General features: G+C 61.2%; 107 protein-coding genes and 2 pseudogenes (2 of these 109 cut by a window edge). 42 read left to right on the top strand and 67 right to left on the bottom strand.

Annotated elements, in window-relative coordinates:
- Window positions 1–138, top strand: partial view of a GIY-YIG nuclease family protein gene (locus tag AB4Z13_RS02030; protein ID WP_439017226.1) — the 3' end only. 153 nt of this gene lie to the left of the window's left edge; the window shows 138 of its 291 coding nt (coding positions 154–291); the start codon falls outside the window, past its left edge; it ends in the stop codon at window positions 136–138.
- 233 nt (window positions 139–371) lie between these two features.
- On the opposite strand, the gene AB4Z13_RS02025 is transcribed toward AB4Z13_RS02030, so the two are convergent.
- From AB4Z13_RS02025 to AB4Z13_RS02010, 4 genes are all read right to left on the bottom strand, one after another.
- A complete protein-coding gene (locus AB4Z13_RS02025; RefSeq protein WP_442205656.1) occupies window positions 372–704 on the bottom strand; it encodes a hypothetical protein in 333 nt (110 codons plus the stop codon).
- A gap of 309 nt (window positions 705–1,013) precedes the next feature.
- Window positions 1,014–1,850 (bottom strand): dienelactone hydrolase family protein, encoded by an 837-nt coding sequence (locus AB4Z13_RS02020; protein WP_442205655.1) that lies wholly within the window; start codon window positions 1,848–1,850, stop codon window positions 1,014–1,016.
- 230 nt (window positions 1,851–2,080) lie between these two features.
- Window positions 2,081–2,395, bottom strand: a complete 315-nt coding sequence (locus tag AB4Z13_RS02015; RefSeq protein ID WP_442205654.1) for a DUF1476 domain-containing protein — start codon at window positions 2,393–2,395, stop codon at window positions 2,081–2,083.
- Window positions 2,392–2,685: a hypothetical protein gene (locus AB4Z13_RS02010; protein WP_025669895.1), complete on the bottom strand. Its 294-nt coding sequence runs from the start codon at window positions 2,683–2,685 to the stop codon at window positions 2,392–2,394. The genes AB4Z13_RS02015 and AB4Z13_RS02010 overlap by 4 nt, the downstream gene beginning before the upstream one ends.
- A gap of 363 nt (window positions 2,686–3,048) precedes the next feature.
- Between AB4Z13_RS02010 and AB4Z13_RS02005 the strand changes: the two genes are divergently transcribed.
- Entirely contained in the window at window positions 3,049–3,399 is a 351-nt protein-coding gene (locus AB4Z13_RS02005; RefSeq protein WP_007818485.1) for a hypothetical protein, read from the top strand.
- 367 nt (window positions 3,400–3,766) lie between these two features.
- Window positions 3,767–4,045, top strand: a complete 279-nt coding sequence (locus AB4Z13_RS02000; RefSeq protein WP_442205653.1) for a hypothetical protein — start codon at window positions 3,767–3,769, stop codon at window positions 4,043–4,045.
- A 9-nt stretch (window positions 4,046–4,054) separates the two neighbouring features.
- Here AB4Z13_RS02000 and AB4Z13_RS01995 read toward each other — a convergent pair whose 3' ends face one another.
- The 3 genes from AB4Z13_RS01995 to AB4Z13_RS01985 all read right to left on the bottom strand — a co-directional run bounded on the left by AB4Z13_RS01995 (window position 4,055) and on the right by AB4Z13_RS01985 (window position 6,979).
- Window positions 4,055–4,270 carry a hypothetical protein gene (locus tag AB4Z13_RS01995; protein ID WP_007818487.1) on the bottom strand — a complete coding sequence of 72 codons (216 nt, stop codon included), beginning with the start codon at window positions 4,268–4,270 and terminating at the stop codon, window positions 4,055–4,057.
- Between the two features lie 144 nt (window positions 4,271–4,414).
- Window positions 4,415–5,014 (bottom strand): J domain-containing protein, encoded by a 600-nt coding sequence (locus tag AB4Z13_RS01990; RefSeq protein WP_244430578.1) that lies wholly within the window; start codon window positions 5,012–5,014, stop codon window positions 4,415–4,417.
- 282 nt (window positions 5,015–5,296) lie between these two features.
- Window positions 5,297–6,979: an arylsulfatase gene (locus AB4Z13_RS01985; RefSeq protein ID WP_439015328.1), complete on the bottom strand. Its 1,683-nt coding sequence runs from the start codon at window positions 6,977–6,979 to the stop codon at window positions 5,297–5,299.
- Between the two features lie 910 nt (window positions 6,980–7,889).
- Here AB4Z13_RS01985 and AB4Z13_RS01980 point away from each other — a divergent pair.
- Window positions 7,890–8,102 carry a cold-shock protein gene (locus tag AB4Z13_RS01980; RefSeq protein WP_007818490.1) on the top strand — a complete coding sequence of 71 codons (213 nt, stop codon included), beginning with the start codon at window positions 7,890–7,892 and terminating at the stop codon, window positions 8,100–8,102.
- A 212-nt stretch (window positions 8,103–8,314) separates the two neighbouring features.
- Here AB4Z13_RS01980 and AB4Z13_RS01975 read toward each other — a convergent pair whose 3' ends face one another.
- Window positions 8,315–8,746: a winged helix-turn-helix transcriptional regulator gene (locus AB4Z13_RS01975; protein ID WP_442205652.1), complete on the bottom strand. Its 432-nt coding sequence runs from the start codon at window positions 8,744–8,746 to the stop codon at window positions 8,315–8,317.
- Window positions 8,747–8,794: 48 nt separating this feature from the next.
- Between AB4Z13_RS01975 and AB4Z13_RS01970 the strand changes: the two genes are divergently transcribed.
- Window positions 8,795–9,604, top strand: a complete 810-nt coding sequence (locus AB4Z13_RS01970; RefSeq protein WP_442205651.1) for an SDR family NAD(P)-dependent oxidoreductase — start codon at window positions 8,795–8,797, stop codon at window positions 9,602–9,604.
- A gap of 99 nt (window positions 9,605–9,703) precedes the next feature.
- Here AB4Z13_RS01970 and AB4Z13_RS01965 read toward each other — a convergent pair whose 3' ends face one another.
- The gene (locus AB4Z13_RS01965) at window positions 9,704–10,120 is read right to left on the bottom strand and encodes an ASCH domain-containing protein (protein ID WP_442205650.1); all 417 of its coding nucleotides are present in this window, start codon (window positions 10,118–10,120) and stop codon (window positions 9,704–9,706) included.
- 147 nt (window positions 10,121–10,267) lie between these two features.
- Entirely contained in the window at window positions 10,268–11,161 is an 894-nt protein-coding gene (locus AB4Z13_RS01960) for a LysR family transcriptional regulator (protein WP_442205649.1), read from the bottom strand.
- Window positions 11,162–11,315: 154 nt separating this feature from the next.
- On the opposite strand from AB4Z13_RS01960, the gene AB4Z13_RS01955 reads away from it, so the two are divergent.
- On the top strand, window positions 11,316–11,969 hold the full coding sequence (locus AB4Z13_RS01955; protein ID WP_442205907.1) for a hydrolase: 654 nt from the start codon (window positions 11,316–11,318) through the stop codon (window positions 11,967–11,969).
- 89 nt (window positions 11,970–12,058) lie between these two features.
- Here AB4Z13_RS01955 and AB4Z13_RS01950 read toward each other — a convergent pair whose 3' ends face one another.
- The 8 genes from AB4Z13_RS01950 to AB4Z13_RS01915 form a co-directional block, all read right to left on the bottom strand.
- Entirely contained in the window at window positions 12,059–12,586 is a 528-nt protein-coding gene (locus tag AB4Z13_RS01950) for a hypothetical protein (RefSeq protein WP_442205648.1), read from the bottom strand.
- A gap of 358 nt (window positions 12,587–12,944) precedes the next feature.
- Window positions 12,945–13,262, bottom strand: coding sequence for a hypothetical protein (locus AB4Z13_RS01945; RefSeq protein ID WP_310388348.1), 318 nt, complete (start codon window positions 13,260–13,262; stop codon window positions 12,945–12,947).
- On the bottom strand, window positions 13,259–13,468 hold the full coding sequence (locus tag AB4Z13_RS01940) for a hypothetical protein (RefSeq protein WP_442205647.1): 210 nt from the start codon (window positions 13,466–13,468) through the stop codon (window positions 13,259–13,261). Before AB4Z13_RS01940 ends, AB4Z13_RS01945 begins: the two co-directional genes overlap by 4 nt.
- 86 nt (window positions 13,469–13,554) lie before the next feature.
- Window positions 13,555–14,109: an alpha/beta fold hydrolase gene (locus tag AB4Z13_RS01935; protein WP_442205646.1), complete on the bottom strand. Its 555-nt coding sequence runs from the start codon at window positions 14,107–14,109 to the stop codon at window positions 13,555–13,557.
- A 756-nt stretch (window positions 14,110–14,865) separates the two neighbouring features.
- On the bottom strand, window positions 14,866–16,053 hold the full coding sequence (locus tag AB4Z13_RS01930; protein ID WP_442205645.1) for an arabinose transporter: 1,188 nt from the start codon (window positions 16,051–16,053) through the stop codon (window positions 14,866–14,868).
- A 211-nt stretch (window positions 16,054–16,264) separates the two neighbouring features.
- The gene (locus AB4Z13_RS01925; protein WP_162748054.1) at window positions 16,265–16,813 is read right to left on the bottom strand and encodes a GNAT family N-acetyltransferase; all 549 of its coding nucleotides are present in this window, start codon (window positions 16,811–16,813) and stop codon (window positions 16,265–16,267) included.
- 32 nt (window positions 16,814–16,845) lie between these two features.
- A complete protein-coding gene (locus tag AB4Z13_RS01920; protein ID WP_442205644.1) occupies window positions 16,846–17,376 on the bottom strand; it encodes a GNAT family N-acetyltransferase in 531 nt (176 codons plus the stop codon).
- A 111-nt stretch (window positions 17,377–17,487) separates the two neighbouring features.
- The gene (locus tag AB4Z13_RS01915) at window positions 17,488–18,285 is read right to left on the bottom strand and encodes a glycosyltransferase family 25 protein (RefSeq protein WP_442205643.1); all 798 of its coding nucleotides are present in this window, start codon (window positions 18,283–18,285) and stop codon (window positions 17,488–17,490) included.
- 223 nt (window positions 18,286–18,508) lie between these two features.
- Here AB4Z13_RS01915 and AB4Z13_RS01910 point away from each other — a divergent pair, with 223 nt between their 5' ends.
- On the top strand, window positions 18,509–20,437 hold the full coding sequence (locus AB4Z13_RS01910; RefSeq protein WP_442205906.1) for an adenylate/guanylate cyclase domain-containing protein: 1,929 nt from the start codon (window positions 18,509–18,511) through the stop codon (window positions 20,435–20,437).
- Between the two features lie 44 nt (window positions 20,438–20,481).
- Here the strand turns inward: AB4Z13_RS01910 and AB4Z13_RS01905 are convergent, their stop codons facing one another.
- Window positions 20,482–21,267 (bottom strand): YdcF family protein, encoded by a 786-nt coding sequence (locus tag AB4Z13_RS01905; protein ID WP_442205642.1) that lies wholly within the window; start codon window positions 21,265–21,267, stop codon window positions 20,482–20,484.
- A 465-nt stretch (window positions 21,268–21,732) separates the two neighbouring features.
- On the opposite strand from AB4Z13_RS01905, the gene AB4Z13_RS01900 reads away from it, so the two are divergent.
- The 4 genes from AB4Z13_RS01900 to AB4Z13_RS01885 all read left to right on the top strand — a co-directional run bounded on the left by AB4Z13_RS01900 (window position 21,733) and on the right by AB4Z13_RS01885 (window position 26,279).
- On the top strand, window positions 21,733–22,674 hold the full coding sequence (locus AB4Z13_RS01900) for an ABC transporter substrate-binding protein (protein WP_442205905.1): 942 nt from the start codon (window positions 21,733–21,735) through the stop codon (window positions 22,672–22,674).
- The gene (locus AB4Z13_RS01895) at window positions 22,671–23,330 is read left to right on the top strand and encodes a L,D-transpeptidase (RefSeq protein WP_162748055.1); all 660 of its coding nucleotides are present in this window, start codon (window positions 22,671–22,673) and stop codon (window positions 23,328–23,330) included. The genes AB4Z13_RS01900 and AB4Z13_RS01895 overlap by 4 nt, the downstream gene beginning before the upstream one ends.
- A 15-nt stretch (window positions 23,331–23,345) precedes the next feature.
- The gene (locus AB4Z13_RS01890) at window positions 23,346–23,660 is read left to right on the top strand and encodes a hypothetical protein (protein WP_439015341.1); all 315 of its coding nucleotides are present in this window, start codon (window positions 23,346–23,348) and stop codon (window positions 23,658–23,660) included.
- Between the two features lie 234 nt (window positions 23,661–23,894).
- Window positions 23,895–26,279, top strand: coding sequence for a calcium-binding protein (locus AB4Z13_RS01885; RefSeq protein ID WP_442205641.1), 2,385 nt, complete (start codon window positions 23,895–23,897; stop codon window positions 26,277–26,279).
- 60 nt (window positions 26,280–26,339) lie between these two features.
- Here the strand turns inward: AB4Z13_RS01885 and AB4Z13_RS01880 are convergent, their stop codons facing one another.
- A complete protein-coding gene (locus tag AB4Z13_RS01880) occupies window positions 26,340–26,912 on the bottom strand; it encodes an EF-hand domain-containing protein (protein ID WP_442205640.1) in 573 nt (190 codons plus the stop codon).
- 125 nt (window positions 26,913–27,037) lie between these two features.
- On the bottom strand, window positions 27,038–27,964 hold the full coding sequence (locus AB4Z13_RS01875; RefSeq protein WP_442205639.1) for a LysR family transcriptional regulator: 927 nt from the start codon (window positions 27,962–27,964) through the stop codon (window positions 27,038–27,040).
- A gap of 260 nt (window positions 27,965–28,224) precedes the next feature.
- Between AB4Z13_RS01875 and AB4Z13_RS01870 the strand changes: the two genes are divergently transcribed.
- Both AB4Z13_RS01870 and AB4Z13_RS01865 read left to right on the top strand, forming a co-directional pair.
- Window positions 28,225–29,520 (top strand): sensor histidine kinase, encoded by a 1,296-nt coding sequence (locus AB4Z13_RS01870; RefSeq protein WP_442205638.1) that lies wholly within the window; start codon window positions 28,225–28,227, stop codon window positions 29,518–29,520.
- Window positions 29,521–29,643: 123 nt separating this feature from the next.
- On the top strand, window positions 29,644–30,222 hold the full coding sequence (locus AB4Z13_RS01865; RefSeq protein ID WP_310388379.1) for a TIGR00730 family Rossman fold protein: 579 nt from the start codon (window positions 29,644–29,646) through the stop codon (window positions 30,220–30,222).
- 83 nt (window positions 30,223–30,305) lie between these two features.
- Here AB4Z13_RS01865 and AB4Z13_RS01860 read toward each other — a convergent pair whose 3' ends face one another.
- The 6 genes from AB4Z13_RS01860 to AB4Z13_RS01835 form a co-directional block, all read right to left on the bottom strand.
- A complete protein-coding gene (locus AB4Z13_RS01860) occupies window positions 30,306–30,791 on the bottom strand; it encodes a YciE/YciF ferroxidase family protein (protein ID WP_113184288.1) in 486 nt (161 codons plus the stop codon).
- A 24-nt stretch (window positions 30,792–30,815) separates the two neighbouring features.
- Window positions 30,816–31,742 carry a PhnA-like protein gene (locus AB4Z13_RS01855; protein WP_442205904.1) on the bottom strand — a complete coding sequence of 309 codons (927 nt, stop codon included), beginning with the start codon at window positions 31,740–31,742 and terminating at the stop codon, window positions 30,816–30,818.
- Window positions 31,743–32,108: 366 nt separating this feature from the next.
- Window positions 32,109–32,282 carry a hypothetical protein gene (locus AB4Z13_RS01850; RefSeq protein WP_442205637.1) on the bottom strand — a complete coding sequence of 58 codons (174 nt, stop codon included), beginning with the start codon at window positions 32,280–32,282 and terminating at the stop codon, window positions 32,109–32,111.
- 211 nt (window positions 32,283–32,493) lie between these two features.
- Window positions 32,494–33,657 carry a M20 aminoacylase family protein gene (locus AB4Z13_RS01845; RefSeq protein WP_442205636.1) on the bottom strand — a complete coding sequence of 388 codons (1,164 nt, stop codon included), beginning with the start codon at window positions 33,655–33,657 and terminating at the stop codon, window positions 32,494–32,496.
- 450 nt (window positions 33,658–34,107) lie between these two features.
- Window positions 34,108–35,706: a calcium-binding protein gene (locus AB4Z13_RS01840; RefSeq protein ID WP_442205635.1), complete on the bottom strand. Its 1,599-nt coding sequence runs from the start codon at window positions 35,704–35,706 to the stop codon at window positions 34,108–34,110.
- Window positions 35,707–36,004: 298 nt separating this feature from the next.
- Window positions 36,005–36,574, bottom strand: a complete 570-nt coding sequence (locus tag AB4Z13_RS01835; protein ID WP_442205634.1) for a DUF308 domain-containing protein — start codon at window positions 36,572–36,574, stop codon at window positions 36,005–36,007.
- Between the two features lie 156 nt (window positions 36,575–36,730).
- Between AB4Z13_RS01835 and AB4Z13_RS01830 the strand changes: the two genes are divergently transcribed.
- Window positions 36,731–37,303, top strand: a complete 573-nt coding sequence (locus AB4Z13_RS01830; RefSeq protein WP_442205633.1) for a TetR/AcrR family transcriptional regulator — start codon at window positions 36,731–36,733, stop codon at window positions 37,301–37,303.
- Between the two features lie 64 nt (window positions 37,304–37,367).
- On the opposite strand, the gene AB4Z13_RS01825 is transcribed toward AB4Z13_RS01830, so the two are convergent.
- The 4 genes from AB4Z13_RS01825 to AB4Z13_RS01810 form a co-directional block, all read right to left on the bottom strand.
- The gene (locus tag AB4Z13_RS01825) at window positions 37,368–39,128 is read right to left on the bottom strand and encodes an adenylate/guanylate cyclase domain-containing protein (protein WP_442205632.1); all 1,761 of its coding nucleotides are present in this window, start codon (window positions 39,126–39,128) and stop codon (window positions 37,368–37,370) included.
- A 191-nt stretch (window positions 39,129–39,319) separates the two neighbouring features.
- Window positions 39,320–41,314: a glycosyltransferase gene (locus AB4Z13_RS01820; RefSeq protein ID WP_442205631.1), complete on the bottom strand. Its 1,995-nt coding sequence runs from the start codon at window positions 41,312–41,314 to the stop codon at window positions 39,320–39,322.
- Window positions 41,296–42,528: an HlyD family secretion protein gene (locus AB4Z13_RS01815; protein WP_442205630.1), complete on the bottom strand. Its 1,233-nt coding sequence runs from the start codon at window positions 42,526–42,528 to the stop codon at window positions 41,296–41,298. Before AB4Z13_RS01815 ends, AB4Z13_RS01820 begins: the two co-directional genes overlap by 19 nt.
- 308 nt (window positions 42,529–42,836) lie before the next feature.
- Window positions 42,837–43,250 (bottom strand): adenylate kinase, encoded by a 414-nt coding sequence (locus tag AB4Z13_RS01810; protein WP_442205629.1) that lies wholly within the window; start codon window positions 43,248–43,250, stop codon window positions 42,837–42,839.
- Window positions 43,251–43,842: 592 nt separating this feature from the next.
- Between AB4Z13_RS01810 and AB4Z13_RS01805 the strand changes: the two genes are divergently transcribed.
- Window positions 43,843–45,663: a heavy metal translocating P-type ATPase gene (locus tag AB4Z13_RS01805; RefSeq protein ID WP_442205903.1), complete on the top strand. Its 1,821-nt coding sequence runs from the start codon at window positions 43,843–43,845 to the stop codon at window positions 45,661–45,663.
- Between the two features lie 14 nt (window positions 45,664–45,677).
- Here the strand turns inward: AB4Z13_RS01805 and AB4Z13_RS01800 are convergent, their stop codons facing one another.
- Entirely contained in the window at window positions 45,678–46,148 is a 471-nt protein-coding gene (locus AB4Z13_RS01800; RefSeq protein ID WP_442205628.1) for a nucleoside deaminase, read from the bottom strand.
- 301 nt (window positions 46,149–46,449) lie between these two features.
- Between AB4Z13_RS01800 and AB4Z13_RS01795 the strand changes: the two genes are divergently transcribed.
- Window positions 46,450–47,334 carry an AraC family transcriptional regulator gene (locus tag AB4Z13_RS01795; protein WP_442205627.1) on the top strand — a complete coding sequence of 295 codons (885 nt, stop codon included), beginning with the start codon at window positions 46,450–46,452 and terminating at the stop codon, window positions 47,332–47,334.
- 79 nt (window positions 47,335–47,413) lie between these two features.
- Here the strand turns inward: AB4Z13_RS01795 and AB4Z13_RS01790 are convergent, their stop codons facing one another.
- From AB4Z13_RS01790 to AB4Z13_RS01780, 3 genes are all read right to left on the bottom strand, one after another.
- A complete protein-coding gene (locus AB4Z13_RS01790) occupies window positions 47,414–47,851 on the bottom strand; it encodes a VOC family protein (protein ID WP_442205626.1) in 438 nt (145 codons plus the stop codon).
- 141 nt (window positions 47,852–47,992) lie between these two features.
- Window positions 47,993–48,391, bottom strand: coding sequence for a hypothetical protein (locus AB4Z13_RS01785; protein WP_442205625.1), 399 nt, complete (start codon window positions 48,389–48,391; stop codon window positions 47,993–47,995).
- An 80-nt stretch (window positions 48,392–48,471) separates the two neighbouring features.
- Window positions 48,472–49,308: an AraC family transcriptional regulator gene (locus AB4Z13_RS01780; RefSeq protein WP_442205624.1), complete on the bottom strand. Its 837-nt coding sequence runs from the start codon at window positions 49,306–49,308 to the stop codon at window positions 48,472–48,474.
- Window positions 49,309–49,654: 346 nt separating this feature from the next.
- On the opposite strand from AB4Z13_RS01780, the gene AB4Z13_RS01775 reads away from it, so the two are divergent.
- From AB4Z13_RS01775 to AB4Z13_RS01765, 3 genes are all read left to right on the top strand, one after another.
- Window positions 49,655–52,402 carry an autotransporter domain-containing protein gene (locus AB4Z13_RS01775; RefSeq protein WP_442205623.1) on the top strand — a complete coding sequence of 916 codons (2,748 nt, stop codon included), beginning with the start codon at window positions 49,655–49,657 and terminating at the stop codon, window positions 52,400–52,402.
- A 158-nt stretch (window positions 52,403–52,560) separates the two neighbouring features.
- Entirely contained in the window at window positions 52,561–52,707 is a 147-nt protein-coding gene (locus AB4Z13_RS01770) for a hypothetical protein (protein WP_162748123.1), read from the top strand.
- Window positions 52,708–53,057: 350 nt separating this feature from the next.
- A complete protein-coding gene (locus AB4Z13_RS01765; RefSeq protein ID WP_439015357.1) occupies window positions 53,058–53,684 on the top strand; it encodes a cysteine hydrolase in 627 nt (208 codons plus the stop codon).
- Window positions 53,685–53,750: 66 nt separating this feature from the next.
- On the opposite strand, the gene AB4Z13_RS01760 is transcribed toward AB4Z13_RS01765, so the two are convergent.
- The 3 genes from AB4Z13_RS01760 to AB4Z13_RS01750 form a co-directional block, all read right to left on the bottom strand.
- A complete protein-coding gene (locus AB4Z13_RS01760; RefSeq protein WP_442205622.1) occupies window positions 53,751–55,757 on the bottom strand; it encodes an ABC transporter ATP-binding protein/permease in 2,007 nt (668 codons plus the stop codon).
- 167 nt (window positions 55,758–55,924) lie between these two features.
- Window positions 55,925–56,278 carry an antibiotic biosynthesis monooxygenase family protein gene (locus AB4Z13_RS01755; protein ID WP_113322103.1) on the bottom strand — a complete coding sequence of 118 codons (354 nt, stop codon included), beginning with the start codon at window positions 56,276–56,278 and terminating at the stop codon, window positions 55,925–55,927.
- A gap of 158 nt (window positions 56,279–56,436) precedes the next feature.
- Entirely contained in the window at window positions 56,437–56,775 is a 339-nt protein-coding gene (locus tag AB4Z13_RS01750; protein ID WP_439015359.1) for a hypothetical protein, read from the bottom strand.
- Between the two features lie 411 nt (window positions 56,776–57,186).
- Here AB4Z13_RS01750 and AB4Z13_RS01745 point away from each other — a divergent pair, with 411 nt between their 5' ends.
- The gene (locus tag AB4Z13_RS01745) at window positions 57,187–58,893 is read left to right on the top strand and encodes an adenylate/guanylate cyclase domain-containing protein (protein ID WP_439015360.1); all 1,707 of its coding nucleotides are present in this window, start codon (window positions 57,187–57,189) and stop codon (window positions 58,891–58,893) included.
- A 170-nt stretch (window positions 58,894–59,063) separates the two neighbouring features.
- Here AB4Z13_RS01745 and AB4Z13_RS01740 read toward each other — a convergent pair whose 3' ends face one another.
- The 3 genes from AB4Z13_RS01740 to AB4Z13_RS01730 form a co-directional block, all read right to left on the bottom strand.
- Window positions 59,064–59,972, bottom strand: a complete 909-nt coding sequence (locus AB4Z13_RS01740; protein WP_442205621.1) for an RNA polymerase sigma factor — start codon at window positions 59,970–59,972, stop codon at window positions 59,064–59,066.
- Window positions 59,969–60,712, bottom strand: a complete 744-nt coding sequence (locus tag AB4Z13_RS01735; RefSeq protein WP_442205620.1) for an SDR family NAD(P)-dependent oxidoreductase — start codon at window positions 60,710–60,712, stop codon at window positions 59,969–59,971. Before AB4Z13_RS01735 ends, AB4Z13_RS01740 begins: the two co-directional genes overlap by 4 nt.
- A 110-nt stretch (window positions 60,713–60,822) precedes the next feature.
- Window positions 60,823–61,167: a hypothetical protein gene (locus AB4Z13_RS01730; RefSeq protein ID WP_442205619.1), complete on the bottom strand. Its 345-nt coding sequence runs from the start codon at window positions 61,165–61,167 to the stop codon at window positions 60,823–60,825.
- 82 nt (window positions 61,168–61,249) lie between these two features.
- Between AB4Z13_RS01730 and AB4Z13_RS01725 the strand changes: the two genes are divergently transcribed.
- The gene (locus AB4Z13_RS01725; RefSeq protein ID WP_442205618.1) at window positions 61,250–62,215 is read left to right on the top strand and encodes an MBL fold metallo-hydrolase; all 966 of its coding nucleotides are present in this window, start codon (window positions 61,250–61,252) and stop codon (window positions 62,213–62,215) included.
- Window positions 62,216–62,277: 62 nt separating this feature from the next.
- A complete protein-coding gene (locus AB4Z13_RS01720) occupies window positions 62,278–62,628 on the top strand; it encodes a DUF2200 domain-containing protein (protein ID WP_113322109.1) in 351 nt (116 codons plus the stop codon).
- A gap of 89 nt (window positions 62,629–62,717) precedes the next feature.
- Here AB4Z13_RS01720 and AB4Z13_RS01715 read toward each other — a convergent pair whose 3' ends face one another.
- Window positions 62,718–63,335, bottom strand: coding sequence for a TetR/AcrR family transcriptional regulator (locus tag AB4Z13_RS01715; RefSeq protein ID WP_113322110.1), 618 nt, complete (start codon window positions 63,333–63,335; stop codon window positions 62,718–62,720).
- Window positions 63,336–63,438: 103 nt separating this feature from the next.
- Here AB4Z13_RS01715 and AB4Z13_RS01710 point away from each other — a divergent pair, with 103 nt between their 5' ends.
- Genes AB4Z13_RS01710 through AB4Z13_RS01700 form a run of 3 tightly spaced genes read left to right on the top strand, consistent with a single transcriptional unit; the run spans window position 63,439 to window position 68,636 of the window.
- Entirely contained in the window at window positions 63,439–64,515 is a 1,077-nt protein-coding gene (locus AB4Z13_RS01710) for an efflux RND transporter periplasmic adaptor subunit (RefSeq protein WP_442205617.1), read from the top strand.
- On the top strand, window positions 64,512–65,582 hold the full coding sequence (locus AB4Z13_RS01705; RefSeq protein ID WP_442205616.1) for an efflux RND transporter periplasmic adaptor subunit: 1,071 nt from the start codon (window positions 64,512–64,514) through the stop codon (window positions 65,580–65,582). The genes AB4Z13_RS01710 and AB4Z13_RS01705 overlap by 4 nt, the downstream gene beginning before the upstream one ends.
- Window positions 65,583–65,594: 12 nt before the next feature.
- Complete coding sequence (locus AB4Z13_RS01700; protein WP_442205615.1) at window positions 65,595–68,636, top strand: efflux RND transporter permease subunit; 3,042 nt, start codon at window positions 65,595–65,597, stop codon at window positions 68,634–68,636.
- A gap of 87 nt (window positions 68,637–68,723) precedes the next feature.
- On the opposite strand, the pseudogene AB4Z13_RS01695 reads toward AB4Z13_RS01700, so the two are convergent.
- The 3 genes and pseudogenes from AB4Z13_RS01695 to AB4Z13_RS01685 all read right to left on the bottom strand — a co-directional run.
- Window positions 68,724–68,831, bottom strand: a pseudogene (locus AB4Z13_RS01695) (LysR family transcriptional regulator); the annotation flags it as partial.
- A 239-nt stretch (window positions 68,832–69,070) separates the two neighbouring features.
- Window positions 69,071–70,078, bottom strand: coding sequence for an MBL fold metallo-hydrolase (locus AB4Z13_RS01690; RefSeq protein ID WP_310388438.1), 1,008 nt, complete (start codon window positions 70,076–70,078; stop codon window positions 69,071–69,073).
- Window positions 70,079–70,368: 290 nt separating this feature from the next.
- Window positions 70,369–71,307, bottom strand: coding sequence for a LysR family transcriptional regulator (locus tag AB4Z13_RS01685; RefSeq protein ID WP_113322115.1), 939 nt, complete (start codon window positions 71,305–71,307; stop codon window positions 70,369–70,371).
- A 96-nt stretch (window positions 71,308–71,403) separates the two neighbouring features.
- Here AB4Z13_RS01685 and AB4Z13_RS01680 point away from each other — a divergent pair, with 96 nt between their 5' ends.
- Window positions 71,404–71,871, top strand: coding sequence for an ester cyclase (locus AB4Z13_RS01680; protein ID WP_442205614.1), 468 nt, complete (start codon window positions 71,404–71,406; stop codon window positions 71,869–71,871).
- The gene (locus tag AB4Z13_RS01675; RefSeq protein ID WP_442205613.1) at window positions 71,838–72,791 is read left to right on the top strand and encodes an NADP-dependent oxidoreductase; all 954 of its coding nucleotides are present in this window, start codon (window positions 71,838–71,840) and stop codon (window positions 72,789–72,791) included. Before AB4Z13_RS01680 ends, AB4Z13_RS01675 begins: the two co-directional genes overlap by 34 nt.
- 200 nt (window positions 72,792–72,991) lie before the next feature.
- On the opposite strand, the gene AB4Z13_RS01670 is transcribed toward AB4Z13_RS01675, so the two are convergent.
- Genes AB4Z13_RS01670 through AB4Z13_RS01660 form a run of 3 tightly spaced genes read right to left on the bottom strand, consistent with a single transcriptional unit; the run spans window position 72,992 to window position 75,181 of the window.
- Entirely contained in the window at window positions 72,992–73,894 is a 903-nt protein-coding gene (locus tag AB4Z13_RS01670) for a dihydrodipicolinate synthase family protein (protein ID WP_442205612.1), read from the bottom strand.
- Window positions 73,895–73,908: 14 nt separating this feature from the next.
- Window positions 73,909–74,544, bottom strand: a complete 636-nt coding sequence (locus tag AB4Z13_RS01665; protein ID WP_442205611.1) for a LysE family translocator — start codon at window positions 74,542–74,544, stop codon at window positions 73,909–73,911.
- 28 nt (window positions 74,545–74,572) lie between these two features.
- Window positions 74,573–75,181 carry a LysE/ArgO family amino acid transporter gene (locus tag AB4Z13_RS01660; protein WP_442205610.1) on the bottom strand — a complete coding sequence of 203 codons (609 nt, stop codon included), beginning with the start codon at window positions 75,179–75,181 and terminating at the stop codon, window positions 74,573–74,575.
- A gap of 100 nt (window positions 75,182–75,281) precedes the next feature.
- Between AB4Z13_RS01660 and AB4Z13_RS01655 the strand changes: the two genes are divergently transcribed.
- Entirely contained in the window at window positions 75,282–76,178 is an 897-nt protein-coding gene (locus tag AB4Z13_RS01655) for a LysR family transcriptional regulator ArgP (protein ID WP_442205609.1), read from the top strand.
- 66 nt (window positions 76,179–76,244) lie between these two features.
- On the opposite strand, the gene AB4Z13_RS01650 is transcribed toward AB4Z13_RS01655, so the two are convergent.
- Both AB4Z13_RS01650 and AB4Z13_RS01645 read right to left on the bottom strand, forming a co-directional pair.
- A complete protein-coding gene (locus AB4Z13_RS01650) occupies window positions 76,245–77,423 on the bottom strand; it encodes a sulfite oxidase (RefSeq protein WP_442205608.1) in 1,179 nt (392 codons plus the stop codon).
- A gap of 265 nt (window positions 77,424–77,688) precedes the next feature.
- On the bottom strand, window positions 77,689–78,189 hold the full coding sequence (locus AB4Z13_RS01645; protein WP_442205607.1) for a GFA family protein: 501 nt from the start codon (window positions 78,187–78,189) through the stop codon (window positions 77,689–77,691).
- A gap of 78 nt (window positions 78,190–78,267) precedes the next feature.
- Here AB4Z13_RS01645 and AB4Z13_RS01640 point away from each other — a divergent pair.
- Window positions 78,268–78,366: pseudogene (locus AB4Z13_RS01640) on the top strand (ArgP/LysG family DNA-binding transcriptional regulator); the annotation flags it as partial.
- A 97-nt stretch (window positions 78,367–78,463) separates the two neighbouring features.
- Here AB4Z13_RS01640 and AB4Z13_RS01635 read toward each other — a convergent pair.
- Window positions 78,464–79,846: a DUF1254 domain-containing protein gene (locus tag AB4Z13_RS01635; RefSeq protein ID WP_442205902.1), complete on the bottom strand. Its 1,383-nt coding sequence runs from the start codon at window positions 79,844–79,846 to the stop codon at window positions 78,464–78,466.
- Window positions 79,847–79,976: 130 nt separating this feature from the next.
- Window positions 79,977–81,596, bottom strand: a complete 1,620-nt coding sequence (locus AB4Z13_RS01630) for a DUF1254 domain-containing protein (RefSeq protein ID WP_442205606.1) — start codon at window positions 81,594–81,596, stop codon at window positions 79,977–79,979.
- A gap of 885 nt (window positions 81,597–82,481) precedes the next feature.
- Here AB4Z13_RS01630 and AB4Z13_RS01625 point away from each other — a divergent pair.
- Window positions 82,482–83,609, top strand: coding sequence for an alpha/beta hydrolase (locus AB4Z13_RS01625; RefSeq protein ID WP_442205605.1), 1,128 nt, complete (start codon window positions 82,482–82,484; stop codon window positions 83,607–83,609).
- Window positions 83,610–84,041: 432 nt separating this feature from the next.
- A complete protein-coding gene (locus AB4Z13_RS01620; protein WP_442205604.1) occupies window positions 84,042–84,878 on the top strand; it encodes a CPBP family intramembrane glutamic endopeptidase in 837 nt (278 codons plus the stop codon).
- 180 nt (window positions 84,879–85,058) lie between these two features.
- On the opposite strand, the gene AB4Z13_RS01615 is transcribed toward AB4Z13_RS01620, so the two are convergent.
- Window positions 85,059–85,694, bottom strand: coding sequence for a glutathione S-transferase family protein (locus AB4Z13_RS01615; RefSeq protein WP_442205603.1), 636 nt, complete (start codon window positions 85,692–85,694; stop codon window positions 85,059–85,061).
- Between the two features lie 264 nt (window positions 85,695–85,958).
- On the opposite strand from AB4Z13_RS01615, the gene AB4Z13_RS01610 reads away from it, so the two are divergent.
- The gene (locus tag AB4Z13_RS01610) at window positions 85,959–86,750 is read left to right on the top strand and encodes a metallophosphoesterase (RefSeq protein ID WP_442205602.1); all 792 of its coding nucleotides are present in this window, start codon (window positions 85,959–85,961) and stop codon (window positions 86,748–86,750) included.
- A 35-nt stretch (window positions 86,751–86,785) separates the two neighbouring features.
- On the opposite strand, the gene AB4Z13_RS01605 is transcribed toward AB4Z13_RS01610, so the two are convergent.
- The 3 genes from AB4Z13_RS01605 to AB4Z13_RS01595 all read right to left on the bottom strand — a co-directional run bounded on the left by AB4Z13_RS01605 (window position 86,786) and on the right by AB4Z13_RS01595 (window position 89,285).
- A complete protein-coding gene (locus tag AB4Z13_RS01605; protein ID WP_442205601.1) occupies window positions 86,786–87,712 on the bottom strand; it encodes an AraC family transcriptional regulator in 927 nt (308 codons plus the stop codon).
- A 47-nt stretch (window positions 87,713–87,759) separates the two neighbouring features.
- A complete protein-coding gene (locus AB4Z13_RS01600) occupies window positions 87,760–88,155 on the bottom strand; it encodes a hypothetical protein (protein ID WP_442205600.1) in 396 nt (131 codons plus the stop codon).
- Window positions 88,156–88,385: 230 nt separating this feature from the next.
- Window positions 88,386–89,285, bottom strand: a complete 900-nt coding sequence (locus AB4Z13_RS01595) for a LysR family transcriptional regulator (protein ID WP_442205599.1) — start codon at window positions 89,283–89,285, stop codon at window positions 88,386–88,388.
- A 179-nt stretch (window positions 89,286–89,464) separates the two neighbouring features.
- On the opposite strand from AB4Z13_RS01595, the gene AB4Z13_RS01590 reads away from it, so the two are divergent.
- A complete protein-coding gene (locus tag AB4Z13_RS01590) occupies window positions 89,465–90,799 on the top strand; it encodes an MFS transporter (RefSeq protein WP_310388648.1) in 1,335 nt (444 codons plus the stop codon).
- A gap of 43 nt (window positions 90,800–90,842) precedes the next feature.
- On the opposite strand, the gene AB4Z13_RS01585 is transcribed toward AB4Z13_RS01590, so the two are convergent.
- Window positions 90,843–91,808: a LysR family transcriptional regulator gene (locus tag AB4Z13_RS01585; RefSeq protein ID WP_442205598.1), complete on the bottom strand. Its 966-nt coding sequence runs from the start codon at window positions 91,806–91,808 to the stop codon at window positions 90,843–90,845.
- 126 nt (window positions 91,809–91,934) lie between these two features.
- Between AB4Z13_RS01585 and AB4Z13_RS01580 the strand changes: the two genes are divergently transcribed.
- The gene (locus AB4Z13_RS01580) at window positions 91,935–92,459 is read left to right on the top strand and encodes a YybH family protein (protein WP_442205597.1); all 525 of its coding nucleotides are present in this window, start codon (window positions 91,935–91,937) and stop codon (window positions 92,457–92,459) included.
- Between the two features lie 84 nt (window positions 92,460–92,543).
- Here AB4Z13_RS01580 and AB4Z13_RS01575 read toward each other — a convergent pair whose 3' ends face one another.
- A complete protein-coding gene (locus AB4Z13_RS01575; RefSeq protein ID WP_442205596.1) occupies window positions 92,544–93,422 on the bottom strand; it encodes an alpha/beta fold hydrolase in 879 nt (292 codons plus the stop codon).
- An 86-nt stretch (window positions 93,423–93,508) separates the two neighbouring features.
- Between AB4Z13_RS01575 and AB4Z13_RS01570 the strand changes: the two genes are divergently transcribed.
- A complete protein-coding gene (locus AB4Z13_RS01570; RefSeq protein WP_442205901.1) occupies window positions 93,509–94,111 on the top strand; it encodes a TetR/AcrR family transcriptional regulator in 603 nt (200 codons plus the stop codon).
- A gap of 263 nt (window positions 94,112–94,374) precedes the next feature.
- On the top strand, window positions 94,375–96,867 hold the full coding sequence (locus AB4Z13_RS01565; protein ID WP_442205595.1) for an arylsulfatase: 2,493 nt from the start codon (window positions 94,375–94,377) through the stop codon (window positions 96,865–96,867).
- A 126-nt stretch (window positions 96,868–96,993) separates the two neighbouring features.
- Here AB4Z13_RS01565 and AB4Z13_RS01560 read toward each other — a convergent pair whose 3' ends face one another.
- Window positions 96,994–98,232, bottom strand: a complete 1,239-nt coding sequence (locus AB4Z13_RS01560) for an alpha-D-ribose 1-methylphosphonate 5-triphosphate diphosphatase (protein ID WP_442205594.1) — start codon at window positions 98,230–98,232, stop codon at window positions 96,994–96,996.
- A 376-nt stretch (window positions 98,233–98,608) separates the two neighbouring features.
- Here AB4Z13_RS01560 and AB4Z13_RS01555 point away from each other — a divergent pair, with 376 nt between their 5' ends.
- A complete protein-coding gene (locus tag AB4Z13_RS01555; RefSeq protein ID WP_442205593.1) occupies window positions 98,609–101,362 on the top strand; it encodes a helix-turn-helix transcriptional regulator in 2,754 nt (917 codons plus the stop codon).
- A 166-nt stretch (window positions 101,363–101,528) separates the two neighbouring features.
- Window positions 101,529–102,524, top strand: coding sequence for an alpha/beta hydrolase (locus tag AB4Z13_RS01550; protein ID WP_442205592.1), 996 nt, complete (start codon window positions 101,529–101,531; stop codon window positions 102,522–102,524).
- Window positions 102,525–102,630: 106 nt separating this feature from the next.
- Here the strand turns inward: AB4Z13_RS01550 and AB4Z13_RS01545 are convergent, their stop codons facing one another.
- The 5 genes from AB4Z13_RS01545 to AB4Z13_RS01525 all read right to left on the bottom strand — a co-directional run bounded on the left by AB4Z13_RS01545 (window position 102,631) and on the right by AB4Z13_RS01525 (window position 105,744).
- The gene (locus AB4Z13_RS01545; RefSeq protein WP_442205591.1) at window positions 102,631–103,200 is read right to left on the bottom strand and encodes a GNAT family N-acetyltransferase; all 570 of its coding nucleotides are present in this window, start codon (window positions 103,198–103,200) and stop codon (window positions 102,631–102,633) included.
- 79 nt (window positions 103,201–103,279) lie between these two features.
- Window positions 103,280–103,930: a pyridoxamine 5'-phosphate oxidase family protein gene (locus tag AB4Z13_RS01540; RefSeq protein ID WP_442205590.1), complete on the bottom strand. Its 651-nt coding sequence runs from the start codon at window positions 103,928–103,930 to the stop codon at window positions 103,280–103,282.
- A gap of 161 nt (window positions 103,931–104,091) precedes the next feature.
- Entirely contained in the window at window positions 104,092–104,493 is a 402-nt protein-coding gene (locus AB4Z13_RS01535) for a type II toxin-antitoxin system VapC family toxin (RefSeq protein WP_442205589.1), read from the bottom strand.
- Window positions 104,490–104,723 carry an AbrB/MazE/SpoVT family DNA-binding domain-containing protein gene (locus tag AB4Z13_RS01530; protein WP_442205588.1) on the bottom strand — a complete coding sequence of 78 codons (234 nt, stop codon included), beginning with the start codon at window positions 104,721–104,723 and terminating at the stop codon, window positions 104,490–104,492. The genes AB4Z13_RS01535 and AB4Z13_RS01530 overlap by 4 nt, the downstream gene beginning before the upstream one ends.
- Before the next feature lie 133 nt (window positions 104,724–104,856).
- Window positions 104,857–105,744, bottom strand: a complete 888-nt coding sequence (locus tag AB4Z13_RS01525; RefSeq protein WP_442205587.1) for a LysR family transcriptional regulator — start codon at window positions 105,742–105,744, stop codon at window positions 104,857–104,859.
- Between the two features lie 115 nt (window positions 105,745–105,859).
- On the opposite strand from AB4Z13_RS01525, the gene AB4Z13_RS01520 reads away from it, so the two are divergent.
- Both AB4Z13_RS01520 and AB4Z13_RS01515 read left to right on the top strand, forming a co-directional pair.
- Window positions 105,860–106,216, top strand: a complete 357-nt coding sequence (locus tag AB4Z13_RS01520; RefSeq protein WP_113325231.1) for an antibiotic biosynthesis monooxygenase — start codon at window positions 105,860–105,862, stop codon at window positions 106,214–106,216.
- 380 nt (window positions 106,217–106,596) lie between these two features.
- Window positions 106,597–109,212: an autotransporter family protein gene (locus AB4Z13_RS01515; protein ID WP_442205586.1), complete on the top strand. Its 2,616-nt coding sequence runs from the start codon at window positions 106,597–106,599 to the stop codon at window positions 109,210–109,212.
- A 123-nt stretch (window positions 109,213–109,335) separates the two neighbouring features.
- Here AB4Z13_RS01515 and AB4Z13_RS01510 read toward each other — a convergent pair whose 3' ends face one another.
- From AB4Z13_RS01510 to pdxR, 3 genes are all read right to left on the bottom strand, one after another.
- A complete protein-coding gene (locus AB4Z13_RS01510) occupies window positions 109,336–109,731 on the bottom strand; it encodes a type II toxin-antitoxin system VapC family toxin (RefSeq protein ID WP_439015396.1) in 396 nt (131 codons plus the stop codon).
- Window positions 109,728–109,982, bottom strand: coding sequence for a type II toxin-antitoxin system VapB family antitoxin (locus AB4Z13_RS01505; RefSeq protein ID WP_113323545.1), 255 nt, complete (start codon window positions 109,980–109,982; stop codon window positions 109,728–109,730). The genes AB4Z13_RS01510 and AB4Z13_RS01505 overlap by 4 nt, the downstream gene beginning before the upstream one ends.
- Window positions 109,983–110,163: 181 nt before the next feature.
- A complete protein-coding gene (pdxR, locus tag AB4Z13_RS01500) occupies window positions 110,164–111,681 on the bottom strand; it encodes a MocR-like pyridoxine biosynthesis transcription factor PdxR (RefSeq protein WP_442205585.1) in 1,518 nt (505 codons plus the stop codon).
- Window positions 111,682–111,814: 133 nt separating this feature from the next.
- Here pdxR and AB4Z13_RS01495 point away from each other — a divergent pair, with 133 nt between their 5' ends.
- Both AB4Z13_RS01495 and AB4Z13_RS01490 read left to right on the top strand, forming a co-directional pair.
- Entirely contained in the window at window positions 111,815–112,435 is a 621-nt protein-coding gene (locus tag AB4Z13_RS01495; protein WP_442205584.1) for a C39 family peptidase, read from the top strand.
- A gap of 77 nt (window positions 112,436–112,512) precedes the next feature.
- Window positions 112,513–112,961 carry the beginning of a D-alanine--D-alanine ligase family protein gene (locus AB4Z13_RS01490; protein WP_442205583.1) on the top strand. Its footprint extends 619 nt past the window's final position, so only the first 449 of its 1,068 coding nucleotides appear in the window; it begins with the start codon at window positions 112,513–112,515; its stop codon lies beyond the right edge, outside the window.

The raw sequence follows: 112,961 nt of genomic DNA, 5'->3' as shown, positions 1-112,961 counted from the left end.
GAGGAGTATGATCTCGTCACGACCGCGATCACCCGCGAGAAGACAATCAAGAAATGGCCACGTCAGTGGAAGCTCAATCTCATCGAGGAGAATAATCCGGAATGGGAGGATATTTCCTGGCATTTGATGGGATTATGAGATCGCCGCACCGATAAGAGTCCTTTCGGCTTGCAGACGCAAGCCGGCTGGATTCCTGTGACATCCCTTGTGCCGGCACGAGGGCACAGGAATGACGGAGGAGAGGATTGCTCGCACGCCACCCATCAGCTCCGCTGCGACTGCCATCCTGGCAAACCACCCCCACAAGAAAACGCCCGGCCACCTCGTGATGACCGGGCATCCTCGACCCGCGCCGTGTCAGGCTATGGGGATCAATTATTGTGCGCCGCGCAGGCCTCGTCCATCGGGGTGGCGTTGCTGGTGCCGCCCTGGGTCTGCAACTTGCCGGGGCCGGTGCCGCTGCTGCTGGCGGCTTCGCCGGGGCAGTCGGGTCTCTTCATCTTCATGGCGCTGCCGGCCTTCGTGCTGCCGGTGGTCGTCTTGTCCATCAGCGGCTTCTTGGTATGCGTCGTGCCGGCGCCGCCGCCGGAATCGACGGTGCTCTTGTCGATCGTGTGGGCCGTCGGGGCCGGGTTGGACTGGGCGAAGGCGGATGTGGCCATGCCGAGGGCAAGCAGCGACGCTGCGACAATTTTCATGCGCATTGGTCTTCTCCTGAGAGCATTCGGTTGCTGATCTCTAGGGAACCGCGCGTGGCCGAGATTGTTCCCGGCAATTTTCACTTGCCGCGCTCCCTTCCCCTTTTCAATCTCCGAGCGTGCGCCATCTTAAGCTTCAATCGGTTCGGCCGGTGACCGCTTCATTCGAAACGGCCAGAGGGGCAAGGCCGAATAAAGAGGCGCAGCGGAAACGATTCGCCACGCCCACATTCGACCTCAGGCCCGGAAAACCCCGCCGGGCTTTTTTCCTGCGCCGTCGGCGGGTTTGCGGGAGAAATAGTTGGCGCCCTGGCTTCAGTTCGCGAGATATTTCTGCAGGAAGCCGCGAATGCTGGCGATCGATTGTTCCGCCGCAGCCGCGTTATATTCCTCCACATGCCCGAACACCGTCTTCGGCTTGATCATGGCCTCATCATCGAAATCGTGACGCGCGCCGGGATAGATATGCAGCTCGACCGGTGGCCCCTTGCCGCTGAGCCGCGACACCCGCTGCCGACAGCGCTCTGCCGGGCTCCAGTCATCAAGATCGCCATTCAGGATCAGCGTCGGGACCGTCGCGTCGCTCTCATGCGGCGCACAGACCGGATAATAGGCAACCGCCGCCCTGAATTTCTCGTCCATCAGCTGCTCATTGCCCTCGATCTTCGTCGCCTCCAGCGTCGCAATCCCACCCGCCGAAAAGCCCATCAGCGCGACGCGCCTGGCATCGACGAAGCCGCTCGTCGTCAGGAAGTCCAGCGCCCCATAGGCATCGAACACCCGATCGGGAAGATAGGTCTTGCAGCTATTCTCGATGTTGCGGGTGGTGAAACTGTCGACCACGAGCGTGACATAACCCCAGGAGACCAGCCGCTCCGGCCAGACCTCTTTCACATGGGCATGGATACCGCCGCATCCGTGCATCAACACCACGGCCGGAAACGGCCCATCGCCCGGCGGACGGGTGAGATATCCGATGAGCGGCGTCGCCTGCGGTGATGGCAGCGCTACGCCCTGTTCTTTCGCCTTGCGTTCAAGAAACGGACTTGGCTTGACCGTGGCGCTGTCAAAGTGAACCAACTCGTCGGCTTGGGCCTGCGGTATGAAGCTTAGGGAGACGACGAGGCAGAAGAAGAACTGCGCGATTTTCACTGAACGACCTCTTGCCGGATGGATGGCACGACGTTGACACTTTCACCACGCAATTTGGGTGAAGCGACGGTCAAGGCAATGCGGCGGAGAGGCGCACCGTCCGCGACCGCTGCTGGTGCAGAGCGGTGTCACGGTGGTGACAGTGATTGCGGTTCAGTTCCACGCCTTCGCTGCTCGGATCGTGGCGACTGTCGGGTTTGGCGTGGATGACAGCCCGATCACCGATAAAATCACAGAGGTCGAGCGAGATACCGCATGGCGTCGGCCGTCAGCGTTTCCATCCGCGCCCTGAGCGCCTTCTCGTCCACATCCTTGCCGGCGGCGCGGATATCCGCAACCATCTTGGCGATCAAGCCCTCGTCATCTGCTCCGGTCACCCTGAGAGTGATGATCTCGCCGATATAGGCCTCGCTGTCTGCGCCCGTCATCCCGCAGACCCAGCGGGCGAGCAGTCGGTCGCGGCGCGATCGCACCCTGAATGCCATGTCGGAATCCAGGAAATACATCTGCTCCAGCGCCTTCTCGCGATCTTCGAATACGGTCATGAGGAAAGCTCCCCTGTCGCATTCGTGGTCTCCAGCAGATGGTGGAGAAATGCAGGCTCGATCCTCACGATCCTGCGCAAACGGCTGCCTTCCGCAATCGAGGGCAGATGAATGAAGGTTCCGACGCGCCGGTAGGCGATGCGCGAAAGCCCCTCGATCGGCTCCTCATCCTGCACGATCTTGTAGTCGCCGGCCGGATGGATCTCACCAACGAGATCGGGCAGCGTGAAGGAGGCGGAGAAATGGACGATGGTGTTGGTCGTGCGTGTTGACGATTCGTAGGCTGACATGGTGACAGGCTCCAGGTGAAGGCGGTTGACCGCAGCCGGGTGAAAGCCTCATCGGGCTACGGCATCGGTCTGGCAATCGGAATTCGGAAGCGTGGCTGCCTTCAAGTCTCTGACACCGGCGAGAGCCATATGGCCAAACGACGACCGGATATCATTGCGCTCCAATTGAGTCGCGATTAGGACGAAAAGATAAAACAATAGTTTTATTGGGTTTTCATATTCAAATCACAAGAATTTTTTTAATATAATTGAACGATTACAACAGAAATGGCGAATAAAATAATAAACAAAGCGAAGATTTTTTATTGTGTTATTATTTAAGTACGCGAAATCGCGTGCTTTTTTTAAAGATTGGAATTCGTGATGCAAAATATAACATGGCTTCGCCCCGGCCTGTGGGGCGCCGTGTGCGGCGCGGCCGCATTGGCGATCGTGGGCTTCAGCTGGGGAGGCTGGGTGACCAGCGGCAGCGCCCAGAAAGCCGCCGGCATCGAGCGCACCTCGGCGATCGCCGCCGCGCTGACACCCTACTGTCTCGACCGCGCCAAGAGCGATCCGGCCTCGGCGCAGATCATGGCCGAGCTGAACGCGGCCGGCACCTATGGACGCAGCGACATCATCAAGAAGGCCGGCTGGGCTACGCCGCTCGGCACCACCGAACCGAACGCGGACCTTGCGCAGGCCTGCCAGATCGCTCTTGGAAAGCCGAGCTGAGCGTTTCGCCCCCCGCAAAAACGAGGCCGGCGAGAAATCCCCGGCCGCTTGCCCCACCGACCGCTCACCCAAGCCAACCGCTCGCCCATCCTTCCCGGAGGATGATCATGCACAGACAGAAATTCGCCTGCGCCATGACTGCCAATTCCCGGCCGGCAGCGGCAGACCGCTGAAACCATGGGGAGACCCCGCCTTCGACAGCGATACGGCACTCCATCCGGCGCCGGCGCGATGAAGGGTGGCGGCTTCAAGACACGAACAGGAGGCATGCAACATGCCTGGAAACACACCCGACAAACCCGCCTCTCATAGGGATGGAAGGCATCACAACGCCAATGCGAAGCGCCCGGCAAGGAGCCCCTCGGCCGTGGAACTGATCGCCCAGGCCACCGCTGCCCGCGCCGCCCTGAACGGCCACCAGCCCGGACCGCCAGACAAGGCTCCGGCCGGCAATGATCTTCCGACAATCAAAGAACTCGAGGAAGCGCGCGGCGACCACAAAAAGAAGATCGCCACCGAGAGAGAAGCCGACGGGAGAGCACGCGAAGCCTACAAGAAAGCCCGCGCGGCTGATGGGAAAGACCAAAAATCCAAAGAAGAAACCGAGACGCGAGCAATCCGCGCCCGGTGGAGGCCCGCAGCATGAACGGCAGGCTCAGCGCTGCAGCCGGATCGCCGCCTGGATCAGATCCTGATGGAAGCGATGGTTGCGCAGATCCTCGGTCATCGTGACCAGCCTTTCCCGCGCCAGCCCCGCCGGCTCTCCCCGCACAAGCATCCCGTCGATCAGGATCTCCTGCGCCGAAATCATCTGCCGGTCGGCAACCACTTGCCGGCGCGCCACGTCCAGGTCCTTCAGGGAATAGGTCATGGACAATCATACCACATGCCGGACATGCTGTACGGAAATCCGTTAGGCTCAGGCGCCTGCCATCCGAGTGGCTACAACATCGGCCCGAAAATCGGAATCATGCGCGCGAGCAAGGCCGGATGATCTCCTGCGGCGATGGTTGCCCTATTCCGCAGCCTCTCCGCGCTGCGGCTCCACCGCATCCACCTCTTCCAGCGGCGCCAGAACCTCCACCTCATACGAGTAGCCCTCGAGCATCGTATAGGTGTGCTCGATCGTCTGGATCTGCTTTTCCGTCTTGCGGATGGCGTCGGCGATGGCTTCGCTGCGGGCGCGCAGCATGGAGCCGAGCACGTCGGTTTCCGGGCGCCGGCCGAGGCGGTCTATGTGTTTGCGCACGCGGGCGCGGTGGCGTTCGAGCTCCAGGATGTGGAATCGGCTCTTGACGATATCGTCCGACAGTTTGCGGCGCATGGCGGCGACCGGGTCGAAGCTGCCGGGTTCGCGCTCGTCGAGGATCACCTCGTTGACGAGCGATTCCAGCATCAACACGCCTTCGAGATCCTTGGGGTCGGCCAGTTGCGGATCGTAGCCGGTATCGTCATAGACGCGCCGGCGCACGGGATCCTGCAGGAGTTCGTAGGCGATCTGCAGCCTGTTGAAATGGTCGGTGTCGCCGCCGGCATCCGGATGCGCGCCCTTGGCGGCCTTGCGCCAGGCAAGCCTGATCGCCTCGCCATTGGCGTCACGCTCCAGTCCAAGCATGGCATAGGGATCGATCACGCCGGCACTTCCTTCATTCACTGCTTCGTCCCTCCGAGACCTACCGGCTGGCTCGCGCCGCATCAAGCCCCGAAACACCCTGCCATAATTGCGGCCGCTCGGGACGAAATTGTGGAACGGGGCGGATTTTCCCACAGGCAAGGGGTTAACGGGTGCGATTTCTGCTGAGCTCGTTGGCAGTAGAGTGGAGAATGGGACCAAACCCAGGCAAAAGAACAAACGGGCAGCCCTTCCGGGCCACCCGTCGTCTCGACCCGTTCTCGATCAGTTGCCTGGCTTGTTCTTGATCGCCGCGTCTATCTGCCTCTTCACAGCATCCAGGTTGAAGGAGGCCGGATCCTGCATTGGCGGGTAGTCAACCGCCGTAAGAGCGAGTTTGGCGACTTGCTCCTGAACGCTCACGAAGCGCCAGAACTCGCGAGCAAAGAAGTCATTCATGTAGCCTCCACCCAGATCATTGAGGCTTTGCTCGCCAATCGACGGTGTCCGCTCGAAGGGATCCTGACGGATATTGACCATCGTGGGCATGTCCGTCGTTACCTTTGCGCCGGGCCAACCCTGCGGCTGTTGAAAGAACTGAAACTTGAAATTGTCGAGGCGTACAGCACCCAGAGCAGGGCCGCCGAAATAGAAAAATTCATGACGTGCTGACGGCGAATTGCCTTCCAGCAGGTCCAGCTGGTTGTAGCCATCGAGGTGGTTCTTGTAGGTCACGTCACCCAGCTTCACGCCCTTGAGCAACTGGTCGGTGATGTTGGGATTGCCAGCTGCCGCCACCAGCGTGGGGAACCAGTCCAGGGCGGAGAAAATACCGTTCTCGACGGTGCCCGGCTTGACCCTGCCCGGCCAGCGGATGATTGCGGGTGCGCGGAAGCCGCCCTCCATCACAGTACCCTTGGTGCCCTTGAACGGGGTCATGCCGCCGTCAGGCCAGGTAAATACTTCTGCGCCATTGTCGGTCGTGAAGACGACGATGGTGTTGTCGGTCTCGTCGGCGTCCTCCACGCATTTCAGGATGGCACCGACGCTATCGTCCAATTGCGCCATGCCGGCTTCTTCGAGACCATAATTGGTCTGGCTGTTCATCAAAGCCTGGTACTTGGGAGACAGGAACGTCCAGACGTGCATGCGCGTCGTGTTGTGCCAGACGAAGAACGGCTTGCCCTCGGTCTTGGCCTTGTCCATGAAGTCGCAGGAAGCCTTGACCAGCACTTCGTCGAACGTTCCCATGTCGTACTTGGCCTTGGGCGTTATGTCATGCATGTTCGGCACGTTGGACATATCAGGGTATGGCGCCAGCGGGCCTTCGTCGATGATCCGCTGCTTGCCGATCTTGCCCCAGCGCGGCTGCTGGGTCGCGTCGTCCGTATCCGTAGCAAAGCTGTGCACCAAATTGCGCGGCCCCACCTTGTCACGGTACGACTGGTCATCCGGGAACGAATACCAGTAGGGATCCGACATCGCATCGAGGTGGTACAAGTAGCCGAAGAACTCATCAAAGCCATGCAGAGTTGGCAGGAACTTGTTCAAATCGCCGAGGTGGTTCTTGCCGAACTGGCCCGTGGCGTAGCCCTCGGTCTTGAGGACGGCGGCGATGGTTGCCGCCTTGTCCGGCATGCCCACATCTGCGCCCGCCTGACCCACAGTCGTCAGGCCAGTGCGCAATGGGATTTCACCGGTGATGAAACTCGCCCGGCCAGCCGTGCAACTCGCCTCGGCATAATAATCGGTGAACATCATGCCATCGGACGCCAGCTTATCGAGGTTCGGCGTCTTCCCGGACATGATGCCCCGGTGATAGGCACCGATGTTGAACCAACCAACATCGTCGCCCATGATGACAAGGATGTTGGGTTTCGACTGCTGCTGTGCGACTGCCGGTGCGCCGAGCGCGGTTGCGCATGCGGAAGCCAGCAGACCAAAGCAAAGGTTTCTCATGGCACTCATGGCATATCCTCCGTTGAGTTTGCTCGTTGCTCGGCCCCATTGGCACCGCCTCTCAGAGTAAAAGGATGCCATCCTCTCGGCCGAAGACGATCTGATGTCGTGACAGTTCGCGGCATGATGTTGTGGGAAGTCGGGTAGTTGGCCAGATGAATGCCGCGCTGATCATTCGCCATAGAGTGGCGACAGGCGTACCCGCTATCGAAGCGTCGATGGCCAGTAATGAAATGCTTGCCCTGGCGTCTGCCTAGGTGTCAGCCGCCGCCTTGGCGGATAATCGCACATCTTTGCCTTCACCACCAGATTGAAGACTCTCGTCGCCACACTCCGATGGTCGGGACCCGCCACGTCATGGCCGTTTTGCGCGCAAAATGACCGCTGGAACCCCTGTGAAGCGGCGTGCGGCATTTGCCACATCATACCGCCTTTCTCCACCCTTCTGTCCGCAGGCTGATAAAAGGGATTCCAAGGGAACCGGGAGTCCGTCAGCCGGAAGATGCAGGCCGCCGCCTTCAGGTTGTAAATCTCGCCTCGTCCCGCAATGGCACAACCTTGCAAGGCTCTGCTAATCTTCTGCCAACCATTTGAATCATCACCCATTCTCGCAACCGCGAAAGACATGCCACAATATTGCCGCTTGCTTTTTGCCCGAAATGCTGGCACGAACTGCAACACTCGGGCATTTCGCATGCCGGTGACTGGACTGAAGTGGTAATGCCCTTTCGGAGCGCCAACTCTGGTAGGGCGGTATGGGTGACACCCATGCGCGTAGATGTTCTTTCCCCGTACGTGACGTCTCGACTGACCCTTCGCGCCGGGCTCCAGGGCCGAAACGCGAAAGCTAAAGCTGTCCGCCTCCCCACCGCCGGGGGTGCGGATAAACTAACTACCAATGGGAAAAGGACTATCCCCCATGGCCACTAAGGGCACCGTAAAATTCTTCAACCAGGACAAGGGTTTTGGTTTCATCACGCCGGAAGGCGGCGCGAAGGACGTTTTCGTCCACATCTCCGCTCTCCAGGCTTCTGGCATCCAGTCGCTCCGCGAAGGTCAGCAGGTTTCTTTCGACACCGAGCCGGATCGCATGGGCAAGGGCCCGAAGGCTGTTAACATCCAGGCCTTCTGATCTGATTCAGGTCTTTCTGCGTCAAGCAGGCGACGGCGCTCCGTAAGGGGCGCCGTTTTTGTTTCGGGATGGTGCGGAAGATGCGGATCCGGTCTGTATCCCCGAAGGAAGTCCCCTCCCCAACCCCTCCCCACAGGTGGGAGGGGCTTAACGAGCTGCGCCCGCCTTCCAAATCTTCTACGTATCTACAGGAGTGAGGCGGCACCTCGGGGTTAGTCCCTCCCCCTTGTGGGGAGGGGTTGGGGAGGGGTTTTCACCGTACCGTCAACCCTCGCCCCATGCCCCCGCGAAAATTCCCGCGCCGCCATCAGCACCGGCATCAGCGCCCTGCCCGCCTCCGTCAGCTGATATTCCACACGCGGCGGCTGCTCGCCGAAATCCCGCCGTTCGATAAGCCCGTCCTGCTCCAGCTCCCGCAGATGCTGGGTCAGCATTTTCTGCGAAATGCCCGGCATGTCCCGTTTCAATTGCAGGGTGCGCATCGAAGGCTCGGCAAAGAGCCGGAACAGGATCGGCAGCTTCCAGCGCCCGCTGATCATTTTGAGCACCCGCGTCACATGCGCGACGGAGCCGTCAGGCCCGAGGCAGACGGAGCGTTCTTCCTGTCCTACAGGCACTTTTAAGTGCGTAATTGTGTCGAGCATCGTCCTGTTCTTCTGTGCTTTCCTCCACTCCAAGATAGGAAGACCGCAATGGATTTGAAACTCGACGGCAAGACGGCGCTCGTCACCGGCAGCAGCAAGGGCATAGGCGAAGCGATCGCCAGAGGGCTCGCCCGCGAGAAGGCCACGGTCATCGTCCACGGCCGCAACAGGGCCGAAACGGAGCGCGTTGCCCACGAGATCATTGCCGAAGGCGGCCGCGCCCATGCGGTGACCGGCGACCTCACCATCGATGACGAGGTGGAGCGCCTGATCGACGAAGCGCGGGCGCTTGCCGGCCGAATCGACATCCTCGTCAACAATGCCGGCGGCTCGGGCGAGCCGGAGGACTGGGCAACCAGCCGCCCCGCCTCCTGGGCCGCAGCCTACGACCGCAATGTCCTGGCCGCCGTCCGGGTAACCACAAGGCTGCTGCCTGACATGCGCAAGGCAGGCTTCGGCCGCGTCATCAATATTTCCAGCCTCGCCGGCCTGATGCCGCCTGCCGGCAGGCCTGATTACTCCGCCTGCAAGGCCGCCATGAACGCCATGACCTCTTCCATGGCCAAGGCGGTGGCGGCCGAGGGCGTGACCGTCAATACGATCTCGCCGGGCACGATCCGCAGCGCCCGCTTGGACGCCCGCTTCCGCGAGGTGGCGGGTGAGCGCGGCGTGGCTGCGGATGCCGCATGGGAGGCGATCGAACAGGCGGTGCTGCCGCTCTTCGCCGAGGTGCCGCTTGGCCGGGTGGGAACGCTGGACGAAATCGCCGACGCCGTCTCCTTTCTCGTCAGCCCGCGTGCGGGGTATATTACGGGGGTGAATCTCAGGGTCGATGGCGGGATGCTGCCGGCGATTTAGCGTAGGTGCGGCAGAAGACCGGAATTCGGTAGCAGCGCCACCAGTCGAAGGGAGTTGGTGGCCGCTTCGCGCCCGCCAATTGCGGTCATCAGGAAGGCTCTATTGTCGCTCCGCCTCAATGACCGATACCAATCGAAAGGTTTCGCACCACAGCAACAAGTCGGGCCTATAGATGCCTGCTCGTTCAAAATATTCTCGGTGCGAAGTACGCCATTGATGAAGACTAGCATCGCCTTCTCCCTCCTTGGCAGCAAACTCCTGGCCAATTTCATCGAATGCCATCTGCTCAATCAGGACGGTTTCCAACACCGCTCTCGGGCGGCCTGCGCCATCACAAGCCACAGATCGCCGACCGACTTCAGTCTGTTGGCCCTCTTCAATCGGCCAGCATGTGGCAGTCTTCAGGCCGCATAGAACTAAATTAAGCAACTGATCAGCAAGCTTTGGCTCATCACCGAAGGAGAAGCGGTCCAACTTTTCCCAAGACCCTTCTGTATATGGTTCGTCAGCAATCATATCGCGGCTCCAGCCCGTTCCATGTTCAATGCCCGAACCTATATCTTGAGCTTGCGAAGACCGCATGTCTGCTGTTGGCGCCAAAAGCGGTCACCCCGGCGCCCTGACATCGAGCGAGACCGGTCGGGGCTTCCCGCCACCCGGGCCTCAGCGACCTTCGTCCGCAGGGTCACGCGCCTGTTGGAAACAGTCGATCAGCATGTCGGTCAGCACACGCACCTTCCGCGCGGGATACTGACCCGGCGGGCGAATGACATAAACGCCTGCCGGAGGGGGCGGATGGCGTGTCATGACCGGAACCAGCGCGCCGGAGGCGACATGATCATCGATGACCCCATCGGGAATCCAGGCGATGCCTAGCCCTTTCAAAGCCGCCGCAAGCAGAGCCATGGCGTTGTCGGCTTTGAAGCGTCCCCGCGGGTAAACCGTGACAATCTCCTCGCCATCCATGAATTGCCAGGCTTCCGTTCCCTGCATCAGGGCCTCGTGGTTGGCGAACTCCTCCGGCTTTTCGGGAGACCCATGCGTCCTGATATAATCGGGGCTTGCGACCAGCTTCCCATAGATCGGTCCGACGCGCCTTGCGATCAGGTTGGAATCCTGCAGATAGCCGACGCGGATCGCGCAATCGAAGCCCTCGGCGATGAGATCGACGAAACGATCGCTATAGACGGTTTGGAGCTGGAGCTGCGGGTGGCGCTGCGCCATGTCCGCGAGCACGGGCGCGAAGTGGGTCGGGCCGAAGGACAGCGGAACGGCCACTCTCAGGCGGCCACGAAGATCGCCGGTGGGCAGGATCGTTTCCCTGGCGATGTCGATCTCGGCACAGACCCTCGCCGCATGATCCCGAAACGTTATCCCAGCCTCAGTCAGGGCCGCGCCACGGGTCGTACGTGCCAGAAGCTGGACGCCGAGGTCCGCTTCGAGCCGGGCGAGCCGCCGGCTGACGATCGACTTGGTGACGCCAAGCCGGCGCGCGGCGGGCGAAACGCCTCCGGCATCGGCGACCTCGACGAATGTCCTGAGCTCTTCGATATCCATTTTAGCGTTCCCCGTTGCGCGACACAGCATGGCAGAAGCGAGCACTACCGTATCGCAAAGGGGAATGACAATGTCCGGCGCGGAGGCGGCGCGGCTGTCAGCGCAAGTCTTTCGTCGAACCAAACTCAAACAGACGGCAGCAGAGGATCCCTTCATGACCTTTCGTAATGGCCTTGCTTCGCTTCTTCGTCCCGAAGATTCGGTACTCGTGCTGATCGACCACCAGCCTTACCAGCTTGCGAACCTGAACAGTCACGAACCTCAGATGGTCGTCAACAATGCGACGGCTCTGGCGAAGGCCGCCAAGGCTTTCGGCGTCCCCACCATCCTGACCAGCGTGGTCGCTGCGCGTGGCGGTCTCATCTTCCCGCAGATCACCGATGTGTTTCCCGACCAGGAGGTGATCGACCGAACGTTCATCAACACCTGGGAGGACCAGAAGGTTGTGGATGCGGTCAAGGCGACGGGCCGCAAACAGCTGATCATCGCCGGTCTATGGACCGAGATCTGCGTCGCGATGCCGGTAATTCAGGCCCTCGGTGAAGGCTGGGATGTAACTGTCATCACCGATGCATCGGGCGCCGTTTCGGTCGAAGCCCACGCGGTCGCCATCCAGCGCATGATCGCGGCCGGCGCCAACATGATGACGTGGCTGGCGCTGGCCGCCGAATGGCAGCGCGACTGGGCCCGTCTCGAAACTGCGGGCAAGATGACGGACGTGCTCGTGCAGCACGCGGCCGGCAGCGGCATCGCCTATCTGTGGGAACAGCAGCTGCTCAACACGCCGGTGCCAGGCACCGCGGGCTGATCTGGGCGGGGATGACGAGCGCTTATCTAGGTTCGTCATCCCCATCATTTGGATGCGAGGGTTCGGTATTTCGTTTGGGCCGGAAGGCGTCATTTGTAGATTGACCACCTTCGCATTAATTCCCCACCCAGATAGGTCCCGATATACTCCCCCCGCTTCCAGAGCTCGGCGCGCAGCCGGGCCTCGACACCCCCGGATGTCACCGGGCTAAGACACAGCATGCAGTCGGCAATCACCTCCCCCGGCTGCAGGATCGCCTCGATGGCGGCTGCCTCCTGCGCGATATCAGTGTAATCAGACATCGCCAGCAGTTGCCGCTCCGCCACCCTTGCGGCTTCATGCAGTTTGCGCCTGAGCGCAATAAGCACCGCATCGTCATCGTCGGCGGGCGCTTGCTCCATCGTGCCGCCACCCGCCTCGATCCGCGCAAGCAGCAGTTCGATACTGCGCCCGAGATCGTCACCAGCCATTAGCTGCGTCCGCCATGCCTCAACCGCCTGCCTGCATCGCGCGCGTTCCCGGCCGATCGCCGAAGCAATCGCCCTTTCCTGGCAGAAGCCGGCCGAAAGCTGCGCGGCCCGCACCAGCACCATCAGGTCTTCGGGAATATCCTTCAAGAACGCCACCCGTTGGGCGCAAGAATGGTTGGCGTTTCTGCCGGCTGGAAGCATGTCACCGATCGGCGAGAGGCGCCGTCAGACACCGCCGACAATGCTGCGATCCGCCGTGATGGCGCACCGTGCCCGAATGCCTTGATGATGGTGATGTCGCTCCTTTCGAGCGGGCAGGCATGCATGCAAAACTCTCCTGTTGGATATCGCTGCCGTCATAAGGTTGTACCCGCCAATGCCCGCAACAATCAAGGAAATTATTCCTATATTCGATCACGATCCATATCAGGCGAGACTTTTCGGGGACCCGGAACGCGCGAAAGCAAACAAAGATAGGTTTATGTTCCGCACCGGCAGGCGGCGCTCAGGCCGCCTCGCTGTGGCGTTCCACGAGCTCGGCCCATTCCATTGCCGCGTGGCGGCCGAGCACCGTCTTGTCGTTCCCGATGACGGCGGCGATGCGCCGGAAGAGTTCGTCGGCAAAGGGCGCGGGCCTGCCGGATTCGGCATTGCCGGCCGGGCGCAGTACCGTGCCCTCGGCAAGATGGATCATCTCGACGCCGAAGCCCTCATGATCTCCCGAGAGCTCTGCCGATCCATATAGCAGCAGGCCGTTATCGTTCCGGCCGAGGATGGGGATGACGAGTTCGTCGAAATCGAACCGCAGGCTGAAGGTGTTCATCGGCCGATGACCTCCTGCTGGATGCGCTCCGCACGGATGAGCTGGGCCTCATAGCGGCCGGCGAGCAAGATCACGAAGCCGGCGGCAAGGAGAAGGCTGGCAAGCGGCGGAAGCATGCCGATGGTATCGAGGCGGCGGACGCCCGGCGTCAGCGCAGGCGCGCGGAAAGGCGCCTTGCCCCTTGCTTCAAAATATCTCGATATCATGCGGCAGCTCCTGCATCGGCTTTAATTTCAGCGACGCGGGAGGATGCGATGCCAATGGTTGAGTGATGGAATGGGGGCCGGCGGGCCTATACGGCCAGCGAACGTATATCCTTGGCCACGTCGGCGAGATCATTGTCGAGCTGGTGATCGCGCCCCGGCAGCGAGCAGAGGACGGCATCCGGGATCGCCCTGGCGTAAGCCTCAATATGGGCAAAGGGCACGGTGTCATCCTCGCTGCCGTGATAGATGAGCACGGGCAACCCCTCCGGCAGGCTTTCGGAAAAGTCGTCACGTCCGGCGATCTCATCGCTCTCCCAACCGCCGGCCCCCATGAAGGGCGGCGCGATCAGGATGACGGCGCCGGGCTCGAATGTCGGCCAGTCTTCGGCAATCGTGTGGAGAAGCACCGTGCCGCCGAAGGAATGGCCGATCAGGATGGCCCCGTCTTCGAGGGTCTGGACCTCAGCGACGACTGCGGCTTTCCAGGCCTGATAATGCGGGTCCGCTTCATCGGGCATGCGGGGATAGCGGATGGCATAGGCCTCGCCGAGTTCGCTGGCGAGGCTGTCGACGAGCTTGTTGTCCCACTGGTCGTGGGTTGTTTCGCCGGCGCCCTGGATGAAGAGGATCTGAGTTGGCATGGGTAATGTTCCCGTTGTGACCGTCAGGGAGATGGGTCGTTACGGGAACAGGGCAAGGGCCTCGACCCGTGCTTCGCCCTCGACAAGGAGGGAGGTCGACGGGTGCCGAATTCGCCAGCGGATGCCACTAACCTTGTTGGCGTCGTTCAGGCCAGCTTGGCGCCAGATCGATCCGGACGAGCGCGTGGCTCACCTTTTCGGCGCTATCGCCTTCCACCGATGCGGCGCATATCCACAACGCGGCCATCACGCTGCCGTATGGAAATTTCGAACCGGCTGTTGCCTCTGCGGGCATGATAAACGAAGAAACGACCACGGCAGTCGATCCGCCTGACGTCGCGGAAACCGCGGCTGCGGAGCAGCCTCTCGCCCTGACTGCAGGTAATCCCTCTGCCTCTGTTGAGATTGGTGCCAACGCTAATGGAGATCTGGGCCTGTGCGCTTGCTTCAGTCGGCACGGTTATTGTTGGGACTGACAGGCCGACGGCCAGCACGAGTGACAGAAAAAACGACGATCTGGACAAGACATCCTCCCTTGGGTAACGGGGCCTGAATACACCATACTCGTTTGCCGGCGGAATTATACAACCGTGGGGATAGGAGCGATAGAGGGTCGCATCAGGACGAGCCGTCTCCGCTCCCCATTCGGTTAACCACAGGCATATTGAGGACCGGCCAGGACGGGTCGGGACCCGTGGCTCGACCCTGGCCGAACGGAGGGGGCTTCCGACACACCCCCTACTCATCCATGCACCCTCACCTCGCCGCAACCACCTTCCCTCGCCTCAACACGACAGCGATCACAAACCCGCAAACCGCCGTCACCCCACCTACGAGAAACACGCTCCCGTAACCCGCCCGATCCGCCAGCACACCCGCCAGCGGTCCGGTGAGCCCGTAAGCGAGATCCTGGAAGGCCGAAAATCCGCCGAGCGCCGTGCCGCGCAGATGCGGTGCCACGAGATGCACGACTTCACGCCCCATGGCGGGAAAGATCATCGAGCAGCCGAGGCCTGTCATGAAGGCGCCGATCAGGGCGACGGTGGGATCGCCGGCACTCCAGATCAGCAACTGGCCGATGGCCTCGACCGCAAGCGAGACGACGGCGACCGCGAGCCCGCCGTAGCGATCCGGCAAGTGGCCGAAGAGCAGGCGCACCAGCACGAAGCCGCAGCCGAAGGCGGTAAGCCCGAGACCTGCATGATCCCAGCCGAGATCGCGGAAATAGAGAGTGAAGAAGGAGCCGATTGCGGCAAAGCCCATGCCCTGCAGGCAGACGATCAGCCCGTGCACCCAGATGCGGCCGATGACAGCGGCAAGCGGCGGGCGCTCCCTGCCCGGATGGGCGGCAACGGCGGGCACGCTACGGATTGCGGCAAGCCCCAGCAAGGGCAGCACGGCGCTGACGGCCATCGTGCCGGCAAAGCCGAGATGATCGAGCAGCAGCAGCCCAACAGGCCCGCCGAGGCCGAGCGCGCCGTAGATCGCCGCACCGATGAGCGCCAGCGACCGGGCGGAACGCTGCGGCCCGACAAGCCCGATACCCCAGGCAATGATGCCGACGGCGACGAGGCTTTCGCCAAGCCCGATCAACAGCCGCCCGGCAACGAGAATGGCGAAAGCCGCAACCGGCGCCTGCAGCGAGAGCCCCGCGGCGAGCGAGATCAGCGCGCCCGCAACATAGAAAAGCAGGCCGCGCTGCACGGCAAGCTTGGCGCCCCTGCCATCCGCAAGCCCGCCGGCATAGCTGCGGGTGAGGATGGTGGCGAGAAAGGCAATGCCGACGCCAAGGCCGGCCCAGCCATTGCCGAGACCAAGCGCGCCGGTCACGAATACGGGCACGACTGGAAGGGCAATCGCAACGCAGAGATAGGAGATGAAGAGGATCGCGGTCAGCAGGTAAAGCCGGGCCTGCTCGCGATCATCAGTAAGACGGAAAGCCATGAAAACCTCCTGGCTATTCACTCGTCCGACGGGCACAAAAAAACGCACTCCGACCGGCGAGGATCGATAAGTGCGTTGCTTGACGTCAAACGCTTACGGCCAGAGGACTGGCATGGGTTGCCAGATACGGGATATGCGGGCGGGTGTCAACGGTGGCTGTGCCGCCACACCACCCGCTTCGTCCTCTCCTATGTCGGACGGCGGTACCCCGCTATCGTCCTGATACGGCCTCTATCAGCGCCCGCCTCATGAAGAGGCTTATGGGTGTCGCCGTATAGGGTGCAAAAGGCTCGCATGGCTTGTACCCGCCGCGGCGATATAGCTGTTGTGCTTCGATGTTGCGTGTTCCAACTTCGAGCAGCATGGCCTGCGCTCCGAGCGTCAGCGCCTGAACTTCCGCTCGCCGAAGCAGTGCCATACCAATACCGGCACCCCGCACACCGGCATCCACGATCATGCGCTTCAGCTCCGTAGTGCCGTCACCTCGCTCAAACAGCACGCAAAGTCCGACTGCTCTGTCAGCAAGACGCGCGATGAGGACATACGTACCCGGTTTTGCCAGCGACTCCGCGGTGATCGGCCGACGGTATTCACCCGGATAGAGCGCCGCGGCGACAGAATCCGACTGCGACAGAAGCGCCGACACTTCGTGCTGCAGCGCAGGTTCGATATTGACGGCAACTTCAGACATCACGCCAGCACTCACCTCGTCAACATCACACAAGCGCAGGTGAATACGGCTGCCGTAGCTTGTCAACAAGCTCGATACCCAGAGCTGAAACGCCGCCCGTATCAGGCCATGAGCGGCGTCACATCATCCCAGACGAAGACGAGGTTTTCCGATCGCCAGACCGGGCCGGGATCGATGAATTCGCCGGCAAGATCGCCATCCAGCGCCCGATAAAACGCAATCGCCGCCGCATTCCCCTTCACGACGCCGAGCGCAGCTCCCCGAAACTCCCTCGCCTTGAGATGCTGCGCCAGCCGCGCAAGCAGCGCCCGGCCTATGCCGCCGCGCTGGCTGTCCGGATCGACATAGAGAAATTTGATTTCGCCGCGATCCCCAAAGATCGGCTCCGAAGGTCGGCCGGCGGCGCCGATTCCGACGATCTGCCCGTTCGCTTCGGCAATCAGCACCATCTGGTCGGCGTCGGCAGACGCGAGCTTCTCCCGCCAGCGCTGACCGCGATAGGCTTCGTCGAGCGTCGCGTGGGCCACAGCCGGCGCAAGGGTTGCGTAAGTATGCCGCCAGACCTTCACATGGAACTCGGCAATCGACTGAGCGTCGGCGATGCCTGCGACTCTGATCGAAATATCATACATCTCCCGCCTTATCCTTACCGGACAATCCGCCCGATCGTGACCGCATACCGGCGCCACTATTCCAGGCAGCCCCTATCCGATCACCTGCACCAGCGCCGGCAACAACCCCACCTAACCGGATTTCACCGTACCTGCATTGAACCTGGAGCGATCGACGAGAACATCCCTCTTCTGCCCCCACAACAGGCCGGCAACGAGGTTTCTCGCCTTGATGCTTTCGAGCTCCAGCCGGCGCAACTGCTTACGCACCTTGCTAAGCGGCAGGAACACCAGATCCTTTTCCGGGCGCACGAAATCGGCGCTCTCGGCCTCACCCTCCAGAAACCGCTGCTGGATGACGGGCGCCGGCTCGATCTGGTAGGCGGCAAGCCAGGAGCGGTGCCAGAAATGCGCATCGATCAGCGAATAGGTGTTGGTTTCTGCAAGCATGCGTTTTGCCGCCTCGGGGCCGATGACATAGCCTGCCAGCCCCACGCGGTTCTGATAGACGCGGGTCGCGCCAAAACGGCCGGCCTCGTCCTGCCATGCGCGCTTGCGGTTGAGAATATGGCGCCGCGGAGCGAATTCGAGATCGTAGACGCTGTTCCACGCATCGTTGCGGGCTTCGATATTGGCGAGGACGGCGGCGATATCGTCTGATAGCACCGCATCGTCTTCGAGGATGAGCATCTTCGCGCCATGCGCGATTACCGCCTGCCAGGCCTTGCGGTGGGACAGGAAGCAACCGATGTCCTGCCGGCGCGTCGGGCTCGGCCAGTTGCTGGCAGCCGTCTGGCATTCCTCGGCCGTGAGATCGCCAGCTTCGAATGCATCGAGAAACTCGAAGGACAGGCCGAGTGCGGCCATCTGCCGGATCTGGAAGCTCCGCCGAACCTCCTCCGCCTTGCGGCTGATGATCAATATTCTCAAGTGAACTCCCTGGCGCCCGATGCCTGCCCTGTCAGCGCAAGCATATAACCGTGTTCCGATGCGAGCAAAAGTGCGGAATTCGCGAGCAGATGCCACCGGCCGAAGCGAGTTCGTGGCCGCTTCGCGCGACAATCAGAGATGCCGTTCTGGCGGTGTGCTGGTTGCGCTGCTTCCGTGGGTGTAGACTGCCGGCACTGTTGCATGTTCATGCAAGGCAACGATGATGAGTACCCCCGCACTCGACCGGAAGCTGCTCGCGATCCTGGCGGCGGATATGGTAGGCTACTCGAAGGCGATGGAGGCCGATGAAGCCGGCACCATCAGGCGACTGAAGGCCATCCGCGCCGACCTGATCAATCCCGCCATATCTGAACGCCATGGCACCGTTATCAAGCTGATGGGCGACGGCACGCTTGTCGCCTTCGACAGCGTGGTCGATGCTGTTGCCTGCGCCGCGGAGTTTCAAAATAGCGTGACCGCACGCAACGCCGACCTGCCGGAGCCAGAGCGCATCATCTTCCGCGTCGGGATCAATCTGGGCGATGTGGCCCTGGTGGATGGCGATCTCTACGGGGATGGGGTGAATGTCGCCGCGCGTCTGGAGCATTTGGCCGAGCCTGGCGGCGTGATGGTGTCGGGGACGGCATACGATCACCTCCAGGGCAAACTCGACTGGCCGCTCGATTTCGCCGGCGAGCAGCAGGTCAAGAACATCAGCCGCCCGGTGCGGATGTATCGGCTGAGGCTCGACGGCAAACGGGCCCGTCGCCCGCTTCTCGAAATGATACCGCACTGGGCCGGAACGGCTGCGGCGGCAATCATTGCGCTTGCTCTGGCGGGCGGCGCGGCCTGGTGGTTCCTGCAGCCCGAACCTTTGAGCGGCAAGCCCTCGGTGGCGGTGCTGCCCTTCGACAATTTTGGCGGCGACGAGGCGAGCGGGCGTCTGGCCGATGGCCTGACGGAGGACATCATCACCGACCTCGCGCGGTTTCCCGAATTCGAGGTGGTGGCGCGCAATTCGACGGAAGTTTTTAAAGGCAAGCCGGTGGATGCCCGCCAGGTAGCAACTGCACTCCATGTCGGCTTTGTGCTGGAAGGCTCGATCCAGCGGCAGAGTGGCCGGGTACGGATCACGGCACAGTTGATCGATGCAAACACCGGCCACCATCTCTGGTCGGAGAATTGGGACCGCCCCGCCGAGGACGTGTTCGCCGTTCAGACCGAAATCGCAGAGCAGGTCGCCAACCGCCTCGGCGGCGGCGTCGGACTGATTCAAGAGGCCGGGCGCGCCGCAGCCAAACGCAAACGGCCTGAAAACCTGAATGCCTACGATTATTATCTGCTCGGCTCCGAGAAGATTGAAAAGCTCACCAAAGCCGATGAGGACGAGGCCATCACGTTTCTCAACCGCGCCATCGAGCTGGACCCAGGGCTGGCACGGGCCTGGGTAGAACTTTACCATGCGCATGAAATATTGAGTTTGTTTGGCGTCGATCCCGAGAGCAACCGCAAGGCGGCCGACGATGTGGCCGAACGCGCGGTGCGGCTTGATCCGAGCGACGCCGAAGCACATGCGGTGTTTGGCATGAGCCTTGCCAACAAAGGCGACATGGGCCGCGCTAAGTCTGAGCTGGACACGGCCCTTCGCCTGGCGCCGGGTTCGTCCGAAATCCTGACTTTCTATACCGGCTATGCAGCACGCTTCGGCGAACCCGAACGCGGCGCTCAAATGGTCGACCAGGTAAAGCGGCTCGACCCGAACTATCCGATGTGGACGTCCAACTTCTTCTCACCCGCCTATTTCATGGCGGGCCGATATGAGGACGCCGTGAAGATGCTCGAGCGCATGACGCCTGACAGCTACCAAAAGTGGACCTGGGTGGTGCGCAGCAGCTCGCTTGCGGCACTCGGTCGAACCGACGAGGCGACTGCTTCGGCAAGCGAAGCTCTCAAGCAGCACCCGGACCTGACTGTGGAGGGCATGATCAATGAACCCGGCCTAAGCTCAGTAGAGCGCAACCGGTTCACAGAGACGATGCCATTAGCCGGCTTCCCGGCATGCGCCAAACCCGAGGTGCTGGCGAAACTCGCCAGACCTGTGCGGCTGCCGGAATGCGAGGCAGCGAAAGCGGACCCTGCCGGGCAGCCATAGAACAGCCCTCTGCAACGCGCTTGCGAGGCGCAAGCCGCCTGCCCTCACTGCGGATAAAGGGTCGAAACGCGCCCGGCGAAATAATAGGCGACGATGCCGATCCATTCCCGCAGGCCCGTCGTCAACAGGTCGGCATTGTCGATTGGATGGCCGGCCGACAGCGTCAGGCCCTGTTTTCCAGTCGTACGGTAATCGGCGACCCAGGGCGTGACGTCCATGCCCAGATTGCGGAAAATTGCCACCGCCCGCGGCATGTGGAAACCTGATGTCACAAGCAGGCAGTGGTCGAGGTTCAGCCGCTGCAGGATCACCCTGGTATTGATGGCGTTCTCATAGGTATCACGCGACTCCGCGTCATATTCGACACGTGCCGGGTCGATATGGAAATCGTCGAACATCCGGCGGATGATATCTGCTTCCTTGACGTAGCCGCCGGTGAGACTGCCATCGCCGCCAGACATGATGATCCTGGCATTGGGATAGACGCCGGCCAGCCGTACCGTTTCGATATAGCGATCAGCCGCGTCATCCAGGTTGTAGCCACCGCGCACGCCATCGACCTTTGTCGCGATCCCGCCGCCGAGCAGGACAATGCAGGCGACATTGGCAGGTGCGGCCGGCCGCGGAAAACGATCCTCCAGCTCCTGCACAATCAGCGCACCCGATGTGGTATAAAAGCTCACGAAGATGAGCGTGAGCGACAGGAGCCCGGCCGCGATGGCGAGCCGCCGGATACGGAAGATCATCAGAGCGACGCTGAGCGCGATCAGCAGGAAGCCGATCGTGACGGGTTGGGACGTGAGCCAGAAAACCTTCGCGAAGAAAAACATGGGCGTGCCGGTATCCTACTGAAATGCGGCCACGAAAGCCTATTCGTGGATTCGGGGCAAGTCTGGTTTTTGGGAGACGTTCTGCCTTCTCCAGCCGATCAGGTCAATTGATGAGGCGAGTGGCGCGTAAGTCCCACTCCTCCTTTCCGCTTCGCCGCTCGCCGCACGAATTTACGGCCGCATTTACGGTAACGTACTTCCCCGGCATGCGCGTGGTGTGTTTAGGACGTGTGCAGCAGAGGAGCGCAGACATCGCGCCCGCCGGCGTTCGGCATCGTATATGCGCCGGAGCCCCCGCCATGGCGAGTGCCATGATAGGTGGTATCGGGTTCGTCGCGCGGCTCCTCCGCGCCATCGAGGATCGGAAACGGAGGGGTTTCTGTGAGACATCATCACGAAGACAGTCCGAAACATGCGAGGCGCACGCCCGCCGGACCGCCGCAAAGTTTCAAGCGACCGGCGGCCATGCTTGCCGCTACGGTATCGCTTTTCATCGCCTCGGCATCCCTTGGCAACCTCCAGGCCGCCGATCTCGTGATCGCCGTGCCGAACTGGCCGTCGGGACAAGCGACGGCCAATATCCTGAAGGTCGCGATCGGCAAGAACTTCGGCCTCACGGCCGACCTGCGCGAGATGGGAGAGCTCAATGCCTTCTCGGGGCTGGAATCCGGCGAGCTCGACATCCACCCGGAGGTCTGGCGGCCGAACCTCGATGCGGCAATCGAAAAATATGTCGATGAGAAGAAGGCGGTGGTTCTGGCCAAACGCGCCGTTGCCGCCTGGCAGGGCCTCTGCGCCACCGAGGACGCCGAAAAGGCTGGCATCAAGAGCGTCAAGGATCTCTCGGATCCTGAAAAGGGCGCCCTGCTCGATACCGATGGCGATGGCCGCGGCGAGCTCTGGATCGGAGCGGCAACCTGGACCTCGGCGAGCATCGAGCGGGTGCGCGCCTTGAGCTACGGTTACGCCAGCAACCTCACGCTGGTGGAGGCGGAAGAGGATGTCGGCATGGCAGCCGTCGATGCAGCTGTCGCCACCGGCCGGCCAATGGTCTTTGCCTGCTATGCGCCGCACAATGTCTTCGAACTGCACAAGGTGACGCGGCTGGAAGAGCCGGCTTACGATCCCGCACGATGGAAGATCGCGCCCGGCAGCGATCCGCTCTGGATCGAGCATTCGAAGGCCGATGTCGCCTGGCCGCCATCGGAATTCCACATCGCCTGGTCGACGTCTTTCGGTGCCAAACATGCTGACGTCGCCGCCTTCCTGGAGAAGGTCGACCTGACGCCTGAGGAAGTGACTGCCATGACCTACGCGCTGCAGGTGGAACGGACGCCGCCCGCCGATTACGCGGAAAAATGGGTGGCCGAGAATGCCGCCCGCATCAAGGGATGGGCAAAACCATGAACCGGACATTGCAGAAAGCTGCGCTGACCGCGCTGGCGCTTAGCCTCGCCGCCTATGTCGCCCTTGCGGCCGGCACGCAGATCTACGATCCCAAGACGCGCCAGTGGGTCGATTACGACAAGAATACGGCGCGCAAATATTTCGCCCGTAACAAGCAGGTTCCGGATGCCTTCCGCCGGCAGGTCGTGACCTTCCGCACGGCGGAGGAGCCTGGCACGATCATCATCGACGGCAACCAGCATTTTCTCTACCTCGTGCAGCCGGGCGGCCAGGCGATCCGCTACGGCATCGGGGTCGGTCGCGAAGGCTTCGGCTGGGCCGGCATCGTGCGCGTGGGGCGTACCGCCGAATGGCCGACCTGGACCCCGCCCGCCGAGATGGTGGCCCGTGACCCGAATGCCGCCAAATGGGCGGCCGGCCAGCCGGGCGGCCCCGACAACCCGCTCGGAGCCCGCGCGCTCTATCTCTATGCCGGTGATGCCGACACGATCTACCGCATCCACGGCACGCCGGAATCCTGGTCGATCGGGCTCGACGTATCCTCGGGCTGCATTCGCATGAACAATGACGACATCATCGATCTGCACTCGCGGATAAAGGTCGGCGCCAAGGTCATCGTCCTGATGCAGGGCGCGGCCCTCTATAAAGGCGTCTGAAACGGGGGAATTAGTATGCGCATGTCCTTGAAGAGCCGGCCGCTCCCGGCCCTGTTCCTTTGCTCGCTATCGGCACTTGCCGCCTGCCAGTCGGCCCCGCCGCCCGACCAGATGTCGCGCACGGCGGTCGAGACCGCTCCTGCCGACCTGCAGCTGCTCTGCGCCGATGCCGCCGCCAAACAGGCCGGTCTCGACAGGGCGAAAGTCCTGCCGACGAGTTCGCGCCCGGTCGAAGCCGGCGGCTTCACCGTCGATCTCGACGCCTCGGGCCGCAAGTTCGCCTGCGTCATCGACCGCACGGGCGTGGTGAGGAGCGTTCAGCCCGCGTAAGCGCGGGCCGCTCCCAGCGCCCGCTATTTTATCCCGCCGAAAGGTGAGAGCCCCGATGCCTGCTCGTCGATTTGATATTGCGGGCGATCGACGGGTTGCATGTCCATACCGTTCTCTTTTGAAGATTGTCGGGACTGTCGGGCAATCGTCAAAAAAGAACGGTATGGTAGCAATACGCATCGGGTCTGCAGCGCGTTCATTTTCTCGGGACTGTCTATCTGAGGAGGAAGGTAAATGCCGTTTGTAGAATCTCAGGTCAACACGTTCACGGTCAATTCCCAGTACAGTACTGTGACCACACAGCTGCCGGGCGGCGGATGGGTGATCACATGGGCCTCCACTCTGGAGGATGGCAGCGGCACCGGCGTCTACCAGCAGGTCTTCGACGCCACAGGCTCCCCGTCCGGTCCTGAAACCCGCGTCAACACCTTCGTCGAGGGCAATCAGGAAATGCCGGCCATCGCGGCCCTTGCCGATGGCGGCTGGGTGATCACCTGGGGAGACCAGGGGATCTCCACGCCTGGGGTCTATCAGCAGGCATTCAACGCGGACGGCACGCCGCGCGGCAGCGAGACCCAGGTCAACACTTTTGAAGGCGCCGGACAGGGGTCGCGGTCGGTCATGGGGCTAGCCGATGGAGGCTGGGTCGTCAGCTGGCTGTCGGTAGGCCAGGACGGTTCCGGATACGGGATCTACCAGCAGGCCTTCGCTGCCGACGGCTCCAAGATCGCCGGAGAAACCCGGGTCAACACCCACACCGATGGAAACCAGTGGCTGGGCTCGATGGCGCCACTCGACGGTGGCGGCTGGGTCGCCACCTGGTCATCGCCCGGGCAGGACGGTTCCGAAACCGGCGTATTCCAGCAGATCTACAATGCCGACGGCACGCCGCACGGCGGGGAAACCCTCGTCAATACCTACACCGATTCCTATCAGGACAGCCCGACCGTGCTGGCACGCGACGGCGGTTGGGTCGTCATCTGGGAATCGAATGGCCAGGACGGTTCGAGCGGCGGGATCTATCAGCAGGCCTATAATGCCGACGGAACACGGCTCGGCACGGAGACACGCGTCAATACCACGACGGACGGCAACCAAGCCTATCACGGCTCCGCAGCATTGGGCGACGGCGGCTGGGTGGTGATTTGGCTTTCGGGCGACGACGGCCATATCATGCAGCAGGCCTACAACGCGAACGGGACGCCGCAAGGCGGCGAGGCCCAGGTCGATACCGACGGGATATATGCATCGAACCAGAAGGTGACGGCTCTGGCCGACGGCGGCTGGGTGGTGACCTGGACGGTGATGGGATTCACCGACACCTTCTACCACGTCTACCAGCAGGCGTTTAACGCCGACGGGACGAAAAACGGCGATGAGGCGCTCATCAACGCGCTGACCCACAGCTATAAGGATATACCCCAGGTGGCGGCGCTCGATGACGGCGGCTGGGTCGTCAGCTGGGCGTCCGACAGTGATTATACCGATGTCCAGGGATATGACTCCGGCATCTTTCAGGTCCGCTTCGATACCGACGCCCATGCGGTGGAACTTCCGAGCAACCGCATCTACGGCACCTATCCCGACAAGAACCTCGTTGGCACGGCCGGCGACGACGCCATATATGCAAGCTCCGGCAACGATACGCTGACAGGCCTTGCGGGCAATGACCATCTGGACGGAGGATACGGCCACGACCGGATGACGGGCGGCCTGGGCGACGATACCTACATTGTCGATACCTCGGCCGACAGGGTCGTGGAGCTGGCAGGACAGGGTACCGATACGATCCTCGCCCAGGTGAGCTATTCGCTGGGGGCCAATGTCGAGAACCTCGCCTTTGTCGCGGAGGGTAACCTGTATGCGAGCGGCAACGCGCTCGCTAACGTCATCACGGGCAATAGCGGCAACAATACGCTCGGCGGCGCTGCCGGAAGCGATACGCTTTCCGGTCTCGATGGCAACGATTATCTCGATGGCGGGGCCGACAATGACAAGCTGGACGGCGGCTCCGGCGATGACATACTCGCCGGCGGTACCGGCGACGACACCATGGATGGCGGGGATGGAAACGACAAATACAAGGTCGACAGCGCCGGCGACGTCGTCCACGATACCGGTGACAGCATCTGGGATTGGAACGATATCATCTATTCCACGGCCGAAACCTATTCGCTCGCGGGAACCGGCGCTGAAACACTGATCCTTCAGGCGGGCGCCGTGACCGGGATCGGCGATAGCGGCAACAACCAGATATCAGGCAATTCTGCAGCCAATACGCTCGTCAGCGGCGGCGGCAGTGATGGCCTGGCCGGCGGCGGCGGCGTTGATACTTTCGTCCTCGCCGCACCCAGCGCATCGAACTTCGCTTTCATCAACGATTTTGGCGCGGACGATTTCCTGTCGTTCCAGTCCGGCGATTTCCAGGGCATGACCACATCCACCCTGGATTTCCATGTCGGCAAAACCGCCATTGGCACAGACGCCCAGTTCTACTTCAACACCTCCGACCGCACGCTCTACTGGGATGAGGACGGCACCGGAGGAGACGGCGCCGTCAGAGTTGCCACATTCAACGGAGCCTATGTCCTGCAGTCCGGCGACTTCCTGTTCGCCTGACTTCCTGTTTGTTTGATCAGGCGCCGACGCAACATTCGTGGCCCCGCCGGCGCTGCTCTCCTATTTGAACTCGTCATAGAGCGAGAGCAGCGAGGCTTGCTCGGCAATCGTCGTCTTGATCGTTTCCGCCATTGCCGGCTTCTTGCTCTCCGCATCCATCGCCTCCTGGAAATTCTGCAGCGCTTCCTTGGAGGCTTCCAGGGCCTGCGCCCGGATGCGCTCGGCCATGTCGGCATCGAGATGGCCGACCTTGAGCGGCAGAAGGATCTTCAGGCCCTCGATGATCTCATTCTTGTCGATCGCCCCCTTGCCGGTCGGATCGAAGGTCGACCAGCGTTCTTCGGCGGCATCGATATCGAAGATCCTGTTATCGGCATCGGCCAGCCGCTTTTGAGCGGCCATGTACTCGTCCTTGCTCATCAGCCCGTCGCCATCGATATCGGCATCGTCGAGCGTCTGCTGGGCGGTGCGATCGTAAAGTTCGGCCAGCAGCTGATCATCCGTTTTTGCCGGAACCGTATTCACCAGCTCCCCGGTTGTCTTTTCGTATTTCCCCTCGCCAAAAACACTGACGGAGACTCTGGGCATATAGCTGAACAGGTTGCGGGTTGAATTATCGGAGCCGACGATCACGGTGCTTCATCCTTTTGTTTGGCGTGTGGATGCGCGCAAACTGGAAAGCAGAACTTGCTTGAAACTGGCCGAAAGCGGGTATCTGCGCCTTGTGTTACAACTGTAACGAAATTCCCGGAGAGGGGCTATTCTCGTGCCCGCAGGACCGAGGGATAGGCAGCACTGCCCTCCCCGCCAAGCCGCTCCAGCATGATATCGATCAGCGCCCGCACCTTGGCCGGAACATGCGGCCCCGGCGGGCGCACGACGTAGATCGCCCCCTCATCCAGATAATAATCGACAAGCACCGGCACGAGCGTGCCCTTGCGGATCTCATCGGCGACGATGAAAGACGGCAGCTCCGCCACGCCGAGCCCGGCGAGCGTCCAGCTCAGATGCACCTCGGCATTATCGGTCAGAAGCCGCCCGTTCGGGCGGATCGACACCATGCGCTCGCCGACACGGAACTTCCATTCCGGAATATGGCGCCCGGAATAGATGATGCAGTCATGCGAAAGCAGGTCTTCGGGCCTCCCCGGGCGGCCATGGCGGGCGATATAATCGGGGCTGGCGACGATGAAGGGCCTGACCGGCGCGATGCGGCGCGCAATCAGCGAGGGGTCGCGCAGCTCGAAGAGCCGGATCGCCGCATCGTAATGCTCGCCGATGAGATCGACGGCGCGGTCGGAAAAGGACACGTCGAGCTCGAGGCGCGGATGGCGGCCGGCGAGCTCGGTCAGGATCGGGCCGAGATAGCGCTGGCCAAAAGCAAGCGGTGCGGCAAGCCTCAGACGCCCGGTGACATCGCCGCCGGCATAGGTGGCGACCGCATCCCGCGCTTCCTCGAGTTCGGCCAGGATGCGCCCGCAGCGCAGCTTGAATTCAAGCCCGGCCTCCGTTGCGCTGATGCCGCGCGTGCTGCGGTTGATCAGCTGCGCGCCGAGATCCGTTTCCATGCGTGCGATGCGCCGGCTGACGATCGATTTCGAGACGCCGAGCTGCTGGGCGGCGCGGTTGAAGCCGCCGCTTTCGACCACCGCCACGAAGCTTCTGATATCATCCAGGTCGATCATCTGCGTTCCACTGAGCGCAACACCCTGTTGACGGAAGCGGGCATTGTGCCGCCCTTGCCCCCGCTCTAACCTGCCACGACTCTATTCAGCCTGATGGCTACTATCATGACGGATGTGGTGTCGCCAATGGCGGCCGCGAGGTGGATGCGCGCTCAAAAACGGCGCGCGCCCACAACGGGAAACTATTGTCTCAAGCAAACTATTGCCCCCGCTGAAACATATGGGCCGAAACATATTGGCTGAACACATAGGAAGAGCGCATGGCCGACACGCCGATAGCGAGAAACATCGCTGCTCGATGGAATGACGCCAGACGCAGCGAGCGATCTGCCGAACAGGCGCCGATCGTCGTCATCAAGGGCGGTGCCGGAAGCGACCTGCCGGCAAAGCGCCCGCGCGGCGAGGCGCACCATACGGTCTCCATCCATCACCTCCCGGTTCCGGTCCTGCAGCTCGATGCCATGGGTCTCAGGGCGCTCTTCGCCGGATTGAAAGCCAGGGGTGATGCCGAGCACCTGTTGTCGAAGGGCCTATGGCAGGGTGGTATCGCGCAGGCCGGCCTTTTCATCGCCGATGCCAACGAGATGGCTGTTTCTCTTTTACAGGCCTCTTCGTCAGATGATCTCGTGGGGCCGGCGAGCTACCTGTTTGCGGCTTCGCCCGAGACCATCAAAAGGCTGATGCGCGCCTGGTTTGACGGAACCAAGCTCTTCTCGGAGCCAATGAAGATGCGCAGCTTCAAAGGCGCCGTCCTCGATGTCAAACTGTCGGTTACCTTCCCCTCGGCCGAAAGTCTCGACACATTGCTCGTCGTGCTGGAGGATATCACCGGGCGGAGACAGCCACACGAACACGAGGTCGACCCGCTGCATACGGCGCGTCTTTCCATGCTCGGCAGGCTTGCGACCTCGATCGCCCACGAGGTGAACCAGCCGCTTGCCGCGATCGTCACCGACTGCGAAACCACCATGCGGCACCTCTCGCGCGACGAGCCCAACCTTGCCAAACTCGGCGAGCTTGCCGCGCGCATGGCGGCGAGCGCCCATAGGGCGAGCGAAATCGTCAAGCGCGTCCGGGGCATGGCGAGCGGCCAGACGAACACGCGGATGCCGCTCGATCTGAACGACATCGTCAAGGACGCGCTGTCCTTCGTCGGCCATGAGACCGATATGCACGCGATCCGCCTTTCGGTTGCGTGCGGGCCCGGCCTGCCTGCCTTCCTCGGAGACCGCATCCAGATGCAGCAGGTCGTCGTCAACCTACTCGTCAATGCCATCGAAGCCGTCGTCAGCAGTGGCAGGCGGCCGCGACGCATCGAGATTGCCACCAGCGAGGCGGACGGGAGGGTCCAATTCTCCATCCGCGACAGCGGTGACGGCATCTCAGCTGCCGATCTCGGCCGCATCTTCGATTGCTTCTATACGACGAAGCAGGACGGCGTCGGCGTCGGCCTCTCCATCTGCCAGTCAATCGTCCTTAACCACGGCGGCGATATCAGCGCCGCCAATGCCGGCGATGGCGGCGCCCTCTTCCGCGTCTCGCTGCCGGCGGGCTGACATTGCGTGATCGGCGTTGTGCATATCGGGACTGACGCCGCACAGAGCCTCCCGACAGCTTTCCTTTGCGGCAGCCGGCCGCTAATGCGTGTGAGCAAAAGCATAGGAAAGGCGCGCCCGATCATGACACGTTCCATCAAGTCCATCGCGGTATTCTGCGGATCGAACTTCGGCGCAACGGAAGATTTCGCCGATGGCGCCCGGGCGCTCGGCCGGGCCATGGCCCGTGAGGGTATCGGCCTCGTCTATGGCGGCACGACAAAGGGCCTGATGGGCGTCGTCGCCGATGCCGTGCTCGAAGCCGGCGGCACGGCGCATGGCGTCATCACCGAAAGCCTGCACCAGCGCGGACATTCCCACCCGCGCCTGACGACAGACGAAATCACGCCGACCCTGCGCCTGCGCAAACAGCGTATGGCCGAACTCGCCGATGCCTTCATCGCGCTGCCAGGCGGCATCGGCACCATGGAGGAACTGATGGAGGTCTGGACGATGAACCAGCTCTCCGAAATCGACAAACCGGTCGGCCTGCTGAACTCCGCCGGATTTTTCGACGCGTTTCTGCAATTCATCGACCATATGGTGGAAACGAAATTCCTGCCGCCGGCCCATCGATATTCGATTTCGGTCAATGCGGATGCGGATGGATTGATCGAGGAGCTACGCGCGTTTCAGCGGGTTGAAGTGCCGAAGTGGCTGTAAGGCGCGCTCCCAACCGGATGTTCGCCGGGCAAACGAAAGCCGGCGTGCTCTGTTAAAAGCACGCCGGCCAATGACGACCAGTATCAGGCAGCTTCGGCATTCACCGTCGTCTCGGCGATCTCGGACAGCAACTCGTCGGTTGCCTCCTCCTCGTCGAGGGTTTCGGCAAGCAGGGCCGCGACCTCATCGAGGCCGAGACGTTCGGCCCAGGCGAGCATCGTGCCATAGCGGCTGATCTCGTAGTGTTCGACGGCCTGGGCGCCGGCGAGCAGGCCGGCATCGAGTGCAGCCGTTCCCTCGAATTCCGACATCACTTCCTTGCCTTCCTCGATGATGCCGAGAATTGCCTTGCAGGGCTTCTGCTCGGCGGGCTTGTCGATGATGTCGAAGATCTGTTCCAGACGCTCCACATGGGTGGCGGTCTGGGTGGCATGGGTTTGGAAGGCCTCTCTCAGTTCGGTCGCCTGGGCCGCTTCCGCCAGTCTCGGCAGGGCTGTCAGGATCTGCTTTTCTGCGAAGTAGATATCCTTGAGCGTTTCATAGAGAAGATCGTTGAGATTCTTTGGCATGGTCTTGTCCCTTCAGGGGTTGGATCAGGTATTTCTGCCAAGCGTGTATTCTTCGACGACGACGGCAGGCTTGGTGCCGGCAACACCGCCGAACCAGGCTGCAACGACGCCGAGCACGAGCGCGAGGAAGCCGAGGAGTGCACCTCTGGAAACGGCCGTGGTCGTGGCCTGCGCTGCAACGAGCGCCTGCTGGCGGGCAGCTTCGACCGTAGCCTTGTAGTTGGCTTCATATTGATCGACCTTGGTGCGCGCCTGATCGACGGGGATGTTCTGGGCCTTGGCCAGAGCATCGGCAGCATGGGCCTTGGCATCATCGACGCCGGCCTGGTTGCCTGTTGCCACGGCCCGCATGGCGGAGACTGCGGCAGTCTGCAGGGCCTGCGGCTCGTTGCCACCGCTCGCATCGCGGATCTGGCGTTCGATATCGCCCATCGGATCGGTGGCCGAGGCAATTGCCGGTACGGCAGCGGTCACAGCAGTCGCCGCACTGTTGCCGACGCCGCTGACCACGCCCGAAAGGCCGCTGAATGCACCGCCGACAAGAGCACCGACGGAGGTTGTCAGAAGATAGAGAATGACGAGCGTCGTCACCGCCCAGGAGGTGATGCCGTGAAAACCGCCCGTGGATTGGCTGGGACGGCCTGAGAGGCGGCTCGCGACATAGGCGCCGATGAAGGCGGCGATAATGCCGGCAACGACGAACCAGAGGCCGCCGATGATGGAAAAGGTGCTGGCGGCCGGATTGTCCGATCTGACGGGATCAAGCACGGCAGCGCCGATGCCGACACCGAGCAGGTTCAGAAGAAACTGGGCGGCAAGCGCGAGAACCACGCCGGCAAATACCGCTCCCCACGAGATCTTGTTGAGGGCGCCGGTAAGCGAGGGATCGAAGACCCCGGTATCGGCGGTCACGGCATCGCCGCGCGGCCGGGAGATCGATGGCTGGGCCATCGTTGGCTGAGAGGTGGGCATAGGCATATTCCTTTGGTTCACGCCTGCATCGATGCAGCGTGCTGAACACAGATTCCGCTCGGGTGTTTGCGTGGTGGCCTGCCGGCATTCGCGCGCCATCCTGGGATGGGCGGTGGAGAGAACGGAAAGCCCCGAGATGTTTCAGAGAGAGGGTCTCTCACGACCTGCCGAGGATCTGATGCGTCGGTGGGTCAATGCCTAACAGAAGCGGAGCCGAATAGTTCCGCGCCGGGCGCGTCTTATTGATCGGATGGAGAAATGAAGGTTGCGCAATTTCCGCAACCGGCATGGCGTGGGCACAAAAAAAGCCCGCTTGCTGCGGGCCCTTCCCTGATCGTTTCCGATCTACTTGCTGCTTTTATGGCTCTGCTCGCCGGCCTTGACGTGCTGCTCGTGAGTGCCGCCGCGTGTGCTCGAGCTGCCCTTCGTGTCCGCAGCCTTCTTGGTGGACTTGACGTCGCTGCTCTTGCTCGACTGGCCGGATTTGCCGCTGTCGTTGGAGGCGCTTTGGTTCGGCATGATATTCTCCTTAAGGGTTGAAGCCGGGATCGGCCTCGCACCTCAACCCCCGGGACGCAGCTCTGTTCCATAATCAATTAAGGCAATCGGCGACCGGGATCGGCATTCGTGACGCATTTGGGCTTGAGCCGGAAAGCGAGTGACTGGAAAGCTGCTGTCCATTGCGTGGGCAGCAGACCGGGATGCTCCGCGGCCCCACTGCCAGCATGCTCTACTTTCCCCCAAGCTCCTGCCCGACCAGCGACAGCCAATAGCGCACCCCATGCGCAATCGCCTTGTCGTTGAAATCATAGGCCGGGTGATGCAGACCCGCGCTATCCCCGTTGCCGATCAGGATCATCGCGCCAGGCCGCCTCTCCAGCATGTAAGAGAAATCCTCCGCCCCCATCGACTGCTCGTAAGCCGGATCCACCTGGCTCTCGCCGGCCACCCTTGCAGCCGCCGCAACGATGGCTGACGTCCTCCCGGCATCGTTGACCGTGACAGGATAACCCGGCCGCCAGTCGATCTCGGCTTCCGTCTCGAACAGCTTCGCCGTGCCATGCACGATCTCCCGGAACCGCTGTTCGACGGCCTTCCTCGTGTCCGCCTGCATGGTGCGGATCGTGCCGCCGAGGCGCACGGAGGCGGGAATGACGTTCAGTGCCTTGTCGTTGCCGGCTTCCGAGAAGGTGATGGAGACGACGACGGGATCGAAGGGATCGGTGAAGCGCGAGGCGATCGATTGCAGCGCGGTGACCATATGGGCGCTGACGAGAACCGGATCGCGCGTCATGTTCGGCGCTGCCGCATGCCCGCCCTTGCCGTTGATGGTGATGACGAAACGGTCGGCACCCGCCATGAAGGGGCCGGCGCGCGTGGCAAAGGAACCGATCTCAAGGCCCGGCTCGTTATGCATGCCGTAGACCTCGTCGATGCCGAAATTTTCGAGCAGCCCCTCCTCGATCATCACCCGCGCTCCGCCGCCGCCCTCCTCCGCCGGCTGGAAGATCAGCACGACCTTGCCGGAGAAATCCCGGTTTTCGACTAGGCACTTGGCGGTGGCAAGCAACATGGCCGTGTGCCCGTCATGGCCGCAGGCATGCATGCGGTTGGCATTTCTGGAGGCATAGGGAAGATTGGTCTGCTCCGACATCGGCAGCGCATCCATGTCGCAGCGCAGCGCTATCGTCTTGCCGGAACCTTTCGCCCCCTCGATGACGGCGACGACACCGGTCTTGGCAAGCCCGGTCGTGACATTCTCGCAGCCGAACTCCGCGAGCTTGCCCGCCACGAACGCCGCCGTCTCCGGCAGATCGAAGAGCAGCTCCGGATTCTGATGAATATGCCGGCGCCAGCCCTTGGCCTCTTCGGCGACGGCTTCGATAGTGCTCATGATGGTATCCTCGTAATGTGGGTGGCCGGGCCGCGGGGAGCGGCGGCCGAAAGTGGGGTTGTGCGAGATTAGCCGCTGCGGCTGCGATTTGCCAACCGGCGGATTGGAAATGACGGTGAGAGAACATCCCCATCCTTCGTCGACATCCCCTCGAATGCGAAGGTTGCTTTGGGCACCAATGCCCTCCTCCCCACCCCTCATTCCTGTGCTTGTCACAGGAATCCAGCCTGCCCAAGTCTTTGGGCAGAAAAGACTTTTTATCTTCTAGTCTTGGATGAGTCATTCACCGCGCGGACGCGCGGTGGCTGGATTCCTGTGACAAGCACAGGAATGAGGGAGGTATATGGATGCCTCACCCAACAACATCCATCCCCGCCGCTTATCCAGCAGCTCCACCGCAACCACCCAAGCCTCCAAGCACGGAAACTCGATTAACAGTTCGGTCCCTGTTTACCCGAACATACCAGGCGAATAGGTGCCGTCGCTTTCCATCTCCTGAGCGCGTTGCTGCAGCCAGAAGAGAAACTGGTGGATCGAATTGGTGGTCTGGTCGCCGTTTCCGGCGTGGAACGAATATTTGTCAGCCTCGCCGCTCTGAATGAGATAGGTGATATATTCGATCCGCGGCTTGACGGCGTCATCGGGCAATGTTGCGACATTTGTTTCATACATGTCATTGCTCTCGGTCTGCGGATTGTAGAGGTCCGGATTGGCAGCCCTCTCAGCATCACGTTCCGCCTGCAGCTGCCGCGCCAGCTCTTCGCTGGCAGCAAGCTGGGCTTTGACCTCCGGCGACATGGGCCGGGCGGCGCCGGGCGGCAGTGTCAACCGCACGGCATTGGAGAGATCGTACTTAGGAATGCCGTAGATCGCCGGCGCCAACGAGCCGACAAGATATTCCCTTTGCGCCTGCGACATGTTCGGGTCACGGATCATTGCTTCAAACGCCTCCTTCGACATCGGCGTCTCGCCAGGCGGCAAGACGACGGGGCCTTGCGGCAGATGCGGTGTGCCGCCTCCGCTCGTCGGCTGGGCGGTGACCTGCCGGGTGCTGCCATCCGCAAAGGCGATCGTCAGCGATGACGATGCTGCGGCGTAAAGCTCGACGGTGATGACATCGTCGGGATTGCCATTGATGCTGATGGTCGCCGTACGGCCATTGACGGTGACCTGCACTGCATCGGCAGAAACGCCTTCGCCGAGCTCCAGCGTGGCGGAGCCGGAGACCATGATCTGGTCGCGCCCGTCGCCCGCGGCATATTTGAGGATCGAGCCGCCGCCGGTCTGGATCCGGTCGGCGCCCTTGCCGCCGGTGATGACGGACCGTTCGTAGGTCTCGATGACATCGTTGCCGGCCCCGCCATCAACAGTGGAGTCACGATAGACGGAGATATAGTCATTGCCGTCTCCGCCGTCGACGGTCGAATAGTCGTAGCCGCTCACCCAGTCATTGCCCGCCCCGGCATTCACCTTCGAATGATCGTTGACGGACACGTGATCATTGCCGGCGCCGCCTCTGACATCGGAATAGCCGTAGCCACTTATTCTATCGTCACCGGCTCCGCCATCCACCGTGGAGTTGGCATAGGTCCAGATCTCGTCGTTGCCGTCTCCACCCTCGATGACGGAATGGTCGTAGGTATCGATGACGTCGTCGCCACGCCCGCCGCTGACGGTCGCATGATCATAGGTGCTGATATAATCACTGCCGTCGCCGCCATCGACCATCGCGTCGGAATAGGTCGACACCTCGTCGTTGCCGGCGCCAGCATCGACGAAACCATTCGATCCGCCGTGCAGCCTGTCGTCCCCGCCCGTACCGACGAGGATATTTAGCGACATTTCCATCGAATGCTGCCGGACATACCGCACTATCGAGGTGGCGCTGGCACCGTCCTTTTCGCCGCTCTTGTCCGGAGCAGGGCTCGAAGGCGCAGCCTGGCGGTCACCGCCGCTCTGCCCGCCGGACTTTGCAGCCCGCCATTCCTCAATCGTCGTCTTTGAAAACCGGTATGTCATTGATGACATAATCGAATTGGTAACCGTCATGCGTGCCCCCTTGCCGGCGCAAATGCAGATATTGCGGGACGCGCCCCCGCATCCCTCACCAAAGTTGAGCACTCATATGCATGTATAAACTTGCGCGGGTATTGCGCTCGGTCGCATCAGCGGAATTCCACAACCTTCGGCTTTGGAATCCGCGGGAAGGATGACGATGGGCAATTCTCCGCGCGCCCATGCCATCAGCACGAAGCGCTCCGTGAATTCCTTTGCAAGAGGGAGTTTCGCGCGAGACATTCGCGGAAAATATTTCACATTCCGGTTTGGGGCTAGCGCCCCTCACCCATCACGCATTCGCCTTGCGATATGCCGCAACCGTCATCCACACAGCCGACAGCAGGAAATAGAAGGCACCGAACCCGGCATAGGGCGCAATGTCGAGGATGCTCGGCGGCGTGGAGCCGAAGGACTGGCTGATCATGAAACCGCCGGCGAGCGTGGATTGCGCACCGCTGAGGATCATCGCCCATTGCGCGCCGTAGATGCGCCAGCGCCGCACGCCGGCCGAAAGCTGCAACAGGCCGGAAAGGATGGCCCAGACGCCGAAGACCGCGAGGACGGCATAGGTGCTGTTCAGGACGGCTATGATGACGGCAAGCGTGGTGATCGTGCTGACGGCGACGTTGAACGTCTGCGCGGGATTGGCCTTCAGGCCGCCGTTAGAGCGGGCGTCCACAAGGTTCGCCGCCGCATCCCAGGCTGGGTAGGTGACGAGCAGCAGGGAGGCGAGCGCCGATTGGCTTCCCGACAGAGTGGCCGAGAGAATGGCGGCGATGATCCAGCCGATCGAGAACAGCGCACGGACGAAATAATAGGATCGCAACCAGCTCGATTGCGGAGAAGATTGGTTTTGCATGACAGGCTCCTTGTTTTATCTTCCTACTAGTAGGTAGCTAGGCTTAGAGAGTCAACCGTCAAACGCCGCTGCCCTCTGCCGGCTGGAACACATGCGCGTGAGCGAGCCCGCCGTGCCAAACTTGACAGCCTTCCTACCCGCAGATAGGCAAGCTGCATGGAACAGACGACCTCGGAAAAGATCCTTGATGTAGCGCAGTCCCTCGTCGTGGCGGGAGGCTATAACGGCTTCAGCTATGCCGATATTTCCGATGCGGTCGGCATCCGCAAGGCGAGCATCCACCACCATTTCCCCACCAAGGCCGAGCTCGTGCAGGTCCTGGTCGACCGCTATACGCAGCGCGCCGAATCTAGCCTGAAGTCGCTGCGCGAGCACGTCCCCGGCCCTGTCGAGCAGCTGCAGGCCTATCTGAACTACTGGCAGAAATGCATCCTCGACGCGTCGGAGCCCTTCTGCGTCTGCGCCATGCTCGCGGCCGAAATACAGATGCTGCCGGAGCCGGTCGCAGCCCATGTGCGCCGGCATTTCGAGAACCTGGCAGCCTGGCTGACATCGGTGCTGAAGGCTGGTGTGGAGAAGAAGCTCTTCCGGCTCGCCAGATCGCCCGAGGAAGAAGCGCAGATCCTGATGGCGTCGGTTCATGGCGCAATGCTATCGGCCCGAGCGCTTGGCGAGCCCAGCCTCTTTGCCGCGATTGTCGGCCCGCAGATCGCCAGACTTAAAGCGTAGAAGCGGCCGCCGCGTCATCCCGATGGACCACATGCGTCTGATGGCATCTGCGCGATGGCGATCATCATCTCAGCGAGAGTGACTTCTTCCGGGCTACGGGCTTGCGCGGCGTCAGCGGCAGGCCGGCATCGCAATTCCGCTTAACAAGGGTGTCGGTGACGGATTCGTCTGCATAGGTCTCCTGCGTCCGGATATAGACCGCCGACAGGCTCGGATCGAGGGAAAGCGCTTGCCGAACCAGGAATTCAGCCTTTCCAGCGTCGCCGCAGGCCATGCTCGCGGCAACCTGGTAGAGCGACTTGCGCCTGGTCTGGAAGGGCAGCGTCAGGGCGACGCGCATCATCTCTTCGAAACGGCTCAACGCGTAGAGGGCCGCCACCCGTTCTTCGGTGATCCAGACCGGCAGGAACGGATCAAGCGTCTCGGCACGATCAAGCATTTCGAGGGCGTGCTCGGCCTCCCCGGCATAGACATAGAACGCCGCGCTGCGGCCGAGAATATAGGCGTCGTTCGGAGCGAGTTCGTGGGCACGAATGTGATGGTAACGCGACGAAACGAAGTCGCCCGATTTCATCTTGATCGCGCCCATGATGCGATGGGCTTCCGGGTCGGACGGGTCGAGGGCGAGTGCATGCGCGACCTGTTGTTCGGCCCTATTGAGGTCAAAGCTTGGCAGGTTGCTCCACGAACAGACATGCATTGCGAAGGGACGGCCGAAACCGGGGTCGGCCGCCATTGACCGCTCGAACCAGGCCATGGCTTCGTGGACGTGAATATCCGATACGCCAATCAGCCGGTGATGGTCCAGACCGCGCAGATAATACTCATAGGCCGTCATATTCTCCGGGCGCTTCAGCCGTGCTGCCGCAAGTTCCGACTGCTCGATCCGTCCGGACACGGTTGCTGCAACACGAGCGATGATCTCGTCCAGCACATCGAGCAACTCGCGAAACGGACGCCTGATACGATCCGACCAGATGACGAGCCCCTCTCCCGTCTCGGTAAGCGCGATGTTGACCCGCAGGTCGTCGCCCACTTGCCGGATCGAGCCGCTGATGACGTAGCCGACGCCGAGAAGGCGGCCGATTTCGACGGGATCTTTCGTCGTCAGCGCGGTTGCCGCCGAGCGCGAACTGACAAACAGGCCCCTCAGGCGGCTGAGTTCAAGCGTCAGATCGTCGGTAATGCCCTCCGCCAGGAAACATTGATCTGCGATAGCGCCGGGCGCCACGTCGAACCGCGCCACTGCGATCGAGTTGGTACGGGGAGATTGGGCAGCATTGGGGGCGGATCGCGTCGGAGCGAACTGGAAGACGTGACGGTCCACCAGTTCAGTGACCCGGTAGATCCGGATCGGCTCTAAAATTCCCTTCAGCTGCCGTTCGCCGATGTCTTCGAATCCGCAAGGCGAGACCCGCCGGACCTGGTCGTAAAGCAGCCCTGAAACCTCGATTGCGCCAGGTGGCGCAGACGCCTCGATGCGCGCGGCGATGTTCACCCCATCGCCGCGCAGGTCCGAGCCTACGACGACGACGTCGGCGAGATGGAGGCCGAACCGCATGTCGCCGCCGCTCGCCCCAGGAAGGGCAGCGATCTCGGCGCGCGCCTCGATGGCGGACCTCAGCGCATTGACGGGGCTCCCGAACTCGGCGAGCAGGGCATCACCCGCCGTGCCGAAGACACGGCCGTCATGGCGCTGGACGACCATGCGAACAGTCTCGAGGATAGTGTCGATCCGGGCAATCGCGCCTTCCTCATCCGATTCCATTGCCGTGGTGGAGCCGACGAAATCCCCGACCATGATCGTAGCCAGCTTGCGCTGCATTCTCGATCCCTCCCGCAACAGAAGCACGCGATGACGCAATGTAGCACATCCGCGGGCTTGGATGTTTTGCGATTGGCAACGGTGGCAAGCCGGTGGGCCATTGGCCGCTTCTGGCGCATGATCGCCGTGCCTACTAAGGCTTCTGGACCTCAAGAGGACGCCGGCCGGACGATCCGCGCTTTGACGGTCGATTACAACGTGCGCGTCCGCCCGAACGACCGCAGAAGAAGATTGAGAGAGACCGCGACTTTATCGATGTCGCGAATGTCCTGCGAATATTGACCAGTGTAGAGTTTCACAATCATGCTGTCGCGAGCAGAGTCACCGAGTTCGAAATGCAGGTGCAGGTAGTAGGATTGCTTGTCACCGCTGCGACTTATGGTCCTGCGTCGTTGGGTGACCTGTCTGAGTTCTGATTTGAACGGAGCAAAGCCGGGCAGTTTAAGCACGACGGATTTGGATTGAAATCGGGCCATGGTCGGGACTGCAACGACCGCCTTGTCCAGTGCCAAACTTACGATTTGGCCAGGGACATCGTCTACGATCGCGGGTTCATCGAGCTTGAACGCATGAAACAGGCGCCGGGGTTTCTCAAAGCAGATGAGTGACGCGATGAGCAAGACGACGATATTGATACCTGACCACCAGGCCGCGACCGGTGAAAACTGGCCTTGCACGTGCGACGTTTCCGGTACGATGTTGACCAGCAGACCAAGAACGGTGACCGTAATCATGCTTGCGATCCAGGCGAAGCTGTAGCGGTCGAACTGGTTTGACTCGTTGCCACTGCCCTTTGGCGTCACCCTGAACGGCTTGCCAAATGGTCGCACCAGGCTGGAGACCACGGTAGGCAACATGCGAAATGTCGCAAAGGTCCCGACGGCACTGGAAATCACAGGCAGATAGCGCGTCGGGGTGATCCACAGCATAAGCATAAAATACGCCGCCAGCAGGGGCACCTGATGAGCCACATAGTCGGCTATATCAGTGAAATAAAGCGGGATCAGGCCGAGCCAGAGATAGACGATGGGAACGAGCAATATCATGAAGCGGACCAGATATTGCACGAGCCATGATGCTGGCAGGAACATGATCCGTTGAAAGAGCGTCAATCCCGGGCCGCGCAACGGGCCATTATAAAGGTAAAGGGTTTGAATTCCTCCCTGACACCACCGTTCGCGCTGCACAAAATAGCCGGTCAGGTTTTCGGCAGCCAGTCCCATCGACAGCCGCTCATTCAGGTAGCGGGTCTTGTAGCCTTTGTTGAGCATCGAAAGAGTGGTCAGCAGGTCTTCTGTGATCGACTCCGTCGGAAAACCGCCTATTGCGTCGACGGACTTGCGGCGGGCAATCGAGCATGACCCGCAGCAGAAGCTGACGTCCCAGGCGTCTCTGCTGGGCGCGATCTCGTCGAAGAACAAGCGCTGCTCGTCCGGCCAGATATTCTCCAAACCCAGGTTCGATTGCACCGGATCGACATTGAAGAAATGTTGAGGTGTCTGGACGATGCCGATGCTTTCATCGCTGAAGAAGGGCAGAGTCCGGCGAAGAAAATGTCGATAGGGAACAAAATCGGCGTCGAAGACTGCAATAAACTCGCCCGAGCTGACCTTCAGCCCATTGTTCATATTGCCTGCTTTGGCATGGCTGTTGTCGCCGCGAGTGACGTGGATGGCGTTCTTCTCCTCGCAATAGGCCTTCAGCCAGTCTCGGCGTTGATCGTCAAGCACATACACATTCAATTTGTCGGAAGGATAATCCAGCGACAGAGCGCCGACGATGGTTCGCTCGAGCACGTCGAGCGGCTCATTATAGGTGGGAATGAAAACATCGACAGTCGGAAGTTCACGTTGCTCTCGCGCAAAGAAAACGCGAGCCAGCCTGTCCGCTTCTGCGCTCCGGTCGACGTAGCGGCTCATCAATACCAGAAAAAGGATGACCTCGACGCACGCGAGAATCTCCACGACGAAGAGGATCCAAACCCAGTAGAAATTCGCACCGTCGTTGGGATAGGGAAGCACTGTCTCCGTCAAGCGCCAGAACATGTATCGCAATGCGACTGCTGCGACAAACGCGCAGGTCACCGCCCGTGTCCAGGTGTGATGGCGCGACCAATTGAACGGCCCCAGGAAAAAGAAGGCTAAAACGAGAAAGGTCGGAGCCAGCGCTACAAGATACTGAACCACAGGCTTTTGACCCAGTTGGACACGTCGATGCCGTGCTTGGAAAACCGTACCTGCACTGTGCGCCCCACTTGGCAGGAATTCGCAAAATCGTCGTTCATGACGGATGGATCAAGGCGAACCCGAATACGGGCATTGCGCTGTGTCGACGGCGGCAAGCTGGCGGCGAAGGAATCAGTCTCGACCAAAGCCGAGTTGCCTCTGACAGAAATGACCGTGCCCTTGAAGACATCGCTGCGACCGAACAAGCGCACCTGCGCGACAAGTCCAGGATAGATCTCGTCATAATTGACCTCGGGAACAAGGATATCCACAAACAGCTCTCGACAGTCGAGGAGACGCATCAGCTCGTCGTTCAGCACGACGTTCGAACCATCGACGATACTCCTGCTCCAAACAACGCCGTCGAACGGCGCTATCGCGGTCGCGGATTCAAGGCTGTCGACACGGTTTCCCTCTTCGACCAACTGCTTTTGAACTTCAGTGGCTTTTGTCTCATTTTCCGCTATGCGTGAGTTCAAGTCGTTGATGCGAACGACAACCTCGTCCTCGCGCTGTCGCGAATAAGGCACGTCATTCTGTCCGTCGCCGAAGACAAAGATTCCCTGGCGGACCGCATTGAGCCTTTGTTGCAATTGTTCGACAGTTAGATTGCTGATTTCGACTTCGCCGCCGGTCGCAGCTCCTGCGGCGCGCGCGGCCTCAACCAGCTTCTGCGTAAGTATGCCTTTTGACTCGAGCTCCATCCGACGGTTCAGGTCGACCTGCGCGACCAGATCCTGCGCTTGCGACACCTCGACTTTCTTCCGCAGGATTTCGACTTCGCGTTCGAGATTGGCAATGGTAGTCTGCTTGTAGACTTCCAATCTGGCAGATAATTCTTCGCGAAGCGCGGAAAGCTCCTCCCGTTCCTTTTTAAGTGCCGAGACGCGGTCGAGTGCGGTGTTGCGATCTGCCTCGAGCGAAGCGAGGATTGCGCGATTGACGCGCGTATTCCTGATTTCCACGAGGGATTGTCCCCCTCTGACCGGACTACCGACCTTGAGGGGTTCTTCCGCAATCGTGCCGTCGATCGGAGAATTGACAACAGCGAACCGCGCATTGACGGTGCCATCAAGGCTCGTAAAACCGGTAATCGCTGGCAATGAGACGACAGCGATGATTGCCAGCAGCAGCAGACCAACGGTGATGCGTGTGATGCGATTGTTCCAGATCATGGTGTCATCCGAAGGTATCGCTTCGCCATCCATTGACCTGTCGATCTGGTACAATGAATGCAACTAAATCTTGCATAATTTAACGCAGCGAAACCTAATAGACAAGTGATGGTCGTATACGTTCGGCAGAAACAGGCCAGTCCTGAACGAAACGCTGCATTGAAAGCCTGCAGCGCCTGTTCGATCAGGGGCTTGAGGCGATCAAGGAAACCACGCCTTCCTTGGCAAACACTCTGATACTCATCGATCAGAAAGCGTTTGGAGGTTTTTCTAAATCAGGTGCCCCTGACACTGCGGCATAGTAGGGCCTAGCCCGAGATCGGGTTTCGGCACGGATATGATGCTGAAGCGGCGAAAGCGTCGATCTCCTCGACGCTTGTCAAACGGACCACTGCTTTCCCTTGCTGCTCTGCCTCGACGCACAAGGCGCGAATCTTGGCCATCCAAGATTGCTCAACATCCCACATCGCTTGAAATAGGGCTTTGGTGGGGGGCATTGTTGTGAGGCCACCGGGGCGGTGCTCGAGTAATCCAGCACCCCAAGCAATCTGCCGCTCAGCCGCCAACCAAAAGTGCATCCACAGTGGCATATCAACAAGCACGATATCCGTGGCGCGATCCAGTCGCTCGGGTATGGAATCTGCGCGACCAAGGCCATCTATTACCCAGTGATCTTCGGCTATAATGTCAGCATGCCGCTGCCTATAAACTTCGAGGGGCATGTCGATCCACCCCTCCTGCCAAAGCAGGCTATCGATTTCCGTGTGCCGTGTTCCGAGTTTGTTAGCAAGCTGGCGTGCGAGTGTAGATTTACCGCCTCCAGCATTTCCAACTATCGCAATTCGAGCCATCTCCGAGTTCCCCAGGAAAAAATAGCCTCCGCGGAGGATTTCGAGTGTGCCGTTAAGACTCCACCATAGGGGTTACCCTCCCCAACGCAATGACCGCAGTTGGCACATAGCCGCCATGCCCATTAAGGGTTCCGGACATCAACGCCGAATCCAGGTTTTTCTGTCAACCTGCGACGGCACACCGCTTACGCCAGCTATTTATGGCGCTTGCGGCATCGCGAGCGCGGCTACCGGTCAGCCCGATTGCCGACCCGCTCCTGCCAGGCAGGCGCAGCTTGAGAGAGATCAAGGAAAAATCCTGTTATTGTGCCAAATTCCCGGGCGCATAACCGGTGTCGGGCAACGATTTCAAAGCATCGATCCTGCGCACTCGAAAGGAAATGGGAGGCGTTCGACCATGAGCGTTCTGGACGAGACGAAGGCTCAACCCCGAATTCGCATTTTCGGGGAATTGCCCGCCTGGATGCCCAGCATCGGATTGAGGTCGACGATCATGGCGTCGGCATCCCTCATCGGTCTGTTGGTGGCTCTCTGTCTGTTCCTGCTGGGCCATGGTAGTGCAAGCCGGTTCGTGCTGGCGGCAAGCACCTGCACTGCTCTCGCATTCCTGTTGATCGACATCTTTTCCAAGCTCAGAAACGGCGATCTCGGTCTCGACCTGATCGCCGCGCTCGCAATGGCCGCGACCCTCTGGTTCGGCGAATATCTTGCCGGAGCGATCGTCGCCCTCATGTATGCCGGCGGCCAGTTTCTGGAAGCCTATGCGCATCGGCGTGCCGACGAAGGCATGACGGCCTTGCTGGCGCAGGTGCCGCGAACGGCACTTCGCCTGCGCCAGAATGGTATCGAAGAAGTCCCCATTCCGGAACTTGCAGTGGGTGATGTCCTGATGATCCGCAGAGGCGACGTCATCCCGGCGGACGGCACGCTGATGACAGGCCATGCATCGATCGATCAATCCGTTCTGACCGGCGAAGCCTTTCCGGTCGTCGTCTCCGGCGGCGAGAGGATTTCGAGCGGCGCCACCAATGCCGGGGACGCAATCGAGATCAGGGTGGAAAGCCGCGCCGAGGACAGTACCTATTCCGGCATCGTCAAACTGGTCGAAGCATCGAAGCGTTCCAAGGCGCAGATAGCGCGGCTGGCCGATCGATATGCTATCGCCTTTCTCCTGCTGACGCTGGCAATCGCGCTCGGCGCCGCCATCCTGTCCGGTGACATGGCGCGCATCGTCGCGGTTCTCGTCGTTGCAACCCCCTGCCCGCTGATCCTCGCCGTTCCCGTCGCCCTTGCGGCCGGAACCTCGAAGGCTGCAAGGGCGGGCGTGCTGGTGAAGGGCGCAGGGCCGCTGGAGATCCTGGCCGACGCCTCCGTCGCGGTCTTCGACAAGACCGGCACGCTGACGGCCGGCGATCCCGAGGTAGTCTCGATCGACGGGCCGGAAGGACCGGACAGGATCTTGCGGCTTGCCGCCTCGCTGGACCAGGCATCCTCGCATGTCGTCGGCCGCGCGATCGTCAGGGAGGCCCAGAGACACCAGCTGACGCTGTCACGCCCGACTGATGTATCGGAGCTTCCGGGCGCCGGCATCTCCGGGCTTGTCGATGGTATCAGGGTGAGCGTTGGCGGCGATACCTATTTCACGCCCGAGGGCAAGCCGCCGCGTGCCCCCGAGAGAAAAGGCACAATGCAGGCAAGTGTCTTCATCAATGGCCGGCTTGCTGGCGAAATCGGCTTCGAGGATCGCCTGCGCGGCGATGCCGTCGAACTTGTCGCCAAGCTCCGCAAGCTAGGTTTCGGCCGGATCGTGCTTGCGAGCGGCGATGAGCGCAGCGTCGCTGCCGCCATTGCCGGCTCGCTGTCGCTGGATGCCGTCGAGGCGCGATTGTCCCCCGTCGAGAAGGTCGAGGTCATCGCCAGGGAACGCGCGGCGAGTAAACGCCTGGGCGGAAAGGTTCTCATGGTCGGCGATGGCGTCAACGATGCTCCAGCACTCGCAGCCGCCGATGTCGGCATCGCCGTCGGAGCCACCAATCTTGCGGCCGCTGCCGAAGCCGCCGACATCGTCCTGATCCGCAACGATCTGGGCAGGATCGCCTCTGCCATCGAAATAGCCAGACGCTCCCGCGCCATCGCGGTCCAGAGCATTTTCGCGGGCATCGGCCTCTCGCTCGTCGCCATGATCTTCGCCGGCGCCGGCTTCCTGCCGCCGGTCACGGGGGCCATGCTGCAGGAAGTCATCGATGTGGCCGTGATCCTGAATGCGCTGCGGGCGCTGCGCTAGTCAATCAACGAGTCCTAGGCCTTGCCCAGATGCTTCGGCCAGAATGCTTTATGTACCTCGGCGGCTTCTTCTTCGATGTTCGGGCCGTCGACGGTGACAATGCGCGCGCCGGTCTGCAGCACCGCCCGGCTCGGCACGTTCAACCCGATCCCGGCAATCTCACCAAGCCGCGCTTCGGAGCACGCAAACACCATACGGCCGATGCCCGACCAATAAATCGCCCCGGAGCACATCGCGCACGGCTCCGTGCTGGCGTAGAGCGTGCAGTCAGCAAGATATGCAGTGTCGTAATGCTGTGCCGCCAGTTTGATCAGGTTCATCTCGGCGTGGTTCGTCATATCGTGGCCGGTGAAGACGCTGTTTTCGGCGCGCAGGATGACTTTGCCGTCCTTCACCAGCACGGAGCCGAACGGTTCGTCTCCCTGTTCCACCGCGGATTTCGAGAGCGCAATCGCCTCACGTAAAAACGGCTCGTGGTTTTCCATCAGCGCCTCCCCTCTAAAGCTAGAGCGGGATGATCTTCTCTTGGATCGGAGAGATTTCCAAGGGCTACAAATGGGGTACAAGGCGCCGATCCGTATCGCCGCGCCGTCATCGTCCGGCTCCAGTCAATGAGTCCTGAGCCTGGGTTACCGAGGACAGACGACGTCGCCGTCAACCGGATCTCGGATGGCTTCCCCCTTTTCGCCATTGTCGACGGTCTGCGGCCCGTGACAAAACCGCAAGATCGGTCGAGCGCGTCATGTCTGCCTGCGCTTAGTTGGTGCGGCCACGGAGGACGGAACGATGAAGGCGGCGCTTCAAGCCTACCATGCCCGGATGCAGCGGGTGCTGGATCACATAGACCGGCATCTGGACGACGATCTGGACCTGGACGCGCTGAGCAGCGTCGCAGCCTTCTCGAAGTTTCACTTTCACCGGCAGTTCTCGGCAACGTTCGGCTTGTCGGTGCATCGCTATGTCCAGCTCGCCCGTTTGAAGCGCGCCTCACACAGGCTGGCCGCAAAGGACGATCAGAGCGTCACCGACATAGCGATGGACGCCGGTTACTGTGCGCCTGATGCCTTCGCCCGCGCCTTTCGGCAACGGCTCGGGCAATCGCCTTCGTCGTTCCGGAAGTCTCCCGACTGGGCTCCGTGGCTTGCCGCCTTCAGGCCCCTCGAAAACGCAAGGAGCAAGCTCATGCAGATAACCTATGAAGAAGACGATGTGACGATCCGCGATGTGCCGCCCACGCCGGTGGCGATCCTGGAGCACCGGGGCGACCGGGCGACCCTCGGCGCCAGCATTGAGCGGTTCATCGCCTGGCGCAAAGCCGCCGGCCTGTCACCAGAGACAAGCCCTACCTTCAACATCTTCCGATCGCCGAGAACCCCCGCGATTCCCGCCGATTATAGCATGGACCTGTGTGTCGGGACCGGCCGGCCGATCGATGCCGATGATGAGGTGATGAAGGCCGGCGTGATCCCGGGCGGACGCTGCGCGGTCATCCGCGTCGTCCACGATACCCACAATCTGGAGCCCGCCGCACTCTACCTTTATCGTGACTGGCTTCCGGCCAGCGGCGAGGAGGCGCGCGACTTCCCGATCTATTGCCAGCGGCATTTTTCCTTCCCTCCGAATGTGCCGGTCCATGAGGTCGTCGTGGAATTGTTTCTGCCGTTGAAGTAGCGCCCTGCGACAGCGGCCTGTCCCTTCCGATCGTAGGGAAATGGGCAGGCCGCGATCCAGCCGACCGTGGAGGATGCGCTCAGCCGAGTTCCTGGGCTAATCCGATGAGAATCCCTTCAGGCCCACGGATGTAGCAGAGCCGATACGCGTCTTTATACTGGACGACTTCGCCGACGAGCTGCGCACCGCGCGTGCTGAGCCTCTCAAGCGTCTCGTCGATGTCATCGACGGCGAACATGACACGGAGGTAGCCGAGCGCGTTGACCGGGGCATTCCGGTGATCTGCGACGACATCAGGCTTGAGGAATCGGGAGAGCTCGAGCCGGCTGTGGCCATCAGGTGTGCGCATCATGGCAATCTCGACATGCTGATCGCCCAGTCCGGTGATGCGCCCGGCCCATTCTCCTTCGACCATGGCCCGCCCTTCGAGCTCAAGGCCAAGTTCGCGAAAGAAATCAATCGCCGCTCCGAGGTCTTCGACGACGATTCCTACATTGTCCATCCGCTTGAGCGCCATGTTTTCCAATCTCCAAACTGTCGTTTCAATCGACAAGGTGTCGCCTCGTCGAACATAGGACGTTTGAGGTGCATCAACACCGACAGCCGTTTGCACGCAATTCCGCACGCAAAACCGCTGCGCACTTCTGCTGGAATTGCTCTAGCAGTTCGAGCGCACCTGTGCGGACGTGTCCGATCCGGGAAGCCCGGCCGAGGCGCCGGTGCCGGTCATTCCGTTGCAATCGGGTGTTCCCTTGCCCATGCCATTGCCGGTGCCGGACGTGCCGCGCGCTGCCGGGTTCGTCGTGTCGGGATTGGGCAGGGTGTTGATGCTGCCGGTTGCGTTCGGCGATATCGTATTGCCGGTGCCGGCACCCGTGCCGGTCCCCACGCCACCGGATGCGCCGGAGCCGATAGTGCCGCCGCCGGAAATGCCGCCAACACCACCTGTGCCATTGGCCGCACCGCCCGCACCGCCGCCAACGCCCGATGACTGCGCCATTGCGGAAGTGGCGAGCCCGATGGAAAGGATGGATGCCGTGATGAGCTTCAGAAGCATGAGAAACCTCCATGCTGCTTCATTGGTCATCAGGCTCAACCTGAGGCTCGGCGCGAAGTTCCGCTCAGGACAAATAAGTTTCAGCTTGCCAAAGGAAGGACGATGTCGAGATTCTGCATGGTGCCGACATGGTTCCAGGGCGGGGAATTGTAGAATTCATATCCCCCGTTGCCATCAGGCAGGAACATTTCGCTGGATGCCGCGAGCCAATCGACGCTGACGAATTCGTAGGTCCGAAGGATCTCGGCGTAAGAACCTGAATGGTTCATCGAGACATAGCGGCCCGCCCGAAACCGCAGCGGCGACAGGGCGGTATTGTCAGTGGGAAAACCCTGATCCACGACAGCACAGTCGTAGCGGACGAGTTCCCCTGGCGTGATCAGCGGCGTGTCGAGGATGATGCCGACCGGCCGCGCTTCTTCAAGTGGAAAGCCGATCCGCTCCAGATAGTCGGCAAATTTCCGCCAGTTGTCCTCGACCAGTGCATAGGATCCATAGAACCGCATGGCCCAAAGCCTCAATTCCGGACGCTGGCCGACCTTCACCCGCGCCAGGTCCGTCTTTTCCGGTCTCGGCCGAGCCGGCAGCACCTTCTGGGCCGCGACACGGTAATCCGAAGGCGTCAATCCGAATTGCCTTTGGAACGCGCGGATGAAAGCCTCATGGCTGGCATAGCCGGCGTTGAACGCGATGTGCGTGATTGGCTGCCCGCTCATCTGCAGGTTCATCGCCGCACGGTCGAGCCGTGTGCGGCGCATATAGGCGCTTGGCGATTCCCCCATGACCTCCTGGAACTGCCGCTGGAAGTGAAACGGACTGAGGCCGAGATGGGCCGAAATGTCCTGCAAGGTCGTTGACGCGGCGGGAGTACGCTCGATCATGCGCACAGCGCGCGCAATGCGGGGATGGTCGAGCATTCGCGGGGGCGGCGCCTTCCGGAGCGAAGATGCATTGTAACCCGCCGGGGGCGGATCGTAAGCCGGCTCCCGATCGGAACTTTCGAAATGATCGTTCATTGAAAATATCAAAGACTACGGTTGGATAAGGGGCCAACCTTAGCCTCACCGCAAGTTTTATCAAGTCAGCGGACGCGTCTTCCGTGTAGAGAAGCGCATTCCTGTGCGATATTTTAAACCACTGCGAGTTTTTTTCATGGCCCTCTCCCTGCCCGGCCGTCCGGCCCCAACCTTTCGACGGCTGTCCGAGACGCCGGAAAGCAGCGGGAACAACCGGCATGATCGGGCTTCTCCGGGCAGGACGTCCATGCAGCGCGTCATGGTTGGCCCACTTTCCCTGATTCTTCTTTCGATGATCGTGCTGTTCTGCGCGCTAACGTCTTCCGCCCAGTCCGCCCCGGTCGTCACCTCCGTTTCGGTCCCCGCCAATGGATATTACAACGGCGGAAACAACCTGACCTTTGCCGTGCAATTCAGCGAGAACGTAATAGTCGGCGGCACACCGTACCTCTCCGTGGTGGTCGGCAGCACGTCGCGTCAGGCAAGCTATCTGTCAGGAAGCGGGACGAGTTTGCTCCTGTTCGGCTACACGGTCCAATCCGGCGACAGGGACATGGACGGCGTGCAGCTTGGAGCCGTGATCAGCCTGAACGGCGGCACCATCGAGAACGCCGGAGGTGAAACGGCCGGCCTCGGCCTCAGCAATGTCGCTCCGACGACCGGCGTCTTCGTCAATACGCAGAACCCAGCTGTCGTGACCGCCGTCGACGGCAATCCGTCGTCCAACGACACGCAGGTGATGTTCCAGATCGTATTTTCCGAGGCCGTGACAGGCTTCACAGCGGCAGACATAATCTTGGCCACGACAGGAACCGCCAGCGCCACGCTGGCCAACCTCCAAACCTCTGACAACATCAAGTATACGATTCTTGCCCAGAATATTTCCGGCTCGGGCACTCTCCGTCTCGATATCCCGGCAGGTTCCGCTCAGAATATCGGAGGCAACGGCAACCTGGCAGGGACCGGAGTGCCATGGACCGTCAGCGCCTCGTCCAATGCCGATCTGTCGCAGTTGCAGCCCAACCAGGGGAGCCTCAGCCCGGCTTTCAATGCGAATACGCTGACCTATGCGATCTCGGTGGCCAACAATGTCACCGCGATTACGCTGACACCTGTCGTCTCCGAGCCGAACGCGACGGTCACGGTCAATGGTTCTCCGGTCGCTTCCGGAAGCGCCAGCAGTTCCGTTACCCTTGCTGTAGGCGCCACGGCGATCACCGTCGTCGTCACCGCGCAGGACGGAACGGTGAAGACCTACAATGTCACCGTGACGCGTGCCGCCTCCGCGATAGCCGATCTCGCTTCGCTGGTTCCGAGCAGCGGAACGCTCGACCCCGGCTTCAACCCGAGCATCCCGACTTATGACCTCAGACTGGCCAATGCGGTTGCCAGCATTGCGTTTACGCCGACGGCTGCCGATCCCACGGCGATCATCTCCGTGAACGGCAGCCTCGTACCGTCAGGGACAGCAAGCAGCTCGATTGCGCTGTCGGTCGGGTCGAACTACGTATCCGTCGTCGTCGCGGCGCAGAATGGCACGCTCCGGAGCTACCTCATCGACGTGATCAGGTCCGCTCCGGGGCCGACAGCCACGTCCCGCACCATCAATGTGATGGCGGGCACCACTGTCGCAGTCGATCTTACGGCGGGCGCGACCGGGGGACCCTTCACCACAGCGGCGTTCACCTTCCAGTCGAACCCGGAAGCAGGAAGCGTATATCTCGACGCACCGCAGAAGCGGCTCACCTTCTCGGCGAGCCCTTCATTCGCAGGATCGGCAGAGGTTGGCTATACGCTGTCGAATGCCTCCGGCACGTCGGTTCAGGCAACGATCACATTTGCCGTTACTGCCCGTCCCGATCCGACTGACGATCCCGATGTGGTCGGCCTTCTCAATGCGCAGGTGAATGCCGCCAGGCATTTTGCCCAATATCAGACGCGCAACTTTAACAGCCGCCTGGAGCAGCTGCACGATGAGGGCGAGCGCCGGCGCCGATCGCTTGATATCCGTCTCGGGCTTCGCCGTTCCGACAATGGCGGCCCCAATGGCGGGATCGTCAATGCCGAGCGCCAGTTCGGCTGGCCAGGCAGCAGCGCCCCCGACCTCATCAATCCCTCCGTATCCGGCCGGCAAGGCAACGGCTCAAACCCGGAGATCCAAGGGCCGGATCTCGGGCCGTTTGCAATCTGGTCCGGCGGCTTCGTCGATTTCGCCGATACGGGCAACAGCGGTCTGGACATCGGCTCGACTACGGTCGGCGTGAGCGCCGGCGTGGATTACCGGTTTTCCGATCGCTTCGTCGGTGGCTTCGGTCTGGGATATGGCCACGACAGGAGCGATGTCGGCGATAGCGGCACGGAAAGCCGCGGCGCGGCTTACAGCGCTGCGATCTACGGCTCCTTCAAGGCCGCCGAGAACCTGTTCCTCGACGGCCTGATCGGCGCGGGGCGGCTCGATTTCGATTCAAGCCGCTACGTCGCCTCTACGGGAGATCTCGCCACGGGAAACAGGGATGGGCGGCAGATGTTCGGTTCCCTCACCGCCGCCTACGAATTCCGGGACAAGACATGGCTCGTCTCTCCATACGGCCGGTTCGAATTGTCCAGGTCATGGCTCGACGGGTTCACCGAGAACGGCGGGGGCATCTACGGCCTGACCTATGGCGATCAGACGGTCGATACGGCCGCGGGCGCTATCGGCCTTCGCCTGAGCTATACCGTGCTGATGGACTGGGGAGCGCTGACACCCGGCGTGCGGGCGGAATATACCCATGATTTCGCCAGCTCCAGCCGGCTGCGGCTCGGATATGCCGACATCGGCACGCTTCCGTACGAACTCGAAGCGGAGGAACTCGGGGATGACTATTCCACACTCGGGCTCTCGCTCGATGCTGCGTTGCTGAACAACTGGGCGGTCGGCGTGGAATACCGGGCCGCTGTCGGCAGCGGAAGGCAGGACCACGCCATCGGCGTAAGGGTGAGGAGTGAATTCTAGAGCATATCGCGCAAAACTGTGCAGCGGTTTTGCGATAACGACATGCATAAACAAAGAGATAAAGCGCGGCTAGCGAATCTTGGAGATCGCGACACGCTTTAGCAAGGGCGGCGATAAAACCGCCAGCGCCGGCTCAACGGCGGGCGCCAGCACCGTCAATGGCACAGCGCAAGAGCGCGCACGCGCCCTTCGATGTCATGGGCGCGATGATGTTCGACCGAGAGAATGTCGATCAGGTCGGCGAGTTTGAAATGGTGCTCGCAGCCGCCAACGTCGATGTGAATCTGGTTGCCGCTAATGTGTAAGCCGACGGCAACGAAGTTTCTCTCTTCGCCTTCATCCAATACCGATACAATAAACAGAGGTCCCTCCCTCTTTCGCTTATCCCTTTTTATAAAGTAAATCGGTGAATGCTTTATTATTAGCAGTTAATAATAATTTGTACTCAATACATTGCTATAATTCAATATACGGCAGGCGGAAATGCGCCTGTCTTCGAACTCTACCGACAGCAGAGACCCTGATGGCATCAGGAGCGCCAGAGCATTTTCCTTTCGCCGATTGCGGCAACTGGACCGCGCGAGCGTTGGATCGCTGTTCAAATGGACATCCATGCCCTACTTAAGGGCCGTCACCATTGTCAGGGAACGCGCCAATGACGATACCCACGGCACTTGTAGACTGGCTTTCTCCCGATCGAACCGCATTGCTGGTCTACGATATGCAGGTCGGCATTGCCCGGCAGGTCCCGGGATCGAAAGAAACGAGCCGTCGCATCGCCGATATCGTCGCGGCAGCCAGACGCGCCGGGATGAGAATTGCCTTCTGCCGCCATCTTTCCCTGCCCAAGCCTTGGATGGGGCTGTTTGCAACGCGCATGGCAATGGCATGGCAACGCACCGATGACCCAGAGGCCGTAAAACCCTGGTTCCTGAGGGACAGCGAAGCGGTTCAGATCATTCCGGAACTCCATCCGCAGGAGCAGGATTTCGTGTTCGACAAGCTCGGAATGTCGGCTTTCGAGGGAACGCCACTCGAAATCGCCATGCGGGATGCCGGCCTTTCGGCATTGGCGATCTGCGGAATTGCGATGGAGATCGGCATAGAGCCGACCTGCCGCCACGCCGCCGACCTCGGCATCGTCCCGATCCTGATCGAAGACGCATGCGGATATGGGGACGCGGAAGCCGCCAGACGATCCGTCGACTCCCTCCGCTTCATGGGCGACACCATTCTGTCGAATACACAGGAATTCCTGTCAGCCGTCGCTCGTCCGCAATAGCGGCCCGGGCACGGAACTCCTGCGGGCCATCTGCGCGAAGGCCTCGATTTGCCGACAAGGCGAATATCACTTTTTCTTCCCGGACAATTCCTCCTTGCCCGAACCCGTGCTGCCTTTCGCCAGGGAGCGTGGATTATCCAGAAAGCGCGCGAGCACATTCCGTTTTCTCTTGCGCGGGATGAGATCGATGTCGCTCACGAGCTTCGCGCCACCCTCGCGCCGCTCCAGGGTGATCTTGCGGCTATGGAAGACCTCGAGCTCGGCGCGATGCGCGACACTGACGATGGTGACCTTGGGCAATTCTTCGATCACCATCTCCATCATCCTGTCCTGGCTCTTCTCGTCGAGCGCCGAGGTCGCCTCATCGAGCACGATGATGTCGGGGTTGTGGAGCAGCAGACGCGCGAAGGCCAGCCGCTGCTTCTCGCCGCCTGACAGGATCTGGTCCCACGGCGCCTCTTCTTCGAGCTTCTCGTTCAGATAGTCGAGCCCGACCTTCTGAAGGGCCGTTTTGATCTCATCCAGCGGCCAGCCGTCGGCGGCCTTGGGATAGGCGACGGCGCGGCGCAGCGTGCCCGAGGGGATATAGGGCCGCTGCGGCAGCATGAACAATTGCCTGTCGGCATGGAAATTGACGCTGCCGCGACCCCAGGGCCAGAGACCTGAAATGGCGCGTACCAGCGTGCTCTTGCCCGAACCGGATTCGCCCGCAACCAGCACCCGCTCGCCCGGCTCGATCTCGACCTGCGTTTCCGTGACCACGGCGGTGCCGTCGTCCAGCGATACGGCGAGATCGTTGAGGCTCAGCATCGCCTCGCCTTCCGTTTCGCCATGCTGGATGCGCCCGAGCGCGTCGCTCTGTTCGGCCCGCTCCAGCCCGTCGAGCGACATCATCAGCGAGGCGACACGACGCGCGCAGGCGTTCCAGTCGGCAAGCCGCGGATAGTTGTCGACGAGCCATCCGAAGGCGGTCTGGACGATGGCGAAGGCTGACGCAGCCTGCATCACCTCACCCAGCGTCATGCTGCCTTCGAGAAATTTCGGCGCGCAGAGCAGCACCGGAACGACAGGCGCAATCAGCATGGACCCATGCGACACGAAGGTCGTGCGCATGTACTGGTGGGCAAGCTGCGCCCATTGGCGGAGCACATTGGTAAACGTCTTGTCGAGGTCGTTGCGCTCCTCCTCCTCGCCGCCGAGAAGCGCGATGCTCTCGCCGTTTTCGCGCACATGCGTCAGCGTATAACGAAACTCGGCTTCCACCTGGTTCTTGACCTCGGAGACCTTGACGAAATGCCGGCCGATGACGGCGATCGTCGTGGAGGTGATCGCAGCGTAGAGCACCGCCGTGACGACGAGAAAGCCGGGAATGGTGATCGACATCCCGCCGATCGGAAGGGTCAGGGCACCGCCGATCGTCCACAGAACCACGATGAAGGTCGAGGCCGAGAGAAAGGCCGAGATGACGCCGGCGGTGAAATCGACGGGCGATTCCGTCGCGATCCGCAGATCCTCGGAAATACGCGCCTCTGGGTTCTTGTGATCGCCGCCGATGAGGTTCAGCTGATAGTAACGACCGTTGGCAAGCCAGCGCGCAATCAGTGCAGTCGCCAGCCAGCGGCGCCAGTGTCGCTGGATCATCATGCGGACATAGACTTGCGACGTCACGAGAACGACACTGCCGGCCACGAGCGGCAGGAAGACGGCGCTGAGATAATAGACGGTGCCGGCATCGTGCCGTTCTATGGCGTCGAATATGCCGCGGTTCCACCTGTTGATCCCATACTGGAACCCGACATTCATGCCGATCATGACCAGCAGCCCGATGGAACACGGCCAAGCAAAGCCATCGCCGCTGCCGCCCCAATAGCCGCGGGCGCTGATCCAGAAACGCTTCAGCAGATATTTCTTGCGCGCCTGCTCGGCCTCCTCCGGTGTCAGGTCCGGATCGGGTTCGATAACATCTGGCGGCGGCGCGACCTCGACAGTCGATGCCTTCCCCTGGGGTGTCTCCTCGGCACCATCAGGCTTGGCGCCGTCGACCGATTTCGGCTTCAATTTTGCGTCGGTCATGCCAGCGAAAACGGATTACCGATCGAAAGGTTTCACGAGCGGGGCCAACCTTAATGCTTGCCGGAAACCGGAAGGTGGACCGAAGGCTTCGACCGGACCGATATGTCGGGGAGAAACCCGAACCAGGACACAATCGGCACGCGAAAATCCGCTATTCGGCGCTTCCATTATGTGGCACTCGCCATCTGTTGGCTCCCGCTGTCAAACCCGTAGGCTCGCTGCACGAGAGCGACGCGAATTTCGTATTTCGAGTACCAGTCTTTGCGGCCTCTTCGTTGTGCTTCAACATGATCGACGACGGCCTTCCATGCGCGGATACTGTCTTCGTCTTTCCAGAACGATACCAGTATTCCGAAGCCATCTGCGCCGCGAGCGCTTTCGAAGCCGAGATACCCCGGTTGTTGACTAGCAAGTTTGGTCATTGCGTAACCAATCTCGCCATAACCATCGTCCAGGTTTGTTCGCTGTGAGGTGAAGCTAACCATATAGTATGGTGGTTCTGGTAGGACGGCTATCTGCATGTGATTTCCTCTGTTTTCGAGGCAGAAGCTACTTGCGCAATCCATTCTCCATCCATTTCGGCAGGACCGCTAAGTCCGCTTTCGGGCCCGAAGCAGATATCCGCTGCCTCCGCCCCTGGAGAGATGATCGGAAGTGGGTGATGCTTGCCCGCAAGAGTTCAGGTTAAAAAGGGCATGATATCCACTCCGTCACCAGGAAACACGGTGATGTGCGGATGGTCCTCGAACATTCGTGCGGCTGCATCAGCGGTTTCCGCCTCGACCACGAGATAGCCGCAGAATGGATTCACGGCTACGGCGACGCCATCCCTGGTTATGCGCGTCGTCTTGCCCACCATGCCACCCCGATCAAGGATGGACGCAGCATGTCTTTCCTCCCACGCCGCCCACTGCGCTATGCCAACGGTGTCGATAGCATCCTGCTCGGCTTTGGGCAGGCTTCGGAAGGACGCAAGGTCTTCCGGCTTCATGGTGTAAACGGCAAGAAAACGCGGCATTGGCGCTACCTCCTATGCTCAATGGTTTGTCAGCTTACACGCCACTCGTCGGAAATCATCCGCGTAGCCCTATAAAAATGGCGGCTTCGAGGGCGAAGCCGCATCTGGAGAGTTAGCCAGAAATGCAGACTTAGCGCCGTTGCAGTTCGGGTCTCCCCCGGAACGCCATTTCGCGAACAGAACTGGGCACTTCGGCCGAAGCCCCGCTCGCCGCCCATCACCAGGCGTTCAAGAACCGTCCGCTTTCCGTGGATACTCATTTCCGTGTCGTCCGCCTCGACGCCGTCGGTCACAAAGAAGGATGACGGCTCGATGGAGGTGGAGATCGCCTGGACATTACCTCTTACCACTTGTTGACTCACCCGCGGTTGAACAATAACTTGCTAACTCAGTCGTTAGGCTTGTCCTCACATGACGGATCAATCTCTTCAGCGTCGCCTTGCCGCCATCGTCGTTGCCGATGTGGTGGGATATTCGCGCCTGATGGAGGCAGATGAAGTCGCAACGCTGGAGAACCTCAGGGAACTCCGTTCTGGCACCATCGAGCCGGCTGTGATGCGCCACAAAGGTCGCATCTTCAAGGTCATGGGCGACGGATTCCTGATCGAATTCGGTAGCGCGGTGGAAGCGGTCGCAGCAGCGTTGGAAATGCAACGGGCCACCGCTGCTGTCGAGGCTTCCGGAGACCGGCGCCTGCTCTTGCGTATAGGCGTCAATCTGGGAGATGTCATTGACGAGGGTTCAGACGTCCTCGGCGACGGGGTCAATGTCGCGGCGCGCCTCGAGAGACAGGCCGCGCCGGGAGGCATCTGCATTTCAGCCAGCGTTTACGGCGAGATCGTCGGCAAGATCGACGACCGGTTCTTTGATGCAGGCGAACGCTACCTGAAGAACCTCACTCGCCCGGTCCACGTGTGGCATTGGCCGGATGCGCTGCAGAGCATATTGCCGCTACCAGAAATTCCCTCGATCGCCGTATTGCCGTTCACGAACATGAGTGGGGATGAAGCGGACGCGCCTTTCGTCGACGGCTTGACTGAAGACCTGATCACCGACCTTTCCCGTACGGCTGGCCTGTTCGTCATCGCGCGCAATTCCGTCTACGGCTACAAGGGCAAGCCGGTCAACGTAAAGCTGGTCGCCCAGGAACTCGGCGTCCGCTACGTCCTGGAGGGCAGCGCCAGACGCGCAATGGGCCGTGTCCGCATCAATGCCCAATTGGTCGACACGCTTGGCGGCCGGCACTTGTGGGCCGAGAGGTTTGACAGGACGCTGGAAGATGTTTTCGAATTACAGGATGAAGTTAACGCCAAGATTGTTGAAGCCCTCGTCGGCCGGCTGACCATCCCGCCGCAGCGCAATCGGCCGAAGAACTTTGAGGCCTACGACCTGTGTGTGCGCGCCCGCCTCTTGACGGAAGAGTCGCCGCAAACTGAGCGTGAGGCCTATATGCTGCTCCAGCGCGCGGTCAAGCTCGAGCCATCCTATGCCGAGGCGCTCGGTCTGCTCGCCTATAACCGTTGGCTGGCCTGGACTCATTTCGGCGAGCCCGAAGATCCCAACCGTCGGATGGCGGTGACATCAGCGCAGAAGGCGGTCGACCTGGATCCCAACGATGCCGGCTGCCGTTACGTTCTGGGGACCATTTTGGCTTATGAGCGGCGATGGGAGGAATCGGAGGCCGCCTTCACCAAAGCCCTCGAGCTGGACCCCAACCACGCCGACACCTGGGCCGCCATGTCGGACATTTCCGTGCTGGACGGCAGGGTTGCCGACGGACTGGCGCAGATCGAAAAAGCCCTGCGGCTCAACCCCTATCCAGCCTGCTGGTATCTTTGTCATCTTGGCCAGGCGCAATACGCCGCGCGTGACTATGAGGCCGCAGCCGCGACACTCCGCAGGGAAGACACGTATCGCACCAACTCACGCAAATTTCTGGCTGCTACGCTTGCGCAATTGGGCCACCGTGAGGAGGCGCGGCGAGAAGCAGAATTGTTCCTGATCGCCCACCCTCATTTCACGATCGCCCATTGGCTCAGCTCCCAGCCGCTGCGCGATGCATCCGTACGAGATCACTTTGTCGACGGTTTCCGAAAGGCAGGCCTGCCGGAGATGTGACAGCGGGTGCGGCCAATCCGACGCGTTCGAGGACTTGATCAACGGATATGCGCTGCGCGAGAACGGCGGTCTGGATCGCAGTGCCAAGCTTCTTCAGACGCTCCACAAAACGCGTCAACCAGCCCGAGTCTCGCATGACTTTTCCGCTGGACCGCCTTGACCAAGGTCGGTCACCGCGATGCGGCCAGCATGACATCAGCACCTTCAATGACATAGGTCGCATAGCGATGATCGCGGATCAGGCTTATCTTTTGTTCCCGCCATTCGAGCAGCATGAAATAGGAAGGACCATCAGACGGTTCGGCTGATACCAGCAATATTTCCCGACCCTCCAGCCAGGCCGGTTCGATCCTGACCGGTGGATATTCGGCATAATAGGTGAAAAACCGACCGACATCGGCGGCACCGGAAATTTCCGGCCGTCGCGCCTGACGAAGCCGAACATCCTGCGCCAGCGTGCGACGCAAAGCGTCCCAGTCTCGGGCGTTGAAGAGCGCTGCAAAGTTCAGGACCTCGGGACTCGGCGGTGGCGGAACCTCGGAGCGCACGTCGGAGATGGCGCGCAATCTCGCCCGACCGCGCGACAGATGGGCTTTGACGGCATCGACACTCAGTTCCAAGAGCGCTGCGATGTCCGCAAGTGACTCTCCCAACACATCCTTGAGGATGACAGCGCTGCGTTGCGGCACCGGCAATTCTGCAAAGTGGCCGAGGGCCACCCGCACCGCGTCCTGCCGGATCAGCGCGTCCTCCGGACCGATGGCGCTGATATCGGCGAGATCAAAGGCCGTCTCAAGGGGCTCCGCCCGGCGTGTACTGCGCTGGCGCAGGGCATCTATGGCTCTGTTATGGACAATGCGAAACAGCCAGGGTCGCAGCGGCGTGTCCGGCGGGATCGAGCCGGCCGTCGCAAATACCCTGGCAAACGCGTCCTGAATCACATCCTCGCCGTCGATCACCGAACCCACCAGACGAGCAGCATAGCGGTGCAGTTCGGGGCGAAGCGCGTCCGCTTCGCTCGCGAGCGCTGCGAGCAGAGTTTTCCTCTCTTCGTCTTCGAGAGCAGCGTCTTCTGTCATTCGATGACCGTCACACCCGTATCCCCACGCACCGCGTAGACCATGGCCTCGGCGAGATCAGTCCTGCCGATCAGGTCGGCGACCATATCGCCAAAAGCCCGCGGCGTCATGTCCGGCCAGGTGGCGGTCTGTTCGGCAAATGTCCGACCCGCCGCCGCGGCATAGGCCGCGATGCCGGTATCTCCCACGCCGGTTCCGGCAAACATCTGCCGGGGAACGATGACCCGGAAGCGCAGACCCAGGCCGAGTTGCGCCGACAGGCCCTCGGCATATTTTGCAATGAACCATTGCGCGCGCTTGGCTCCCGCATAACCGCCCGATAGCGGCGAGCCCTGCACGGCGGCTCCGCTGGAGACCAGCACGACAAGCCCGCCCGGCGTCATCGGCAACGTCAGGGCCGCTTGTACCCAGTGCAGCGCGGCCTTGACGTCCACATTCCAGTTGGTCGTGAATGCCTCCCAGCCAATCCGGTCGATCCGTTCCATGGGCGGTTCCGCACCGGCATTCATGATGACGAGATCGGGTCGCGCCTGCTCCATGATCCGCCATGCCGCGTCGACATCGGTTGCATCAGCCGATATGGCGGTGACGGTCCCTTGCTCGCCTGCCCCCTGCGCGGCCGGCGCATTTCGGGCGACCACGGTGACGTCGGCTGCGCGCGCCACGAATGCCTCGGCAAGCCCCCTCCCCAAGCCGCGGCTCCCGCCGACAACCACAATTCGCTTTCCGTCCAGATTCATCTCTCAGTCCTCATTCGGGTCGGGTCCAACCGTTCGACGACGGTCGCAACTACGACGTTCCAGCGAGGCAAAAAGAGTCACTGCCATCTGCGATTTGTGGCGGCCGGCGTTTAAAGATCTGGCTCGACCGAAATTCGGCGGTGATCGATATCGGCCTGGAACGGAAGCGGCCATGGATTTCGCTCTCCCGAAACAACGGCATCCGCGAAGGCGCGGATGATTGCGCGCAATTTTCTGATATTGTACATTCGCGCAACTGCATTGAGAGCTTCCGTCCGGGGTTTATCATGCGAGGGAGAACAACGATCTGATGGGGCATCTGCGGCCCCCAGGCGCGACGATGACGACCAGAGCGTTCCCATCGCCGGCTCCGCTTTTTCATCTATCAAGCTGATCAAGAAAACAGCACGCTCAAACCGTGCAATCGCCTGCTCTACGGCATGTGCTCCACGCATCCCGAAATCATCACCCCAGGCGGGGAAGCGTCTTCATCCTGACCCCTGCAGCCCCGCCGCCATTCCGGAAAGGACCTGCCAGATGACCCAGGATTTCAGACTTTCCCGTCGCGGGTTTTGTCTCTGCTGCATGGCCGCCTCGACATTCGCTGCATCGGGAGGCTGGCTCACCCCAAGACAGGTATTCGCGAAGGCTCAGGGCATTGTCGACCTGATCCGCGACTCCGCCGCCAAGGACCCGATCAAGGTACATAAGGCAAGGGCCGGCGTATCGATCCTTGAAGGATCGGGCGGAAACATCGCCGTCCTGACGGGGGCGGACGGAAAGGTCCTCATCGATGGCGGCATCACCGCGTCCCGGCCCCGGATACTCGAGGCCCTGGCCCGACTTGGCAAACAGCCGATCAGTCATCTCATCAACACGCACTGGCATTTCGATCATACGGATGGAAACGCATGGCTGAACGCCGAGGGCGCGGCCATTCTGGCGCATGAAAACACTTGCAAACACCTGATGTCAGTCGTGAGGGTCGAAGACTGGGATTACGAGTTCCCGCGACCGCCGCTCGCCGCCGTGCCGTCGGAAACCGTCACCGACGAGATGTCCCTCAAGCTCGACAAATCCACCCTGATGCTGAAGCATCATCCGAATGCTCACACTGATGGCGACATCTCTGTCACCTTCGGCGAAGCAAACATCGTCCACGCCGGAGACCTCTATTGGTACGGCATCTATCCGTTCATCGACTATTCGACCGGCGGCGGGATCGACGGAATGATCAAGGCGGTCGAGGACATCCTGGCCAATGTCGCCAACGACACCATCGTCATCCCCGGTCACGGCCATCCCGTCAGCAACAAGTCGGAACTGACCGATTACAGGACGATGCTGGTCGATATCCGCGGGAACGTCGCCAAACTGAAAGCCGCCGGAAAGCCGATCGACGAGGTCATTACCGCAAAGCCTACGGCCGAGTTCGATGCGAAATGGGGGCAGTTCCTCGTTACCCCCGAATTGTTCACGCGCCTCGTCTATCATGGCGTCTGAAAAGATCGCGCAACGGGAAGCTGTCCGCGCCGTCGCGAGATGCGCAACGTCTGGGAGGAGGCATGACGAAGCATCGTATCTATTCGATCAGCGTCGCAAGCGTTTACCCCCATTATATCGCCAAGGCCGAGAAGAAGGGCCGCACCAAAGCGGAGGTCGATGAGATTATCTGCTGGCTGACGGGGCACAGCCCGGAGAGCCTGGACGATGAGCTGTCGCAGAAAACCAGTTTCGAGGATTTCTTTGCGCAGGCGCCGGCGATGAACCCTTCCCGATCGCTGATAACGGGTGTCGTCTGCGGCGTGCGCGTCGAGGAGATCGAGGAGCCGACCATGCGGGAGATCCGCTACCTGGACAAGCTGGTCGACGAGCTCGCCAAGGGAAAGGCGATGGAGAAGATCCTGCGGGCATAGCGGGCCGCCCCGGCCGCGGCTTCAGCCGATAACTCCGCATCACAGAAGGATAATGGCGGGCTTTAAGTCCGACGACGGTCGCAAGCCGATCAGGCCAACAGTCCGTGCAGCACGAGATCGACATGCGCTTTCACGTAGGCATCTCTGTCCAGAGGCCGCCGCTCGTCGAAGAGGAGCTTGAAGAACAGGAAGGTGATGGCGGGAGCCACGACTGCGTCGGAAAACGCAGCTGGCGCCGAGCGGAATTCGCCAAGCCTTACGCCGTCATCGATGAGGGACTGCATCTGCCAGTCGAGAGGGTCGATGAACGCCTCGTGGTGCCTGTCGACGATCTGGGGGAAGCGCGAACCTTCGGCGATGATGAACCGCATCAGTTCGCGTAACCTGCGGTCCCTGACCACGAGATCGTAGATCAGCTCGATCGTCTTCTCAAGCCGCTCCGTGGCGGTTCCCTTCAGTTCGTTCGCGCTCGCAAGCAGACCTTCCAGCGGCTCCGAAATATGCCCGATCATCGCTTCGAAAAGCTGCTCCTTGGTCTCGAAGTAAACATAGACAGTTCCCTTCGTTACCCCGACCCTGCTGGCTATGTCCTCGACACGCGTCGCCACATAGCCGCTGTCGACGAACTCTTCAAAGGCCGCATCCAGGATCTCTGCGGGCCTGCGGGCCTTCTGCTCGGCACGCGTCAATTTCTTCGTATCAGGCATGGCTCACCTTGAGCGTTTTTTATGGTCGGGCGTCAAGAAATTTTCATTGACTGATTGGTTAGTCAATATTATTCGTCTGCCGAACCGATGCAAGAGGTAAATCATGAAAACTGTCCTTGTTGCCGCCTGGCTGGGCGTCAGCGCAGTCGCGCTTGCCTCATGCGAAAAGCAAAGCGCGAGTGAGGCAAAGCCAAAGAATGTGGAGGCTGTCGTGGCCAAGGTCACGCCAACAGTCGAAAACAACGCCATAACAGGCGAAGTCAGCGCACGCGTCGAAAGCGACCTTTCCTTCAGGGTCAGCGGGCGCATTGTCGAGCGTCTCGTCGATGTCGGCTCATCGGTGAAGGCGGGACAGGTGCTCGCGCGCATGGACGCCGAAGAGCAGAAAGCCGATCTCGGCGTCGCCACCGCCAACCTGCAGTCGGCGACTGCCCAGCAGACGCAGGCCAAGCTCGCGTTCGACCGGCAGCAGAACCTCTTCAAGACGCAGGTCGCGACCCGCGCCGCACTCGATCAGGCCCAGGAAGCGCTGTTGACCGCCCAAGGCGGTGTGAAACTGGCGCAGGCGCAATTCGATACGGCGAAGGACGCGCTCTCCTATACGGAACTGCGCGCCGATGCCGATGGCGTCATCACCGCCAGAAACGCTGAAGTCGGCCAGGTCGCTCAGGCGGCGCAACTCATCTTCACGCTTGCGCATGATGGACCGCGCGACGCCGTCTTCAATGTCTTCGAGTCCCTTTATCTCGGCCGTAACCTCGAAAACACGGTCGCCGTCAGCTCCCTTTCGGCGCCATCTCACAGAATAGAAGCCTCCGTGCGCGAGATCTCGCCCACGATCGACCCGTCGACCGGAACGATCAGGGTCAAGGTGGGTCTCGAAGGCACGGCGGACATGCAGCTTGGCGCACCTGTTGTCGGCTCCTTCCGCTCCGTAGCGCAGGATGCAATCGAATTGCCGTGGTCGGCCATGGCCTCGAAGAGCGGCCAGCCGGCCGTCTGGATCGTCGACCCCGCCTCATCGAGCGTGTCGCTCCACCCGATCGATGTCTCCAACTATGAGACCGGCCGCTTTGCGGTGCGCGCGGGTGTCTCCCCGGGAGACATCGTCGTCGTCGACGGCACGAAGTTCCTGCGACCAGGCGAGGTCGTCGCATATGGCAAGGGAGCCGCAGAATGAATATCCGTATCACAGCCGGCCTTGCGATCGTCGGATCACTGCTGCTGACCTCCTGCCAGAAGCAGGAAGAAGCACATGAGCAGCCGCCGCGTCCCGTCCTTTCCGTTGTCGTCAAGTCGACCGCAGCCTCCGCACTGACCCTGCCAGGCACGGTCCAGGCCAGGATCGAGACCCAGCTGGCATTTCGGGTCCTCGGACGGGTCATCGCCCGCAAGGTCAGCGTCGGCGACGTCGTGAAGAAGGGCGATGTCGTTGCTGCCATTGATCCGCTGGCGCTGGAGCTTGCGGTCAGAAGTTCGCAATCCGAGCTTTCCAATGCGCAGGCGCAGCTCGCGAATGCCGCATCCACCGAGGAACGCCAGCGGTCCCTGCTCCAGAGCAGATCGGGAAGCGAGGCGGCCTACGAAGAGGCCGAACTTGGCCGCAAGAGTGCCGCTGCCGCGGTTGCCAAGGCGCAGGCCAATCTGGACAAGGCCGAAGAGCAGCTCGGATACGCACAGCTCAGGGCGGAATTCGATGGCGTCGTGACGGCGACTTCGGCCGAAGTCGGCCAGGTCGTGGCCGCGGGCCAGAGCATTGCCACCATCGCCCGCCCTGAACAGAGCGATGCGGTGATCGACATACCGGTCGCAAGCTTCGACGGCCTCAAGGTGGGATCGCCCTTCGAGATTGCTCTCCAGCTGGACCCGACCATCCGTGCGAGCGGCGCCGTCAGGGAGATCGCACCGGAAGCCGAGGCGACGACCCGCACGCGACGCACAAAAATAACGCTCATCGATCCTCCCGCCGCGTTTCGCCTGGGCTCGGTCGTAACCGCAACCGCAACCGTCGACGCTCAGCCGACGATCCTGCTCCCCTCCTCCTCCATCCTGATCAAGGACGGAAAGCCGAACGTCTGGGTGGTCGATCCCGCTGCCGCCAAGGTTTCCATCCGCGCGATCGGGATCGACGGAGACGTCGTCGAGGGAGGCTCCGTTCGCATCGCCGAGGGCGTCAGCCCGGGCGAACGCGTCGTCATTGCCGGTGTTCACAAACTAGTCGATGGCCAGCCCGTCAGAGTAGACTGAGGAAAAATCCCCGTGAAAAAATTCAACCTGTCCGACTGGGCGCTCGAACATCGTTCGCTCGTCTGGTACTTCATGATCGTCTTCATTCTGGCTGGCGCGTTTTCCTATATCGGTCTCGGCCGCGAGGAAGATCCCAACTTCACCATCAAAACCATGATCATCCAGGTGCAGTGGCCTGGTGCGTCAGCCGAGGAAGTGACCAAACAAGTCACCGACCGCGTCGAAAAGAAACTCGAGGAACTGGAATCGCTCGATTTCACCCGCAGCGAGACGGTTGCCGGGCAGACGACGATCTTCGTGGAATTGCTGCCGACGACCAAGGCCAAGGATGTGAATGCCATCTGGATGCGCGTGCGCAACATGATCGGCGACATCAAGGGAGAGTTCCCGAGCGGCGTTATCGGGCCGTTTTTCAACGATCGCTTCGGCGATGTCTTCGGCAATATCTACGCCTTTACGAGCGACGGGCTGACACAGCGCCAGCTTCGCGATCTCGTCGAGGACGCGCGCGCAAAAGTGCTGACCGTTCCCAATGTCGGCAAGGTGGACATTATCGGCGCGCAGGACGAGGCCATCTATCTCGAATTCTCCACGCGAAAGATCGCCGCTCTCGGGCTCAACCAGCAATCGGTGATCGAGACGCTGCAGGCGCAGAATGCCGTGACGCAGTCGGGCTTCGTCGACGCCGGTCCCGAGCGCATCGCCTTGCGGGTGAGCGGCCAGTTCACCTCAGAGGAAAGCCTCAAGGCGATCAATCTTCGTGTCAACGACCGCTTCTTTCCGCTGACCGATGTCGCCACGATCAAGCGCGGCTATGTCGATCCGCCCTCCGCGCTGTTCCGTTATAACGGCCAGCCGGCGATCGGGCTCGCGATCGGCATGAAGACCGGCTCCAATCTGCTTGAATTCGGCGAAGCGCTCGACAAGGAGATCGAGCAGGTCACCGCAGACCTTCCCATCGGCGTAGACGTAGAGCGCGTCTCCGATCAGCCCGCCGTCGTGGATGAGGCCGTGTCGGGCTTCACGCGTGCATTGTTCGAGGCGATCGTCATCGTGCTTGCGATCAGCTTCATCAGCCTCGGTGTCCGGGCGGGGCTCGTGGTTGCCATCTCCATCCCTCTTGTGCTGGCGATCACCTTCCTCGTCATGGCCTATACCGGTATTTCGATGCAGCGCATTTCGCTGGGCGCGCTGATTATCGCCCTTGGCCTTCTGGTCGACGACGCGATGATTGCCGTGGAGATGATGGTGGCCCGCCTGGAGGTGGGCGACGATCTCAGAAAAGCGGCGACACACGTCTACACCTCGACGGCCTTCCCGATGCTGACAGGCACGCTGGTGACGGTCGCGGGCTTTATCCCCGTCGGCCTCAATACCAGCGCCGCCGGCGAGTTTACGTTCACCCTTTTCGTGGTGATTGCTGTCTCGCTCCTGGTTTCATGGGTCGTCGCGGTCCTGTTCACACCCTTGCTCGGCGTGACCATCCTTCCGAAGACCATGAAATCGCATCATGAGCAGAAGGGCCGTTTTGCACGCATCTTCGCATGGCTCCTCGGCCTGGCCCTGCGCTGGCGCTGGATAACCATTGGCGCAACGCTGGCAGTGTTTGCCCTCTCGATCGGCGGCATGAGCCTGGTGCAGCAGCAGTTCTTCCCCTCCTCCGACCGGCCCGAACTGATCGTCGACTGGAACCTGCCGCAGAACAGCTCGATTTCGGAAACGAACAAGCAGATGGCCAGGTTCGAAAGCGAGATGCTGGCCAACAACAAGGATATCGACCACTGGACGAGCTATGTCGGCCAGGGGGCTCCCCGCTTCATCCTGTCCTTCGATGTGCAAACGCCCGACGTCTCCTTCGGCCAGACCGTGATCGTCACCAAGGGGCTCGACGTTCGCGACAAGGTGAAAAGCGAGCTGCAGGATTATCTGACGAAAACCTTCCCCGGAACCGATGCCTTCGTAAAGCTTCTCGACATCGGCCCGCCGGTCGGCAAGCCCGTGCAATATCGCGTCAGCGGGCCTGATATCCAGAAGGTCCGTGATCTCTCTCATCAGCTTGCCGGCATCGTCGGCCAGCATCCGCTGCTGTCCAACATGACCTTCGACTGGAACGAGCCTTCGCGCGTGGTCAAGGTCGATGTGCTCCAGGACAAGGCACGCCAGCTCGGCGTCTCGTCGCAGGATATTGCAACGGCGCTCAACAGCATCGTCGAGGGATCGGCGGCCACGCAGATCCGCGATGATATCTATCTCGTCGATGTGATCGGCCGGGCCCAGACCTCGGAGCGAGGTTCGATCGAGACGCTGCAAAACCTTCTGCTTGCCGGCTCCAATGGCAATTCCGTGCCGCTGTCTGCCGTTGCGAATTTCCACTACGAACTGGAGCAGCCGACGATATGGCGGCGCACACGCACGCCGACCATCACCATCAAGGCCGCGGTGGTGGGACCGACCCAGCCGGCAACGATCGTCACCGAACTGCAGCCGAAAGTCGATGAGTTCCGCAAGGGCCTTCCGAGCGGCTATCGTATCGTCGACGGCGGTTCGGTCGAGGAAAGTGCGAAAGCGCAGGGGCCGATCGTGGCCGTAGCACCGCTGATGCTGTTCATCATGGCGACGATCCTGATGATCCAGCTGCAGAGTTTCAGCAGGCTCTTCCTGGTGTTCGCCGTTGCCCCCACCGCGCTGATCGGCGTTGTTGCAGCGCTGCTCTTCAGCAATTCGCCCATGGGGTTCGTCGCAATCCTCGGCGTCCTGGCGCTGATCGGTATTCTGATCCGCAACTCCGTCATCCTTGTTGTCCAGATAGAGCATCTTCGAAGCGAGGGCATGCCCCCCTGGCAAGCCGTCATCGAAGCGACGGAGCATCGAATGCGTCCAATCATGCTGACAGCGGCCGCAGCCACGCTCGCGCTGATCCCGATCTCCAGGGAGATATTCTGGGGGCCGATGGCCTACGCGATGATGGGCGGCATTGTCGTCGGCACGGTCCTGACGCTGCTCTTCCTGCCTGCTTTGTATGTTGCCTGGTTTCGAATACCCCGCGAGGCCTGACAACATAAGGCCCGTCCGGGTCACTCCGGACGGGCCCCCTCCCGCTGACTAAAACGCGTTGCAATCCATCTCGTTAACGCCTCCCTTTCATCCTCCAATATAGGCCGCCAGTTCGTCGGACGTTCCCATCGGAAAGGCTTCCTTCAGATAATCGGGAAAGGCCGATACGCGGGTGCTCAGCAGCCGCCGCGATGGAAGATCCTGATCCTCGGCGCAACCGGCCCCACCGGCCGTCTGATCGTCACCCAGGCGCTGGCACATATCCGCCTCGTCCCTGATGTCCGCAAGAAGACACGGGGATGAAGCGGCGGCGGATTGCGACGAGCATGCCGCTTCGCCGATGATGTGCCGCCGCACGAGTGGCGGCGGCGACCAATAAGCCACATGGTATTCGGTCTGATCCGACATGGCTCGGCGTATGATGCGTTTGGCTGTCAGGCGCCCTGTTGGAAATACTGCAAGGCCGGAGAGATGAACTCGCTGTTTTCCCAAGTCGGATACTTCGCGCGGATCTCGCTTTGGAGATCGCTGACGGAACGCCCACCAGCCCGAACGAGGCTGCGCATCGCCGAGAAGTAGGCGAGCACATCCTCGGCGATTTCCACGCCGCCCAGATTGCCATGACCGGGCACGATCAGCCGTGGTTCGAGGCGCCGAATATCATTCAGGACAATCTCCCACCGCGCGACATCGATGTCGCCTGAGGTGATCATTGGCGGGAATAGAGGAACGATCGGAAACATCCTTTCCTCAAGTAGGTCGCCAGCAAAGACGATGCCTTCCTGGGGAAGGTATATGATCTGGTCACCGGGAGTATGCGCTGTGCCCCAGGTGCGGAATTCGACCATCCGACCGCCAAGGTCCAATACTGCCTGGGCGCCGTCATAAGTTTCATCGGGAGGGGTAAGCACGACGCCGTCCAGCAGGTGCTTCTGCGTAGGCGGAAGAACGCCGGTACGAAAGCCATCAAGCAGTGTCGCACCGGAGCGCTGGAGGTAATCGCGCTGGGTGGCGTTGTAGTAGATTCGTCCGTCCGGTTTGAACACCTGCGCTCCGAAACCGTGCTCGGGATGTGCGTGCGTGACCGTCAGGACGATCTGCCGGCCTGGAGCAAGTTGCCCCGCGAGTCGCATCACCTTCTCTGCGTTTTCGACGCCCATCCCACAATCGACGACGAGCACCTTTTCGCGACCGACGATGATGCCGATATTTGGGACGAGTGGTATCCGTTTGTCAGGCAGGACAAACACGCCAGGCGCCATCTCAGCGGGGAAGCGTGTATCGACGATCGGCATAGGCCGCGCGGCCAGAAGCGGCTGCGCGTCTTGCGCCTGCGCCCCGCCAGGCGGCGAAACGACGGCGGCCAAGCCACCGGCCATGGAGAGCTTCAGCAAGAGCCGTCTATCAACCAGGCTGCTTGTTTTAGGGTCTGCGGGTTCCATCGATTTTCCTCATCTATGTTCCAATCGCGCCACCTCTCCAAATCGGAGAACAGCCGCGTCTGCACATTTTGCAGGATGAGCAGCACCCAGCCATTCGGCAAATTGATTTCCTGTATTTATTGACATCCACGGCCTTTATGATGAGTGCGTGGCGTCGATGCCCTACTCCTGAACTACAGGATTGAATGAATTGAGAAAATTGACGCTTGCAAGATGCCGAGCGTGGTCCTGTAGCGGGCTGGAGCGCGCCCTAAATGCCAGACGTAACGCCCCGAATTATGGGTCGACCGTCAGTCAGCCGTTGAACGGTCACCGAGGGCAGGCAGTGACATCGAGAGGGATGCGATGCAGTCCCTGAACCATCGTTGGGCAGGATGAACATCGTTGCGCCGATGCCATGACAGGACGAACTGGACAGGCTCCAGCTCGAGCGGTAGTGGCAGGATCGAGAGTTCGTGCGAGTGTCCAGATGCGAGAACCACGCCTCCCATCAGCGTCGCGATCATATCGGAACGAGCAATCAACAGGGGCGCTGCGTACATATGCGGGAGCGTCAGCGCAAGACGCCGCTTCAGGCCTTGCTTCGCCAGGGCCGCATCGACTAGTCCAAATCGGTCGTTCTCCGGCGAGACCAGCAGGTGAGAAAGTCCGAGGAACGTCTTGAGGTCGAACGGCGCCGACGCGACGGCGTGCCCTTTTCGAACGATGCAGACGAACCCTTCCTGAAACAGAGGTCGATTGAGAATTCTGCCCGTCGGCGAAGGCGGCACGCCGATGGTGAGATCGACCTCCCCGGAATCGAGCATGCTGATGGCGTCGTCACGCGCCGTGAAGTTGCGGATGCGCAATGTAATCCCTGGCGCCTGTTCGCGCAGGGCTTCAAGAAGACTTGGCAGCAGGACGAAGGTTGGGTGATCGGATAAACCCAGAGAAAAACTGACCGTCGAGGTGGATGGGTCGAAGCCTTGGGTGAATTCAAGCGTCCGCTGAATCTCGGCCAGTGCATGACTGAGCGGCTCGGCTAAATCGAGGGCGCGCGGCGTCGGCTGCAGCCCATTCGGCCCGCGAATAAACAACTCGTCTTTCAATAAGGTTCGTAGCCTTGAAAGGGCCGCGCTCATGGCCGGCTGTGTGCGCCCGATCCGTGTGCCAGCGCGGGTGACGCTTCGCTCGGCCATCAGAGCGTCGAAGGCAACGAGCAGGTTAAGATCGATACCGTGCAAATCCATAGAATGGATAATTACACATACTCAATATCGATTTCAAGCATGACGCGCCGTCGGATAACGTCTTCCCACGCCACATCCTCAGCAAGGGAAGCAACTATGGAAACTACCGAAAATAAACCGAGTGTTTTCGGCATTTCGCCGGAAGAACTGCGAGCCGTGGAGACGCTCTACCGGGCCTTCAGCGAAGGGAACCCGGACCTTCTCGACGAAGCCGTTACGGCGGACTGGCAGGATATCCCTCTTGCACCGCACCAGCAGCCGGGTCGCGATGGCGTGAAACCCCTTATCCGAGAATTTGTCGCGGCCTTTCCGGACATCAGGATCCAGATCCTGGAGATCATCGGCGCACCAGGTCGCGCTGCCGTCCGTGCAGTCATTACTGGGACCCATACCGGCGAATGGTTCGGCATCGCTCCAACCGGTAGATCCTTTCGGATGCCCATTCACGAATTCCACCACATCGACAACGGCATGCTGACGCACACCTGGCATCTCGAGGACTGGTTCGGCTGGCTGTTTCAGGTTGGCGCATGGCCTGTCCAAGCGGAGGAGACGACCCGATGAAAGCCCTCCGCATTGGCAATTATAACGTTGCGCCGGTCGTCGAGGACGTACCGACGCCGGATATCAGCCCGGGCGAGGTTCTCGTGCGTATCAAGGCGGCAAGCCTCAATCCGCTCGATGTAAAGCTGCAGCGTGGGTTTATGCATGCGTTCTTCCCGCTGGCATTCCCCTACATCTTGGGCACCGACCTTGTGGGCACCGTCGAATACGCAGGAAGCGACGTAAACCGTTGGCGCAAAGGCGACGAAGTCCTGGCTCGCCTCGACCCGACAAGCGGCGGCGCGTTTGCCGAATTCGCTGTCGTCAGAGATGACTATTTGGTCAGCGTGCCGAAGAAGGTATCGCTCGAAGAAGCAGCAGGCATTCCGACAGCGGCGGGCACCGCGTGGCAGGCACTGTTCGAAGTCGCGGACCTGAAACGCGGTCAACGCGTCCTGGTGCATGCGGGTGCCGGTGGCGTCGGTAGTTTTGCCATTCAGTTTGCCCGTTCTGTCGGCGCACACGTGATTGCGACAGCATCGGGAACGGGGATCGACATCGCCCGCCGGCTCGGCGCGGATCAGGTGATCGATTATCGGTCGGAGAACTTTGTGAACAAGGTGTCTGACATCGATGTGGTGCTCGACACGATCGGCGGTGAAACCCAGCAGCGATCGTTCAACGTCCTGCGCTCGGGCGGATATCTCCTGGCTACCTCCGCGCCACCGGATGAAGCGCTCGCGAAGGCGCATAATGTAGCGGCGAGTTTCGTTTTCCATGCTTCCGACCGAAGCCGTCTTGAAAAGATCGTCGAAGCTATTGACGCGAGTTCGCTGAAGGTTCTCGTCGATCAGAAAGTGTCGTCGCTCGACCTTGCCCAAGCCTTTGAGCATCAGGCATCAGGTCGCGCTCGCGGCAAGATCATCGTCACATTCGACTAGACACAGCAACGCCACTGCATACCGCGGTGGCGTTTCCCTCAGTGCATTATCGACGATCAAGTCCCTCGCCCAGACCGGCGGCCGGCGCTTCAAGAACCGCTGATTGTTGCTGATGACGCGGCAGCAAGAAAGCTTCGGTCGAGCTGTCATATCTTGTCGCGACGCTTCGCCAAGCACGCAAGCCTGTTGGGTACGGGACCCTAGCGGCCGACTGCGGCGCCGAGGCGTTCAAGCGCCTCGCGCACGCGCCCACGCGCCGATTCCGGAAGGCCAAGCACCGGCCGCGGTGGCGCAAACCGACCGAGGCCGATGAGATCGGCAATGGTGTACATGACGCGGAAACTGCCGAATTCCTTGAATAGCGCCCAGAGCGGCGCGAAGGTATCGTTGATGCGTCCCGCCTCTTTAGTGTCGCCCGCCTGCGCCGCTCTCGTCAGTCTCAGGGCTTCGGCGGGCAGAAGGCCCGCAACCACGCTATACCAGCCATCGGCACCCGCCAGCAGCGCATCTGCAGCACCCCAGTCGCCGCTGTAGCCGACAGCGAAATCTGCCGGTATCACCGAACGGAGACTTGCAATCTCTGCTGCGATATCGCCATTGGCGGGCAGCGGCATCTTCACCGCCTTGACGGTGCCGAGCCTGGAGAGCCGGGCGATCAGCTCGACGCTGAAGGTAAATTTCGTCGTGCCCGGATTGTTGTAGATGCAGAGCGGCAACTGCCCGACATCGGCCACAGCTGCAAAATGCTCGTAGACCTCATCATCGGTGAGCGGCGTGTAGGAGACCGGCGCCAGCAGCAGGCCATCCGCCCCGAGCTCCCGCGCATCTTTTGCGAGCGCCTGCGCCTCGTCTGTTCGAAGCGCTCCGACGCCGACGATGACAGGGATCTTGCCGCCGACGGCAGACATCGCCGTTTCAACCGCCCGGCGCCGCTGATCGCGCGACAGGAAGGCGTAACCGCCGGTGCTGCCGAGCAGGCCGATGGAATCGGCACCCACCGCCTGAATGCGGGCAAGCAAGGTGGCGAGCGCACCGGTATCGACGATGCCGGAAGCATCTGAGGGCGTGATCGGAAAGGCGGAAAGACCGTGAAAAAGTGGCATCGGGAACGTCCTCTTTAGGCGCGCGACAGCAGGAGCTTCATGCCGGCCGCCCCGAAGACGAGCGCCAGCGTGCCCTCGATCCAGCGCCGCGCGTGGCGATACATGCGGATCATCGGCGCGGTGGAGAAAACCAGCGCATAACCGCAGAAGATCGTGATGCTCAAAACAGCGCAGCCTGCGAGGATGACGGCGACCGTCGTCGGCGTGGCACCCGGGCCGAGGCCGAGCGTCATGGTGGCGATCCAGCCGAGCAGCGCCTTCGGATTGGTCAGATGCATCAGGAGGCCGCGGCGATAGAGGCTGAAGCCCGAAGCCGGCCTGATGGCATCGAGCGGCCTGCCCTGCTTCTCGTCAGAGGTCATGGCGGATTTGCCGGCCTTGTAGGCAAGGAACAGCAGGTACAAACCACCTGCTATCTTCAGGATAACAAGCGCCTGGGCATATTGCGCCAGAATGGCGGAAACGCCGGTCGCCGCCATCGAGCCCCAGAAAAGCGAGCCGCTGACCACACCGGCGGCAATCATCAATGCGGACTGGCGCCCCTGATGCATGGCCACGCCCATGATGCGCATATTGCTGGGGCCTGGGCTGGCTGCGGCGATGATATAGGCGGTGAAGACAAGGGCGAGATGATGCGGATCGACTGACATTCTGATTTCCCTGAGGAGTGTGCGGCCGTCACATGCCGTTCAGGAGCTTGAACGCGATCAGCCACATCACGCAAGCGATGATGGTTTCGAGAATGCGCCAGGAAACCGGCCGTGAAAAGATGGGGCGAAGCCAGGCCGCACCATATCCCAGCGAAAAAAAGAACAGGAAGGAGCCGGTCACGGCCCCCGCGGCAAAGGCTGCCTGATGGCCAACAAAGCGCGTCGAGATCGTGCCGAGCAGGATGACCGTATCGAGATAGACATGCGGATTGAGCCAGGTAAGCGCCAGGCACATGGCCATGGTCTTGCCGAAGCTTGCCCCCGCCCCGTTTGAAACCTGCAGCGCGCCCGGGGACCACACTGCCGAATAGAGGCTTTTTGCCCCATACCAGATGAGGAATGCCGCCCCGCCATACCGCATGACCGGATCGAGCCAGGGCATGAGGTTCACCACCTGCGCCAGGCTGGTGACGCCGACGACGATCAGGATCGCATCGGATAGAGCGCAGGCAAGGCAGACGGCGAAAACATATTCATTGCGCAGCCCCTGGCGCAGGATGAAGGCATTCTGCGCGCCGATCGCCACGATCAGGCTGAGGCCGGCGGCCAGGCCGGTGAAATAGGTCGTAAAATCCATGATATCAGAGGTTTCCGTCGCGTTGTTGAGACGCTCGATAGACGGATCGGCCACATTAAGCTAATTAATCATCCTTACGTTAATTAAGCGCAGCTTACCCATGATCGATTATCCCGCCCTTCGCGTGCTGCTTGCCGTGGTACAGACCGGCAGCTTCGAAAAGGCCGCCGCCGTCCTGAACGTCACGCCATCGGCCGTCTCGCAGCGCATCAAGCAGCTGGAAGAGCGCCTGGGCGCCGCCCTCGTCGTGCGCGGAACGCCATGCACGGCGACGGAAAAGGGCGACTGGCTCTGCCGGCACATGGAAAATGTCGGCATGCTGGAAAGCGAGTTGCTCGAACACCTGCCGGCGCTGAGCGACCGCGACAGTCCCGAACAGCGCGTCACGCTGCGGATCGCCACTAGCGCCGACAGCCTCGGCACCTGGTTCCTGGAGGCCATGGCGGATTTCTCGAAAAGCTCGAACTACCTCCTGAACATTTCCATCGAAGATCAGGATCACACGGCCGAATGGCTGGAGCGCGGCCGCGTCATCGCCGCCGTCACAAGCATGGAAAAGCCGGTCTCCGGCTGCCGTCGCTACTCGCTCGGCGCGCTGCGCTACCAAGCAACCGCAAGCCCCGAATTCGTCCATCGCTATTTCCCTGATGGCGTCACCCCGGAAGCGCTTGCCCGCGCCCCTTCCTTCACCTTCAACCAGAAGGACCGCCTGCAGGCGGAATGGATCCGCCGCACACTGGCGACCGACGTCAACGTGCCGACGCACTGGCTGCCGGCCACACAGGGCTTTCTCGATGCCAGCCTGCTCGGCATGGGCTGGGGCATGAGCCCGATCCAGCTGACTGAGGACCACATCAAAGCCGGCCGGCTCGTCGAGCTTATCCCCGACACACCGCTTGATGTCGTGCTCTACTGGCAGATCAGCCGGCTTGCCGCAGACCGGCTTGCGGGCCTAACGCAGAAAGTGATCGATGTGGCGAGGCGATCGCTGGTGTGAGGGTGACGTGTGGGTACAACGGCGTCTGCTTTGCGCCAAAAGCCGCCATTCCGCCCCATGCGGTGATTAGATCACGAATTCCTCCTCGTACGTCTGTGGCTCGGGAACGACCGTGACCTCCACCGGAATGATCCAATTGGCCACGTAGCTCTCGCAGTCGGAACGCTGGAGGTCGGGCTGCACGCACCCGGCCCCATCGATCGCGCGACATCGCAGTATATATCGCCCCACGTCTTCAGGGGTCCAAATGTACTCCCACAAGCGCCATGCAAAGGGACGTTCTGTCTCGAGAAGCCTTCCCTCGCGCCAGCCCCTGCCATCCCCGGTACAGACCTGCACCTGCCGGATAGGAGCCTCTCCGCTCCAGGCGGCTCCGAAAATCCGGTACGGTTGGCCGACGATGAGACGCGCCCCCTGTACGGGACGCGCGATCTGCGCTTTGACCTCCATCTCCGCAAGGGGGACCAGCCTGGGTTCCCCGAGGCTGCGCTCCCAACGGAAATAGTCGCGCGCCTGCCAGTAGCCAAGGAACGGTTGCTCCACAACAGTGATATCAGTGATCCACTTGACCCAAGCCATGCCGAACCAGCCACCCACGACCGCGCGTAGCGGGTAGCCGTGATCGCGCGTCAACGGCTGCTCGTTCATCGAATAGGCAAGGATCGTGCTATCAGCGATGGCCTTCTCAAGCGGCAAACTGCGCGCAAAAGCGATGGGGCCGGGAGAAGCCGTTTTCTTGTTCGTGTCGACGACGCCGCTGTCGGCGCCTGCGAGCAGAACCTCACGTGCGGTTCGCTTAACGCCCGCCATTTCCAAAATCTCGCGCAGAAGAACACCTGTCCAGGCAGCATTGCCGACGGCTCCATTCTGCCACTGCAATCCCTCCTTCGGCGGCTCATAGTAAACGCGCCCGTTCCCCGCGCACTCGACGACGGCGGTGAAAGTCGTGCTCCGCATCGCCTTGATGCTGTCGAGGTCAAGTTCGATCGGCCGCTCCACCGCCCCGCCAACCCGCAATCTCCAGTCTCGCGCATCGAGGTCCGGCGACGGGAAATGGTTTCGCACGAAAAACAGCTCGGTTGGGATCAGCCAATCGGAGAGCGACGCAAACGGAAACTCGATATTCTCTGGGGATTTCTGTCGAACTATTAGACTGGGCTGCTGTGGTGTCGGCATCGCGTACTTGTCTCCCCCTTCAAAGAGCACAACGTCGGCTCTCGGTCGCACGAATTCCGGTTCGATCACACCGCCCCTCGCAGTGCGTCTGTCGCATTCCGCCTTCGGGCCGCATTCTAGCACATACCGTACGTTTCTCGGATCGACCTCGAACGGCAGCAAAGGGCGGAAAGCAGTCATTTGCTCCAAGTCAGATCAGTCCAGCAGAACGCCAGACTTCGCATGCCGGAGCAGAATGCCAACAGCCGGCCCAGCCCGCCATCTATCATCAAACCGCGCTCAGCCTGAATAGCGGCAACGAACAGCGCCGCACTGGCAGCCGCCGGAATGGGACTCAGCCATCACGCCCCCTCACCGCCCATGCGGTGGTATCGTGATCGGGGTGCTGGTTGCTGCTCTCCTTGATTGCCGCGGCCCAGTCGGCGCCGTTGTTTTCGGTCGCACCGGTATTTTCTATGCCGGTGATCGTATCGAACCATCCCACCATGTTCTCGGTGCAGGTATTGGCATGCGGCGCGAAGACATGCGGATCGTCAAGCGAACCGATCATCAGGTTGGTGCGACCGTTTTCGAGGTGGTGGAAAAACAATGGCGTGCCGCAATTGGCGCAGAATCCGCGCTCGACAAGCTCCGAGCTCTTCCAGACATCGGGCTTTCCGCGTGTCCAGGTGAGCGCATCATCGGGCGCGGCGACAAGCGCGGCAAAGATGTTGCCAGAGGCTTTCTGGCACATGCGGCAATGGCAAAGATGCGAATTGTCGAGCATAGCGGTTGCATGGTAGCGCACGGCACCGCACTGGCAGCCGCCGCTCACCTCCATCTCGATGCGTTTCATTTTTTCTCCTTCAAGAGGCCGGTTGGGCGTAATTTCTTTTAGGTTTCCGTCTTTTGATCGTCCAGCAGAAGAATGGACCCGATCACGCCGCTCGATGTCGTGCTCTACTGGCAGATCAACCGGCTTGCCGCCCTGATGCAGAAGGTAATCGAGATGGCGAGGCGATCGCTGGTGTAACAGGCCCAACTATTCGGCCAATGTTATCACGTGCTCGGCGGAAGGCTTCGAGTTCATGCAGCGCGAACGCGATTGCCGCGCTGCGGCGCCTGCCCCCTCACTGGGTCTTTGTCATCGGCGGCTGCGTCCAGGAGCCGTCGAGCGCCGCCTCCTTCGGCCAGTAGAGGCGCATGTAAACGACAAACGGGCCTTTGGGCGCAGGCAGCCAGTTAGGCTCCTTGTCCTTGCCGGGCGACTCGTTCTGGAAATAGAGCGTCAGGCCGCCATCGGCGTCCTTCACGAGCTGCGGCAACATCGGCGAGTTGATCAGGTAGCGGTTGATCGGATTGGCGACGAGCAGGCTCTGAGGCAGGTCATACATCGTCATCGACCAGAATCCGTTGACCGGCGGCAGCCCGCCCGGCGTGAAATGGACAGTGTACCGGTTGGCGCCGTCGAGCCTCTGACCCGCGGCATCGACGGCATAAACCGGATAGATCGCTTCCTGCTTCGAATTTCCGTAAATGCCGATGGTCGCCACCATTCGGTAAAGGTAATTGTTCTTCAGATAGGCACGCGTGCCGAACACGTCGCCGGAGGTCACCTTCCCCGCGTCGACTTGCTTCCGCAAATTGTCGAAGTCCGCCCAAGCGTCGGCTCTGCCTTGCTCGAATGCCGCGGTCATTTCAGGTGTGAGCTTGCTCGCGTCGAAGGTCTTTCCTGCGCCGATCCCGATTTTGGCGAAACGCGCCATCAGGTCGGTCTCGGAAGGTACCGTCGGGCAGAACTGCAGGATGAAGTTCAAGATGTTGAAGAATTCGAGCGACTTCCTCTCCTCGTCCAGCGTTAGCGGCTTGATGAAATCGATCGCCGGCGTGGCGGCCGGCGCGGGCTGGCCGAGGAACGCCGATAGCGGCTCTGCCTTATAGCCGGCCTGGACTTTCTTGACATTGTCGATGTCGTCGGGGCTGAAAAGCTGCGTGCGATAGGCCGCGAAAACAAACTCGGTCTCCGAGCGGAACACCTTGTTCACGCCTTTGGGCGTTTCGCCTTTCCAGCCTGGCCCGGCGATGAGGAAGCTGCCGCCATCATTGCCGGTCGCGCGGCTGCCGATGTAGTCGAAGTTGAAGGTGTACCAATCGATGAGCTGGACGGCGAAATAGCGATCCTTCTCGATCATTGGCAACGTGACGACCATCGGCTCGGCGCGCAAATCGAGGCCGAGCCAGGAATAGGGTGTATCCGAGTTGGGCGTCTGGATCGCCGTGTCGGCCGGCGTATAGACACGAGGGGTGTTGACGATCTGGTTCCACGGCCCCTTGTATTCGGGATTCTTGGAGTCGACGAAGTAGGCATGCTGGACGCGGTAGCTGTCGACCATCGGGAAGCCGTAGATATAGGCTTCCCTGGCTATGGCTCGGGTTTCCTCAGGCGTGGCGTCTTGAGCCTGGACGCCGGTAGAGGCTGAAGCCAGACCAACGGCAATGGCCAAGGCTGTCATTGCTGATCGTAACATGGGGATTCTCCTCCGTTGTCTGCGCGTGGGCCGCCCGCCCGGCGTTTGAAATCGCCAGTCAGTTCCCAGTCTCGCGACGCTGTTTCGGCTTCAGGGCCGCGCCCATCTGCTTTCCCTACTGGACCAGTTCGACTTCACTCGGCCGCCATTCCTTCGTGAAGAACGGTTCGAGCGGGCTGTAGAGCCGCAGCATGGGGATAAAGCCCTTGCCGGGCATGGTCTGGATCCAGTTGCCCCGCTTCACGCCTTCCGGCTGGGTCGGGCCGAAGTAGACCGTCGTCGTGCCGTCGGCGCCCGCTTCCGCGGCCGGTGACGGGAAGCTCTGGCTGCCCGCACGCGGAAAACGTTGCGGCGTGTCGAGCATCGAGCGCGACATGTTGTCATAAAGCGTGAACGACCAGAAATTCGCCTGTGGGATGTCCTTCGGCAGCGTCACCTTGTAGGTCCTGGCGCCATCGAAGGGGTCTTTGTTTGCATCGACCATCGTCCACAGGTACTGCGAGCCAATGCCGGGTACGCGCATGGCCATTCCAGGCGTAATCCCGGTCACGCCGTAGAAGAAGGACGTTCGCGAGTCCAGCAACCGGTACCCTGTGGGCGGAAAGGGCTTGGCACCATCCGCCGTGATTTCCGGGATCGGCGTCTCGAATTCGTAGCCGCTGACAAACAGTTGATTCACCCATCCCGAACCGGGATAGTAGAACCAGTCCGCCGCGCGAGGAGCCATAAACAGGGTGCGCGAAGTGGCATTGGCGAGCGCCAGCGCTTCGGTAAGAATCTTCTTCATCCGCGCATCCGGTGCGAACGGTTTGCCCTTGATGATGCCGATGGCCGCGACCGGGCCCATCAGCTCGGGGTCGAGCGACCCTGCGGGCTCCTGCTGCACGACCTCATTGAGCATCTCGTAGTAGCTGAAGTCGTTGGGCGGGATCGTGCTGAATACCTTGCCGGTACCTTCGTGGAACACGGTCGGCGGCGGTGGCGTGACTTTTCCGAGCTTAGCCTTGCCGCTCAGAAAGTCGGCGATGGGGGTGCCGACGCCGCCGGCCTCGTATGGATAGACCTTGGTGAATTTTCTGACCGTTTCGGCAACGGGCTTGGGATCGTTGTTCTCCAGGAATGAGCGAGCGAACCATACGACGATACTGGTCCGGGCGCGGGCGATAGTGAATCCATCGGGCAGCGGACCATCGTAGCCGGGCGGCAGAATGAGGTATTTCCCGCCCTCGCCGCGATCAGCCCCAGGCAGCCCGATGTCGATGACCCAGCGAAACCAATAGTCATCGATGGCGCCAAGCGCCTTGGGTGGCACCTCGAGCACGATGGGACCCTTGCTCAGGTCGAGCATGCCCATGTAATAGACGGTGTCGGCGTTGGCAGTCAGGTACAGCGACTTGGCGTCCATCAGCTCGGAAAAAATGAGGACGTCGTTGTCCTTGACCCCGATGCTCAGAAAGCCCTTGTGGAGAGCGTGTATGCTGACCCCCTGAAAGGTGTTCACGAACGCCTCGAAGGCGTGCATGAAGTCCAGATTGTCATAGACCTTGGCGATGGTCTCCTTGCTCGGCATGCCATCCTTGAAGTCGAGCGTGCCGATGCGCGTCTCGACTTTGTCCGGCGTGGAGATTGCCGGCGAGATGGCCTCATGGGCGGCGGCTGCAATCGTGCCTGCGAGGAAAGTGGACGTGGCGAGCGAAACCACCAGTCCGGATAGCCCGCTGTGTCTCTTAGCCATTGGATATACTCCTCACTTTGCCGACACAATGTCGGTCTCATTTCTTCGGGACGCCATCGCAGGCTCCCTTGCCTTCCTCGGGTGTGGCGTCCTGGGCTCACGCCGCGCCGAAACGGAACGTTGGCAACAGGACAATTCCGGAGGCAAAGAGTCTTCGTATAGTGGCTGGCATAACTCGATCCCCCATAGTGCTGATGTTGAATGTATTGGGCGAACTATAGGATCGCGGAACGGCTCGCTTACTGAGAGAGGGCAACGCTGGCCTCTCAGATCGCGTCGGTAAAACTGATAGACGCCTGCAACCGCTTTAAGAATATTAGCGGCACATAATATCACCAACACTACAAGTGCGTAACGGTGACATTAGCGAATATGTGAGCCATCTTTCGCTAAGCATGACCTCAAGACACCAAAGGTGGAGAATGTTACGACAGGCCGGCGCCTGCTACCTCATCCAGTCCGCGCATACGAACACGGCTCATGTATCGGGCGCGATGAGCGGCATTGCACCGGACGCTCCCACGGCGGGTTGACGACCGATCAGTATTGGCTGATTGCGCGGGCACCTGGAGAATATTTTCCAGCCTCCCGGTGGATCGTTGAACGGCTCTCGCATCGATCAACCGGCCCCTCGTGAATTCTCGGACGGACATTGGGAGAACCTGATTCCAGTTGCAATCGCCACTAAATTGTATTAGCTAATCCTTGAGGAAATATTCACGCAAAACTTGGAAATTGCAAAATCCACCTGGCCTGACGCAATCAATACGCTTGGCCTGGCGGGATTTACTGTCCGCTTGCTATCGTGCAACGGGAGCGGAGGCATGAGTACCCTGTCGGCAGCGATCTCTGAGGCGGTCTCGCCATCTGGAGGCGGAGAGGATCATGATTCAGACGGTTTACTTCGCAACCAATCGTCAGCCGCTCCTCGATCCAACAGATCCGCAGCATCAGCGGATCATCGGCTTCGGTTCCGAACTCGGCCCGACCAGCGGCATCGATGTCCGCTACGGCAGCGCCAAGGTCAACGTCAATCTGTCGAGGAAGACGAACGTGCTCGTGCCGGGCTCGCTCGCCGTCGCCAACCAGCAGCTTCTCTTCGCCGAAGGAGAGGCGCCGACGCTCGGCAGCGACACGATCTTCGATGCCATCCGCGCCTCGATGAAGGCCGATGACAAGCCGACGATCGCCTTCATCCATGGCTTCAGCAACAGTTTCGTCGATTCCATCGAGCGCGCCGGCTGGCTGAGCGCCTTCTACGGGCTCGACGTCAACATGTTCGTTTTCTCCTGGCCGTCGATTGCTTCGCTCCTGCCCATACCCACACCGTTTGGCGATTACGCCCATGATCGCAGGACCGCGGCGGCATCGGGCATCGCGATCGCCCGAACCCTGCGTCGCCTTAGTGATTTCGTCGACAAGCTCAGCGAGGAAGAGCGCTGCAACCAGGCCATTCACCTGATCTGCCACAGCATGGGCAATTATGTGATGCGAAATGCGCTGCAGGCGCTGATGAAACTGCCCGAACCGCCCTCCGCGATGCTCTCGACCGTCAATGCCATGACCTCGCTCGATGGCACATCGTCATCCCCCCTGCGCCGCTATTTCGACAAGGTGATCCTGGCGGCCGCCGACGAGGATGCCGATGCCTTCGACGATCCCCAGAAATTCAAGTTCCTGCCGCGGATCTGCCGGTCGATCACCGTCTATTATTCCGAGAAGGACTGGATCCTCAGCACGCTCAGCAGCGGCACGAAATTCAACGGACCGCGCCTCGGCGCCGACGGCCCCGACAATATGGGCACCATCAGCGACAAGGTATCGGCGGTCGACGTCAGCGCCATCCTCGAGTTGTCAGAGCCGGAAAACCACCAATATTACCGCGTCTTCCCGCAGATGCGCGACGACATAAAGGCGGTCCTCACCGGCACCCCGCCCGAAAAGATCGCCAATCGCCAGGCAATCGGGCAATCCAGGTGGCGGATCGTCAGGAGGGCCGGGAGAAGCGGGTGAACGGGATCAATTCGGCGGGGTTTTGAACCTGCAGCCGGCGTTCTGGCAGAGCTTCTGCCCGGTCAAAAACCCCTCCCCAACCCGCCAGCCACTAGCGGCCGTGTCGAAGGCTGGGGGCCGCTCGTGGCCCAACGCGGACATTACGCTTTGGCCCCGTGTGGATGGTCCCACCCAACAGAGATCCACAACGATCAAAAGCCGGCGACCGCCAAGGCTGTGTGAGGATCGATCGATCCCCTCTGATTGGCGGGTCGGTATGGATCATGCAGTGCCTATGCGGGGGCTGATCTGAGATTGATGCTGCGGATTGGTCGGGTGCTGGTAAACTTCCATTCGCTCTGCACCGAGAGCCACGCCGCGCTCCACCAACTGGTCGACATCGCTTTCTGCGGCTGGGCCGTTAATTCCGAGTGCTGCCGCAGAGGAACCGACATGACCTCCATCCGCCAGCTTATCAGCCGCTACCCGCTCATTGCGTTTTTCGCCATCGCTTACATCCTGACCTGGCTCGGCTGGACCCTGCCGGAGCGGATCTATGCCAGCACGCTCCTCTCCGGCGCGTTCGCCTTGCCTTTCCTCCTCATGGTGCCCGGTCCGCTTTACGCGGCTCTGATCGTGACCGCGATCACCGGAGGCAAGCCCGGCGTCGTCGCGCTCCTTAAGAAGTTCACCATCTGGCGGGTGGGCTGGGGATGGATTGCGGTCGCCCTGCTCACGGCACCGGTGATCGGCGTGACGCCCGCTTATCTGAACATGGTCTTCGGCGGGCCGAACCCCACGGCGGCGTTGATCGCTTCAGCGCCTACCATTCTGATGATGTTCGCCATTCGCCTCGTCAATCCCCTCGACGGACCGATGCAGGAAGAACTCGGCTGGCGTGGCTTCGCCCTCCCGCGTCTGCAGGAACGGCACTTGCCGCTCGTCGCGAGCGCCATCCTCGGCGTGCTGGTTGTCATCTGGCACGTGCCGCTGGTCCTCCTCGACATGCTGCCATCTTATGCGCTGTTTGGCACCTTCGCCTTCACGATCGTGTTCGGCTGGCTCTTCAACAACGCCAAGGGCAGCGTGCTCATCACCTTGATCGCCCACGCCGCAGACGGCCTGGTCATCACCGGCAATCTCGGCCTGAATGCGATCGACAGCGAACGCCACATCATGCTGCTGGTCGCGACGTGGTGTGTGACTGCGCTGGTCGTTGTTATCCTCTATGGGCCGACACTTACCGGCAAACCAATACCCACGCGCCCCGGAAATCAACCTGGAGCATAGTCCGTTCCTGGCGCATTCCGGCCACTCTTCGCCTTCCAGAGGCGCTGGTGGAATTTGCTACCACCGCAAATATCCCTCGCGAAGTTCTGACTTTTGCGACAGACTTCCCTATAAATCGTCGATTACGATTTTATCGCGAAAGTCAGGCACGGCGCGACAAACAAGTTCCGGGAAGGTACCTCATTCCCATAGTGAGATACCTTCTTGAGAAAGCGCGTTTTGAACGGCCGGTCTGTCTTCAAGACGGCGGGCATGTCTGGTCCACGCTGGATAGCTATTTTGCATGTCTATGTGCATCCGATTTCCCCATCGATAGAACACCAGCAGATATGGATCGACCACGGAATAGTAGTCTCCCACGACCCAGAGACGCTCGTTCAGTCTGCTTTCGATAAGCGCGAAGGCTGAAGAAAGATGCTGCTTGCCCTTGGCGATCAACGAATCATACTCGCCATCGTCGGTGAAATAGTCCGGTCGCCAAATCATTCGAACAGCGACGGCATGCACCGTGCCTGACAGCCAGTTAAACCATTCGATCGATCGAACAATTGCTTCCGGGTCAGTACTCAAGAGCTTGGCACCAGGGGTGGTTAGCCCGAGATGGACGAGGATTGCCGGCGCTTCCGTCAGGATAAAATTGTCAGCGGTGAGGACGGGAATGCGGCCTTTCGGGTTTAGTCGGCGGAATTGATCAGTTTTAGTTTCTGGATGCCCCGGAGACATCAAAGCAAGTGAGTAGGGTTCGCCGATTTCCTCCAGTACGATGTGAGGCGCGAAAGAGCATGAACCCGGTGCGGCATGTAGAGTGTATAGCATCTGATCCTCGAATGAATGCGGTGAAAGTCCCAATGAAAGCGACAGTTTTACAGATGAATTCCGCGACGTCGTAAAAATCAGCGTTTCGCGACGAATGAGTGCGCAGAATGCTTCGCGAAGATATCTCCATCAAGATAAATCGCCCAAAATACCCCCACACCGCAGGGGATTCTCCGGCAGTATCGAGTTGGATTCCACATTTCAGTTGGGGGCTGGGCGCAGCTCATAAACAATGCCATACCGAGTGCGACAAGGGAGTCATCGATGACCGGGACCGCTTCTCTTCACACATTCGCCATCGGCGATGTCCACGGGCGTGCCGACCTGCTGGAGGAGATGCTGTCAGGCATTGCCGGCAAGGCGCGCGACGAGACGATCGACTACCGGATCGTCTTCCTCGGCGACATCATGGACCGTGGGCCGGAGAGCCGCAAAGCGATGGATCTCGTCATCCGCACGCTGCGCGACAGACCGGGCTCGAAGCTGATACGCGGCAACCACGACGCCCTCCCTCTTCAGATCCTCGACGAGACAGACCCGGCCGTTCAGGCAGATCTCGTGAACCACTGGCAAGACCTCGGAGGCAGCGAGACGATGCTGTCCTACGGCCTGCCCCTTGAGGCAGCCATCACCGCAGACGAGATCCGCGGCAGGTTTGGAGACGAGCGCCTGCAATGCCTGCGCGCGGCGGAGCGCTATGTCGAACTCGACCACCACATCCTCGTCCATGCCGGCCTGAAACCCGGCATTCCCCTGGCCGAGCAGGATGCCCATACGCTGATGTGGATTCGCGGCGAATTCCTGAACGCCAGCACCTCATTCGGCAAGATCGTCGTCCATGGGCACACGATTACCGCAAGCGAACGCGTCGAGATCTTCCCGAACCGGATTGCCATCGATACCGGTGCATTCGCAACGAATATCCTGTCTGCGCTCCACATCAGCCCATCCGGCGATGTCGCGGTGCTGCAGGCAACGGAAGTCCGCCCCGGTCCCTGCCGTTTTCAGGAAGGCCGGCCCCTCAACCGGTCTCATGATGCGGACATGCTTTTCTAGGATTGGGCAGAGCAACAAGGACGGGCTGAACGGGATCAATTCGGCTCTCGTCTGAACGGCACCAGATTGGACGTGGAACCCTTCGCAGGATCCCGGCCCTTCTCTTCATTCCGGCCATCGCCTTCGCCCGCTTCCGCGCGCCAATCCGCCGTGATTTCCAGCCTGTGCGGGCTCGCCAGCAATTGATCACTGAAATAGCGCGTCGGCGTCGTTCCGAGCATGCGGCGGAACATGGCAATGAAGGCGCTGACGCTTTCATAGCCGAGATCGCCGGCAATGACGGTCACGAGCTGCCCCGCCGCCAGGCGCTGAAGGGCGACGCCGATATGCAGCTGCTGTCGCCAGCGCAGGAAGGACATTCCCGTTTCCCGCTGGAACAGGCGGCTGAGCGTCCGGTTGCTTGCTCCGACCCGCGCACCCCATTCGTCTATGGTGAACCGCAGGCCAGGTTCGGCGACCATCGCTTCGGCGAGCCGCTGCAGCCTGCGATCGGTGGGCATCGGCAGATGGATCGGCTCGAGCGGTGCTGCCCTCAGCTCATCGAGAAGCACGCCGACCAGACGGTGAAGCCGTTCGGGCTCCATCTCGGGACTATCCGGGCGCGGCTCCAGGCGAAAAATCAGCTCGCGCAGGAAAGGCTGGACGAAGAGAATGCCGCATTCGTCCTTCAGGTCACCGGTCAGTTTCGCGTCGACATAGAGATTGCCGATCTTGATACGGCCGCAGGCACGCCCGCTATGGGAAGTGCCGCCCGGAATCCATAGCGCGCAATTCGGCGGCACCGTCCAGACACCGCCGGCCGCCCTCATCGTCAGCACGCCGCTCATCACGTAAAGCAGCTGCGCCTTGCCGTGGCGATGCGGCACCGTCTCGCCGACGAAACTCGTCTCGGTGATGAAGCTGAAGGCCGGGCGCGACATCTCGTCGATCGCGGCGGGGTCAAACGTGTCTGGAATATCCATTGCCGATCCTCATGGGCAAACTTAGCCTCTATCACAGAAGCCGGAGATCAGAGTAACCACGCATCGTCCCTGCTGCCGAGCAGGCTCCGCCCCTTGCGCTCCGCCTCGTCTTCGTTTGCCGCAAAGACGATCGCAAAACCAAAAGCCTTTCCGGCAGTCGCCGCCGCAATCTTGATCGCGGCCGACGTCGGCCTGCCGCAATCGATGACGATCATGCCCCGGCAATAGGCCCTCATCCGGTCCTTGATCCTCTTGAAAAACAGCGCTCGCTCCTTGCGCTCCTCCTGCGTCTCCTCCTCGTGATCGTCAGGCGCGTGATCCGTGACCAGCACGAACGGCCGCCGCTCCTCCAGCAGGGCTTCGATCTGATCATTGATGGAGGTCTCGGCGTCAGCGTTGGTGCGGATGAAGACGACGGGGAGACGGGAACGATCCAGAAGCATGGGCAGCGGCCTTTTCGAAATGGAAGCAAGTGAGGCGAGACTAGCATTCCGGGCGGGAGCCGGATTTCGCGAAGCTGCCAACAAATGCCGGGGATCGGCCAAGTTTTGGGCAAGTGCGATGGGTGAAGCTTGCCGTGACGCATGAGGCCGTGGAGAGCAAGGCGCACATGGCGACTGACAGCGTCTGCCTTGCGCAGATACCCGGCCTTCTCCAATTATCGAATGCGCACTCAGTTCATTGACTTGAACGTCTCAAAGATCAGCGCTCTCAGCCAACGATGAACGGGATCTGCATCCATCCGCGGGTGCCACGCCTGGACGATGTCGAATCCCGGCACGGCTACCGGCAGGTCAAACGTCCTGATCTGGCTTGTTGCGGCGGATTTACGATAAGAATTCGGAATCGCGCCGATCAAATCGGATGCCGCCGCAACTGCGATCACCGCTGGAAAGCTTGGCACGATCAGTCTGACATCGCGGTGGACGCCGAGTTCGGCGAGCGCCCTGTCGACCGGACCGGCAAAATCCGCGTGCGGTGAAAAAAGTACGTGGCCCCAGGCGGCATAGCTCTCGACCGTGATCTCATCTGCATCGAAAATCGGGTGTCCTGTCCTTGCAAGACCCACATACCGGTCTTCGAAAAGGGTCTGGCAACGCAGTTCCCCGCTCTCCGTCGGCAGGACGCCGATATCCAGATCCACGGCCGCGTCTCTCAAGGATTGAACGTCCTTGTCCGATCGCGGCGCAAATCGAAGCCTTATCCCTGGTGCCGCGTTCGCCACAGCAGCGCTCAGGCCCGCGGCAAAAATAAGCACGAACGCCTCATTGGCACGGATGGTGAAATCGCGGCGCACCTCGCGGATTTCCACGGTCGACGGCGGACTGAGCACCGCTTTCACAGCTTCTTTCAACGAATGCACGTCTTCGGCAATCGCCAGGGCATGGGGCGTTGCGACCATGCCGCGCCCGGCCGGCACAAGGATCGGATCGCCGAGCGCAGTCCTCAAGCGTGACAGCGTCCGGCTCATGGCTGATGTACTGAGGCCAAGCCGACGCGCGGCGGCCGATACGCTTCTCTCGCGCAACAGCGCATCCAGTGCCACCAGGAGGTTGAGGTCGAGATCGGGCATGACTCCATTTACTCACGCATGGCGTTTCATGCAACAGTTGTTTGATTTCGTTGCGTCTGGCGCTCGCAGTCGGCAAGGCCTAACTAGTCGTCCATCCGATAACGATTGGGAGTTTCTCAATGTCCCTCGCCTCCACCGTACCGATTTCTCAGGATGGCCCGGCATCGCCTAGACAGTACATGGCCATCGCACTCATCCTTCTCTCAGCTGTTCTTGTCGTTCTGGACGGCGCCATTGCCAACGTCGCCTTGCCCTCGATCGCGCTCTCGCTGCACGTGGAAGCGGGCAGCACCGTATGGGTCGTCTCAGCCTATCAGCTGGCCGTGCTGGTCGCCCTTCTTCCGTGTGGCGCGCTCGGGGAAATCTATGGCGCGCGGCGGGTCTTCCTGATCGGCGTCGCACTGTTCACCGCGGCTTCGGCTGCCTGCGCCTTCGCCGGTGACCTTTCCTTGCTGGTCCTTGCCCGTTTCGCGCAAGGCCTCGGCGCGGGCGCGATCATGGCGCTTGCCATGATGAACCTGCGCTCAGCCTTGCCGCAGCACATGCTGGGTCCGATCATCGGAATCAATGCAATGGTCATCGCAATTTCTTCCGCTGCCGGTCCAGGCATTGCCGGCGCCATTCTTTCCGTCACGACCTGGCCCTGGCTCTTTGCGGTCAACATACCGCTCGGCATCATTGTACTTCTCAGCGGCGGTCTGCTGGGCAAGATGCAGGGCACGAACCGAAAGCTGAACACCAAGGCCTTGCTGGCCAACACATCGATGTTCATCCTCTTCTTCTGCGGCACCGACCGGATAGCAACTGCGCCGGCAAGTGGCGCGGTCCTCATTGCCGCCTCGGTAGCTTGCCTTGTCATACTGCTGCGCCTGGAACGCAACAGCGACGCCCCGATCATTCCGACCGATCTCCTGGCGGCACCTGCATTCCGCGTGGCGGTGATCGCATCGGTATCCTGCTTCTGCGGCCAGATGCTGAGCTACATCGCGCTACCCTTTTATCTCCAGCACAGGTTGCACATGACTCCGGTTCTGGCCGGTCTCTACATGATGCCCTGGCCGGTTGCGACCGCGATCATCGCGCCATTTTCGGGACGTCTGGCAAACCGCGTCAAGACCGCATGGCTTTGCGCGACAGGCGGCGCACTGCTGGGTGTCGGCCTCCTTGTGGCAGCTCTCTGCCCACCCGATCCGAGAGGTATTGCCTTTCTGGTCGGCACGGTGATTGCCGGCCTGGGTTTCGGCCTGTTCCAGACGCCGAACAACCGCATTCTGCTTCTCTCGGCTCCGAAATCCAGAAGCGGCGCGGCAGGTGCCATGCAGGGCACCGCACGGCTTCTCGGCCAGACCCTGGGCGGAATCTTCATGTCGCTCATCTTCGCGACATTGCCGCTCTCCGCCGCGCTCGAGTTTGCGGTCGTCCTGTCGGCTGGCTGCGCGGCAATTGCCAGCCTGGTCAGCCTGAGCCGCGCCCGCTACGAACTGGCGGGACAATCTGGAGAGAGCAGTCGATGAGCATTCTGTTCGCCAGGGGCCGAAAGCATTCGTTCGTTCCTGGTCAGACCGATCCCGCAGAACCCTCAACCTCACACGCCGATAGCAGCATCCCAAACAGCCAACTCAGGCCGGCATCCATCATCGCCGCGCGCGGGGCAACGGCACTCAGCCGGAAACGCGGCAGCGGCAAAGGCGCATCCACCGTCACCAGGCCGAAGCGCGGCGCGTAGAGTGCGGCGAAGCGACGGGGGACGGCAGCAAGCATGTCGCTCTCGCCGGCGATGGCGAGCGCGAACATGAAATTCGGCACCGTCAGCGCCATCCGCCTGTTCAAGCCCCGCTGTTCAAGCGCCGTGTCGACGAAGCCGTGCGGATCACCACCAAGCGAAACGACGAGGTGGCGCATCCCTAGATAGCGCTTGAGCGTCGCCGCCTGCGCGAAAGGATGGCCGGCGCGCATGGCAATGACGAAATCCTCTTCGTAGAGCGTGAGACTGTGAAAGCGCGCCGGGATATCATCGGCGGGCACCACCGCGATATCCATGGCGCGGGCTTCCAGATCGCCAAAAGCATTGCGCCAGGCCCGCGCAGGCGCGCTTTCGCCCTGCTCCGGTAGCAGCTGGCGTATGCTGATGTCGACCTCAGGCGCCGACTTTGCCAATCCGGCAAGCAGCGCCGACAGGAAGACCGCGGAAACGCCATCCGGCGCCCCGAGCGTGAACCGGCGGCTCGACCTTGCCGGATCGAACGGCTCGGCCGTCGCAATCACGCTTCGCACCCTGGCAAGGATCTCGGCAACCGGCGCGGCAAGCTCCATCGCGCGAGCCGTTGCGACCACGCCTCTGGGCGTCCTCACGAACAGCGGATCGTTGAGCATTCGCCGCAGGCGCCCAAGCCCGTGGCTGACGGCTGACGCTGAGATGTTCAGCCGGTCGGCGGCGCGGCCGACATGGCCCTCCTCGATAACGGCTTCGAAAAGCACGAGGAGATTGAGATCGGCGCGCGAGAGATCAGTTTCATTCAGCATATCGCTGAAATCATATCATTGGCTTCAGCACCGGCAAACTGGCATTTCTGAAGCATGCAGGCGGCTCCGCAGCCGCGCTTCCGAACTCCAGGCTAGCAAAGGACCAAGCTAGCAAAGGAAAATATCATGTCACCGTCTCGACGATCCCTTCTCGTTGCCGGCACCGCCGGCCTTGCCTCCCTTGCCGGCAATGTCGGCGACGGCAACGCGGATATGCCGGCAGCAAATCTTGCCCGGATATCGGAAGAGGCCAATGCCGCGCTGATGCGCGGCGATGTCGATACCTACCGGGCGCTTGTGCCGCGCACGCAGGACTTCACGCTGATGTCGCCCTTCGGCGGCACGCCATCGCGGGAGGCCGGCTTCACCGAAAAGACCTGGGATGGCATGCGGCAGTTCTTCAGGAACGGCACGCTGAAACAGGAAGTTGTCGAGACCTATGCCGGCACCGATATGATCGTGCTCGCCGTCATCGAGCGCGCCCATGTCGAAGTCGGTGGCCTGCCCGCGCAGGACTGGGCGCTGCGCGTAACGCTCGTCTACCGGCGGGAGGGCGGAGAGTGGCGGCTTGCCCATCGCCACGCCGATCCACTCGGCCATGCCATCACGCTGGAGCAATCGGCGGCGCTGGGGCGTGGGGCTGCATCTTGACGAATGTTTTGCGCCGAGAGCGGACAAGAGGGTGCGACAAAAGCAGAAAGGGAGCGAGCACCCTGCCCGCTCCCTATTCCAAATTCATTTGTCTGATACCGCGTCTCTGAACTTCGCCAGATCGCCATTGAAGCGCTGCGCCTCTTCCAGGAATGGCGCATGCCCCGACTTTGGATAGACTTTGGTCTGAACGGCCGGATTGAGCTCCCGCGCCCTTGCGATGCTCGGCTCGACATTGACCAGAACGTCCTTACCGCCATAGAGCAACAGAACCGGCACGCGTGCTTTAGGCAAACCGGCGGAAACGGTCATCGACGTGATGGTCCGCGTCATGATCCACGAGGCCATCGCGGCATTTGACAGCAGCCGTTCGAACGTCGCCGTATCCGGCTTCGTCTCGAAACACAGGCCAAGGAACGTCCTGACAGCATCAAGGTGCACCGTCAGGTCATCCGAAGCCATGCCCGCATAGACATCAGGATGCGATGTGATCAGCGCGGCGTTGAGTTCGATGACGCCGTCGACATAGACGATGCCGCCAAGGCCATCGTCTCCATATGCGGCAAGATAGTTGGAGAGAACGACACCGCCGAGCGACCAGCCGACCAGAACCGGATTTTTCGCGCCTGTCTCCTTGAGGACGGCCGAGAGATCGTCGGCCCAGCGGCGCCCGTCATGATAGGCCTCTGCATCATCGGGCTTGCCCGACAGGCCGTGGCCGCGCAGGTCATAGGTGATCAACCGATACTTCTGCAGATTGGCGCTGCCTACCTGCATGTCCCAGTTCAGATGGCTGCCGAGCAAGCCGTGGATGAAAACGATCGCCGGCCCGGCGGGATCGCCCGATTCCTGAACCGCGATCTCGACGCCATCAGGCGCCTTCACCGTATAATCCTTCTCCGCGCCCATCGCCGTGGAAGACAGGCCCATCAGCAGGACCACCACCCAAATTCCGCGCAACATTCGTATCATGCCAAAATCCTTATGTTTAGTGATCACTACAAACTAACGGCTTGCTTTTTGCTGTCAAGCAGTCTTTAGTGATCACTATGGATAAGGTTGTGAAAACACGTCGCGGCGGCCCGCGAACCTTCGACAGGGATCAGGCGATCGATATCGCCATGCGGCTCTTCTGGAGGCATGGATACGAGGGGGTCTCGCTGAACGACCTGACGGCCGCAATCGGCGTCGCGCCCCCAAGCCTCTATGCGGCTTTCGGCAGCAAGGCGGGGCTCTACCGCGAGGCGCTCAATCGCTATTTCGGCCTGCGGGGGCCGGTGTGGGATATCAGAACGGCCACGACCCTTCAGGAAACGATCGAGACGCTGCTGCACAAGGCGATCGACGCCGTTACCGACCCAGCCGGGGAGCGCGGCTGCATGATATCAAGCGGCTTGATCCAGTGCGGGCCTGATCATGCGGACCTGGCTCGCGAAACGGCAGAGCGGCGAAACACGATGCGGGAGATGATCGCAGAGACGCTCGGGCGATGGCTGGATCAGGAAAATGCGGTTTCGCTCGCCCGCTATCTCGTGGCCGTCCTGCAGGGATTGTCCGTCCAGGCATATGACGGCGCCTCGCGGCAGGAGTTGCGGCAGGTCTCGGATGAAGTCATAGCCGGTGTGCAGGCGAGAGCGTTAAAGGGCATCTAGCGGGGCTTTCGCCCACATCCGATAGCGCGGGTGCCGGGACGGAATAGAGTTCGCTCGGCGCCCTTCGCCGTAGTGATGAAACCCATCGGACATGCTATGCTACAACCAAGGCGTATCTGCTGTGGCCTCCATCTCGAGTTGATTTCGTTGCGTCGATGGCCAGGGCGAAAGGAGGGGGAGACCGATCTCGAGCAGCATTGTTCTCGTGGAAACCGCAATCGGCGGCGCTGACATGCCCACACCACAACTCGGGAGGATGTCTAATGATACGTGCAGCGCTTCTGGCCGCCTCCGCGGCCCTTTTTGCAGCCGTGCCTGCAAACGCTCAGCAGGTTACCGGGACGCTCGGCTCGCCCAACGCCACGACGACGATCGACGGGCGTTATCTCCCGCCGCCGCCGCAGCCGTTTGAGGGCACCATCAATCTCAACGCCTTGCAGTCCAAGCAGGCATGGCCAGCGCGTGTCGTGCCGCCAAGGGGCGCGCCAAATGTGCTCTTGATTATCACCGATGACGTTGGCTTTGGCGCTCCTTCGACGTTCGGAGGCGTCATTCCGACACCCACTCTGGATCGCATCGCCGCGGATGGCCTGCGTTTCACGAACTTTCACACAACATCGCTCTGCTCGCCGACGCGTGCGTGTCTCATCACAGGACGCAATCACCACTCAGAAGGCTTCGGAGTGATCTCGGAGCAGGCCACCGGCTTCCCCGGCTATGACAGTGTTCTTCCCAGGGACACCGCCACAATCGGCCGCATTCTGCTTGAGAATGGCTTCCGTACCTCATGGTTCGGCAAGGATCACAACACGCCGACCTATCAGACCAGCCAGGCAGGCCCGTTCAATCAATGGCCGACCGGCATGGGGTTTGAATATTTCTATGGCTTCATGGGTGGGGACAGCAGCCAGTGGTCGCCCATGCTGTTTCGCAACACCACGCAGATCGCTCCCTTTGTCGGCAATCCGCAATGGAACCTGATCACCGCCATGGCCGACGACGCCGTCGGCTGGCTGAACCAGTTGAATTCGATCGATCCGGCGATGCCGTTCCTGCTCTACTACGCGCCGGGGGGCACACACGCGCCACACCACCCGACGCCGGAGTGGATCGAGAAGGCCAGCGATCTTCATTTGTTCGACAAAGGCTGGAACGACGTTCGCGATCAGATCTTCGCCAACCAGAAAAGGCTTGGCGTTGTCCCGACGGACGCCCAGCTCACGCCATGGCCGGATATGTTGAAGAAGTGGGATAGTTTGTCGGCCGACGAAAAGAAGCTGTTCATTCGCCAGGCGGACGTCTACGCCGCCTACCTGATGTACACCGATCACGAGATCGGCCGTGTGGTCCAGGCCGTCGCGGACATGGGCAAGCTCGACAACACCCTGATCATCTTCATCAGTGGCGACAATGGCGCGAGCGCCGAAGGCACGATGAACGGCACCTTCGCAGAATTGGTTCCGTTCAATGGCATCAATCCGACCGTTGCCCAGAACTTGAAGTTTTACGACCAGTGGGGCAGCAACGAGACCTATCCCCACTATGCCGTTCCGTGGGCCTGGGCACTGGATACTCCCTTCAAATGGACGAAGCAGATCCCGTCCTTCTTCGGCGGCACCCGCAACGGCATGGCCATCTCCTGGCCCGCGCGCATTTCCGACAAGGGCGGAATTCGGTCGCAATTTCATCATGTGATCGACGTCGTGCCGACAATCCTTGAAGCGACTGGCGTTCCCGCACCGATCATGGTCGACGGCATAGCGCAAAAGCCGATCGAGGGCGTGAGCATGGCCTACACCTTCGACAAGGCCAATGCCGAGGCACCCTCACGACACCGCACGCAGTATTTCGAGATGATGGGGGCGCAGGGTCTATACGATGACGGCTGGATGCTGAGCGCAGTCCCCATCCGTGCTCCCTGGGAGCTCGCCGGCAAGGCGGTTGACGATCCCGCCACCGCCTTCAAGATGGAGCTCTATGACGTCCAGCACGACTGGACCCAGAACAACGACTTGGCCGCCGCCAATCCTGCGAAGGTCCAGGAGATGAAGGACCTGATGTTCGGCGAGTTTGCGAAGTACCAAGTCCTGCCGCTGGACGCTTCCGCTGCGACGCGCCTCGCTTCTCCGCGCCCGTCGGTCACGGCAGGAAGAAACGTATTCACCTATAAGCAACCGGTGACGGGCCTGCCGGAAAGCGTGGCGCCCAATCTTCTCAATACCTCCTACACGATCACCGCGGACATCGATGTGCCGCAAGGAGGTGGCGATGGCGCCATTGTTTCCCAAGGTGGACGGTTTGGCGGATACGGGATGTACCTGCTGAGAGGCAAGCCGGTCGTGACCTGGAACCTTCTCGGTCTTGACAGAATTCGTTGGGAAGGCCCCGAAGCGCTCTCGCCCGGCAAGCACACCGTCGAATTTGACTTCAAATACGACGGTCTTGGCTTCGCAACGCTTGCCTTCAACAACCTCAGCGGCATCGGTCGTGGCGGCACGGGAACGCTGACGGTCGACGGCAAGACGGTCGCAACGCAGGCGGTACAGCGTACCGTACCGCTGATCCTGCCGGTCGATGAGACTTTCGACATCGGCTCGAAGACCGGCACCCCGATCGATGACCGCGACTATCAGGTTCCATTCCCGTTCACCAGCAAGCTCGAGAAGCTGACGATCTCCGTCGAGCCTCCTAAGCTGACACCGGACGACGAGAAGAAACTTATGGAAGCCTATCGAAGCGGACAGGACGCGAAATAGTCTGCGTCCATCGCCGAGGGCCGCTTGGCCCTCGGTGCCGCTTTACGGTTTGGACGGGCCTTGATGCCGCTTCAGACGGCCTCTCGATCCCCGTCTCTCAGTCATCGATGACCGATATCGCCGCTATCAGGCGATCGCCAGTTCACCCGCGGGCGCTGCGCGATAGGCTTCCCGGCCGCCGACCCAGGTGCGGCGAACGGCGGGAGCAGCACCATCAGGCCAATCGACCAGCACGAGATCCGCCCGCTTGCCGACTTCGATGACACCACGATCGGCGAGACCGGAGGCGCGCGCCGGATTGCCTGACACGAGCGGCCAGAGCGCATGGAGCGGTGCCACGCCATCGGCCTTGAGCCTTGCAAGGCCGAGCAGCATCGCCGGGTAGTAATAGTCCGAGGCGAGAATATCGCAGAGCCCTTCGCGGATCATGTCGGCCGCGCCGATCGAGGCGAGATGGCTGCCGCCGCGCGTCGCGTTCGGTGCGCCGAAGACGATGAAGTCGCCGGCATCGCGGGCGGCCCGCGCCACCCGCCGGTTCATCGGGAATTCGCAGATCCTGGCACCGCGGAGACGGAAGAAATCGCGCGTTTCGATCTGGCTGTCGTCATGCGACAGCATCGGTGCGCCCGCGGCCTGGCCGAGCGCTGCCACTTCCTCGATTGCATCAGGCACCTGCGGCCGGCGCTCCCACATGCTGCGCACGAGCGCCACCATGTCCGCCACCGGGATTTTCGCCCGCTTGGCGCGCTCCCCCATCTTCTCGACAAAGCCGGGCGTTTCGGGATCCACTGTCGGGAAGGCCGGATCGAGGTCGAAGGGCCGTTCCTGCAGCGGCGTCGAAGGATGCAGCATCGCCATCGACGTGTGGTCGTTGAAGGCAATCGACGGCAGGCGCGGACCGGCAAGCGCCTCGCGAATGAGGTCGATCGCCTCGAAGCAGAAGGTCTCCCAGCGCAGCTGCACGCGATTGTCCACCGTCAGCCGGGGCGTGAGCGCGTCGAGCGCACGCACGATGGCATAGCCGGTTTCGACCGACCGCAGCCCAGGCTCCCAGCTGAGCGTCAGCGCGTGATAGGCCGTGGCGATGCCGTTGGCAGCAAGCTGGCGGTCGGTTTCGAGCAGCGCGGCAGCGACCGGCAGCATGGTGCCGGGTCGCGGCATGACCTGCCGCTCGAAGGCATCGCCGTGAATGTCCACGAAAGCGGGACCGAGCAGATGGCCGCGTCCATCGATAGGATCCGCCCCGTCGCGCGCACCGTCGATATCAGTGATCCGGCCGTCTTCGACACGCACGGAGGCGGTCTCCAGACGGTCGCCGAAAACCACGGTTGCGCCCTCGATAATCACTGCCGGATTGTTTTGCATGGGTCTCATTCCGAAAAAAAGAGGCGCAGCAGCTGAGTCCCTCGACAGGCTGCGCGCAGGCCGCCGCTTCTAACCAGCGGATATGACAAATTTGCGAACGTCGCTGTGCGTTGGCACTATTTGATCGCATGCGGCAGCGCTCATTCCTCCTCGCCTCAATCCGGGCTCCTCTTGCCGGGTGGAAGCTGCTTTACGGATATGTCTGTGAATGGCACGCTCGATGACAAGGCAACGCTTCGGCAGTTGCTGAACCATAGTCCGGGATTCGATCCGTTTGCATTCCTCCGCGCGGATCAGAGCAAGCGGCGTTAAATTAATGGCCAAGCAGTCGGGAAAGATCGGGTCGCCGCGGCGCAGACAACGCAAGGGCGCCCCCGTGCGGTCTACACTCGTCTCCCGGCCTGAATTCCTGCAAGGCCGGGATCGGGACATTGCCCTGATCGACAAGATGATCGCGCGGATCGATCAGGGCGGATCGACGCTCGTGATCAGCGGCGAGGCCGGGATTGGAAAATCCGCGCTCCTCGAGCAGGCCAGGCATCGGGCCCGCGAGCGCGACCTAACGGTATTGAGCATGACCGGCGTTCTGGCCGAGGTTCATCTGCCCTTCGCAGCGCTAGAGCAGGCGCTCCGCCCGCTGATGAAGGAGGCCGTCAACCTGGTCCCCCGTCAGCGATCTGCCTTGTTCTCCGCTTTCGGCATGCATGATGACATGGGCGCACCCGACATCTTTCTGGTGGCGCTCGCAGCACTGTCCCTTCTGACGGAAAGTGCGGCACGCAGGCACATCCTGCTCATCGCCGACGACGTCCAGTGGCTGGACGAGGCGACTTATGAGGTGCTGGCCTTCATCTCACGCAGGCTGAGTTCGGATCCTATCGTTCTGTTCGTGGCCATGCGCGATGGCTTCGAGCGCCTGTTTGACGATCCCTCCCATCTGCGGCTTCGGCTTTCGGGGCTCGGCGAAGCCGATGCCGAGCACCTGCTGGACGCCCATGCGCCTGATCTTTCGGCCGACCTGCGCAGCCGCTTCCTCCAGGAGGCCGCGGGCAATCCCCTCGCCCTCCTGGAACTGCCGCGCGACAGGCGAGCGGCTGATATCAGGGATACGACATGGCTTCCACTGACGGAGCGCCTGGAACGCGCCTTCTCGTCCCGGCTGACCGATCTTCCCGCTGCAACCCGGATGCTGCTGTTCGTGGCGGCGGAAAACGACGGGACATCGCTCCACGAAATCCTGCGCGCGGGCAAAGCCGTGTTGGGCGAAGAAGTGGATGTCAGTACTCTGACGCCCGCCATTGCCGCCAGGCTGATCGACCTTGACGAAACGGAGGTGCGGTTCCGGCATCCGCTGGTGCGTTCGGCAATGCACCAGGCGGCAGATCTGGCGACGCGGCACCGGATCCATGCCGCCCTTGCCGAGATCGTCCATGAAGAGCTGGACCGGCATTTGTGGCATCGGGCGGCGGCAACGATCGGACCGGATGAGGAACTGGCGGGCGAATATGATGCCATGGCCGGCCGGGCCCTGCGCAAAGGTGCGGTCGCCATGGCAATCGAAGTTCTCGAAAAGGCGGCGGCGCTGAGCGGTACACCGCGAGCCAGGAGCGACCGTTTCTTGCGCGCCGCCGAGCTTGCCGCCGATCTCGGCCAGCCGGACCTGCTGGAGCGACTGCTGCGCCAGGCCAATGTCAGCGAGCCCGATCCTGTTGCATCGGCGCGGATCGGCTGGTGCCGCGAGATGGGTCAGCCTCCGATGGTCAACGACCCCACGAAAATCCCCAGTCTGGTTGGCCTCGCCGCTGAGGCCCATGCTGCTGGCGCCACGGATCTGGCAAGCAACCTGCTCTGGCGCGCCGCGCAACGCTGCTGGTGGAGCAATGCGGATGGGGATCTTCGCAAAACCATCCTGAAGGCGGCAAATAAGCTGAAATTGCCCGACACCGATCCACGCCTGATCGCCATATCCGCTTACGTCGAGCCGCTTCATCTCGGGAGCGAGATATCAGGCAAGCTCCAGCAGCTTGCCGGCACGAGCGGCGGCAATCCGGTCGCGGCGCGCATTCTCGGCAGTACGGCCAATGTCATCGGCGCCTTCGACCTTGGCGTCGGTTTGCTCACCTATTCGGCTGCCGCCCTGCGCGATCAGGGGCGCCTCAGCGACCTCGCGCGCGTGCTTTTTGCTCAAGCCTGGGCAGAGATGGAAGTCGGCGACTGGACGGGCGCGATGCGGGAGGCCGAGGAATCCGTTCGCTTCGCCGAAGAAACGGGAGGAACGCTCTGGATTGCCGCGGCCACGATCGTCAAGGCGAGGCTTGCGGGCATGATGGGCAATCTGGACCAGTCACAGGCCTATGCGGCCCAGGCAGAACGCCTGGTCGTCTCGGTCGGCGCGAGTTTCCTGCTGGCAATGCTGCAGATTGCACGCGGCACGGCCGCCATCGGCGCAGGCCGGCATTGGGAGGCCTATGAGCATCTGCGGCGTCTTTTTATCCCTGCCGATCCGGCATTCAATTCCGGCCTGCAATTCTTCGGTCTCGCTGATTTCGTGGAGGCCGCAGTCTTCTCCGGACATGCCGAAACGGCCGAGGAGGTGATCGAGGAGATGCAGCGTGTCGCCGGTCCGTCGCCAGTGCCGTGGGTCGAAACGATGCTCTCCTACGGCAAGGCACTGCTCGCAGCACCTGCGGAAGCCGAGCGGTTCTATCTGCAGGGTCTCGGGCCCTGCGCAAGCAAATGGCCTTTCCTGAGGGGACGTCTTCTGCTCGCCTATGGCATATGGCTGCGCCGCCAGCGTCGGTCCGCCGATGCGAGAGCGCCGCTACGCGAGGCCCGTGACATCTTCGATGCGCTGAGCGCCCTGCCCTGGAGCGAGCGTGCGCGCGAGGAACTGCGCGCTTCGGGAGAAGCGAGCCGCAAGCGAACCGAATATGTCTGGGAGACGCTGACCCCACAGGAGCTTCATATCGCCCAGCTTGCCGCCGAGGGTCTGTCGAACAAGGAAATCGGCGCCAGGCTCTATCTGTCGCACCGGACGGTCGGCTACCACCTTCATCGCATCTTTGCGAAGACCGGCGTCACGTCGCGCTCGGGGCTGCGTCCCATTGACGCCATCACGCCTGAAAGCTGACCACCGACCTGTCACCGGAGTGGTCACCAGTCGCCAGACTGGTCATTTGACAGAAGCGGAAGCTTCCGGCCGGGGGCTACCAATGCGGCTGCGTGCAACCTTCCCGGAGAGAAAGACCGTGAAATTCTTGCCCCTACTCGCAACCCTCAGCCTCGGAGTAACTCTCATGATTCAGCCCGCTCAAGCGGCGCCCGACGCCGCGACCGACCCGCGGATCGACCCCCAGGTCCGCGCCTTCCTTGCCGAGATCAACAAGGATCCAAGCCCGTTCTGGAAACTGCCGCAGCCCAAGCCCCAGGAGATCCTGACCGGGCTTCAGAACATGACGCCGGTCGACATGTCAGGCGTGACCACGACCGAGCAGACCATCACCCAGGATGGTCTGAGCGTGAAGATCTACATCATGAAGCCCGAGCACATCACCGGCAAACCCGGCGTGCTGCTCTTCATTCATGGCGGCGTCTGGATCGTCGGCAATTTTGAAAACCACCAGCGCCTGCTGCGTGATCTCGTGGTCGGCTCCGGCCAGGTCGGCGTCTTCGTCGAATATACGTCCCTGCCCGAAGCACGCTTCCCGACGCAACTCGATCAATCCTATGCCGTGCTGAAATGGGTGGCGGCTCACGCCGGTGAATTCGGCGCGGATGGCAGCAGGATCGCGGTTGCCGGCAATTCGGTCGGCGGCAACATGACCGCGGCCCTGACGCTGATGGCCAAGGACCGCAACGGCCCGAAGATCAGCTTCCAGGCCCTTCTCATCCCCGCAACGGATGCCAGCGTCGATACGGGCTCCTATCACGAATATGGAGAGCAGCGCTTCCTGGCGCGCGCATTCATGAAATACGGCTGGGACCTCTACGCGCCCGACGCAAAGACCCGCGACAACCCCTATGTATCGCCGCTGCGCGCCAGCATCGATCAGCTCAAGGGCCTGCCGCCGGCACTCGTCATCACTGCGGAGAACGACCCGCTGCGCGACGAGGGCGAGGCCTATGCCCGCAAACTGAAGGAAGCCGGCGTGACCGTGGCTGCGGCCCGCTACAACGGCACGATCCATGACTTCGTGCTGTTGAACGCGATCCGCAATGTGCCTTCCACGGAAGCCGCGATCGAACAGATCAGCGACAATCTGCGCCGCTATCTCGAACCCGCAACGCATTGATCGATGCGGCGACGCGGCGGCCATCAGCGCGCCGCGTCGCTGGCTTGCATCGATCCTTGCCCGTCCCAGGTGACGGTCCCGGTAGTTCGAAGAAAACGGAATGGCTCTAGATCAGTGGAACCTTAAAAAACAGCTTCTGCTGCTCGGGCCTGTCTGAGGGATGGGGCGCGCGTCGCACCAGCTGACCGCCAACTCGCTCTATGACGGCGCGGGAAATGACATTCTCTTCGTTGCAGAGAATGTCGATCTCACTCAGCCCCAGGGATTTTGCGAACTGGAGCAGAGCATCGAGCGCGGCTGTGGCGTAGCCCCGGCCTTGTTTCCAGGGCACCACCGAGTATCCGACATGTCCCGGAATGCTGTCGGGAACTGTCCAGGTGACGGGCAGATAGCGCAGGTCGATCCTGCCGCAGAACTCCCCATCCCAAATCCAGAACGTGTGATTGGTGAGCGCCATGGCCGTATCGCTGATCTGCGGTTTGGCCGAAGCATGTCGCCCCATCAGCTTGTCGAGATATGCCGCGGGATCATTACGAAGGTCCTGAAGTTCGGCTTCGATGAAGCCAGTATCTCCAATGCGCCGCGGGTCGGGCGACCAGCCCTTCGCCAGCGCCGCTTCATACCCAGAGAGCTTCTCAAGGTCCGGCATGACCAAGATTGGGCGTCCGTCCAACATCCAAATTCCAACCAACTCGAATAGACCGGCCAGATCGCAGCCGCGGTTCAGCCGATACCGACAGTCCAGTCAGGAGCCGTCAATAGAGCGACTTCCTGTAGGCGTATTCGAGTGCGTCATCTATCTTGCGCATTTCGATATCATCGGTCGGAGCGCCCGTCGTCTGATCCAGGATGATCTTTGAAAGCGAGGGCATCTCGCTACGATCCTGAAAGTGCTCCGGATCCCACAGATGCGAGCGCCTGAATGCCTTGGCGCAATGCAGGAAGACCTCACCCACCTTGACCAGTATCGCGAGCTTGGGCACGCGTTCGCCGACACCCATATCCCCAAGAATATCAGGGTCGGTCACGAGCCTGGCCTCGCCATTCACGCGAAGCGTGTCGTCAAATCCCGGAATGATGAAGAGCAGTCCAACACTCGGGTTGGTGAGAATATTGGCCAGCGTATCGAGGCGATTATTGCCCGGCCGGTCCGGGATCGCCAGCGTCTGCGGATCGAGGATTTTCACAAAGCCGACCGGGTCGCCGCGAGGGCTGACATCGGCCTTGCCATCCTGGTTCTGGGTGCCGATGCACAGGAATGGCGATCGCCTGATAAACTCCTGTGCGTGCCTGTCGAGCGCGCCCTTACACTTCTGAGCTGCCAAAGCATGCGTCGGTTGAAACAGTTCTCGAAGAGCCTGCTCATCCCTCACGACAAATTTTGGATCGACACTGAACGCCTTCATTCCATTTTCCTCCCGCAGCCCCCTGTCGGACGGATCGCGTCCGAGGTAATGATGTACGTACCTCAGATTTGAGGCGTTCGTCAAGCCGCGGTATACTGGGGAGCGAAGTGGGTTCGTCAATGCAGGTATCTGTCCTGTCCTCAGTCCCCGTCTCTCAGCCATCAAGCTGGTGATATCAACTCGATGGTCGGGAAATACGAGCGGTACCGGCCAACATCGCGCGTCAGGACCGGCAGCTTCTGAACCGCAGCGTGCGCGCCGATGAGAAAATCCGGCAAGACACCGGTGCGGGACCCGCCGGCGCGGCGATACTGTGTGAATGCTTTTCCTGCCAGAAACAGCGCAGCGCGCGGGAAAGGAGCCAGGATCAGCTCCGCTTCGTCGATAAACGCATCAAGTTCCTCAATGCGTTCATAGCGGACGGCAAGTTCCGCATAGATGATATCATTGATGAGCAATGGCCCCACGAGACTGGCCGCTTCGAGTTGGTCTATCGACCAGTCGGCCCAGATTGGGTCGTTCGTTACGAGGTCGAGCAGGACGTTGGTATCGACAAGCGTCACGCATCACCGCGGGTGAGCGCCATAATCGCATCCGTGTCGAGGCCCTTTCCGGCATGTCCGCGAAGCTGCTCGAAGCGGCTGGCCGGCTTTTTCCTGTCAGCGCGCGTCAGCACCACGCTGCCATCTGCAGCCCGATGAAAATCGACCTTGCTTCCAGGCGTGATCCCCAACAATTCGCGAACCGCTTTCGGAATCGTCACCTGCCCTTTTGCCGTCACCGTCGTCGCCATGATCGCAATCCTGTAATACCGCTCTACAATCAGGTATTACTTTTTCCCTTCGGTTTCAAGTTCGGCTCAGCGATCGGCCACCTTTAAGGCCTGCATAGCAGCCGGCCGAATGGATCAAAGCGCCACGAACACCTCATGCGCTGAACAGGTTGGCGGCCATATAGTCGACGAAGGCCCTGACCTTGGGTGACAGATACCGGTTGCTCGGCCAGAGAACCCTGAAGGTTCCCGTATCGTCAAGATGATCGTCCAGCAGCCGGACGAGCTTGCCTTCGGCGATCTCCGATGCCACGGCGAAGGGCGGAAGGCAGGTAATGCCGAATGAGCGTTCGGCAAGGTAGATCAGCGGCTCCAGCGTGCTCGCCACCGTGGTCACCGGCAGATCGAGCTTGACCGCAATGCCGTCACGCACCAGCGGCCAGGGTTCCAGCCTGCCGGAATTGGCGAAGCGATGGTGCAGGCACCGGTGATCGAGCAGATCCTCGGGCACATCAGGATGACCTGATGTCGCCAGGTATTTGGGCGAGGCCACGATCACGTGCCGGAATGTGCCGAGCTTCCGGCTCATCAGTCTCGTATCCCTGACATCTCCGGTCCGGATGACCGCGTCGAACCCCTCCTCGATGACATCGACGAGGCGGTCGGTGAAATCGAGATCGAGATTGATCTCCGAATAGGCTGCCATGAAGGACGATATGGTCGGCATGAGAAGCATGCCGGCGAGCGGCAGGCTGACACGCAGCTGGCCCCGCGGCACAGAATGCGATCTCGAAAGCCTCGCCCGTGCCTCTTCATATTCGGCCTGAATGCGTCTGCATGTTTCGAGGAAGAAGCTACCCTCCTCCGTCAGGGCCATGCTGCGGGTCGAGCGGTTGAACAGGCGCACGCCGAGCTCTTCCTCCAGCCGCGCGATCGCCTTGCCGACCGCCGAGCCCGAGATGCCCAAGCGATGCCCGGCGGCCACGAAACTGCCGGCCTCTGCGACTTGAACGAAAATGCCTGATGTGCCGAGCCTGTCCATTGCGGAAAAAATATCCGATCTGTTGAGAATACCGGCCCATTTCTCCGATATTTGCCGTCCGATATCCAGACCTTGCCGCGGCCATTTCGTCCGTGCGCTTCAATTGGAGATCTTCATGAACACCAAAGCGATCGCCGCCTTTGCGGACGCTCCCGTTCCCACCACCTTCATCGTCAACGTCATTCATGCCCATCCCGGAAAGCAGGAGGAAGCCTTCGAGATCATCCAGGACGTGGTGCATTACGTCGCCGAGCGGAAGGAAGGTTTCCTCTGGAGCAGCCTGGCGAAGAGCAGCGATGGCCTGACGGTCGTCAACATCGAGGCGATCCAGGACGCCGGCAATGTCGGCGAGTTCTTTTCCGATCCTGATTTCGCCGAGAAGTTCAAGCGGCTGGACACGGTCTCCAGCAGCGAATTCCACACCTATACGGTCGCGGACCTCGTGCTCCCGAAGCGCGAAATGGCCGGGTGATCCATAATGACCGGATCCATTTCCGAACGGAATGCGCCCGGCCGACAGAAATCCGGCGGAGGGACCTTCCCTTTGCCGGTGCCGACCACGCTCGCGCCCTCCGGTTTGTCAAAATCCTGACCGAATCGCCACCGGGGAACCGCAGAGCCTGCTTGCCCGTTTTGCGACGGCGACAGCCGGAAGTTACCAAAACCCTAACATGTTGATTTATAGAGCTGTCGCATTTGAATATTCTGTTGCCGCCCGGCAACGGCCTGTCGCCTTTGGCGCAGTACGGGTCGCTTTGTGATAAGCTGATCTTGCGGGACAGGCCGAACCGGCGCACAAAAAGCACACCCTTTAATCGTATTTATATTAGCAACAACTTCATAAGAGGCAGCATGAGCTTCGGCGTTGTCGGGACTTTTGATAAGGCAAGACTTTTTGCGAGCGTGAGCCTCGCTGTGCTGGCGTTCTATTGCTGGCCCTCATCGGCGGCGACCGCGAGGGAATACCGGGTCAGCAACGAAACGGAATTGCGCAACACCATCACCACCGCGAATGGGGATGGCGACGCCAGCTCGACGATCGTCATGACCGGCAGCTTCTCCATTTCAACGGCGATACTGCCAGTCCCGACGAAGCCGATCACGATCGATACCAACGGCTTCGTCTTGACGAATACCTATGATCCCGCAGCCGGCGCGAGCAGGGGCACGCTCACGATCCAGCAATCGGTCGGAGCTCTCGTCCCCGTCACGTTCTCGGGCACTCTGGTGGCAGCAAGCGCCGGTGCCGCCGCCACGACATCAGGGCAAATCGGTGCCGTCGTTACTGCCACCGCATTCACGAATGATGGATCGATCCGCGGCGGAAATGGCGGCGGCGGCGGCGGTGCCGCAGCTTCAGGCGGCATTGGCGTACGTGCGCTGACAGGCTCGTCTCTCACCAATAACGGCACCATCGTGGGTGGCGACAGCACGTCGGCTGGCGGTGGACAAGGCGTCGCCTACGGCAATGCGGTGGGAGGTCCCAATACCATCCTCAACATGGGAACGATCCGCGGAGGAAACGGGCCGACCAACGGAACGGCGGGTGCCGGCATTCTCGCGCAAGGAGCAACGGCGGGCCAGATCGTCAATTTCGGCACGATCGAGGGCGGAACGGGTGCCATCGCCATCGTGGCCTCGAACGGAATAGTGAACCTCGATATCGTCAATAGCGGCACGATCCGCGCAGGCGCCGGCCAGACGGACGCGATCGGGCGCGGCGCGGCGGCAACGACGGGCACACTGAAGCTCGAGCTGCAGCCGGGCTCGGTGATCGAGGGCAACGTCGTCGCGGGTGCCGTGCCGACGACAGACGTGCTGCGGCTTGGCGGCACGGGCAGCGACACATTCGACGTGTCCGCGATTGGCGCGGCCGCGCAATACCGGAACTTTGACACGTTCGAAAAAACCGGCACCAGCACCTGGCTGCTGACGGGCGTCGGCACCACCGCGACGGACTGGACGATCTATGACGGAACACTGCTGATCGGCGACCACAGCGCCGCTTCGAGCATCATCGGCGACATCACCAACTTCGGCACGCTGGGCGGCAGCGGTACCATCTTCGGTGACGTCACGAATTCGGGCACGGTCTCCCCCGGCAATTCGATCGGTACGCTGACTATATCGGGCAACTATATCGGCAATGGCGGCACGCTTTTTATCGAAAGCGTGCTCGGCGGCGATGCCTCGCCGACCGACCGCCTCGTCGTCACGGGCAACACCTCGGGCACGACCAGCGTCAAGGTCACCAATCTCGGCGGCGGCGGGGCACAAACCGTCGAGGGCATCAAGATCGTCGATGTCGGCGGCAGCTCGGCCGGAAGTTTTTCGCTGCTCGGCGACTATGTTTTTCAGGGAGATCAGGCCGTTGTCGGCGGTGCATACGCCTATCGGCTCTACCAGAACGGCATCGCAACCCCGGCTGACGGCGACTGGTATCTTCGCTCCGCACTGGTCAATCCGGCCGCGCCGGGCGCATCCGCAGCGCCACTCTATCAGCCCGGCGTTCCGCTTTACGAAGCCTATCCGCAACTCCTGCTCGCCCTGAACGGACTTTCCACGCTGCAGCAGCGCCTCGGCGACCGCACCTGGCCGGACGGCGGCAAGGCGACGCCGACGAGCGGTCCTGACAATATCTGGCTTCGCACCGAGGGGACCCATGCCGGCCTCGAGCCGGACACAAGCACGAGCGGCACCACCTATGACTACGATCTGTTCAAGCTGGAGGGCGGTCTGGATGCGGAGCTCTACCAGAACCAGAACGGCCGGCTGATCGGCGGCCTGACCGTCCATTACGGCACGGTTTCCGGCGATATTGGCTCGGTCTACGGCGATGGCGATATCGACACGAGAGGCTATGGGGTGGGCGCGACGCTCACCTGGTATGGCGAAAACGGTTTCTACGTCGACGCCCAGAGCCAGCTCACCTGGTATGACAGCGACCTGAAATCCGATCTCGTCGATGGCGCCATGGAGAACGGCAACAATGGCTTCGGCTATGCGCTCAGCCTCGAAGCTGGCAGGCGCTTCGCAACCTCCGGGTCCTGGTCGATCACGCCCCAGGCGCAACTCGTCTATTCCTCCGTCGATTTCGACAGTTTCGACGACCGGTTCGGCGCACGGGTTTCGCTTGATGACGGCGATAGTCTGGTCGGCCGGCTCGGGATGGCGCTCGACCGCGAGGAGAGCTGGCAGCGGGCCGATGGCCAGACGGCGCGGGCAAAAATCTACGGCATCGCCAATCTCTACGGCGAGTTCCTGGATGGCACGGCAGTCGATGTCTCCGGAACCGGTTTCGAAACCAGGAACGATCCGGTCTGGGCAGGCCTGACCCTCGGCAGCTCCTACATCTGGGGTGACGAACGTTTCTCGCTCTATGGCGAAGTCGCTGCAAAATCCTCGCTGAAAGACTTCGGCGACAGCTATGCCGTCAGTGGAACCGCCGGATTGCGCGTGAAGTGGTGAGGGCGGAAGCGCGCAGCGCTAAACGTAACGAGGGCTAAGCGTATCGCCCTCGCGCATGTAGTCCAGCGGCGGAGAGCTGCGCAACGGTGGCCTGATCCCGCTTCGAGACACGGGCGTAACCAATCAGCGCCATTGCTCGATATCCGTGTGTACGAAGTCGTCGCCCTTGAAGAGCAGAGGAGCCGAAAGGCTCTTGGCGAGAGCGTAGGCGGCGCAGTCCGCAAGATTGAGCCTAGCTTTCGAGTGAATGCCCTTGCCGTACCGCCCGAAGGTTTCGGAAGCTCCTCGCGCCTGATCCTCATCAAAAGGTGCGACGGCTATCTCATTGGCCGCAAGGAAAGCCCACAGCATTGCCTCACCTTCCGGCCCTCTGCGACTGCGTAAGACAATGGCGGTTTCATGTGCGTTGACGGCCGAGATCACGAGATTATCGGCCTCGCGGATCGCGCGAGCGTAAAGGGTAGCGTCGCTCTCCTTTTCGAGGATTGCGAGGATTGCCGACGAGTCGACGACGATCATGGTTGGTTGAGATCGTCAGCGATCTCTTGTGGAGAGCGCGGATCGAGCAGCGGTAGGGCCGTGATCTTTTCGCCGACAGCGAGCATTTGTTCCACGGTCATCCGGCGGCGCTTGGTCTGCGGCTCGTCGGATACGCCGAGCGCCTTAGCCTCGCGTTCGAGCGCGGCGCGGATCAGGTCTTCAGGCTTGCGGCCGATGCGGGCCGCAAGCCTGCGGGCGAGCTGTTCCGTATCGTGGGTAAGGTGCAGCATGATCTTTCTCTAAAAACTCGACGTTAAGTATCATATTCTGAGAGATGTAAACAAGCGACAGTATTGAGAGATCGGGTTCGACATCGGCTGCGCGCTGCATGCGCCGATGGATTTATTCGCGCAGCACTCGCGGAAGCTGAGGACGCGATATGGTTATCGAGCCCGCGCGAGCCGCCGCCGGTTACCCTCCTAACTCGGCCTTACCCTGCAGAAACGTCCCATCCTCGAAAACCTCTGCAAGCACCCGTGTCCCCATATCCGCCTCCTCCTCCGAAAGCCCGGAAAACCCAAGCAGCAATCGCGACCGATCCGTCGAAACCACATTCATCCGCGACAGCGGCATCACCACGACACCCTTTCTCAGCGCCGCAGCGGACACAGCGGTGTCGTCATTCCAGCTGCCTGTGCTCCGAACCGTGAGGTTGATCCCCTGATCCGGCAGCAGCACCGCCACATGCTCCGCCAACCGCTCCCCCAGAAACCCGGCCAGCATATCGCGTGAGGCCCGGAGCCGCTCCCTCAGTCGCCGCAGATGCGCCGGGAAATAGCCCTCCTCCAGAAAATCGGCGATCACCCGCTGCTGGAAGCTTGGCGGGCAGCGATCGACGGCGGGGCGTACCGCGCGGAAGGCGGGCACGAGGTCGGCGGGGACGACGAGGTAGCCGATGCGCAGGCTCGGCAGCAGCGCCTTGCTGAAGGTGCCGGTGTAGAGAACGCGGCCCGCCTTATCGAGGCCGTGCAGCGAGGCGATCGGGTGGCCCTGGTAGCGGAATTCGCTGTCGTAATCATCCTCGATGATCCAGCAGTCGTTCTCCTCTGCATAAGAGAGAAGCCCGAGACGGCGCGAGAGCGAGAGAACGGAACCGACCGGATATTGGTTCGAGGGCGTCACGTAGAAGGCGGCAGGCGAAGGCAGCGTGCCGTCGAGCAGCCGCGCGATGTCGATGCCGTCAGCGTCGACCGGCAGGCCGACGACATCGATGCCATTCAGCGCCAGGCATTGCCGGGCCGGCGGATAGCACGGGTCTTCGACGACAGCCGTATCGCCCGGCGTCATCAGCACGCGGAAGGCAAGGTCGAGCGCCTGCTGGGTTCCCGCCGTGATGAAGATCTGGTCGGGGCTGCAGCGCACGCCGCGCGAGACGGCGAGATGCGCGCTGATCGCGGTCCTCAGCGCCCTTTCTCCCTGGATATCGCCATAGCCTTCGAAGGCATAGTTCATATGCCTGACGGCAATGCGGTTCAGAAGCCGAGCCGTGCGCTCGTCATGGGCGATGCGGCCGGTGACGAATGGCAGCGCCTTCTGCGGTTCGAGGCTTGGCCCGCGCGTGAGGATAGCAGTGGCGGCGGCCGAGACGCCGCGGCGGATCGCCTGCGCGCTGCCTGCACCTGATGGATCCATGCGCGCCACACCCTCGGGAACGGATGAAGCGATATACGTGCCGGAGCCGTGGCGGGCGACAGCAAAACCCTCTGACATCAGGATCTCATAGGCCTCGGCAATGACGCCGCGCGAAATCGCCCATTCCGCCGAGGCAAGCCGCGTCGAGGGCAGCCGCTGCCCGCCGGTCAGCCGCCCTTCGGCGACGGCGTTGCGCAGCGAAAGATAAAGCTGGCGCGGCAAAGGCGCCGATGACGACGGATCGATCGTGGGTCGGAAAGAGGCCGACGGCCCCTCGCGTCTTCTCGTCAGCGTCATCAAAGCTCCCCAATGGCTGGTTCAAGTGGCCCACGCGCGACAAGCAAAGTGGATCTTCAAAGATACACTAAACTGCATTTAGATTGAGCCACTTTCAAGCGGATTCGCAATCGCAGTGCCTGACGGAGACGACATGAACCAACTGAGCCTCGACGTGCCCTATTTCAGCCAGTGGGAAACGCCCGAGATGACCTTGCCGGTGCTGGCCGAAGGTGCTGCCGCCCTGCATCGCGATGTCAGGTGGAAGAATTCCGGCGCCGAGACCATTGAGGAATATGCGCGCTGGGCGGTGAATGTCTGCGGCATGGCCTGCCAGAAGATGATCCTGGCCGCCCGCGGCGAGGCGCATCCGATCCTGTCGCTCGCAAGGGCCTGCACCAGCTATGGCGGCTATGTGATCAACGAGGCGGACGCCTCGATCAAGGGGCTGATCTATGCGCCCTTCGTGACCTTCGTGCACGAACGCTTTGGGCTTGTCGCCGATGTGAGGACACAGGTGCAGGTGGAAACCATTCCCGAGATCCTCGCAGAGAACAGCTTCTTCATCGCCTCGGTCAGCAGCGCCATCCGCTGGCCGGAGCGCGAACCGCCTGGCAAGGGCGGCCATCTGGTGCTGGTGACGGCGGCCGATGAGGAGAGCGTGCGCTTCCACAATCCCTCCGGCCATGACCGCGCCAGCCAGGCCGATGTCATCCTGCCGCTTCCTACCTTCGACCGCTTCTTTGCCAACAGAGGCATCGCGGTCGGCTTCTGAAGCGTTTTTTCCGCGCAATTCCAGACCCAAAACCGCTGCACACTTTTGCTCGAATTGCTTTAACCAAGGAGATTTTGATGAGCCCTTCCCCATCCAGGCTGCGCATTGCCGTGCTCTTCGGCGGTCGCTCCAGCGAGCACGATGTTTCCATCATGTCGGCGACCAATGTGATGCGCGCGCTCGACCCGGAAAGATACGACGCCCTGCCCGTCTATGTGAGCAAGGACGGGCGCTGGCTGCAAAGCCGCTTTGCAGATGGCGAACTCGACAAGCCCTCCTCCGGCACCGAGCTTTGCCTCGTGCCCGGCGGGCGTGGACGGTTGCTCGCGATCGCGCCCGATGGAAAGGCGGCCGAAGCCGGCAGGATCGATATCGTCTTCCCGGTGCTGCATGGTCTGCATGGGGAGGACGGCGCGGTCCAGGGCCTATGCCAGGTGGCGCGCGTGCCGCTTGCCGGCTGCGGCATCCTCGGCTCGGCAACGGCGCTCGACAAGGATATCGCCAAGCAGCTGCTGAAGGCTGCTGG

The organism is Rhizobium sp. YAF28, assembly GCF_052113285.1.
GTDB lineage: Bacteria > Pseudomonadota > Alphaproteobacteria > Rhizobiales > Rhizobiaceae > Rhizobium.
The sequence above is the reverse complement of the archived record's forward strand: the minus strand, read 5'-3'. Positions and strand labels throughout refer to the sequence as shown.

Coding starts and splice junctions, on each gene's coding strand:
- AB4Z13_RS02025 (WP_442205656.1), bottom strand. CDS start 704: ATGCGCATGAAAATTGTCGCAGCGTCGCTGCTTGCCCTCGGCATGGCC.
- AB4Z13_RS02015 (WP_442205654.1), bottom strand. CDS start 2,395: ATGACCGTATTCGAAGATCGCGAGAAGGCGCTGGAGCAGATGTATTTC.
- AB4Z13_RS02010 (WP_025669895.1), bottom strand. CDS start 2,685: ATGTCAGCCTACGAATCGTCAACACGCACGACCAACACCATCGTCCAT.
- AB4Z13_RS02005 (WP_007818485.1), top strand. CDS start 3,049: ATGCAAAATATAACATGGCTTCGCCCCGGCCTGTGGGGCGCCGTGTGC.
- AB4Z13_RS01995 (WP_007818487.1), bottom strand. CDS start 4,270: ATGACCTATTCCCTGAAGGACCTGGACGTGGCGCGCCGGCAAGTGGTT.
- AB4Z13_RS01990 (WP_244430578.1), bottom strand. CDS start 5,014: ATGCTTGGACTGGAGCGTGACGCCAATGGCGAGGCGATCAGGCTTGCC.
- AB4Z13_RS01985 (WP_439015328.1), bottom strand. CDS start 6,979: ATGAGTGCCATGAGAAACCTTTGCTTTGGTCTGCTGGCTTCCGCATGC.
- AB4Z13_RS01980 (WP_007818490.1), top strand. CDS start 7,890: ATGGCCACTAAGGGCACCGTAAAATTCTTCAACCAGGACAAGGGTTTT.
- AB4Z13_RS01975 (WP_442205652.1), bottom strand. CDS start 8,746: ATGCTCGACACAATTACGCACTTAAAAGTGCCTGTAGGACAGGAAGAA.
- AB4Z13_RS01970 (WP_442205651.1), top strand. CDS start 8,795: ATGGATTTGAAACTCGACGGCAAGACGGCGCTCGTCACCGGCAGCAGC.
- AB4Z13_RS01965 (WP_442205650.1), bottom strand. CDS start 10,120: ATGATTGCTGACGAACCATATACAGAAGGGTCTTGGGAAAAGTTGGAC.
- AB4Z13_RS01960 (WP_442205649.1), bottom strand. CDS start 11,161: ATGGATATCGAAGAGCTCAGGACATTCGTCGAGGTCGCCGATGCCGGA.
- AB4Z13_RS01955 (WP_442205907.1), top strand. CDS start 11,316: ATGACCTTTCGTAATGGCCTTGCTTCGCTTCTTCGTCCCGAAGATTCG.
- AB4Z13_RS01945 (WP_310388348.1), bottom strand. CDS start 13,262: ATGAACACCTTCAGCCTGCGGTTCGATTTCGACGAACTCGTCATCCCC.
- AB4Z13_RS01940 (WP_442205647.1), bottom strand. CDS start 13,468: ATGATATCGAGATATTTTGAAGCAAGGGGCAAGGCGCCTTTCCGCGCG.
- AB4Z13_RS01935 (WP_442205646.1), bottom strand. CDS start 14,109: ATGCCAACTCAGATCCTCTTCATCCAGGGCGCCGGCGAAACAACCCAC.
- AB4Z13_RS01930 (WP_442205645.1), bottom strand. CDS start 16,053: ATGGCTTTCCGTCTTACTGATGATCGCGAGCAGGCCCGGCTTTACCTG.
- AB4Z13_RS01920 (WP_442205644.1), bottom strand. CDS start 17,376: ATGTATGATATTTCGATCAGAGTCGCAGGCATCGCCGACGCTCAGTCG.
- AB4Z13_RS01910 (WP_442205906.1), top strand. CDS start 18,509: ATGAGTACCCCCGCACTCGACCGGAAGCTGCTCGCGATCCTGGCGGCG.
- AB4Z13_RS01905 (WP_442205642.1), bottom strand. CDS start 21,267: ATGTTTTTCTTCGCGAAGGTTTTCTGGCTCACGTCCCAACCCGTCACG.
- AB4Z13_RS01900 (WP_442205905.1), top strand. CDS start 21,733: ATGCTTGCCGCTACGGTATCGCTTTTCATCGCCTCGGCATCCCTTGGC.
- AB4Z13_RS01895 (WP_162748055.1), top strand. CDS start 22,671: ATGAACCGGACATTGCAGAAAGCTGCGCTGACCGCGCTGGCGCTTAGC.
- AB4Z13_RS01890 (WP_439015341.1), top strand. CDS start 23,346: ATGCGCATGTCCTTGAAGAGCCGGCCGCTCCCGGCCCTGTTCCTTTGC.
- AB4Z13_RS01885 (WP_442205641.1), top strand. CDS start 23,895: ATGCCGTTTGTAGAATCTCAGGTCAACACGTTCACGGTCAATTCCCAG.
- AB4Z13_RS01875 (WP_442205639.1), bottom strand. CDS start 27,964: ATGATCGACCTGGATGATATCAGAAGCTTCGTGGCGGTGGTCGAAAGC.
- AB4Z13_RS01870 (WP_442205638.1), top strand. CDS start 28,225: ATGGCCGACACGCCGATAGCGAGAAACATCGCTGCTCGATGGAATGAC.
- AB4Z13_RS01865 (WP_310388379.1), top strand. CDS start 29,644: ATGACACGTTCCATCAAGTCCATCGCGGTATTCTGCGGATCGAACTTC.
- AB4Z13_RS01860 (WP_113184288.1), bottom strand. CDS start 30,791: ATGCCAAAGAATCTCAACGATCTTCTCTATGAAACGCTCAAGGATATC.
- AB4Z13_RS01855 (WP_442205904.1), bottom strand. CDS start 31,742: ATGGCCCAGCCATCGATCTCCCGGCCGCGCGGCGATGCCGTGACCGCC.
- AB4Z13_RS01850 (WP_442205637.1), bottom strand. CDS start 32,282: ATGCCGAACCAAAGCGCCTCCAACGACAGCGGCAAATCCGGCCAGTCG.
- AB4Z13_RS01845 (WP_442205636.1), bottom strand. CDS start 33,657: ATGAGCACTATCGAAGCCGTCGCCGAAGAGGCCAAGGGCTGGCGCCGG.
- AB4Z13_RS01840 (WP_442205635.1), bottom strand. CDS start 35,706: ATGACGGTTACCAATTCGATTATGTCATCAATGACATACCGGTTTTCA.
- AB4Z13_RS01835 (WP_442205634.1), bottom strand. CDS start 36,574: ATGCAAAACCAATCTTCTCCGCAATCGAGCTGGTTGCGATCCTATTAT.
- AB4Z13_RS01830 (WP_442205633.1), top strand. CDS start 36,731: ATGGAACAGACGACCTCGGAAAAGATCCTTGATGTAGCGCAGTCCCTC.
- AB4Z13_RS01825 (WP_442205632.1), bottom strand. CDS start 39,128: ATGCAGCGCAAGCTGGCTACGATCATGGTCGGGGATTTCGTCGGCTCC.
- AB4Z13_RS01815 (WP_442205630.1), bottom strand. CDS start 42,528: ATGATCTGGAACAATCGCATCACACGCATCACCGTTGGTCTGCTGCTG.
- AB4Z13_RS01810 (WP_442205629.1), bottom strand. CDS start 43,250: ATGCCCCTCGAAGTTTATAGGCAGCGGCATGCTGACATTATAGCCGAA.
- AB4Z13_RS01805 (WP_442205903.1), top strand. CDS start 43,843: ATGCCCAGCATCGGATTGAGGTCGACGATCATGGCGTCGGCATCCCTC.
- AB4Z13_RS01800 (WP_442205628.1), bottom strand. CDS start 46,148: ATGGAAAACCACGAGCCGTTTTTACGTGAGGCGATTGCGCTCTCGAAA.
- AB4Z13_RS01795 (WP_442205627.1), top strand. CDS start 46,450: ATGAAGGCGGCGCTTCAAGCCTACCATGCCCGGATGCAGCGGGTGCTG.
- AB4Z13_RS01790 (WP_442205626.1), bottom strand. CDS start 47,851: ATGGCGCTCAAGCGGATGGACAATGTAGGAATCGTCGTCGAAGACCTC.
- AB4Z13_RS01785 (WP_442205625.1), bottom strand. CDS start 48,391: ATGCTTCTGAAGCTCATCACGGCATCCATCCTTTCCATCGGGCTCGCC.
- AB4Z13_RS01780 (WP_442205624.1), bottom strand. CDS start 49,308: ATGCTCGACCATCCCCGCATTGCGCGCGCTGTGCGCATGATCGAGCGT.
- AB4Z13_RS01775 (WP_442205623.1), top strand. CDS start 49,655: ATGCAGCGCGTCATGGTTGGCCCACTTTCCCTGATTCTTCTTTCGATG.
- AB4Z13_RS01770 (WP_162748123.1), top strand. CDS start 52,561: ATGGCACAGCGCAAGAGCGCGCACGCGCCCTTCGATGTCATGGGCGCG.
- AB4Z13_RS01765 (WP_439015357.1), top strand. CDS start 53,058: ATGACGATACCCACGGCACTTGTAGACTGGCTTTCTCCCGATCGAACC.
- AB4Z13_RS01760 (WP_442205622.1), bottom strand. CDS start 55,757: ATGACCGACGCAAAATTGAAGCCGAAATCGGTCGACGGCGCCAAGCCT.
- AB4Z13_RS01755 (WP_113322103.1), bottom strand. CDS start 56,278: ATGCAGATAGCCGTCCTACCAGAACCACCATACTATATGGTTAGCTTC.
- AB4Z13_RS01750 (WP_439015359.1), bottom strand. CDS start 56,775: ATGCCGCGTTTTCTTGCCGTTTACACCATGAAGCCGGAAGACCTTGCG.
- AB4Z13_RS01745 (WP_439015360.1), top strand. CDS start 57,187: ATGACGGATCAATCTCTTCAGCGTCGCCTTGCCGCCATCGTCGTTGCC.
- AB4Z13_RS01740 (WP_442205621.1), bottom strand. CDS start 59,972: ATGACAGAAGACGCTGCTCTCGAAGACGAAGAGAGGAAAACTCTGCTC.
- AB4Z13_RS01735 (WP_442205620.1), bottom strand. CDS start 60,712: ATGAATCTGGACGGAAAGCGAATTGTGGTTGTCGGCGGGAGCCGCGGC.
- AB4Z13_RS01730 (WP_442205619.1), bottom strand. CDS start 61,167: ATGCGTGGAGCACATGCCGTAGAGCAGGCGATTGCACGGTTTGAGCGT.
- AB4Z13_RS01725 (WP_442205618.1), top strand. CDS start 61,250: ATGACCCAGGATTTCAGACTTTCCCGTCGCGGGTTTTGTCTCTGCTGC.
- AB4Z13_RS01720 (WP_113322109.1), top strand. CDS start 62,278: ATGACGAAGCATCGTATCTATTCGATCAGCGTCGCAAGCGTTTACCCC.
- AB4Z13_RS01715 (WP_113322110.1), bottom strand. CDS start 63,335: ATGCCTGATACGAAGAAATTGACGCGTGCCGAGCAGAAGGCCCGCAGG.
- AB4Z13_RS01710 (WP_442205617.1), top strand. CDS start 63,439: ATGAAAACTGTCCTTGTTGCCGCCTGGCTGGGCGTCAGCGCAGTCGCG.
- AB4Z13_RS01705 (WP_442205616.1), top strand. CDS start 64,512: ATGAATATCCGTATCACAGCCGGCCTTGCGATCGTCGGATCACTGCTG.
- AB4Z13_RS01690 (WP_310388438.1), bottom strand. CDS start 70,078: ATGGAACCCGCAGACCCTAAAACAAGCAGCCTGGTTGATAGACGGCTC.
- AB4Z13_RS01685 (WP_113322115.1), bottom strand. CDS start 71,307: ATGGATTTGCACGGTATCGATCTTAACCTGCTCGTTGCCTTCGACGCT.
- AB4Z13_RS01680 (WP_442205614.1), top strand. CDS start 71,404: ATGGAAACTACCGAAAATAAACCGAGTGTTTTCGGCATTTCGCCGGAA.
- AB4Z13_RS01675 (WP_442205613.1), top strand. CDS start 71,838: ATGGCCTGTCCAAGCGGAGGAGACGACCCGATGAAAGCCCTCCGCATT.
- AB4Z13_RS01670 (WP_442205612.1), bottom strand. CDS start 73,894: ATGCCACTTTTTCACGGTCTTTCCGCCTTTCCGATCACGCCCTCAGAT.
- AB4Z13_RS01665 (WP_442205611.1), bottom strand. CDS start 74,544: ATGTCAGTCGATCCGCATCATCTCGCCCTTGTCTTCACCGCCTATATC.
- AB4Z13_RS01660 (WP_442205610.1), bottom strand. CDS start 75,181: ATGGATTTTACGACCTATTTCACCGGCCTGGCCGCCGGCCTCAGCCTG.
- AB4Z13_RS01655 (WP_442205609.1), top strand. CDS start 75,282: ATGATCGATTATCCCGCCCTTCGCGTGCTGCTTGCCGTGGTACAGACC.
- AB4Z13_RS01645 (WP_442205607.1), bottom strand. CDS start 78,189: ATGAAACGCATCGAGATGGAGGTGAGCGGCGGCTGCCAGTGCGGTGCC.
- AB4Z13_RS01635 (WP_442205902.1), bottom strand. CDS start 79,846: ATGACAGCCTTGGCCATTGCCGTTGGTCTGGCTTCAGCCTCTACCGGC.
- AB4Z13_RS01630 (WP_442205606.1), bottom strand. CDS start 81,596: ATGGCTAAGAGACACAGCGGGCTATCCGGACTGGTGGTTTCGCTCGCC.
- AB4Z13_RS01625 (WP_442205605.1), top strand. CDS start 82,482: ATGATTCAGACGGTTTACTTCGCAACCAATCGTCAGCCGCTCCTCGAT.
- AB4Z13_RS01620 (WP_442205604.1), top strand. CDS start 84,042: ATGACCTCCATCCGCCAGCTTATCAGCCGCTACCCGCTCATTGCGTTT.
- AB4Z13_RS01615 (WP_442205603.1), bottom strand. CDS start 85,694: ATGCTATACACTCTACATGCCGCACCGGGTTCATGCTCTTTCGCGCCT.
- AB4Z13_RS01610 (WP_442205602.1), top strand. CDS start 85,959: ATGACCGGGACCGCTTCTCTTCACACATTCGCCATCGGCGATGTCCAC.
- AB4Z13_RS01605 (WP_442205601.1), bottom strand. CDS start 87,712: ATGGATATTCCAGACACGTTTGACCCCGCCGCGATCGACGAGATGTCG.
- AB4Z13_RS01600 (WP_442205600.1), bottom strand. CDS start 88,155: ATGCTTCTGGATCGTTCCCGTCTCCCCGTCGTCTTCATCCGCACCAAC.
- AB4Z13_RS01595 (WP_442205599.1), bottom strand. CDS start 89,285: ATGCCCGATCTCGACCTCAACCTCCTGGTGGCACTGGATGCGCTGTTG.
- AB4Z13_RS01590 (WP_310388648.1), top strand. CDS start 89,465: ATGGCCATCGCACTCATCCTTCTCTCAGCTGTTCTTGTCGTTCTGGAC.
- AB4Z13_RS01585 (WP_442205598.1), bottom strand. CDS start 91,808: ATGCTGAATGAAACTGATCTCTCGCGCGCCGATCTCAATCTCCTCGTG.
- AB4Z13_RS01580 (WP_442205597.1), top strand. CDS start 91,935: ATGTCACCGTCTCGACGATCCCTTCTCGTTGCCGGCACCGCCGGCCTT.
- AB4Z13_RS01575 (WP_442205596.1), bottom strand. CDS start 93,422: ATGTTGCGCGGAATTTGGGTGGTGGTCCTGCTGATGGGCCTGTCTTCC.
- AB4Z13_RS01570 (WP_442205901.1), top strand. CDS start 93,509: ATGGATAAGGTTGTGAAAACACGTCGCGGCGGCCCGCGAACCTTCGAC.
- AB4Z13_RS01565 (WP_442205595.1), top strand. CDS start 94,375: ATGATACGTGCAGCGCTTCTGGCCGCCTCCGCGGCCCTTTTTGCAGCC.
- AB4Z13_RS01560 (WP_442205594.1), bottom strand. CDS start 98,232: ATGCAAAACAATCCGGCAGTGATTATCGAGGGCGCAACCGTGGTTTTC.
- AB4Z13_RS01550 (WP_442205592.1), top strand. CDS start 101,529: ATGATTCAGCCCGCTCAAGCGGCGCCCGACGCCGCGACCGACCCGCGG.
- AB4Z13_RS01545 (WP_442205591.1), bottom strand. CDS start 103,200: ATGTTGGACGGACGCCCAATCTTGGTCATGCCGGACCTTGAGAAGCTC.
- AB4Z13_RS01540 (WP_442205590.1), bottom strand. CDS start 103,930: ATGAAGGCGTTCAGTGTCGATCCAAAATTTGTCGTGAGGGATGAGCAG.
- AB4Z13_RS01530 (WP_442205588.1), bottom strand. CDS start 104,723: ATGGCGACGACGGTGACGGCAAAAGGGCAGGTGACGATTCCGAAAGCG.
- AB4Z13_RS01525 (WP_442205587.1), bottom strand. CDS start 105,744: ATGGACAGGCTCGGCACATCAGGCATTTTCGTTCAAGTCGCAGAGGCC.
- AB4Z13_RS01520 (WP_113325231.1), top strand. CDS start 105,860: ATGAACACCAAAGCGATCGCCGCCTTTGCGGACGCTCCCGTTCCCACC.
- AB4Z13_RS01515 (WP_442205586.1), top strand. CDS start 106,597: ATGAGCTTCGGCGTTGTCGGGACTTTTGATAAGGCAAGACTTTTTGCG.
- AB4Z13_RS01510 (WP_439015396.1), bottom strand. CDS start 109,731: ATGATCGTCGTCGACTCGTCGGCAATCCTCGCAATCCTCGAAAAGGAG.
- AB4Z13_RS01505 (WP_113323545.1), bottom strand. CDS start 109,982: ATGCTGCACCTTACCCACGATACGGAACAGCTCGCCCGCAGGCTTGCG.
- pdxR (WP_442205585.1), bottom strand. CDS start 111,681: ATGACGCTGACGAGAAGACGCGAGGGGCCGTCGGCCTCTTTCCGACCC.
- AB4Z13_RS01495 (WP_442205584.1), top strand. CDS start 111,815: ATGAACCAACTGAGCCTCGACGTGCCCTATTTCAGCCAGTGGGAAACG.